This is a genomic window from Pseudomonas sp. FW300-N1A1 (assembly GCF_058789115.1).
Genome location: NZ_JBYTBK010000016.1, coordinates 1 through 104,129, shown reverse-complemented (window position 1 = coordinate 104,129; position 104,129 = coordinate 1). Strand labels below are relative to the sequence as shown.

The following is a 104,129-nucleotide window of genomic DNA, read 5'->3' as shown; positions in this document are numbered from 1 at the left end:
ATCCGGCAGTTTTTTCCAGCCATCATTCCCCCGCAGGATCAGGTTCAACGCAGTTCCGCGAGGTTGTGTGAAAGGGCGCCGATCGCTGTGTAGGCGCACGCATTGAAGTGACGGCGGGCGTGTTGTGGCGAGGGAGCTTGCTCCCGCTTGAGTGCGCAGCACTCACAAAATCTTCATGGATTGCAGGATTTTGGGGCCGCTTCGCGACCCAGCGGGAGCAAGCTCCCTCGCCACAGAGGATTGAGTCGCCGGTTACAACAACGGCTCATCCGGCAGTTTTTTCCAGCCATCATTCCCCCGCAGGATCAGGTTCAACGCAGTTCCGCGAGGTTGTGTGAAAGGGCATCGATCGCTGTGTAGGTGCACGCATTGAAGTGACGGCGGGCGTGTCGTGGCGAGGGAGCTTGCTCCCGCTTGAGTGCGCAGCACTCACAAAATCTTCATGGATTGCAAGGATTTTGGGGCCGCTTCGCGACCCAGCGGGAGCAAGCTCCCTCGCCACAGGGGATTGAGTCGCCGGTTACAACAACGGCTCATCCGGCAGTTTTTTCTTCCAGCCGTCATTCCCCGGCAGGATCAGGTTCAACGCAATCGCCACGACGGCGCACAACGCGATGCCCTTGAGGCCGAAGTCATCCGGACCGGTACCGGTACCGACCAGCACACCGCCAATCCCGAATACCAGCGTGACCGAGACAATCACCAGGTTGCGCGCTTCGCCCAGGTCGATCTTGTGGCGGATCATGGTGTTCATCCCCACCGCCGCGATCGAACCGAACAACAGGCACAGAATCCCGCCCATGACGGGTACTGGAATGCTTTGCAGCAGCGCGCCGAACTTGCCGATGAACGCCAGGCTCATGGCAAAGATCGCCGCCCAGGTCATGATCTTCGGGTTGTAGTTCTTGGTCAGCATCACCGCGCCCGTGACTTCGGCGTAGGTGGTGTTGGGCGGGCCGCCGAGCAGGCCGGCTGCGGTGGTGGCGATACCGTCACCAAACAGCGTGCGGTGCAGGCCAGGCTTTTTCAGGTAGTCGCGACCGGTCACACTGCCGACCGCGATCACGCCACCGATGTGTTCGATGGCCGGAGCCAGGGCCACCGGGACAATGAACAGAATCGCCTGCCAGTTGAACTCGGGTGCGGTGAATTGCGGCAGCGCGAACCAGGGCGCGGCGGCGATCTTCGCGGTATCGACGACACCGAAGAAAAACGCCATGCCAAACCCGACCAGCACGCCGGAGATGATCGGCACCAGGCGGAAGATACCTTTGCCGAACACCGCCACGATCAGGGTGGTCAGCAGCGCCGGCATGGAGATCATCATTGCCGTCTGGTAATGAATCAGCTCGGTACCGTCGCCGGCCTTGCCCATGGCCATGTTTGCGGCAATCGGTGCCATGGCCAGGCCGATCGAGATGATAACCGGGCCAATGACCACCGGCGGCAGCAAGCGGTCGATGAACCCGGTGCCCTTGATCTTCACGGCCAGGCCCAGGAAGGTGTAGACGAAACCGGCCGCCATGACCCCGCCCATGGTCGCTGCCAGGCCGAACTGGCCCTTGGCGAGAATGATCGGGGTGATGAAGGCAAAGCTCGACGCCAGGAACACCGGGACCTGACGTCCGGTCACGACCTGGAACAAAATGGTCCCCAGGCCCGCCGTGAACAGCGCGACATTGGGGTCGAGGCCGGTAATCAGCGGCATCAACACCAGGGCGCCAAACGCCACGAACAGCATCTGCGCACCCGACAACACCTGGCGCCAGAGCGGATCGTTGAACTCATCCTGCATGTTCACGCGTCCTTCTGCTTGGTGCCGAAGATCTTGTCGCCAGCATCGCCAAGCCCAGGAATGATGTAGCCATGTTCGTTCAGTTTCTGATCGATGGAGGCGGTGTAGATGGTCACGTCCGGGTGAGCCTTCTCTACCACGGCGATGCCTTCGGGGGCGGCCACCAGGACCATGGCGCAGATGTCCTTGCAGCCGGCCTTTTTCAGCAGGTCGATGGTCGCGACCATCGAGCCGCCAGTGGCGAGCATCGGGTCGATGATCATGGCCAACCGTTCGTCGATCTCCGGAACCAGCTTCTCCAGATAGGTGTGCGCTTCGAGGGTTTCCTCGTTGCGCGCCACGCCCACGGCGCTGACTTTGGCGCCCGGGATCAGGCTCAGGACACCTTCGAGCATGCCGATGCCGGCGCGCAGGATCGGCACGACGGTAATCTTCTTACCGGCGATTTTCTCGACCGAAACGGTGCCGCACCAGCCCTCGATGTCATAGGATTCAAGGGGCAGGTCTTTGGTAGCCTCGTAGGTCAGCAGTGCACCGACTTCCTGAGCAAGCTCACGGAAATTCTTCGTGCTAATGTCTGCGCGGCGCATAAGGCCAAGTTTGTGTCGGATCAGCGGGTGGCGGATCTCACGGATGGGCATAGGGAAAGGCTCCGGCGGCGGGCAAAAAAACCGGCCTAGATTAATCTATCCGAGGGTGTTGTCCTATAGACATACAGTACGTTAGTCCAGAAACGCTTGATCTGGCTCGTCTGGATGCGTACCTTTGCCCGCTTTTCCGAATCCGCCACCCCCTTGGAGAGCGCCATGTCCGCTGATCTCGAGCATATCCGTCAAATCATGCGAGAGGCTGACTGCCTGTACACCGAAGCTGAAGTCGAGGCGGCCATCGCCCGCGTCGGTGCACACATCAACGAACAACTGGCTGACAGCAATCCGGTGGTGTTCTGTGTCATGAACGGCGGCCTGATTTTCTCCGGAAAGCTGCTGACTCATCTGAAGTTCCCGCTGGAAGCTTCCTACCTGCACGCGACCCGCTATCGCAACGAAACCAGCGGCGGCGACCTGTTCTGGAAAGCCAAGCCGGAAGTGTCGTTCATCGACCGTGACGTGCTGATCATCGACGACATTCTCGACGAAGGTCACACCCTGGGCGCGATCATCGACTTCTGCAAACACGCCGGCGCCCGCAAGGTCCACACCGCCGTACTGATCGACAAGGACCACGACCGCAAGGCGCGCCCTGATCTCAAGGCGGACTTCGTCGGCCTGCCATGCATCGACCGTTACATCTTCGGTTACGGCATGGACTACAAGGGTTACTGGCGCAACGCCAACGGGATCTACGCCGTTAAAGGCATGTAAGACCCCCAAGGGCCTTCAGAAGACCGCAGTCTGCGCAAACCCGCAGGCTGCGGTCTTTTGCTTTGTCTGATGCCCTGGCGCCCATGCTAGAGTGCTCAGCCGCATTCTGGAGCCCGTCATGAGCCTTTTGATTCGCAGTTGCGCCGCGCTGCTATTGAGCGTCAGCCTGCCGCTGGCGGCCGCCCCCGCGCTGATGCACGGGCAGTTTCTGCCTCCCGATGACCTGACCCTGCGTGATACGCCGCCCGAGCAGCAGCAATTGCTGCAGGTCACCGAGTATTCGGTGGTGGTCGGCAGCCAGCGCCAGTCCAGCCAGCAACCGATTCCGATCACTTCCCCCCTGACGATTCGCCTCAAAGGCAAAGCCATGAACAAAGGGGCGAGCATCAGTCAGGTGCTGGTGAACTTTGATGGCGAAAGCAAAAGCCTGAAAAAGCCGATCTACGACGAGCAGGCCAAGACCCTCACCTTGTATTACCCAATGGCCCAGTACCGGGTGGTGATCGACTTGCTGCGCAGCGGGACGGTGTATTGCCAGTTCCTCAGCTATGGCAATGGCCATGTCTGGGCGGATCTGCACACCGGGGCCGTGCGTTCGCGTTGAAGGTTGGTCGTTGAGGCTTGGGTCAGGGCAGGGGTAAACTGCCGACCCCGTGAAATGTCTGCGAGCTGGAGTCGGCAATGCGTAAAGATAAGAAGCAGTTGATTGGTGACGAGATCGGCGATGCGCAGATCAAGTTGTTCCTCGATTTCGAGCCGGCTGACGCAACCTCACCGTCCCTGCACAAGCTGATCAAGGCCTACCGGGGCCTGCGTATCGACGATTTCGAGCGCTTTCTGGTGTTCTTTGTCGAGGCTGGCCATGACTTCGATGGCAAGGATGAGCACGGTAATGACTTCATTGCCCTGGTCTCGGACCAGCGCAATGCCGAGGACTACATCGAACTGATCCGCAAAGCACGCGGCTAAGGTTTTCGAAGCGGCAAAAAAAACGCCCCGCTCTCAAGGAGAACGGGGCGTTTTTCATGGGCGAGGATCAAGCGAAGCTTGGGGTCTCGCTGCTTTCTTCTACCAGTTCCAGTGCGACATTGTTCTGCGTGTTGATCTTGCGATACAGCGCAGCGTCGGTTTCCAGAACCTTTTCCCGGGCCGGGAAGATTTCTGCCAGTTTGGCAGCCCATTCACCGGAGGCTTTGTTCGGGAAGCATTTTTCGATCAGCTCAAGCATGATCGAAACGGTCACCGAGGCACCCGGCGAAGCGCCGAGCAAGGCCGCAAGAGAACCGTCCTTGGCCGCCACCAGTTCGGTGCCGAACTGCAGGACGCCGCCCTTTTTCGGGTCTTTCTTGATGATCTGCACACGCTGGCCTGCAACTTCCAGGCGCCAGTCTTCGGCCTTGGCCTCAGGGTAGAAGCGACGCAGCGATTCCAGGCGTTGTTCCATCGATTGCATCACTTCGCTGACCAGGTACTTGGTCAGGTCCATGTTGTTCTTCGCGACCGCCAGCATCGGGCCGATGTTGCCGGCGCGTACCGACATCGGCAGGTCCATGAACGAACCGTGCTTGAGGAACTTGGTGGTGAAGCCGGCATAAGGTCCGAACAGCAGGGATTTCTTGCCATCAACCACGCGGGTGTCCAGGTGCGGCACCGACATCGGCGGCGAACCGACGGCTGCCTGGCTATAGACCTTGGCCTGGTGGTGCTTGACCACTTCCGGGTTGTCGCAACGTAGCCACTGGCCGCTGATCGGGAAGCCGCCGAAGCCTTTGCTTTCTTCGATGCCCGAGGCTTGCAACAGCGGCAAGGCCGCGCCGCCGGCGCCGAGGAAGACGAATTTGGCATCGACATCACGGGTGTTGCCGCTGTTGACGTCCTTGATGCTGACGGTCCAGCCGTTGGCGTTACGCTTGAGACCGGTCACGCGCTTGCAGTACTTGACCTGGGCATCGGGTGCGCTGGTCAGGTGCTTGAGCAGCTGATTGGTCAGGGCGCCGAAGTTGACGTCGGTACCATTGATCACACGGGTCGCGGCGACGGTTTCATCAGCCGGGCGACCAGGCATCATCAATGGCATCCACTGCGCCATTGTTGCCTTGTCTTCGGTGTATTCCATGTCCGCGAAGGCGTGGTGCCTGCTCAGCACTTTGAACCGTTCCTTGAGGAACGAGACGCCAGCGTCACCCTGCACGAAGCTCAGGTGCGGGACCGGGCTGATAAAGGATTTCGACGAGCCGAAGGTGCCTTTTTTGGTCAGGTACGACCAGAACTGCTTCGACACCTCGAACTGGGTGTTGATGTGCACGGCTTTCTTGATGTCGACGCTGCCGTCAGCGGCCTGTGGCGTGTAGTTCAGCTCACACAGCCCGGCGTGACCGGTACCGGCGTTGTTCCACGGGTTGGAACTCTCCGCGGCACCGGAATCCATCAGCTCGACGACTTCCAGCTTGATCGCGGGGTCGAGCTCTTTGAGCAGCACGGCGAGGGTGGCACTCATGATGCCCGCCCCAACCAGTACCACGTCGACTGCTTCGTTATGCGCCATTTAACGCGTCTCCAAAATCTGCAGCACCAAATTGTCGGCATAGCTGCCAGGAGTTACAGGGCATGTTCTGTTGTGCCCCGGGTCACCCATGGCCAGGATCGCCATGTCCGAATCTTCGCAATTTTTCGCAACTTCGACAGACGCTACCCACCGGCTTCAGGGTTCCTATGAACTCACTTCAGCGCGCGGGAGGCAATTCGACTTATGGTCGATACGTCTGTTTGTGCAACCAAATCCGTAGCGGACAGGCTTCAGGCCCCGGTTCTTGAGGAGTGCTCGGTCCTGTGTAATTGGGCTGTTGTAGACGCTAATGGTGCATGTTCAGACGCAAAACTATTCATTTGCTCGCCACACTCTTGTGAAGTTGTGAAAACCCGTTTTTTCACGCTCTTTTGAAGACGTGAACCTCAAAAAAGGGCTATCTGCGCCTGGCACCGGGCCCGAGGATAGATTGCCAGCATGGGTTACATGGCAGGCAAAACGGGCAAACAGCTCAGTGACCGAGCGTCATGACAGCTCTGGCAGATGCGCGAAAAGTGGTGGTTTGCAGGGTAAACAGCAAGCTCGCCAGCTTCACTCGATCTGTGTGGGCGGCTCTCTGTGGGCGGTGCGGGGGAGCCAATACGCGAGTATTAGCGATGCTGCGAGGCCCGATCAGGAGACGTCCTTATAATCGGGGGGAGATTGTAGCGAAGAAACGCAGGGAAATGGTCGTGTTTAATGACTTTTATTAGCCGTTCGGTCAGGTGGCCAGCACGCGGTGCAACCGTGCGCGAGCAATGCATGGGGTCAGGCGGGCGCTGGCGGGTAGGGGCTGGTGCAACCAATGGGGGCGAATCTCGTTGATTTCCACCCAACCGTCGCCCATTGGCGGTACATGACAGTGCTTGAATGCCAGGCAGCAGTCGTTGCTGTCGAGCCGGACGAAGCTGCGGAAATTACGGTGTGGAGCAAACAGCGACCAGAGAAACTGCATGGCAATGCCCTCGAACGGTAACAGCGTTGACGTTAGCAGTGTGGCATGACGCTCGGGTTACCAGGGGCTCGCTCGGCGTAACATTGCGCAAGTCTTCAGCCCATGTTCAGGGTCGCTGGTTTGAAGCGAGTGGCCCCCGCTATACTGCCGCTCTGTTTGTGCCTGATTCTGGAGAGAAGCGCATGTTGCAACGCCTGTTGTTCGGTTTGATCACTGTGACCAGCTTGACCCTGGTTGGCTGCGCCCACAGCCCGCAGCAACTAGCCCCGGAGCCGAAACTGACGACTCAGCTGGCACCGGTCGGTCATGGTCAGCCAGTCGTGGTGAAGGTGGTTGACGGTCGTCCGTCGCCTACCTTGGGCACCCGTGGCGGCCTGTACCCGGAAACCAGTGCGATTACGGTGCAAAGCGCGCAGATCCTGCCGAAGTTGCAGGCCCAGGCTGAAGCGGCTGTGCGTCTGTTGGGTTTCACGCCGACGGCCAATGCCTACAACGCGCCGCAGTTGACCGTGACCTTGGTCGAGCTGAAGTATCAGTCGCCTAAAGAAGGCATGTATGTGACCGAGGCGACCATCGGTGCGACTTTCCGTTCTGATGTGCAGAATGCCAACCGTCGCTATAGCGGTCGTTACGGTGCGTCGCTGGATCAGCGTTTTGGTATGGCGCCGAATCAGGAGACCAACACCAAGCTGGTCGGTGATGTCTTGAGTGATGCGTTGACTCGTCTGTTCAAGGATCCGACTGTGGGTCAGGTCTTGGGCGAGTAACGGTTTGCGGTGTGTCTGAAGAAGCCCGGTTTCAGTGATGAGCCGGGTTTTTTTGATTCTGTTGAATGATTTGTGGGAGCGGGCTTGTCCGCGAAGGCGGCCTGACAGCTGGTCATTCTCTTGCGTAGGTATGCCTGTGGGAGCGGGCTTGCCCGCGAAGGCGGCCTGACAGGCGGGCATTCTCTTGCGGGTGCGGTGTACATATCCGTTGCTGCGGTCATGGCGACTTATGGTTTCGCCTGACGGCGACTCACTTTTTTTACAAGCGCCTAAAAAAAGTAAGCAAAAAAACGCTTCGCCCCGAGCGTCCGGCCCCTCGCCGAGGCTCGGGGTTCCCTCGACTCCGGCATTCCTCAGGGGGCATCGCCTCCGGTCGGCTTCGCTCGACCTCCTCTCGATGTGTTCGGCTGCGCCGAACGGCGCTGCGCGCCATTCCCCTGATGAACGCCTGCGCTCGGCCTGCCGGGCGGGTGGATCAAGATCAAGAGCCAGAGCAAGAGCGGCAGGCGAGCTAACGCTCGGCCTGTTGAGTGGTGGGGCGGGTGTACGTTGGTTTGTCTTTTTTTGGGGCGGGGCAGGGTATTTCGCTTGTACGTGTAGGCGGCCTGATAGCTGATCAGGCACACCCTGTATTCACCCAGATGCGTCAGTAACTGTCTTCACGCGGCTTGCGAGTAGAAGTCCAGTACGCTGACGCCGGTCAGCAGGTCGGTTTCCGGCAGGTCGGGATGCTGGTGTCCGCCCAGGGCGCAGTAGACGAGCCAGTGGCGGTCTTGAACGTTGAAGGCCAGGCTGCCGACGAGGGTTTGTTGTTCGTCGGTCGGGGTGATGAGGTAAAGGCGATCCTGGTTTTCGGCGTGCAGCATGACAAGCTCCGTGTCGGTTTTGAGGGGCGACAGCTTGGCGTGTTTAGATGACGAAGACGTGACGCAGGGCATGAGTCGGGCGAATGGGCGGTTTTTTGTCGGAAAGCGAGGGCAGGGAGCAGGGCTTTGGGTAGAATCCGCGCTGCGGGTGTTGTTTCGATGTCCCGTATGCCCCGTTTCGCATGAGGTTCACGATGTCGTTGCAAATGATCTGGTCGTTGTTTACCGCTCACCCCGCCAAACTGATCAATGTCTTCGCGCTGCTGGTGGCCTGCCCCGGTGGCTGGTTGTTGCACGCGACCCGTCGTCGCGAGCAGCAGGCCCGGGCCAGCCTCGCCGCGCAGGCCGGGCGTGCGGATGCCGACACGCAGGTGCACTTGTCGAGCATCGCAACCCTGCGCATGAACCGCGTTTTCTACGCGTTCGGCTTTGCCTGCCTGGGCCTGGCGTTGCTGGTGTCGTGGATCAGTACGCGGATCTGACGGTGGCCGGGAGCCTGTCCCGGGAAAACAAGAACGGCGCCCCGAGGGGCGCCGTTTTTGTTTGAAGCCCAAGCCTTACAGCGGTAAACCCGCCTTGACCCGGTACTGATTGCGCACCGGTGTCGCGTATTGCAGCACCAGGAACGGGCGGTGTTCCTCGGGGCAGGCGTCGAGGCGGCTTTGCCATTCTTGCCCGGCCTTGGCCAGTTCTTCGGCCGGGAACAGATCGGCAGCCTTCGGCACCTGCAATTGTGGGTCGGCGTCGCTCCACTGGGCGTACGCCAGGTAGTGCACCGGGAACAACCGGTAACCGCCGAGGATCTGCTTGTCCATCTCGACCGCCAATTGCTTGGTGTCGTCGAACAGCTCGGTGATGGGCGCTGCAAAGTTGACGTGGACCCGGCCCTTGTAGCCGGTAATGCCCTTGGCGATGCTCACATCGTCCTCGCCCGGTGCCTTGGTGTAACTGCCGGTGGTGGCGCGAATGTACAGCTCGCGGGCCTTGGCCTGGTCGCACGGGTCGTACTCGTAGCTGATCGAGACCGGGGTCAGGTTCAGCGACTGGATGACTTCGCCGAACGGCTCGTCCTTGCGGCTCATGTGAAACATCTTGAGGATCGCCGACTCGGTGCGATCGTCTCCGTCCTTGGCGCGGCCTTCGGCCTGGGCGATCCAGATCGAGGCGCAATCGTTGCGGATCGAGTGGTTGATGTACGCCGACAGCAACTGATACGCCGCCATCTTTTCGCGCCGGCCGGTAATGGAGCGGTGCACGATAAAGCTCTTGTTCAGGCGCATCAGGTCGCTGACGAAGGGCTTTTGCAGCAGGTTGTCGCCAATGGCGATTCGCGGCGTGGGCAGGCCGGCGTGGTAGATCGCGTAGTTGACGAACGCCGGGTCCATCACGATATCGCGATGGTTGGCCAGAAACAGATAGGCGCTGCCGGACTTGAATTGCTCGACGCCGGTGTAGGTCACGCCGTCGGTAGCGCGCTCGATGGTGTGGTCGACATAGCACTCGACCTTGTCCTGCAGCGTTGCAACCGAGGTGACACCCGCAAACTCTCGGCGCAGCCGATGAGCTATAAGTGGTTTGAGCATCCAGCCCAGGGCGCCGGCAAAGCGCGGGAAGCGAAAGTGGGTGAGGATATCTAGAAACGCCTTGTCGCTCAGCAGCCGTGCCAGCACTGCCGGGACTTCGCTGTCGTCGTAAGGTCGGATGGCATCGAATTCGCCCATCATGCTCTCTTGTTAGAAACGGCTAGGGTAAGTAATGGATCGGATCGAATCCACACAGGGTACGGTCTGAAAAAGCAGCTCAAACAAAAATAGCCCTGCAAATAGACCGGCGATTATACGCACAAGTCACTTGGGAGACCGTGATGCTGGAAACCGAGCGCTATGAATGCCCTTACTGTGGTGAAGAAGTGGAGGCTGTTCTGGATTTATCTGGCGGTGACCAGACGTATATCGAGGACTGTCCAGTGTGCTGTCGCCCCATCACCTTTGTTCTGCAGACCGACGGTCATGAGTGGTTGCTCGAAGTTCACAGCGAAAACGAGTGAGGGGTGGCTTTTATGCAGCGCATCTACGAACCGGAAAACCTGATGGAAGGTGAGTTGCTGCAAGGCATGCTGGCCAGCGAAGGCGTGGAAGCGCACCTGGTGGGGCGCGATTTGCTCGGTGGCACGGGTGAGTTGCCGGCGTTTGGGCTGCTGGGCCTGGCGGTGGACAATGACCAGGCTCAGTACGCCCGAGAGCTGATTGCGGCCTACAATGCCGCTCTGCCGCTGCCCGGTGACGAACCGGATAGCTTCCCCGGCGTGCTGGTCTGTTAGGCTGGTGTTCGTTTGATCAAGAGTCGTGTTGCCTCATGTGTGGACGTTTTGCCCTGTTTCGTTGGAACCCCGCGTTTGCGGCCTTGCCCGGTTTTCCGGCCGATCAGCAGGCGCAGTGGAATATTTCGCCCAATGATTCGGTGCTGATCCTGCGCGCCGAGGCGGGCCAGCGTACCCTCGCGCGCGCCCGCTGGGGCTTGACGCCGGCGTGGCTGACCGATCTGTCGAAGACCCCAGCCCATGCCCGGGCGGAAACCGTTGCCGAGCAGCCGATGTTTCGCGAGGCCTTGCGCCTGCGCCGTTGCCTGTTACCGGCCAACGGCTTCTACGAATGGCGCGGTACCACCCGCAAGCGCCCGTACTGGCTGACGCCGGGAGAAGGTTCGGCATTGTTTTTTGCCGCGATCTGGGAAGCGTATCCGGTGCAGGAGCAGGTCTGGTTGAGTACGGCGGTGGTGACTCAGGCCGCGGCCAGCCAACGCCGGCCGTTGATTCTCGATGCGGCAGGGCAGGAAGCCTGGCTCAACCCAGAAACCCCGCTGCACGGCCTGCAGGCGCTGCTCGCCAGCGAGCCTGCCGCCTTGCGCGAGCGGGTGCTGGCGAACCTGGTGAATGATCCGAAGCTCAATGCACCGGAGTGCCTGACCCCGGGTTGAATTTTTCGCAATCTGGCCGATCATTCCCACGCTCCGTGTGGGAATGCATCCCGTGACGCTCTGCGTCGCACCCATGGACCTTCAGTTAAACCTTGAACTGATTGATCAACCGTCGCTGCTGCTCGGCCAGCTTGGTCAGGTCCGCACTGGCCGCACTCGATTCATCCGCGCCGCCGGCCACTTCATTGGCCACCTGACCGATATTGATCACGTTGCGGTTGATGTCGTCGGCCACCGCGCTTTGTTCTTCGGCGGCGCTGGCGATCTGGGTGTTCATGTCGTTGATCACGGACACGGCCCGGGTAATGGTCTCCAGCGCCTGCGCCGCCCTGGCAGCGTGTTGCACGCTTTCGTCGGTTCTGTTCTGGCTGTCTTCCATCACCCGCACCACATCGCGTGTGCCTTGCTGCAACTGTTGAATCATCGACTGGATTTCTTCGGTGGCCTGCTGGGTCTTCTGCGCCAGGTTGCGCACTTCATCGGCCACTACCGCAAAGCCGCGGCCCTGCTCGCCGGCCCGTGCCGCTTCAATGGCGGCGTTCAAGGCCAGCAGGTTGGTCTGCTCGGCAATCCCGCGAATGGCGGTCAGGATCGCATTGATGTTTTCGCTGTCCTTGGCCAGGGTTTGCACCACGCCGACGGCATTGCCGATTTCCACCGCCAGGGCGCCAATCGAGACCGAGGTGTCGCGCACGATCTGCATGCCCTGGGTGGCCGCCTGATCGGCGTGGCTGGCGGCCTGCGCGGCCTGGGTTGCATTGCGTGCCACGTCCTGGGCGGTCGCGGTCATTTCCTGCACGGCAGTGGCCACCTGATCGATCTCGGCCATTTGCTTGTGCACGCCCAGGTTGGTGCGAATGGCGATGTCCGCGGTGTGTTCGGATGAGTCGCTGACGCTCTGCACCGAGGTCACCACCTGGGTGATCATCGCCTGCAGTTTTGCCAGGAAGGTGTTGAAGCCCTTGGCGATCGAGCCGAGTTCGTCGGCGCGGTCGCTGGTCAGGCGACGGGTCAGGTCACCTTCGCCCTGGGCGATGTCATCGAGCATCGCCACCATCTGCTTCAGCGGTCGGGCGATGCCGTGGCCTACGAGCCAGATCACCAGCAGGCCGAGACCGGCAATCACCAGACCGACCATGGCCATGCCAAACGTGTCGGCCTTGCGCTGGCTGTTCAGGTCGCCCTGCAGTTGTTGCAGATCGGCCATCACGGCGTTCAGCGGCAATTGCAGCAGCAGGGTCCAGCGCGCGTCGGTCTGGCCGATGCCGAACGGCAGGTACAGTTCGATCTTGCCGTTGGTTTTATCGACGTTGTAGGTCACTTCGCCGCGACTGAGGTTGCCCAGGTTGGCCAACTGATTGGCGTCCAATATGTTGCTGACTTTTTCGCCGAACTTGCTTGGGTCCTTGGTGTAGGCCACCAGGCGCTGGTTGCCGCCAATCAGGGCCATTTCACCGGCACCGTTGTACAGCTTCTGGTTGGCGGCCAGGAGCATGTCCTGAATGAAGTTCACCGACAGGTCGGCGCCGACAATGCCCTGAAAGGTGCCGTTGAGCATGATCGGTTCGATGAAGGAGGCGAGCATGACGATCTTGTCGCCGACCTTGTAGGGGGCGGGGTCGATCACGCAGGATTTTTTACTCTCCTGGGAGCACAGGTAGTACTCACTGGCGCGCACGCCGGTGGACAGCACGGTGCGGTCGTTCACATCCGCCAGTTTATCCAGGCCCAGGCTGCCGTCATCATTGCGGAACCACCACGGCAGGAAGCGTCCGGTGCTGGCGTCGACCCCGATGTCCTTGCTGCCAACATAGGCTGCGTCGTTGTGATCCAGTGCATTGGGTTCCCAGCCGATGTAGGTGCCGAGAATCTTCGGGTTCTTTGCGACGTTTTCCTTGATCAGGCTGACCAGTTGCTCACGGCTGAGACTCAACACGGGCTTGCCCTCGGCATCCTGGGAGCCGATCAGTGTGTTGACCCGCACCAGACCGCCGGCAATCAACAGCGGCGCTTCCAGTTCGCGCTGGATCTGGCTGACCTGGGTCTGTGCCAGGCCGCGCAGGCGTTGCTCGATGACTTGCTCGAACTGGGCCTGGGTCCGCTGCTGGACCATTTCCTGGGTGCGTGCACCGGCAAACAGCGCGTACAGCACCAGCGCAACCACCACGCTGAGCACGATGGCGCCGGCAAGTGCGGCGACGGAAAACTGAATCGACTTGAATTTCATAAAGGCTCCGGACGCAGGAGGGCATCTGCCGAGCTTTATCGGCGGGGGGATGGCGGTCCATGAGCGGAAATTTCACGAATGACTGTTTTTGGCCCGGATGTGTCGCATCGAGACCGGTGTCGGGCCTTGATGCCGTTGGCCGAGGGGTGTTTTATAAACAGATTGAGACTTGGGGGATCGGGCTGGGCGGGAAATGGCGTGTTACACGTCTGTTGCATCTGGCGTAGATACAGCACACCGCCTACGATACGCGCCATGTTTTCAGGGAGAGCTTTCATGAGTAAAAGTTGGGTTTTGTGTGCGCTGGGTGCCAGTTTGCTGATCGCTGGCTGTCAGTCGGTCAACACCACCAGCGGTGGCGCCGTGGGTGTGGAGCGCTCGCAGTGGATGTTCAGCATGCTGTCGACCGATGAGGTCAACCAGATGTATGCCCAGTCCTACCAGAAGACAGTGGGCGAGGCGGGCAAAAAAGGCGTGCTGGACCAGACCAGCAGCGATGCCAGGCGGGTCGATGCCATCGCCACGCGCCTGATCGCACAGGCACCGAACTTTCGCCCGGATTCGGCGCAATGGAAGTGGGAAGTCAACCTGATCAAGAGTGACGAACTCAACGCCAATTGCGGCCCCGGCGGCAAGATCATTTTCTACACCGGGCTGATCGACAAGCTCAAACTCACCGACGACGAAATTGCCGCGATCATGGGCCATGAAATCGCCCACGCCTTGCGCGAGCACGGTCGTGAAGCGATGTCCAAGGCCTATGGCATTGAAATGGCCAAGCAGGGCGCTGGCGTGTTGCTCGGCCTGGGCCAGGATACCCTGGCGCTGGCCGATACCGTGGCCAACTACGGCATGACCTTGCCCAACAGTCGCGCCAACGAAAACGAAGCCGACCTGATCGGCCTGGAACTGGCCGCGCGCGCCGGCTACAACCCGAACGCAGCGATCACCCTGTGGAACAAAATGAGCAAGGTCTCCGGAGGTTCGCCGCCTGAGTTCATGAGCACTCACCCGGCTTCCAGCAGCCGGATCGAGTCGCTGCAGGCCGCAATCCCGAAAGTCATGCCGCTCTATCTGAACGCCAAGAAGTCCTGATGGCTTGAGGTACGCCACAAGAGCTGAGGCAATCCAGCTCTTGTGGCGAGGGAGCTTGCTCCCGCTGGACCGCAAGGCGGTCCCCCATCCCGTCACTCATGGTGTGTCTGATAGAGCACATTCAGCCTTTTCATGACGGCTCTGTCCGCGCAAGGACTGGCTGACGGAAGCCATCTCCCTCGCCACAGGTATGGGCTCGCTCCAAGGCTGCTTTAAACCCAGCCACTGCTCTGCATGGCCTTGTACACCGCAACAATGGCCAGGATGAAGAACGCCGACGCCGCCAGGCGGCGGATCAGGGTCAGGGGCAGTTTGTCCGCGGCAAAGTTACCGGCCAGGACCACCGGCACGTTGGCGATCAGCATGCCGAGAGTGGTGCCGATAATCACCAGCCACAGCTCCGGGTATTGCGCCGCGAGCATTACGGTAGCGATCTGGGTCTTGTCACCGATTTCCGCCAGGAAGAATGCAATCAGCGTGGTGAGGAACGGTCCGAATTTGCGGGCCGTGCTGGCCTCGTCGTCGTCCATCTTGTCCGGCACCAGGGTCCACAGCGCGGTGGCGGCAAAGCTGGCGGCAAGGATCCAGTGCAGCACCGAATCCGAAAAGAAGCTGCCGAACCAGGTACCGACGGCACCGGCGGCGGCATGGTTGGCCAGGGTCGCAGCGACGATACCGGCGATGATCGGCCAGGGTTTGCGAAAGCGGGCGGCGAGAATGAGAGCGAGCAGTTGTGTCTTGTCGCCGATTTCGGCCAAGGCAACGACTGCGGTGGGAACGAGTAGAGAATCCAGCATCAGGGCATTCCTAAGGGGCGGGTCGACACGGCTATGACACGTACAACCTTCCCGCCCCGGGTAAGGTGTGCGTGTCATAGGTCTTGTCAAACCCTGCGGTCCGTCTGTGCGGACGCTTGGGTCGCATACGCCATGATCTGAGGATCAAGTATGTTGACGTATGCCGGACGAGCATGGCGCTCGTGGGAGACTACTCCCCTAGGACGGAGCGGATTCTGCCTAGGCAAAATCCATTCGGCAAGCGTTCTTTTTCACCCGGGTGTTCAACCGCGCTTGGCTCGGTAGATGCGGAAACCCTGTCCTTCAGCCTTGATCGAACAGGCGCCAAGATGCTCTTCAATCAGCGGCTGGTACTTCAGGAAGCTATTGGCTACCAGGCGAAGTTCGCCACCATTTTTCAGATGTTTGGCTGCTTTTCGCAGCAGATTTTCCGTGGCGAAGTAATCGGTATGGACCCCGACATGGAACGGTGGATTGCTCAGGATCGCGCTCAAACCCATGGGTGCGGCGTCGATGCCATCACCGGTCAGTACCTCGGCTTCCAGGCCGTTGGCGGCCAGTGTCAGGCGGCTGCTGGCAGCGGCGAACGCATCGACGTCCAGCAAGGTGACGGTGTTGTGCGGATAACGACGTTTCACCGCCGCCCCCAGAACGCCAGCACCGCAACCGAAGTCCAGCAAGTGACCGCTGGGCAGTTTGTCCAGGTGTTCAAGCAGCAGGGCGCTGCCGCGATCCAGGCGACCATGGCTGAACACGCCCGGCAGGCTGATGACTGTCAGCGGGCCTTCGGCCAGTGGCAACTCATAGGTTTGCGCCAGGCTCTCCAGTGATTTGGCCTGCGGCGCGTTGGCCACGGTCACTTGCCAGAGCTGGCAATGCCGCGCGCTGTCGAGCTTGCGCGGTTTGCCAAAAGGGTTCAGCTGCTTGGCGGCGCCCTCGATGCCGCTGCGTTTTTCACCCACCAGGTACAGTTCACGACCGGCCAGGCGCGAGGCGAGGGCGTTGAGGATGTAATCGGTCAGGTCCTTGGATTTGGGCAGGAATACCACGGCCGTTTCAAATTCGCGGCTCGGGGCATTCACGCCAAAATGGCTGCGCTCGGCAAAGCGCGCATCCAGGGCCGCCTGATCGCCGGCATGCCAGCACCAGCCGTGGGCCTTGGGCAATTTGCCGAGCAAGTCGTCGGCAGGCAAACCGGCCAGTAGCAATGGGCCTTGAAACAATTCGGCCTGGCGAAGCAGTACTTCACTGCGCGGATCCATAACCTGCTCCTTGAAAAAAAGTGCGGCAGTTTATCAACTGACGACCCGCAGCGCTGTACCGCTGAAAAAACCGTGGGCGTTCTCGCTCAATTGGCCAACGATCCGTTGCCGAGCCTCGCGGCTGCCCCAGGCATTGTGCGGGGTCACGATCAAGCGGGGAATGTCGTTGGCCAGCAGGGGGTTGCCTGCGGTCGGCGGTTCGACGCTCAGCACGTCGGTTGCCGCGCCCCCCAGATGACCACTGCGCAAGGCATCGGCCAGGGCCTGTTCGTCGATCAGGCCACCGCGCGCGGTGTTGACCACAAAGGCGCCTGGTTTGAGCAGCGCCAACTCGCGCGCTCCAATGAAGTGGCGAGTGTGTTCGTTGAGCGGGCAATGCAAGGTCAGGGCGTCGACCTGCGCGAGCAGTTCATCCAGCGGCACACGGTCGGCGCGCGCCGGGCGTCCGGGAATCTGGCCCGTGATGACCCGCATGCCAAAGGCTTCGGCCAGCCGGGCAACCGCGCCACCCAGTTCGCCATGACCGAGCAGGCCGAGGGTCTTGCCTTGCAGTTCGACGATCGGGTAGTCCAGCAGGCAGAACTGTCTGGCTTGCTGCCAGCGACCTTCACCGACGGCTTTCTGATAGTCGCCCAGGCGGGTGGCGAGGTTGAGCAGCAACATGAGGGTGTGCTGCGCCACCGATGGCGTGCCGTAGCCCTGGCAGTTGCTCACGGTAATCCCTTGGGCACGGGCGGCGAGCAGATCCACGTTGTTGGTGCCGGTGGCGGCGATCAGTATCAGCTTCAGGTCCGGGCAGGCCTTGAGGGTGGTGGCGTTGAGCAGGACTTTGTTGCTGATAGCCACGCTGGCGCCTTGCAGCCGTTCAACGACGTTATCAGGGGTGGTCAGCGATTGCAGTTGCAAGTCATCGAAACACTGCTGCAAGCCACTGAGGTCAAGGTCGCCCAGGTCAAGCGAGCTGTGGTCGAGGAAAACGGCGCGGCGATTGTTCGTCATTAACTGTACCTTTTGCGCATGAGTCTGAAGGCGTAATCTGCCGAGCCTACCAGATGAAATAACTAGTTACGCTTGGCCTAAAGGAGCCCCACCATGTACTGGACAGAGTTTTTGACCGTTGCCCTGATTCACCTGCTGGCCGTCGCGAGCCCGGGCCCGGACTTTGCCGTGGTGGTGCGTGAGGCGGTGACCCATGGTCGTCGCGCCGGCACGTGGACGGCGCTGGGTGTCGGCAGCGCGATTTTCTTGCATGTGGGTTACTCGTTGCTGGGCATCGGCCTGATCGTTTCGCAGTCGATCGTGCTGTTCAACGCGCTTAAATGGCTGGCGGCTGCCTATCTGCTGTACATCGGTTTCAAGGCCTTGCGCGCGCAACCGGCGAAACCGTCGACCGAAAACCTGCACAAGGAAGCCGGCGAACGCACGGCCCGTGGCGCGTTCACCTCGGGCTTCGTGACCAATGGCCTGAACCCCAAGGCCACGCTGTTCTTCCTGTCGCTGTTCACCGTGGTGATCAACCCGCACACGCCGCTGGCGGTGCAGGCCGGCTACGGGATCTACCTGGCTGCCGCCACCGCGATCTGGTTTTGCCTGGTGGCGATGTTGTTCAGCCAGCAGCGTGTGCGCGCCGGTTTCGCCCGCATGGGGCACTGGTTTGACCGCATGATGGGCGCAGTACTGATCGCGATCGGCGTAAAACTGGCCCTTACCGAGATGCATTGATCAGGTTGTCGGTGCGAATGCTGGCGCAAAGCCGGTATTCGCGCCGTCCTGCAAATCATTCCTTTGGCTGATTTGGCGCGCGTCCAGGCTGATTAAAGTGCCCTCTTTACGCCACGACCGTGCAGTCAGATAAAGGGATGCTTATGTTGCAGACTCGCGTTATTCCGCCAGCTGAAGGTGCTTATCAATACCCGCTGTTGATCAAGCGATTGCTGATGTCCGGCAGCCGTTACGAGAAAACCCGCGAGATTGTCTACCGCGACCAGGTGCGCTACAGCTATCCGACCCTGATCGAGCGTGTCGCGCGGCTGGCCAACGTGCTCACGGCCGCTGGGGTCAAGGCCGGTGATACCGTGGCGGTGATGGACTGGGACAGCCATCGCTACCTGGAGTGCATGTTTGCCATCCCGATGATCGGTGCGGTGATTCACACCATCAACGTACGTCTTTCACCCGAGCAGATCCTCTACACCATGAACCACGCCGAGGACCGCTTCGTGTTGGTCAACAGCGAGTTCGTCGGGCTGTACCAGGCCATCGCCGGGCACCTGACCACGGTCGAGAAAACCCTGCTGCTGACCGACCTGCCGGAAAAAACCGCCGACCTGCCGAACCTGGTGGGCGAGTACGAACAATTGCTGGCCGCCGCGAGCCCGCAGTATGCCTTCGAGGATTTCGACGAGAACTCGGTGGCAACGACTTTCTATACCACTGGCACCACCGGCAATCCCAAGGGGGTGTACTTCACCCATCGGCAACTGGTGCTGCACACCATGGGTGTGTCGACGATCATGGGCAGCATCGACAGCGTCCGCTTGCTGGGCACCAGCGACGTGTACATGCCGATTACCCCGATGTTCCACGTGCATGCCTGGGGGCTGCCGTATGTGGCTACCATGCTGGGCCTCAAGCAGGTCTACCCCGGCCGTTACGACCCGGAATACCTGGTGGAGTTGTGGCGCAAGGAAAAAGTCAGCTTTTCCCATTGCGTGCCGACCATCCTGCAAATGCTGCTCAACGCCAAGGCGGCGCAAGGCACGGACTTCGGTGGCTGGAAAATCGTCATCGGCGGCAGCGCACTCAATCGCGCGCTGTACGAGGCGGCCAAGGCCAGGGGCATTCAATTGACGGCGGCCTATGGCATGTCGGAAACCGGTCCGCTGGTATCCTGTGCGCACCTGAACGATGAGTTGATGGCCGGTACCGAAGACGAGCGCACCACCTACCGGATCAAGGCCGGGGTGCCAGGGCCTCTGGTGGAAGCGGCGATCGTCGATGCCGACGGTAACTTCCTGCCGGCGGACGGCGAGTCCCAGGGCGAGTTGGTGCTGCGTGCGCCATGGCTCACCGAAGGTTACTTCAAAGAACCGCAGAAGGGGTCGGAACTGTGGGCCGGGGGCTGGTTGCACACCGGCGACGTGGCGACCCTGGACAGCATGGGGGTGATCGACATCCGCGACCGGATCAAGGACGTCATCAAGACCGGCGGCGAGTGGGTTTCCTCCCTGGACCTGGAAGACCTGATCAGCCGCCATGCAGCGGTACGTGAAGTAGCAGTGGTCGGTATTGCGGACCCGCAATGGGGCGAGCGTCCGTTTGCCCTGCTGGTGCTCCGCGAAGGCCACGTGCTCGGGGCCAAGGAACTCAAGGAACACCTCAAGCCGTTCGTCGAGCAGGGGCACCTGAGCAAGTGGGCCATCCCGAGCCAGATTGCCCTTGTTACTGAAATTCCCAAGACCAGTGTCGGCAAGCTGGACAAGAAGCGCATTCGGGTCGACATCACCGAATGGCAGGCCAACAACAGCACCTTCCTCTCGACGCTTTAAGCCCCCTTGCCGTGCCCGAAAGGGCGCGGCAAGCCCACCAAGCAAGCGCTTGGCTTGTCAAATCCGTATTTTCAGCCATCCTTGCCGTGCCGGCATCTGCCGGACTGGCAGAAGGACTGTTCCAGAGTGGTCGGGGGCTGCAAATCACACTTTAGAGGGATCATGCAGTACAGCCTGCTGGATATAGTCCGTTCAAGGATTTTTAAGAACGGGGCACACGCACGAACAGGGGCGATGCAACTTTGAACGATTTGGCGAGCGCATGGCTCACCGTCCTTCAGAGCGTTTTTAAAAGTGCTAAACGCCATAACAATAAAAGCACATGGAGTAGCGTCGATGACATCAGTAAACCAGTTCTGGCGCCGGGCGAAACTGCCTCTGGCGGTCAGTCTCGCCTCTACGCTCGCCGGGCCTGCATTCGGCGTCAGTTTCAACGTTGGTGAAATCGAAGGCCAGTTCGACTCGTCCCTCTCGTTGGGTGCAAGTTGGTCTACCGAGAGCGCCAACAAGAACCTCATCGGCGTCAACAACGGCGGTCACGGCCTGTCCCAGACCTCCGATGATGGCCACTTGAACTTCAAAAGCGGGGAAACCTTTTCGAAGATCTTCAAGGGCATCCATGATCTTGAATTGAAGTACGGCGATACCGGCGTCTTTGTGCGGGGCAAGTACTGGTACGACTTTGAGCTCCAGGACGAAAGCCGTCCGTTCAAGGACATCAGCGACGACAATCGCAAGGAAGGCGCCAAGTCCGCAGGCGGCCAGATCCTCGACGCTTTCGTCTACCACAACTATGCCATCGCCGAGCAGCCGGGTTCCGTGCGCTTGGGCAAACAGGTCGTCAGTTGGGGTGAAAGTACCTTCATCGGCGGCGGCATCAACTCGATCAACCCTATCGATGTTTCCGCGTTCCGTCGCCCGGGCGCCGAAATCAAGGAAGGCCTGATTCCGGTCAACATGTTCTATGTGTCCCAGAGCCTGACCGAGAACCTCTCCGCCGAAGCCTTCTACCAGCTGGAGTGGGACCAGACTGTCGTCGATAACTGCGGTACCTTCTTCTCCCAGCCAGACATCATCGCCGACGGTTGCGATAACAACCTGCGGGTGCTGAACAAGCGTTCGACCATTCCGGCCATCGCGCTGGGGCCATTGGCTGCGAACGGCGTCGACGTCAACGAGGAAGGTGTGCTGGTGCGTCGCGGGCCAGACCACGATGCGCGGGACAGCGGCCAGTGGGGCGCGTCCTTCAAGTACATGTTCGACCCGCTGGACACCGAGTTCGGTGCCTACTTCATGAACTACCACAGCCGCGCGCCGATCTTCAGCGCCACCGGTGCTCCGCAGTCGGTCTATAACACCGCGGCATCACTGCCTGGGCCGTTCGCCGCGCTCGGGCCACTGTTGGTGGCCGGCAATTCGGAGTACTTCGTCGAGTACCCGGAAGACATTCGCCTCTACGGCCTGAGCTTCTCCACCACCCTGCCTACCGGCACGGCGTGGCAAGGCGAGGTCAGCTACCGTCCGAATGCGCCGGTGCAACTGAACTCCACCGACATTCTGTTCGCGGGTGTACGTCCTTTGGGCGGCGCGCTGGCCAACGCTTCGCTGCTCTCGGCCTCGCCGGGTTCGGACCTGAACGGTTATCGCCGCAAGGAAGTGACCCAGTTCCAGACCACCCTGACGCACTTCTTTGACCAGGTCATGGGCGCCAGTCGCCTGACCCTGGTGGGTGAAGTCGGCGTGACCCACGTGGGTGGGCTGGAGAGCACTTCAGATGTGCGTTATGGCCGTGACCCGGTTTATGGCCCGGGCGAACTGCCCAATGGTTCCTGTGAATTCCTCAACGGGAGGACCATTGCCGGTGCCGGTCCAGGCACGGCGACCAACAATGCTACCCGTAACTGCAACGACGAGGGTTTCACCACGCCTACCTCGTGGGGCTACCGTGGTCGCGCCATCTGGGACTACAACGATGCCATCGCCGGCGTCAACCTAAAGCCGAACGTGGCCTGGTCCCATGACGTGGAAGGTTACTCGCCAGGCCCTGGCGGTAACTTCGAGGAGGGTCGTAAAGCGGTCAGCCTGGGGCTCGATGCCGAATACCAGAACACCTACACCGCAAGCCTCAACTACACCAACTTCTTCGACGGCAAGTACACCACCGTGGATGACCGTGATTTCGTCGCGCTCAGCTTCGGCGTGAACTTCTAAGCACTGCTTTTTCAGGACGAACAAGAAATGAAAATGACCAAGAATCTGTTGCACGTCGGGGTACTGGGGCTGTCGTTGCTGGCGACCGGTGTCATGGCCGCGGTCCCGGCAGCTGAAGCTGACAAGCTGGGCAAGAGCCTGACGCCGATGGGCGCGGAAATGGCAGGCAATGCCGATGGTTCGATCCCGACCTGGAAACCCCTGGCCAAGAACGCCGGTACCGTTGACAGCAAAGGCTTCCTGTCCAACCCGTATGGCAGCGAGCAACCCCTGTTCACCATCACCGCGCAGAATGTCGACAAGTACAAAGACAAGCTGGCACCGGGCCAATACGCGATGTTCAAGCGTTACCCGGAAACCTTCAAAATGCCGGTGTATCCGTCCCATCGTGGTGCCACCGTACCGGCTGACGTGTTTGCCGCCATCAAGCGCAACGCCACCAACACCAGCCTGGTCTCCGGTGGCAACGGTCTGGAAAACTTCGAAACGGCCATCCCGTTCCCGATCCCGAAGAGCGGTGTGGAAGTCATCTGGAACCACATCACCCGCTATCGTGGCGGTAGCGTGACCCGCCTGGTGACTCAGGCCACGCCGCAAGCGAACGGTTCGTACAGCCTGGTGTACTTCCAGGACCAGTTCGTGTTCCGCGACAAGATGAAGGACTACGATCCGAAAAACCCGGGCAATATCCTGTTCTACTTCAAGCAGAAAGTGACCGCGCCAGCGCGTCTGGCCGGTGGTGTGCTGCTGGTTCATGAAACCCTCGACCAGGTCAAGGAACCACGTTCGGCGTGGGTCTACAACGCCGGTCAGCGTCGTGTGCGCCGGGCCCCGCAAGTGTCCTACGATGGCCCGGGTACCGCGGCCGACGGCCTGCGTACGTCCGACAACCTGGACATGTACAACGGTGCACCGGACCGTTACGACTGGAAGCTCGAAGGCAAGAAGGAGATGTACATCGCCTCCGACAGCTACAAGCTCGACGATCCGAAGCTCAAGTACGCCGACATCATCAAGGCCGGCCACATCAACCAGGACCTGGCGCGTTACGAGTTGCGCCGCGTCTGGCATGTGGTTGCAACCCTGAAGGAAGGTCAGCGCCACATCTATGCCAAGCGTGACTTCTACATCGACGAAGACACCTGGCAAGCCGCGGTGATCGACCACTACGACGGTCGTGGTCAACTGTGGCGCGTGGCCGAGGCCCATGCCGAGGACTACTACGACAAGCAAGTGCCGTGGTATGCCCTGGAAACCCTCTACGACCTGCAGTCCGGCCGCTACCTGGCGCTGGGCATGAAGAACGAAGAGAAGCAGGCCTATGACTTCGGCTTTACGGCCACCACCAGCGACTTCACCCCGGCGGCACTGCGCCAGGAAGGTGTTCGCTAATACGCTGTAAAGAGGCCGCATCCTCGAAAAACGCCCCGACTGGTTCGGGGCGTTTTTTTTGCGTTCCGCAAACCGGCCCGGCAACCTGCCTGACACACCGCGTCGTTACATTGGCCGGTGTTTGTAACGCCAGACGGTCGATATGGCAGGGTCTTCATGCGCTTTTTGTAGCCATTTGTAGCAATAGCCTTCAATCCACCTCTGTTTACCGCTAGTCTGCGGACATCTGCAATGCCGACAACAGCACTTCAATAAGAGTTGGCTATGACTGACCTGTTCCGAATCCAGCCCCCCACCAGCACGGCAATGCCGATGCCTGAGGGGCGTTTTTACCGCCCACCCTTGCCTGACGGCTACGTACTGCGGCCTCGCTTGTGCGAGCGGCTGAGTGCCGGCCTGCAGGGGCGATTGCTGCTGGTCAGTGCGCCGGCCGGCTTCGGTAAAAGCTCATTGGCGGTGGAGTTCTGTCAGAGCCTGCCGGAACACTGGCAAAGCCTGTGGCTGGGACTTAGCGCGCGGGACAGTGATCCAGGGCGCTTCCTGGAACGGCTGCTGGAAGGCCTGCAACACTATTTCCCCCGACTGGGCAGCCAGGCCCTTGGCCTGTTGAAGATGCGTCAACGGCATCAACCGTTCGCCTTCGAAGAATGGCTGGACGGGTTGCTGGATGAGCTGGCCAGTCATTTGTCGACCAGCAGGCCGTTGCTGCTGGTGCTGGATGACTATCACCTGGCCCAGGGGCCGGTACTCGATCGCTGTCTGCAATTTTTCCTCAATCACTTGCCCGATGGCCTGTTGGTAATGGTGACCAGTCGCCAGCGTCCGGACTGGCATCTGGCACGCTTGCGCCTGTCGCGGCAGTTGCTCGAGTTGCATGAACAGGACCTGCGCCTGACCCACGACGAATCCCTGGCCCTGCTTGACCGGCATAGCAGCTCGCTACGCGGCGAAGCGTTGGAGAGCCTGATTTCGCGCAGCGAAGGCTGGGTCGCCGGGCTGCGATTCTGGCTGTTGGCGGCCTCTGAAGCGGGGAGTGGAGGTGCGTTGCCGCAACCGCTGCACGGGGGCGAGGGCTTGATTCGCGACTACCTGCTTGAAGAAGTCATCGATTGCCTGCCTCCCGAAGTGCAGTCCTTTCTCTACGACACTGCTCCGCAAGATCGCTTTTGCGGCGAGCTGTGCGACGCGGTGCGCGAGGCCCATGACAGCGCCGAGATCCTGCGCTTTCTGCTGTCCCATCAGGTGTTTCTGGTGCCACTGGACGAACATGGCCACTGGTATCGCTATCACCACCTGTTTTCCGACCTGTTGCGCAGTCGGCCGACCGCCAATGCGGTGGTCCCGATCGCCAGCCTGCACCTGCGCGCCTGCCGTTGGTTCAACGCCCAGGGCCTGCTCGACGAGGCCGTCGAGCAGGCGTTGCGCGCCGGGCACCTGGACGTTGCGGCCAACCTGGTGCAGAACCTGTCCGAGGAGCAACTGCTGGCCGAGCAGAACGTGGGCATGCTGTTGCGCTGGAAAATGGACTTGCCCGACAGCCTCCTGATCAGCACTCCGCGCCTGATCGTGCTGTACAGCTGGGCGTTGGGGATGGCCTGCCAGCTGGATGCCGCCGAGGAGTTGGCCAGCCATTTGAGCCGGTTCCTGCCGGCCCCTTCGGCCACAGCACAAAAGTCCATGCTCGCGCAGTGGCTGGCGCTGAGCGGGATCATTGCCCGGGGGCGTGGCCAGCGTGAACTGACCTTGCGCTACTGCAGCGAAGCCCTGGAAAGCCTGCCGCAAAAACGTTACGGCCAGCGCTTGATGTGCCTGTCGACCTTGTCCAACCTGGCCATCGTCGATGCCGACCTGTGGCGTGCCCGTGGCCTGAACCGTGAGTCGCTGGAGCTGGCGCAACGGGTCGGCAACCCATTATTCGAGGCGCTGGCCCATTACGACCGGGCGCGGGTGCTGCAGGCGCGGGGGGAAATTCTCCGCTCGCTGGAGGAAGTGCATCAGGGCCAGAAACGCTTGCAGGGGCTGGCACCGCAGCGCCTGTATGCGGTTCGTGCACGCCTGACCCTGTACGAAGGTTTTTTGCTGACCCTGCGCCTGCAGCCCGAAGCCGGGTTGGCGCGATTGCACCAGGGCCTGAGTGAAGCGCGGGCCTGTCGCGACATCAGTGTGCTGATCGGCCACTGTGTGATCGCCAGGCTTGAGGGCGGCAAGGGCGAGTTCGCCAAGGCATTCGCCGAATTGGGTGAGGCCGAGCGGCTGATGCATATCTGGGACGTGCCGCCTATCTACTACCTGGCGATGATCACGCTGGTCAAATGCGAGCTCTGGCTGGCCCAGGGCCGTACCGACCTGGCCGAGGCCTGGCTGATGCGACTCGGCCAGACCTACAACGGCGAACAGGCCGCGGCGCCCCCCGAATTCCATCCACAAATGCCGTTGCACATCGAGTTGCAACAAGCCCTGCTGGAGTCCATACAAGGGCAGCCGATGCTGGCCGAAGGGCGACTCAATGCCTTGTTGGAGCATGGACAGAAAACCGGCCGCCAGTTGCTCAGCGTCATGGCGCTGAGTCAGAAGGTTGCCTTGTTACTGAACACTGGACGCGAGCCGCAAGCGCGACAGGCCTTGGCGCAAGCGTTCGAAGCGGCCGCCGTCGGCGGCGCATTGCAACCCTTTGAGTGGCTGCTGCGCGAGCGTGCGCACTGGTTGCGCGAACAACTGGCACACTGTCCGGACAGCTCGTTGCGTCAGAGCCTGATGGAGCGTTTACCGCACACCGCGATCCGCGAAAGTGCAGAGCCGCAGCACGGCGCGGAATCCCTCAGCGTCCGCGAACACGCGGTGCTGCAACTGATCGCCCGAGGCTGCTCGAACCAGGAAATCAGCGATCAGTTGTTCATCTCGCTGCACACGGTGAAAACCCACGCCAGCCACATCAACAGTAAACTGGGGGTCGAGCGCCGTACCCAGGCCGTGGCCCGGGCGAAAGAATTGGGGCTGCTGGCATAACCCTCGGTCCTCTTGCCCGCGAATATCTCAAGCTCGCGCGCTGCAATGTCCTGTCCATCCAGCAGTTCAACCGCAAGAAACGTAGTTCTTGCGGTTGAATCACTCATTATTGTGAGTGCGTCCCTCGACAACGATGAACGACCGCTCTTGAGTGTCGGATCAAGGAGTCTCCCATGTCATACGTGTTTAAGCGGATGCCTTCACCGGTCGGCACCCTCACCCTGATAGCCAAGGGCAACAAGCTCTGCGCCATTCTCTGGGAAAACGAAAAGCTCAACCGGGTACGCATCGGCCCGCTGCAGGAAGATATCCACAGCCCGGTTCTGCAGGAAGCCGAACATCAGCTCAACCAGTACTTTGCCGGCAACCGCGACCGCTTTGAGCTGGAGTTGGACTTTGCCGGTACCGAGTTCCAGCAAAAAGTCTGGCATGCGTTGCTGACCATTCCGTTCGGGGAAACCCGCAGCTATAGCCAGATTGCCCAACAGATCGGCAGCCCCAGGGCCGTACGGGCAGTGGGGGCAGCCAATGGCAAGAACCCGATCTCGATTGTCACGCCCTGTCATCGGGTGATTGGCGCATCAGGAAGCCTGACCGGGTTTGCCGGTGGGTTGGCGGCGAAACAGTTCTTGTTGGGGCTGGAGGGGAAGGAGACGTTGCCTTTGGGGTTCTGACGGGGAGCGGGACTGTTTCCGTGTTTCCGGAGGCGGCTACCCGTCTGCGGTCAAGGCAAGACGTTATAGCCCCGTTGCTGCAGGCAACTGGTATAGACCGAGTTGCTGGCGTTGACATTTTGTTCGGAGGTGCTCGCGTTCTGCCGGCGTTCCTGGCGTTGTCTCGAGGCCCCGACGACAGCACCGGCAGCCGCTGCGCTATGGGCGCGATTCTGGCGGTAGTCTTGCTTGACGTCGTCGTCGACCTGATCGTACAGCTCCTCATGCTGACGGCCCCGGACCTCCGCTGCTGCGGCCCCTGCGACAGCTGCGGTGGCCGCGCCTTTTACGCGACCGCCTGTCGGCACTGTGTTTTGTGTCGGGTACTGAGCGTTCGCCTGGGATTGGCAGGTGCTGGTGTCTTGCTGGATGGTCTGGGAGCTCTGGTTGTTGAGCGGGACAACCGTTACCGCCAGGGCGCTTGAGCTGGCGAGTAGCCCGAGCACCGACAGAATAGACGTCAATTTTTTCATGAACTCGGGCCTCTCATTGGTCCAGTGCGATGACGGATGGCTTACTGCTTGGAAAGCAGGGCTTGCATGTCAGCGGAGACGGTCTTGAACGCTGCCTTGAAATCTTTGGCGGTAATTGGCGTGTCGGAGTTTTCCAGGCCTTCACCGAAAACCTTGCGCACCATCTTGGCGACCGGCAAGCCGGATTTGGCGTCGATCAGGTCGGCTTCGATATACAGTTCGGCAATCTGGTCGCGGGTACCCATGGCTACCTGAGTGGTGCCGACAATGGCAGCGATCGGAACGGCTTCATACCAATGCATGGGTTCGTTCGAGGCAGATACCTCGGTGATCGCCGCGTGCATGATCAGGGTCCGGGAGCCCTCAGGTGCCAGCTTGGCGCTCGAAACGACCTTGTACTGTTGTGCAAGGGTATTCCTGGTGCTTTCGTTCGCCATGAATTGCAGGTCTTTCAGGGTGCTCAGGCTGACCCGGTCGGTCGGCTTCGGCTCAGGATACAGTTCCAGTTGGTCGAATACCACCGTGGAGTACGCCTCAGGCTTGAAGCCAGGCGCTACCCAACGCAGCACTTTCTGGCCACTTGGCGAGGTAGTCTCTTGCAGGCCTTCGTAGTTAGGCAGGAAGCCGGAGTATTGCTCCTGTTCCGTCACTTTCGAGACGCAACCGGTCAGCAGCACGCTGCTCAGTGCAATACCCGCCATCCATTTACTCGACATACTCATAAAATTCGTACCTTGGTCAAAGAGCCGGAAGGGTGCCGGAACCCGATCGGCAATTCGAATCATTGATTCTCAAAAAAAGATCAAATGACCGCTCTTTGTCCGGGGTTGCCTGCCAGGTATCGCCATTCCATTACGACCTGGGTCAAAATGGGCGATCCACTCTTCAGGAGTCTCCATGGACGCCGCAAAACCCGCGCTTATCCGCGAAACCTTTCCCGTCGGGCCGTTGCAGTGCAACTGCACGATCATCGGCGATCCGATCACTAAAAAGGCGATTGTCGTCGACCCGGGTGGCAATCATGAGTTGATTCTGGCGCGGCTGGAGGCCTTGGGGTTGAAGGTGGTGAGTATCATTCATACCCATGCGCACCTGGATCACTTCCTGGCCTCCGGTCAGTTGAAGGAGAAAACCGGCGCCACCTTGCACCTGCACAAGGAAGATCAGTTCCTCTGGGACAATCTGGAGATGCAGTGCGGCATGTTCGGGGTGCCCTATACGCCGGTGCCGCCGCCGGATCGCTGGCTGGCCGATGATGAGGAGCTGGCCTGCGGTTGTGGCGTGGCGTTGCACACGCCGGGGCATACGCCGGGTTCCATGAGCTTCTGGTTTTCCGAGGCCAAGCTGCTGATTGCCGGTGACACGCTGTTTCGGCGCGGGGTAGGGCGTACGGACTTGTGGGGCGGTGATCAGGCGACTATCGTGCGCTCGATCAAGCAGCGCCTGTACACCCTCGATGAAGAGGCAACGGTAGTAACCGGACATGGTCCGGATACCCGCCTGGGTGATGAAATGCGTGACAATCCATTTGTACGAGCCTAGGTCCCCTGGTGTTGGAGGCGGCCACGGAATTTTTGTCGGTCGCTGTGTTCCAACTTCCGCAAGGGTCTATTGCCAACGTCCGTTGCACCACAGAATGTAAAAAAGTAGGAGCTTTCCATGTTCACCTCGCGTCGTTTGATTATTGTCGCTACTGCCGTGGCCTTGTTGTCTGGCTGTGCGTCCCCTAACACCTATGACAACCAGGGTCAGGCCGACGGCGGCTCCACGGGCATGAGCAAGACCGCCAAATACGGCGGCCTGGGTGCGCTGGCAGGTGCCCTGGCGGGTGCGGCCATCAACCACGACAACCGTGGCAAGGGCGCGCTGATCGGCGCTGCCGTGGTCGGTGCTTCCGCCGCCGGTTATGGCTACTACGCCGACCAGCAGGAAAAGAAACTGCGCGCCAGCATGGCCAACACCGGTGTTGAAGTGCAGCGCCAGGGCGATCAGATCAAGCTGATCATGCCGGGCAACATCACGTTCGCGACCGATTCGGCGAATATCGCACCAAGCTTCTACCAGCCGCTGAACAATCTGGCGGGCTCCCTGAAAGAGTTCAGCCAGAACCAGATCGAGATCGTCGGCTACACCGACAGCACCGGCAGTCGCCAGCACAACATGGACCTGTCCCAGCGTCGTGCCCAGAGCGTGGCCACCTACCTGACGTCCCAGGGCGTGAGCGGTGCCAACCTGAGCGCCCGTGGTGCCGGTCCGGATAATGCCGTTGCCAGCAACGCTGATTCCAATGGTCGTGCGCAGAACCGTCGTGTCGAGGTCAACCTCAAGGCGATCCCAGGTCAGCAGTACGGCCAGGTCCAGTAATACCCGCAAGTGCCTGACTGAACCCCAGGCGTAAAAAAGCCCGCCCGATCCTCAACAGATCGGGCGGGCTTTTTGTATTGCGCGAAACCTGATTACTTTTTCAGGCCGTAGTGCTCATCGAGCATGCCCGGTGCATTCGGCGTTTTGGGGGCGTAGTCGCGAGGCGGTTCCTGGTCGCGCGGCGGCGTCAGGCGCTCCCGTGGCGTTTGCACGGCATCGGCCTGCAGGGCCGCCAGCAGGCGTTGGCGAGTCTGCTCGTCCAGGGCCAGGCGGTTGGCGCCCTCGGCGAGGTGGTCTTGCACTTCCTGATAGCTCTGAGTGAGTTTCTTCACCAGCATTGCGGTGCTGTTGAAGTGGGTGACCACTTCATTCTGATAGCTGTCAAAACGTTCCTGGATGTCATCCAACTGTCGTTGCGTGCTGTTAGGCACGGCATTGGGCAGCAGGCGAGCAACCAGGAATCCAATGGCGACACCGGCAACCAGGGCAAGAGTCGGCAACAACCAAACTAAGAGCGAGTGTTCCACGAGTCCTTCCTCTATAAACGGCTTTGCTTTACGTTAACGGCTCGAACCTGCGCTGTATACCGCGATTCACTCGCAATAGATTGGCACAGACAATTTGCTAGACGAGTCGACCCGATTCGAGGTCACGGAGTTCCTTCCTTGCTGATGCGTGAAACCCCTGTAGTGATTGATGGCCCGGTCGGCCAGCTCGAGGCCCTTTACCTGGACAACGAGCAGCCACGCGGCCTGGCGCTGATCTGCCATCCCAACCCGGTGCAGGGTGGCACCATGCTCAATAAAGTCGTGTCGACCTTGCAGCGCACTGCCCGTGATGCCGGTCTGATCACATTACGTTTTAATTATCGAGGTGTGGGCGCCAGCGCCGGCAGCCATGACATGGGCAGCGGTGAAGTCGACGACGCGCAAGCCGCGGCCGAGTGGTTTCGCGCCAAACACCCTGACTTGCCGATGACGCTGCTCGGTTTTTCCTTCGGCGGGTTTGTCGCGGCCAGCCTCGGCGGACGCCTGGAAGCCAAGGGTGAAACCCTGGATCGGCTGTTCATGGTGGCTCCGGCGGTGATGCGCCTGGGTGATCAGGATCAGTTGCCGCAGCGCTGTGCGCTGACGCTGATCCAGCCGGAAACCGACGAAGTCATCGATCCGCAGCTGGTTTACGACTGGTCCGAGGCCCTTGATCGCCCCCATGAGCTGCTGAAAGTGGCAGAATGCGGACACTTTTTTCACGGCAAGCTGACCGATCTCAAGGATCTGATCCTGCCGCGCCTTTCGAATTGATTGCAGTCAGATAAGCGATTACCCATGACTACTCGTACGCGCATCCTCACCGGTATCACCACCACCGGCACTCCGCACCTGGGCAACTACGCCGGCGCGATCCGCCCGGCAATCGTCGCCAGCCGTGACAGCAATGCCGATTCGTTCTACTTCCTGGCCGACTACCACGCCCTGATCAAGTGCGATGACCCGCTGCGCATCCAGCGCTCGCGTCTGGAAATCGCCGCGACCTGGCTGGCCGGTGGCCTGGATGTGGAGCGGGTCACCTTTTACCGCCAGTCCGATATCCCGGAAATTCCCGAGCTCACCTGGTTGTTGACCTGCGTCGCGGCCAAGGGCCTGCTCAACCGTGCGCACGCCTACAAGGCGTCGGTGGACAAGAACGTCGAAACCGGGGAAGACCCGGATGCCGGCATCACCATGGGCCTGTACAGCTACCCGGTGCTGATGGCGGCGGACATTCTGATGTTCAACGCGCACAAGGTGCCGGTCGGCCGCGATCAGATCCAGCACGTGGAAATGGCCCGCGACATCGGCCAGCGTTTCAACCATCTGTTTGGCCAGGGCAAAGAGTTCTTCACCATGCCCGAGGCGTTGATCGAAGAGAGCGTCGCCACCTTGCCGGGCCTCGACGGCCGCAAGATGTCGAAAAGCTACGACAACACTATTCCGTTGTTCTCAAGCGCCAAGGAAATGAAGGACGCGATTTCGCGGATCGTCACCGACTCCCGCGCCCCGGGCGAAGCCAAGGACCCGGACAACTCGCACCTGTTCACCTTGTTCCAGGCCTTTGCCACTCCGGCGCAGGCCGACGAGTTCCGCAGCGAACTGTTGCAGGGCCTGGGCTGGGGTGAGGCGAAGAGCCGTCTGTTCCAGCTGCTCGACAGCGAGTTGGGCGAGTCCCGCGATCGATACTACAAGCTGATGGAGCGTCCATCGGACCTGGAAGACATTCTGCAGATCGGTGCGAAAAAGGCCCGTGCGGTCGCCACGCCGTTCCTGAATGAACTGCGTGAGGCGGTCGGCCTGCGTTCCTTCGTCAACCAGACGCAGGTGGCGGCGACCACCAAGAAGAAAACCGTGAAAGCCGCGCGCTTTGTCAGCTTTCGTGAAGAGGACGGCAGTTTCCGTTTCCGTCTGCTGGCCGCTGATGGCGAGCAACTGCTGTTGTCGCGTCACTTCGCCGACGGTAAAACCGCAGGTCAGGTGACCAAGCAGCTGCAATCCGGCCAGGCGCTGGATGTGCGCAGTGAAGACCTGAGCTTCAGTGTCTGGCTGGAAGGCGAGTGCGTCGGCGACAGCCCGGCCTTCGCGGACAGTGCTGCGCGAGACGTCGCTATCGACGCCCTGCGGGTTGCTCTGACGCCCGTACAGGAATAACCAGCGGCTCGGCCCGACCAAGGGCCGATTGCCATTCTTCAGGGCCGTCGCTACAGTGTCGGCCCGTTTTTGTTGCCTTGCTAACGAATTATGACGCCCCTAGAACGATATCAAGCTGATCTGAAACGCCCGGAGTTCTTCCACGACGCGGCCCAGGAAACTGCTGTGCGTCATTTGCAGCGCCTGTACGACGATCTGGTCGCGGCTTCGCAGAGCAAGCCGGGCCTGCTCGGCAAGCTGTTTGGCAAAAAGGACCAGGCGCCGGTCAAGGGCCTGTACTTCTGGGGCGGCGTAGGTCGCGGCAAGACTTACCTGGTCGACACCTTCTACGAAGCGCTGCCGTTCAAGGAAAAGTCCCGTACTCACTTCCACCGCTTCATGAAGCGTGTGCACGAAGAGATGAAGACCCTGGGCGGCGAGAAAAACCCGCTGACCATCATCGCCAAGCGCTTTTCCAATGAGGCGCGGGTGATCTGTTTCGATGAGTTCTTCGTGTCCGACATTACCGACGCGATGATCCTCGGCACCCTGATGGAAGAACTGTTCAAGAACGGCGTGACCTTGGTGGCCACGTCGAACATCGTGCCGGACGGCCTGTACAAGGACGGTCTGCAGCGCGCGCGATTCCTGCCGGCCATCGCGTTGATCAAGCAGAATACCGACATCGTCAACGTCGACAGCGGTGTCGACTACCGTCTGCGTCACCTGGAGCAAGCGGAGCTGTTCCACTTCCCGCTCGACGAAGCGTCCCACGAAAGCCTGCGCAAGAGTTTCCGCGCGCTGACGCCGGAATGCACGGCCGCGGTCGAGAACGACGTGCTGATGATCGAGAACCGCGAGATTCGCGCCTTGCGCACCTGCGACGACGTTGCCTGGTTCGACTTCCGCGAACTGTGCGACGGTCCGCGCAGCCAGAACGACTACATCGAACTCGGCAAGATCTTCCACGCCGTGCTGCTCAGCGGCGTAGAGCAGATGAGCGTTACCACCGATGACATCGCCCGGCGTTTCATCAACATGGTCGACGAGTTCTACGACCGTAACGTCAAGCTGATCATTTCCGCTGAAGTCGAACTCAAGGACCTCTATACCGGCGGTCGCCTGAACTTCGAGTTCCAGCGCACCCTCAGTCGCCTGCTGGAAATGCAGTCCCACGAGTTCCTGTCGCGGGCGCACAAGCCGTAGGGCGTTTCGGAAAATAAAAAAGGGCCTGCATTGCAGGCCCTTTTTTGTCAGCGCAAATCCTCCGACCGCAGGTTTGTACATTGTTTTGAAGTCAAATGTCTTCGTTGAGATACTGCGCAAGCTCGTGCTGCCGTTGGCAACCAAGCAGCAACCAAAGCAGAATTCTGGCTTTTCGCGGACATAGAAAACCCGCCATCGATGCCCCCTTGCGGATCAAGTCCATTTCACTACCGCCAAAACCGTAAGAGGCACGTGCGGTGGAGCCGGAGCCGGTTCGGGTCGCAATGATTACGGGGATTCGTTTGGCAATATGCTCAATCGTTGTAGCCCAGCGCTGCGAGATGTGGCCGGCGCCGAAACCGCCGATCACCAGCCCGTCGTAATCGAGTGCGAGAATATTTTCCAGTAGCAGGGTGTCGGCCGAAAGTGAGGCCTCAAGTAGCGCAACCTTCTGTGTGGTCTGTTGCGGCAACGGTAACACCGTGCGCGGCCCCGGCGGGCGCAGGTAGCGAACACGGTCTTCCAGCAGTAGGCCCGCGGGCCCCACGACCGGAGAGGAAAACGCCTGCAATGCCAGCGAATCGGTTTTGCGTACGCTGCACGCTTGATGAATCTGTCCGTTCATTACGACCTGGACACCACGCTGCCGGCTGTTCTGCGCCAAGGCAACGCGACATGCATCCAGCAGATTGGCCGGTCCATCGGCACCTGGCTGCGCTGCGGAACGCATGGCACCGGTCAGCACCAAGGGGGTGTCGTAGGGCCACAGGTAATCCAAAAACACCGCGGCTTCTTCGAGGGTATCGGTGCCCTGGGTTATCACGACCCCAACGGCGCCCTGTTTGACCTGAAACTCAGCCCAGGACAATACGTTCAGCAAAAACTCGAAATCCAGGGACGCACTGGGCAGCAGGCCGAGGGTCTCGACGGTGATTCCGGCCAGTGTCGTCAGTTCCGGTATGGAAGTCAGCAAGGCTTCGCCGCTGACGGTCGGGATGACGCCTTCACCGGCATTGCTCGCTTGCATGCTTACCGTGCCGCCAAGTGCCGCGATGGACAGTTTGGGCAGGTCCATGGGATACCTCGCTTGTTTGTAATGAAAAGTGGCTGTATCCGCTATTGAGGCCGCGATACAGCCGAATGGCTGGGGCATTAATCAGCGATCAGAAAACCGATCAGCGGCACGATCAGCAGTGTGCTGATGGCCATCGACAGTACATTGGCGATGTAGGCGTGCATGTCGGCCGGTAATTTCCTGGCAATCACACTGGCCAGCGGTGGTGCGAGCAATGCCCCCAGCAGTGCACTTGAGACAATAATCTGCCAGCTGCCGCCATAGGCCAGGATCGCCGCAGGCACCACTGAAACCAGCGGGATGTAAGTGGGATACCAGCCGCGCAACATCCATTGTCGACGCCAGATCAGCACTCCGATGGCCGAGGCTAATGCCTGCGCGCCAATGATGTGCAGCAACAGGCCCGATCCGTACGCGGGGCTTGATGGGTTCAAACTGTACGCCAGCAATGCACCCAGTATCAGGCCAAGGCTGGCCAGTTCATTGCCGAAGAACGGTGCTTCGGAAAAGTCCGCCAGAATCCGGCGCAGGCTCCAGATGACGCCATAGTCGGGCGCCTTGGGGGGAGCGATCGAGGCGGGTGGTGTTTCCGACGACCTGGATTTCACCAGGTTCGGCCAATAGCGGCAGAACAGAAACGCCAGGACGCTGGCAACCGCCATGCCCAGCACATTGCCAATCACTGCAGGCAAGGCCAGCGGTTGGCACACGTAGTTGACGATCAGCAGGCACATCGGTGTGACGAATATGGCGCCCATGAGTGCGCCGTTGATCGTGACCTTCCAGCCTCCGCCAAACATCAGCACCATCGCCGCTGGCAGCGAGACGAATGCTACGAATGTGGGTTGCCAGGTTGTGGCTGTCACCGTCCAGCCCCACAGCAGATTGCTCAGCAGCAGCCCGAGCAACGAACTGGTGACCAGCCAGGGCCAAAGTCCCGTTCCATAGGAGATGGCAAACCCTTGCCAGGACTTTCCCGTTCGATTCGCCCAGTAAGCCAGATAAGCGCCCGCCAGCAGACCGATCGAGGCGAACTCGTGCTTGTAGAAAGCCACCTCGCTGATGTCACCTAACACCCAACGCAACCAGGCACTCGGTTCGGGTAGCAGCGATACCATGTCGCCGTACCCGGGCCAATGCGCTCCCCAAAAAGTCCGGTTGCTGAAAGAAAGCCAGACGATCAGCAATGTCGCGCCGATCATTAGCAGGGCGACGGCTGTATCAATCGGTGATTTGCGCGATGGTTGGTTTTTGTCGGTTGTAACTTCCATGCGATAGGCCTCCTGATCAACGTGGGAGGCAAGGGTGTTGTGTGTAGCCGAGCATCTGATCGTAAAGATCGGCTCGGCGATCGCGATGCAGATCGTTCAGGTTGTTCCAGATGGGCGCACTGCGGGAGCTGGTCAGGTCGACATCGGCAAACAGGATTTCCTGCCTGTCTGCCGAAGCCACGGCGCCAATCGGCCAGCCGTTGGTTCCGGCAATCAACGAGCAACCCAGGTAGCGCGCGCCGCGCTCCTCGCCGATCCGGCTGGCGGCAGCGATAAACACGTTGTTGACGTGAGCGGCGGTCATCGTCAGATACGACGCCATGCACTTACCGGCATCGTCGAACAGCGGCGGTGGTGTCCAGACCCAGTTGTTCAGGCTGCAAATGATGTCTGCGCCTTGCTGGGCGAGGATCCGTGGCACCTCCGGGAACCAGATGTCCCAGCAGATCAACAGCCCGATGCGGCCGATCGGTGTGTCGAAAACCGGGAAGCCCAGGTCGCCGGGGGTGAACCAGAGCTTCTCCAGATTCCACAAATGGGCTTTGCGGTACTTGCCAATAAAACCGTCTGGTCCCACCAGGACGCCGGTGTTGAATAGTCGCATGCCGTCGCGTTCGGCCAGACCGGCCACGAGGTAAACGTTGTGTTCGCGGGCGAAGTCGATCCAGCACTGCATGCTTGGCCCGTCGGGAACCGCTTCGGCGTGGGCGAAGGCATCCTGTCGATTGCTGAAGAAATAGCCGGTATTGGAAAGCTCGGGCAGAACGATGAGATTTGCACCGCCATTTACCGCTTCAAGCGCCAACTCCAGGCTGCGACGCAGATTACCTACACATTTCTCGATGCCGACTTGTGGATCGAATTGCACGACTGCTACACGAACAGGGCTTGTTGGCTCAGTCATTCCGTCGTTCCTCTTTTTATTGTTTTTCAAACTGTTAAATGGCGTGTGTATAAGAGGGGAATCAGGAGTTTGGTGTAAGTCAGCTACTTCCGTTTAGGTCGTAGTCCTTGTCCGAAAATGGATCAGAATGATGTTTGATGGCGGTGGGTAGCCGGCGCGAGAGGTGGAGCCATGTATTGCGTGCATGGCTCTGGAACGGGGATGTGATCAGATTTTGAGTTGGTAGTGCGGGTAGTCGCTCAAGGAAAATCCGCCATTGAAGGTCGCGGTGGTTTTGTTGCAGATATGAATCACTGCATCGACAGCACCGCGAAAACATGGCTCCGTCCAACCGGCATCGACGGAAAATGACTCACCGGACAAATACAAGCCTGATACATGAGCAAGGTCCCGGTTGTACTTCATCAGGCCGACGGCATCGTAGTAGGTGCCCGGTCGGTAAAGCTTGGCACAGCCCAGAGCATTTTTATCAGTGATCCAGCGCTGAACCACCGCTTGATCAATGCCGATGTAGGGAGAGATTTTTTCCTGGACGTTGGCAGAGTTCATGAGTATGCGATCCAGCTCTTCGGCGCATTTTGATACCAGCTCCTTATCGCTGAATGAAGCGAGCTTGGTTGCGTCATCTTCCCAGGTGTAACTCAGCAGGATGCAGTCATAGCTGTAATTGTCGTTGTAGCGGTAGGTATAGACATCGTGGATAAAGCTGTCGGTTACGATGGCTTGCGGGATGTTTTTGTTTTTCGAGAGAAATGATTTTTTCAGCGGTGCAAACACTTTGCAGCTAGTTTCCCAGTGTGCGGTTTTGTAGGCGTTAATCGTCTCGAAAGGCAGCATCTCCCGGGTGAAGTTTTCGAGCTTGATTCGAGTTTCAATCAGCCAGGAGGGTAGTGTCATGATGACCGAGTCAAAGTCATCAAATTGCTCCTGGATTTGCTCGGGTTGACTGTGTTTCGAGTTGTGATAGACGCGTATTTTTTGATTGGGCAGCTTTTCCAGTTTTGTGACGGATGAGTCGGTGAGAAGCCCATTGCTTCTTTCGAGGCAATGTTCGTAGAAGGACTTTCCGGTTTCGTCGGTTTTCACAAACAGCAGGCATTCGTCCAAAGCGGCGAGGCCGATGTAGCGGGGCCTGTCGAAACTCTGCCCCATTGAGTCAAAAACGGCTTCGCTATTCAGGTAGGGCGAATCCAGTGGATCGCCGTTTGAGTCCACTCGACCATGGATCAGTTGCAATTGGCTGCTGAAACCGAAAATTGCAGTACGCAGAGGGTAGAGGCAGCAGACGTCGTAAAAAGCTCCCCAGCTACCGTCACCTATACCTATCGCGTAAAAAATTGCGGACTCTTGCGCAGACATTCCCATTCCGCCGAAATCCCCGGGTGAGCGGCCATCCCAAGCTTCCAGTGCTGGCATGCTGACCAGGTCGCGGAACGAGACACTCTCGTATTTTTCAACGATAGAAGCCCATATGGCTTCCCATTCCTGGCTCGCATAGAGCTCAGCAACGTGGCGGGTCATGCGATCGGCAAAGGCTTTCCACTTGGAATAAACCTTTTGCAATTCATCGCCGGGAGGCGGTGTAACGCCGTCTTCGTTTTTCCATATCAACATTTGCGGCGCTGATCCGCCGCCCATGCTGCCCTCCCGGAGATAGATGCCTGTCGAGTTAACCCATTGGCTACCGGGGTTGGCGAAGTCTGAAAGCGCCAATTCAAATTGATTGGCGTAGTAAGCCATCAGCGACCGACCTTCTGTCGGTGGCTCATCCGCCCGGTTGAAGAAGGGCATACGCATGGCGCCCATTTCAAACGGTGTATGGCTTGCTGCCGAGTTTCGGCTGCCGGGAACGGTCAGATGCCTGCCGCCGATGCGTCTGGATTGTTCGATGAGAGTGATATGGGTAAAGCCGCAGCGATAGAGTTCTCTGGCGGCGGTCAGGCCTGTGACGCCGGCGCCGATGATGCAGATTTTATGTTGCGGGTCAGTTGCCCTGGCGATGCCGTTTTCCTGTTCTACCAGTGCACGATAGTCAAAGCACAAATCCGGCGGATTGGGAAAGCGAGCCGCCCATGTATTTTTAACCGAGCGCTTTGTTCGGGCGGCCTCCTTGGCGATGTATGAAGGGTAGTTGTAGCTTGATCCGATAGTCATGGTTGATCTTCCCTGATGGTGTTTGCAGGGAAGATGTTGAAGTTTTTAAGGGGCTGCGTCTGTGGGCAGGGTTGGGTTCTCCGACGCTCTGTATTCCGCTTTTTGCGCAGGAAAATACACAGTGAAAGAACTGAGTGGACGGCGCAAGATTCTATGTGGAAGCGAGCAGGCTCGCTCCCGCATTCGGTTGGTGTTCGGCTATGCAGCCTGCTGAAACTGCTGCCGATACTGGTTCGGCGACAGTTCGGTGTGCTGGCGGAACAGCCGGGCGAAGAAGCTCGCGTCGTCGTAGCCGACTTCGTAGCTGATGGTCTTGATGCTCTTGCGGCTGCCCGAGAGCAGGCCCTTGGCCGTTTCGATGCGCAACCGTTGCAGGTAGTGCAGCGGCTTGTCGCCGGTGGCGGTCTGGAAGCGGCGCATGAAGTTGCGGATGCTCATGCCGTGTTCACGGGCGACGTCTTCGAAGCGGAACTTGTCGGCAAAGTGCTCTTCAAGCCAGTGCTGGATCTGCAGGATGATCACATCCTGATGCAGCTTCTGTCCGCCGAAGCCAATGCGGCCGGGAGAATAGCTGCGCTGCACTTCATACAGGATGTCACGGGCCACGGCCTGGGACACGTTGGCGCCGCAGAAACGCTCGATCAGGTAGATATAGAGGTCGCAGGCCGAGGTGGTGCCGCCGGCGCAGTACAGGTTGTCGGCGTCGGTCAGGTGCTTGTCCTTGTTGAGCTGGACATTGGGGAAGCGTTCCTCGAAGGCGTTGAAAAAGCGCCAGTAGGTGGTTGCTTCCTTGCCATCGAGCAATCCGGCTTCGGCCAGCCAGAACACCCCGGTGGCCTCGCCGCAGAGCACCGCGCCACGGGCGTGTTGCTCGCGCAACCATGGCAGCACTTGTGGATAACGTTGGCACAGGGTGTCGAAATCGTCCCAGAAGGCCGGGAGGATGATGATGTCAGTGTTTTCCAGGCCGCCGTCCACCGGCATCAGCACATCGCTGAAGCTGTTGACGGGTTTGCCGTCGGGGCTGACCACGCGGGTTTCGAATCCGGGAGTCAGGCCATGACCCTGTTGTTTGCCGTAGCGCAGGCTGGCCAGGTGGAAGAAATCCTTGGCCTGCATGAGGGTGTAGGCAAAAACCCGGTCGATAGCCAGGATACTGACTCGCCGCAAGGGCGAGGAGGGTTGGATAGACATAATTCAATTTATTCTTATAGGGGAAAGTGGTCACCAAGCGGCTGGATCGTCTTATTTTTTGGCTGATGTGTCCAGTGTCCTGTTCCGGGCGTGGGGCTTAGGCTCTGGGATTCAATTTTCGGCCAACAATAATCACAGGTGCCCCGATGATTCCAAGAACCTTGTTCAGCTCCGAGCACGAACTGTTTCGCGACAGCGTACGAACCTTCCTCGAAAAAGAGGCCGTGCCCTTTCATGCTCAATGGGAAAAGCAGGGTTACATCGACCGTGAGCTCTGGAACAAGGCAGGGGAGGCGGGGATGCTGTGCTCCCATCTGCCGGAAGAGTACGGCGGCCTCGGTGCGGATTTTCTCTACAGTGCGGTGGTCATCGAGGAGGTGGGACGGCTGGGGCTGACCGGCATCGGCTTCTCCCTGCATTCGGACATCGTGGCGCCGTACATCCTGCATTACGGCAGTGAAGCCCTGAAACACAAATACCTGCCCAAGCTGGTCTCGGGGGAAATGGTTACGGCCATCGCCATGACCGAACCCGGTGCCGGTTCCGACCTGCAAGGGGTGAAAACCACTGCAGTGCTGGACGGTGACGAATACGTGATCAACGGCTCGAAAACCTTTATCACCAACGGCTTTCTCGCGGACCTGGTGATTGTCGTGGCCAAGACCGATCCCAAGGCCGGGGCCAAGGGCACCAGCCTGTTCCTGGTGGAAGCCGACACCCCGGGCTTCGACAAGGGCAAACGTCTGGAAAAGGTCGGCATGAAGGCCCAGGACACCTCCGAGCTGTTCTTCCAGGACGTGCGGATTCCCAAGGAGAACCTGTTGGGGCAAGCCGGGATGGGTTTTGCCTACCTGATGCAAGAGCTGCCACAGGAGCGCCTGACGGTGGCCGTCGGTGGCCTGGCCTCGGCCGAGGCGGCGCTGCAGTGGACGCTGGACTATACCCGCGAGCGCAAGGCGTTCGGCAAGTCGATCGCCGACTTCCAGAACACCCGCTTCAAGCTGGCGGAAATGGCCACCGAGATCCAGATTGGCCGGGTTTTCGTCGACCGCTGCCTGGAACTGCACCTGCAAGGCAAGCTCGACGTGCCGACGGCGGCGATGGCCAAGTATTGGGGCACCGACCTGCAATGCAAGGTGCTCGACGAGTGCGTGCAACTGCATGGCGGCTACGGCTTTATGTGGGAATACCCGATTGCCCGGGCGTGGGCGGATGCGCGCGTGCAGCGGATCTATGCCGGGACCAATGAAATCATGAAGGAGATCATTGCGCGGTCGCTTTGATTCGGTGTTGAGCGTTCCCGCGCTCTGCGTGGGAGCGCTGCCATGGACGCCTTGCGTCCGCCGTTGATGCTGTGACGTAGAGCGCCACGGGACGCATTCCCACGCGGGAGCGTGGGAATGATCATCATCTAAAGGTCAATCAGGGTGCAGGGTTCGGGTGATCCTTGTGAATCGCCTCGATCCCCGCCAGCACTTCGTCGGACAGTTTCAGGTCGAAGCTGGCGATGTTGCTGTCCAGTTGTTCCAGTGTCGTTGCGCCGATGATGTTGCTGGTGACGAACGGTTGCTGGTTGACGAACGCCAGGGCCATTTGTGCCGGGTCCAGGCCGTGCTCGCGGGCCAGTGCCACATAACGACTGCACGCGGCTTCCGACTGCGGGTTGAAATAGCGGCTGAAACGGCTGTAGAGGCTCAGGCGGCCTTTTGCCGGGCGAGCCCCACCTTCGTACTTGCCTGAGAGAAGGCCGAACGCCAGCGGCGAGTAGGCGAGCAATCCGCACTGTTCGCGAATGGCGATTTCCGCCAGGCCCACTTCAAAGCTGCGGTTGAGCAGGTTGTAGGGGTTCTGGATCGAGACCGTTCGTGGCCAGCCGCGGGCTTCGGCCAGGGCGAGGAAGCGCATGGTGCCCCATGGGGTTTCGTTGGACAGGCCGATGTGGCGGATCTTGCCGGCCTTGACCTGTTCGTCCAGCGCCTCAAGGGTGTCCTCGAGCGGTGTCAGGTTGACTTCGCTCTTGTGTGTGTAGCCCAACTGGCCAAAAAAGTTGGTGCTGCGCTCCGGCCAGTGCAACTGGTAGAGGTCGATCCAGTCGGTCTGCAGGCGCTTGAGGCTGGCATCCAGGGCTTGGGCGATGTGTTCGCGATTGTGTTTGAGATGGCCGTCGCGGATGTAGTCGATGGTATTGCCCGGTCCCGCGATCTTGCTGGCCAGGACCCAGTCGGCGCGATCGCCGTGGCGTTTGAAGTAGTTGCCGATGTAGAGCTCGGTGCTGGCGTAGGTTTCGGCCTTGGGCGGTACCGGGTACATCTCCGCGGTGTCGATGAAATTGATTCCGGCGCTTTTGGCTCGTTCAATCTGCGCGAAGGCTTCAGCCTCGCTGTTTTGCTCGCCCCAGGTCATGGTTCCGAGGCAGATGCCGCTCACTTTCAGGTCGGTGCGGCCTAGCTGGCGATAGTCCATCGGGTGCTCCCTTGGCAAAACAATCATAAAAGCAGGTTGAAAAATTTTTCGCAATCTGCATAATTGCGCACCTCTTTCTGCAGTGGAAGTGATGCGCCGCCGCCGAAGAATCTTGCCGTTGAACGGACGCGCCGACCCGAGCCCCCGATAGCGTCTGTACCCGGCTGCCTTTGACTTGTCAAAGTACGCACTATTCAGTAAGATCCGCCGTCTAATTTACAGGGCGGCCCCTGAGGCTATAAAGAATGAAAACTTTTACTGCTAAACCGGAAACAGTACAGCGCGACTGGTTTGTCGTCGACGCTGCAGGTCAGACCCTGGGTCGTCTGGCCACCGAAATCGCGAGCCGTCTGCGTGGCAAGCATAAAGCTGAGTACACGCCTCACGTTGACACCGGCGACTACATCGTCGTTATCAACGCCGAGCAGATTCGTGTAACCGGTGCTAAAACCACCGACAAAATCTACTACTCTCACTCCGGTTTTCCGGGCGGCATCAAGTCGATCAACTTCGAAAAGCTGATCGCTAAAGCCCCTGAGCGCGTGATCGAGACCGCGGTTAAAGGCATGCTGCCTAAGAACCCACTGGGTCGCGACATGTATCGTAAGCTGAAAGTCTATGCGGGCGCTGTTCACCCTCATACTGCTCAGCAGCCCCAAGAACTGAAGTTTTAACGGAATAGTTCATTATGTCGGCGACTCAAAATTACGGCACTGGCCGTCGCAAGACCGCAACCGCACGCGTTTTCCTGCGTCCGGGTACTGGTAACATCTCCATCAACAACCGTTCGCTGGATAATTTCTTCGGTCGCGAAACTGCCCGCATGGTAGTTCGTCAGCCGCTGGAATTGACTGAGACTGTCGAGAAGTTCGACATCTACGTCACCGTGATCGGTGGTGGTGTAAGTGGTCAGGCTGGCGCAATCCGCCACGGTATCACTCGCGCTCTGATGCAGTACGACGAAACCCTGCGTGGCGCTCTGCGCAAAGCTGGCTTCGTGACTCGCGATGCTCGTGAAGTTGAACGTAAGAAAGTTGGTCTGCGTAAAGCGCGTAAGCGTCCGCAGTACTCGAAGCGTTAATTCGCTCTCGCGTTCAAAGCGCCCAGTCTCCTCGCGGAGCTGGGCGTTTTTTATGGGCGAAGATTTGTGGTGTGACAACTTGCCACATCCGTAGAGGCCCTATACTACAAGGCTTGGCGGTTGTGCCGGGTGGTAATTACCTTGTCAGAATTGGGGCTTTTCATTACCATTCGGCAAAATTTTTATAAGTTCAGATTTTTACTTAGTAGATGCCTGATTTAACAGGCCACAAAGCTGATGGGAGAGGACTGAATGAGCAATGACGGCGTGAATGCAGGCCGGCGTCGCTTTCTGGTAGCAGCCACATCCGTGGTGGGTGCTGCAGGAGCGGTGGGGGCTGCGGTCCCGTTCGTGGGGTCGTGGTTTCCCAGTGCCAAGGCGAAGGCCGCAGGTGCACCGGTGAAAGTGAATGTCAGCAAAATCGAACCAGGTCAGCAAATGATTGCTGAATGGCGCGGTCAGCCGGTGTTTATCGTCCGCCGTACCCAGGAAATTTTGGGGAATCTTACAAAGATCGAGGGTGAACTCTCCGATCCGGACTCCAAGAGCTCGGTACAACCGACTTATGTGGATCCCAAGACGCGTTCGATCAAGCCAGAGGTTCTGCTGCTGATCGGTATTTGCACGCACCTGGGCTGTTCTCCGACTTTCCGTCCAGAAGTGGCGCCAGCGGATCTTGGTCCGAAATGGGTAGGGGGGTATTTCTGCCCTTGCCACGGTTCCCACTACGATCTGGCTGGCCGTGTCTTCAAGTCGCAGCCTGCGCCTTTGAACCTGCCAGTTCCCCCGCATTCCTATGAGTCGGATGACATCATTGTCGTCGGCGTCGATACGGAGAAAGCGTGATGAGCAAGTTCATGGATTGGGTTGATGCGCGCTTTCCCGCCACCAAAATGTGGGAAGACCATCTCAGCAAGTACTACGCCCCGAAGAACTTCAACTTCTTCTACTTCTTTGGCTCCCTGGCGCTGCTGGTTCTGGTTAACCAGATCGTAACTGGCGTCTGGTTGACCATGAGCTACACCCCGTCGGCGGAAGAGGCGTTCGCCTCCGTCGAATACATCATGCGCGACGTCGAGTACGGCTCGATCCTGCGTCTGCTGCACTCCACCGGTGCTTCGGCATTCTTCATCGTGGTTTACCTGCACATGTTCCGTGGCCTGCTCTACGGTTCGTACCAGAAGCCGCGTGAGCTGGTGTGGGTGTTCGGCATGCTGATCTACCTGGCGCTGATGGCGGAGGCCTTCATGGGCTACCTGCTGCCTTGGGGCCAGATGTCCTACTGGGGTGCGCAGGTGATCATCTCGCTGTTCGGTGCGATCCCGGTCATCGGCGACGACCTGACCCAGTGGATCCGTGGTGACTACCTGATTTCGGGCATCACCCTGAACCGCTTCTTCGCCTTGCACGTAGTCGCCTTGCCGATCGTGATTCTCGGCCTGGTGGTGTTGCACGTCCTGGCGCTGCACGAAGTCGGTTCGAACAACCCTGACGGCGTGGACATCAAGAAGTACAAGGACGAAAACGGCGTACCGCTGGACGGCATTGCCTTCCACCCGTACTACACCGTGAAAGATATCGTCGGCGTCGTGGTGTTCCTGTTCATCTTCTGCTCGATCGTGTTCTTCTTCCCGGAAATGGGCGGTTATTTCCTCGAGAAGCCGAACTTTGAAGTGGCGAACGCATTCAAGACCCCTGAGCACATCGCTCCGGTCTGGTACTTCACCCCGTTCTACGCGATCCTGCGTGCGGTTCCGGACAAGCTCCTGGGCGTCATCGCCATGGGTGCCGCGATTGCCGTGCTGTTTGTCCTGCCTTGGCTTGACCGCAGTCCGGTCAAATCCATGCGCTACAAAGGCTGGCTGAGCAAGATCTGGCTCTGGGTGTTCTGCATTTCGTTCGTGATTCTGGGTGTGCTGGGTGTGTTGGCTCCAACACCAGGTCGTACGCTGCTGTCGCAGGTATGTACCTTCCTGTACTTCGCCTACTTCATTCTGATGCCGTTCTACACCAGGCTCGAGAAGACCAAACCGGTTCCGGAAAGGGTGACTGGCTGATGAAAAAGCTATTTGCTGTACTGATTCTTGCGGCTATGCCTGTGTTCTCGTTCGCATCTTCGGCGGGCGGTCCTGAGCTGGAAAAGGTCGATATCGACGTTTCCGACAAAGCGGCAATGCAAGATGGCGCGCGTACGTTCGCCAACTACTGCATGGGTTGCCACAGTGCCAAGTTCCAGCGCTATGAGCGTGTTGCCGACGATCTGGGGATTCCTCACGATCTGATGTTGAAGAACCTGGTGTTCACCGGCGCCAAGATCGGCGACCACATGAGCATCGGCATGCAGCCGGCAGACGCCAAGGCCTGGTTCGGCGCTGCGCCGCCTGACCTGACCCTGGTGGCTCGTGTTCGGGGTACCGACTGGCTGTACGGCTACCTGAAATCGTTCTACGAAGACCCGTCGCGCCCTTGGGGTGTGAACAACAAGGTGTTCCCGAACGTGGGCATGCCTAACGTGCTGGTGGGCCTGCAAGGTCGCCAGGTCGTAGGGTGCAAACAGGTTCAGGTCGTCGAGCATGGCAAGAAGCAATATGATCCGCTGACCGGTACACCGCTGACTCATGAAGCGTGCGATCAGTTGACCATCGTGCCGAAGTCCGGTGCCCTGACCGAAGAGCAGTTCGATGAGAAGGTCAAGAATCTGGTAACCTTCCTCGCTTACTCGGCTAACCCGGTTAAGCTGGAGCACCAGCGCATTGGTACCTATGTATTGCTGTACCTGGCGTTCTTCTTCGTATTCGCTTATCTGCTCAAGCGCGAATACTGGAAAGATGTGCATTGATATAGCTTTAAGTAATTGCTGTTAACCGCGCGCGCCCAAGGGCGCCTCCGAAAGTGTAACGAGTCTGGTCATCCAGGCGTTACGGGAGGCGCCCTCTGGGCGCGCTCGTTTTTCCGCTCCGATAATTTCAACAAGCGAGGAGGATCGCCATGGGCGTGACCAATCGGTTGGCCTGTTACTCCGACCCCGCCGACCACTATTCCCACCGAGTGCGAATCGTACTGGCAGAGAAGGGTGTCAGCGCCGAGATCATCAGTGTGGAGGCGGGTCGTCAGCCGCCAAAACTGATCGAAGTGAACCCCTACGGCAGCTTGCCCACCCTGGTCGATCGTGACCTGGCGTTGTGGGAGTCGACGGTGGTGATGGAATACCTGGATGAGCGTTACCCGCATCCGCCTTTGCTGCCGGTTTATCCCGTGGCGCGTGCCAACAGCCGCCTGCTGATACATCGCATTCAGCGCGACTGGTGTGGCCTGGTGGATCTGATTCTGGATTCGCGGACCAAGGAACCCGCGCGCGTACAGGCTCGCAAGGAACTGCGTGAAAGTCTCACCGGGGTTTCGCCGTTATTTGCCGACAAACCTTTTTTCCTGAGTGATGAACAAAGCCTGGTGGATTGTTGCCTATTGCCAATACTCTGGCGTTTACCGATGCTAGGTATCGAACTGCCGCGGCCTGCCAAGCCGCTGCTTGATTATATGGAGCGCCAGTTTGCGCGTGAGGCATTCCAGGCGAGTCTGTCTGCTGTCGAACGCGATATGCGCTAAGGCTTAAGGAGCCGCTATGAACTCCAGTCGACCTTATTTGGTCCGCGCGCTCTATGAGTGGATTGTGGACAACGACTGCACACCGCACATGCTGGTCAATTCCGAGTTTCCATCGGTGCAGGTCCCCCAGGGGTTTGCCAGTGATGGACAGATTGTTCTGAACGTTTCTCCTGCGGCTGTTCGTCATCTGCACATGGATAACGAGGCGGTCAGCTTCGAGGGGCGCTTCGGTGGTGTTCCTCATACCCTGTATGTGCCTGTGGGCGCGATCCTGGGCATTTACGCCCGGGAAAATGGTCAGGGTATGGTGTTCGATCTGGAATCGCCTCTGGATGACGAGGAAGAGATCGAGCCGGAAGATGATCAGCCGCCACCCGATGACGAGCCGCCGCGCCCAAGCGGTCGACCCAGTTTGAAGGTGGTGAAGTAATAAAAAAGGCGATCCGGATGGATCGCCTTTTTTGTGCCTGGCGTTCGGTTACATCAATCGATGTACTCGAACAGCTTCACAATCTTTTGTACGCCGGAAACACCCTGTACCAGATTGGTCGCCTGGGCGGCTTCCTGCTTGGTCAGCAGGCCCAGCAAGTAGACGATGCCATTCTCGGTCACGACCTTGATGCGTGAGCCGGGAATGCTCGGGTCGGTGAGCATCTGGGCCTTGATCTTGGTGGTCAGCCAGGCGTCGTTATTGCGGGCCAGCAACGACGAAGGCTGCATCACTTGCAGTTCGTTGTGTACGGTCTTGACCCGCTGGACGGCGGCAGCGGCTTGTTCGGCCTGGGCCTTGAGATCGGAGCGGGGTGTTTGTCCGGCGAGCAGCACGACGCCGTTGAAGCTGGTCACGACGATGTGCGAGCTGCGGTCCAGGTCCGGGTTGGCCTTGGCCACGTTCACGCCGACCTTGGTTTCGATCAGGGAGTCGTCGATCTTGCTACCGAAAGTACGAGTGCCACGGTCATCTTGAATAGGGCTTTCACGGCTGGCGCTCACCATTGAGGTGCAGCCGCTGATGGCAAGGCTCAGGGTCAGGGCCACAAGGCCGAGGCGATTAAGGGTCATTCTTCACTCCCGAACAATTGGCTGTCGATCAAGTCGCAGAGGCAGTGGATCGCCAGCAGGTGAACTTCCTGAATGCGTGCGGTGACGTTGGCCGGTACGCGAATTTCGACGTCTTCAGGCAAAAGCAGCGAGGCCATGCCGCCGCCGTCGCGACCGGTCAATGCTACGACAATCATTTCGCGATCATGTGCGGCCTGGATCGCTTGAATAATGTTGGCCGAGTTGCCGCTGGTGGAAATCGCCAGCAATACGTCGCCGGGTTGGCCCAGTGCGCGGATTTGCTTGGAGAATATTTCGTTGTAGCTGTAGTCGTTGGCGATCGAGGTGATCGTCGAGCTGTCGGTGGTCAGTGCGATGGCTGGCAGGCTCGGGCGCTCGCGCTCGAAACGGTTAAGCAATTCGGAAGAGAAATGCTGTGCGTCGCCGGCCGAACCGCCGTTACCGCACGAAAGCATTTTGCCTTCGTTGAGCAGGGCGTTGACCATCACTTGGCTGGCTTGCTCGATGTGCGGTGCAAGTACGTCCATCGCCTGTTGCTTGGTATCGATACTGGCCTGAAAAAGCTGGCGAATTCGGGATTGCATGTCCATCTGTGTGACCTTAAGTGGCGCGGCTTGGTGGCACGGCAAAGTGCGGCCCGCAAAGCAAAGAGCAAAAGTATTGGGTTAAAGGCGGCCTTGCCCGAGAGCGGTCAGCTATCAAAGGCATTCCGTAGCCAGTTCAGGTGTGTTGCGGTGCTGTCTATGGCAACTACATCAAAGCGGCAGGGGGAATCGGCCCAGCGCGACTCGCTTTGCAGGAAGTACTGCGCGGCGAGAATCAGTTTTTGACGCTTGCGCGCATCGATGCTGCCGAGCGCGCCACCCCATTGGGTGTTTTGTCTGTAGCGGACTTCGACGAATACTACTGTATCGCCGTCAAGCATGACCAGATCAAGCTCACCGCGTTTACATAGCCAGTTCTGCGCCAGGAGGCGCAGACCCTGTTGCTGGAGATGCTGGAGCGCCTGGCTTTCAGCATCTCGCCCGCGTTGTTGGCGTGACCTGTCAGGCATTAACGTTGGGTGTCTGGCAGGCGCTGGACCTGCCCGTTGACGAACTGTGCCCAAGGCAGCTGACGTTGAATGCGCTGTGTCGGGCTCATGCTCAGGTTGCCCGATTGGCCTTCGATGGTGCTGTCAGGCAATGCCTTGAGTTGGCCCAGGCGCGGAGCCAGGCGGTAGGCATCGACACCCATGGCGTACAGGCGGCCCAGGCTGCCATTGGCTTGCGGCCATTGAGCGGTCACTTGCTGGCGCAGCGGGTCGTTGATGTTCAGCAGCCATGGGGTATCGCAGAAGCGAATGCCATTCATGTCGTTGTACTGGTTCTGGTCGCCGCTGGCGCTGTACACGTGGGACGTGGCGTAGACCGGTACGTCGCCCGCGTACTGGAAGTTCAGCGTGGGCTTGATCTGTTGGGCCTGTTGCGGGGTCGAGGCCAGGAAGATGAACTCGATGTCCTGGCGACGCGAAGGTTGTGCGGCGACCTGGGAGCCCAGGGTGCTTTGCAGGCTCTTGGCGCGACCTTCGCTCTGGCGCAGCTGGAACAGGTCGGCGATTTGCTGGGCCAGTTGCACGGGCTGGTCGACGCGCTCGACACCGATGATGGTGCCGCCGTTGCCTTGCCAGTCCTGGCTGAACGCCTTGAGGACGCGATCGCCCCATTCGCCTTTTGGTACCAGGACGGCGGCGCGATGCAGGCCGTCGGCCCGTGCGCGGCGGGACACTTCGCGGGCTTCGTCCTCGGCCGCCAAGCCGAACTGGAACAGCTGGGCAGGGCCTTGATCGCCTTCGGCGTAGTTCAGCGCCAGTGTGGTGATGGGCAGTTGTGGGCGGGCGCTGAGCTGTTTGACCAGTGGTTTTTCCAGTGGGCCGACAACCAGTTGCACGCCATCGGCCTGCGCCTTGCGATAGAAGTCGTCCAGCGAGGTCAGGCGCGAGCTGTCATAAAACTCGATGGCCGGTGGCTTCTGTCCGGCCTGTTGAGCCTGATAGTGAGCGGCCATGAAGCCTTCGCGCAGGGCCTTGGCCACCGAGGCCAGCGGGCCTTCCTGGGGCAGTAGCAGGGCGATTTTGCTGACGGGCTGGCTGGCCAGTTGCTTGAGCTGGGTCAGGGGCAGTGGCAGTTGAATGGCGGCCGGGTGTTCCGGGTGCTGGGCACGCCATTGCTCGATGGCAGCCTGTTGCAATTCCAGCGTGCCCGCGGTTTTCACCGCCACGGCCAGGCTCATCCAGCCACCGAGCTCGTCGTTGGTGATCGGTTGCAGTTGGTCGGTCGGCAAGGAAGCGATAAGTGCCCAGATAGCCTCATGGTTTTTACCGGCGGCGCCACCTTCGAGCATCGGTGCGATGGCGATGCGCTGGCGGACAGCGGCCAGGGTCTGGCCATCGGCTTCGAGGGCGCGGGCGCGGACAGTGCCAGTACGCACTTGCTGCTCGTCGGGTAGCTCGTCCAGGCGTTGCAGGCTTGGATGGCTCAGGGCAGTCAGCGCCGCCTTGGGCTGGTTGCGAGTCATGGCCAGTTCCGCCGCCAGGGTGCTGGCGAAGACCTGTTGGCCGGGCTTCAGCTGTTCCACTGGAACCTGTTGAAGTATTTGCGCGGACTGGTCGGCGTTACCTTGACGGTAGGCCAGGTCGGCGGCGCTCAGGCGCAGCAGGGCAGCCTTTTCGGGATTGCCTGCGGTGGCGGCCTGTTCGAGCAGTTGCTCGATACTGGCATCCGCAGTCCGTGGAAGGTCGCCAAGGCTGGACGAGGGCGAGCTGGCGCAAGCCGCCAGCAAGGCAGCAAGGCAGAGGGCAGTGAACAGCCGCAGGCAAGCGATCATGTAAGTGTTCCTGATACTCGATCAAATTAGCGTGGAATTGTACCCAAGCGCTGGCCGGGGCGCGATGTTGCTGGCGTGAAACGTTCAATTTAGGTCGTGTAAATGTTACGGGGCTCAACGGTGGCGGGTGTCCGATGACGACAGTGACGCTCATCCGAGGGGCTACTACGCGCTACAATGGCGGTTTTACCAACCATGAGGTGTGCGCTTTGACTGCTCCAGGTGCTTTGAATTCCGCTGCTGGCTCGCTTTATGTGGTGGCGACGCCCATCGGCAACCTGGATGACATCAGTGCCCGCGCGCTGAAAATCTTGCGTGAGGTGGCGTTGATCGCTGCTGAAGATACCCGTCACTCCTTGCGGTTGCTGCAACATTTCGGGATTGGTACGCCTTTGGCCGCTTGCCATGAGCACAACGAGCGCGATGAAGGCAGTCGCTTCATTACGCGTTTGCTGGCAGGCGACAACGTCGCGTTGATTTCCGACGCGGGCACGCCGCTGATCTCTGATCCCGGTTATCACCTGGTGCGCCAGGCGCGGGCGGCCGGTATCAATGTAGTACCGGTTCCCGGGGCTTGCGCGTTGATTGCGGCATTGTCTGCGGCGGGGCTGCCATCGGACCGCTTTATCTTCGAAGGTTTCCTGCCGGCCAAGGTCGTTGGGCGCCGCGCGCGCCTGGAGTCCATAAAGGAAGAACCGCGCACCTTGATCTTTTACGAGGCGCCGCACCGGATTCTGGAGTGCCTGCAGGACATGGAGCTGGTGTTTGGCGCGGACCGTCCGGCGTTGCTGGCGCGTGAGCTGACCAAGACCTTCGAGACGCTCAAGGGCCTGCCATTGGCCGAGCTGCGCGCTTTCGTCGAGGCCGACAGCAATCAGCAGCGCGGCGAGTGCGTGGTGCTGGTGGCCGGCTGGACGGCCCCGGAAAGCGAGGATGCGGTCAGCAGCGAGGCGATGCGTGTCCTCAATCTGTTGCTCGAGGAGATGCCCCTCAAGCGTGCGGCAGCCCTGGCGGCGCAAATAACGGGGGAGCGCAAGAACGTGCTTTATCAAGTGGCCCTGGAAAAGCAGAAAAGCGAGTAAGCGCGCGGGCTGTAGAGCGGTAAAAGGCTTTTATTGCTTGTTCTTCGGGCGCTGTGCCGTTAACCTTCGCGGCGGAGAGTCGATCGGACAGTCGCTGCCCTCTATGAAAATTAGGGGGGGGAGGAAAGTCCGGGCTCCATAGGGCGAAGTGCCAGGTAACGCCTGGGAGGCGCGAGCCTACGGAAAGTGCCACAGAAAATAACCGCCTAAGCACTTCGGTGCCGGTAAGGGTGAAAAGGTGCGGTAAGAGCGCACCGCACGACTGGCAACAGTTCGTGGCTAGGTAAACCCCACTTGGAGCAAGACCAAATAGGGTCCCAAGGCGTGGCCCGCGCTGGGACCGGGTAGGTTGCTAAAGGTGTCCAGTGATGGCCATCGTAGACGAATGACTGTTCAAGACAGAACCCGGCTTACAGATCGACTCTCCACCTTATTTTTCTTCTCTGCCTGAGCCACAGGCAGGGAGGCTTGGTACTATCGACTGGCTAGCGTTCAAGTGGCTGGCGGTGATAAGTTTAATGTCGATAGACCGTCCGCAGGACCCCGTTTGCAGAGGCGCCCGTAGTAGCCATTACCCACCCTGCTTGAATCAATAGCAGACGCGCTTTTGTAATACCAAAAAAATCTTACTCTTAACAAATTACTTTAACTTCTGAACGTAGCCTTCAGTGCTGCTTCAAGTTATCGAGCTCAATCATCCGCCAAATATTCGTAACCTCTTCTTTTGCGCCTCTAAATCTCCGATCTGTAAGGGTTTTCCTTGAATCCGCGCCTTGACGGTGTGGTGGGCGCATTCCTATAGTGTGCACAAGTGGCGAAAAGTGGCATGAAGTGGGTTTTTTGAGCGTAAAACGCTAAAATTTGGGGAGACGCTGACGTGTTTCGCGGAGCCAACGCTATCAGTCTCGATGCAAAAGGCCGTCTCGCCATGCCGAGCCGGTATCGTGACGAGCTCGTTTCGCGAAGTTCGGGGCAGTTAATTGTAACGATTGATGCCGTTGACCCTTGTTTGTGCGTTTACCCCCTCGATGAGTGGGAGCTGATTGAAACCAAACTGCGCGCACTGCCTTCGCTGCGCGAAGAAAACCGTCGCTTGCAACGCTTGCTGATTGGTAATGCCGTCGATCTCGAACTCGATGGCAGTGGTCGTTTTCTGGTTCCGCCGCGTCTGCGCGAATATGCCAAGTTGGATAAGCGCGCAATGTTGGTAGGCCAACTGAACAAGTTCCAATTGTGGGACGAGGATGCCTGGGATGCAGTGTCTGCTGCTGACCTGGCTGCTATTCAACAACCGGGCGCCATGCCTGATGAACTGCGTGATTTGATCCTGTGACTATTGATAGCGGCTTTAACCACATCACCGTACTGCTTGACGAAGCCGTCGAGGCTCTCGCCGTACGCCCTGATGGGTGCTATCTCGATGGCACCTTCGGGCGCGGCGGTCATAGCCGCCTGATACTCAGCCAGCTCGGCCCTGATGGCCGGTTGCTGGGATTCGACAAGGATCCTCAAGCGATTGCCACCGGGCAAACGCTAGCGGCCGAAGACGGCCGCTTTGTCGTTGTGCAGCGCAGCTTTGCCGAGCTGGGTTCGGAAGTGGCCGAGCGCGGCCTGGCCGGCAAGGTCAGCGGCGTCCTGCTCGATCTGGGCGTGTCTTCGCCACAGCTCGACGATCCCGAGCGCGGCTTCAGCTTCCTCAACGACGGTCCGCTGGACATGCGTATGGACCCGTCTCGCGGGATCAGTGCGGCCCAGTTCGTCAACACGGCGCCTGTCGAAGAAATTGCCCGCGTATTCAAGGAATACGGCGAAGAGCGTTTTTCCGGTCGCATGGCCCGTGCCGTGGCCGAGCGTCGCGACATCAAGCCGTTCGAGCGCACCGGCGATCTGGCCGAAGTCCTGAAAGTGGCCAACCCGGCCTGGGAAAAGGGCAAGAACCCGGCTACCCGTGCATTCCAGGGCCTGCGAATTCACGTCAACAACGAACTGGGCGATCTTGAAATCGGTCTTGAAGCGGCGCTCGAGGCGCTGGAAGTCGGTGGTCGTCTGGTGGTGATCAGCTTCCACTCGCTGGAAGACCGCATCGTCAAACTGTTCATGCGCAAACTGGTCAAGGGTGAAACCGATAACTTGCCGCGCAACCTGCCGGTACGTTTTGAAGCCTTTGTGCCGAAAATCAAAATCCATGGCAAAGCGCAGTTCGCCGGCGAAGCCGAACTCAAAGCCAACCCACGTTCGCGTAGCGCCGTCATGCGCGTCGCGGAGAAGCTGCGGTGAGCAAGCTCTTTGCCAAGCCTCTTCCAGGCGGCAGCTTTTTCATGCTGCTGCTGTTTGTTGGCGTGCTGATGTCCGCGATCGCGGTGTCCTACAGCGCCCACTGGAATCGTCAGCTGCTCAACTCGCTGTACAGCGAGCTGAGCGTGCGCGACAAGGCACAGGCAGAGTGGGGACGTTTGATCCTCGAGCAAAGCACCTGGACGGCCCATAGCCGTATTGAAGTGCTGGCCACCGAACAACTGAAGATGCACATCCCGGGCGCGGCTGAAGTGCGAATGGTGGCGCCATGATGAAACTCGAAGGCGCGCTCTTTCCCTGGCGTTTTCGCCTGGTGCTGGGCTTGCTCGGCATCATGGTGGCGGCGATTGCCTGGCGCATCATCGACCTGCAGGTCATCGATCGCGACTTCCTCAAGGGGCAGGGCGATGCGCGCAGTCTTCGTCACATTCCGATTCCGGCTCACCGTGGCCTGATCACCGACCGCAACGGCGAGCCATTGGCCGTGAGTACCCCGGTCACGACCTTGTGGGCCAATGCCAAGGAAATGCAGACGGCCAAGGAAAAATGGCCGGCGCTGGCGGCTGCCCTGGGCCAGGATCCGAAAGCCCTGACCGAGCGCCTGGAAGCCCAGGCCAACAAGGAATTCATCTATCTGGTGCGCGGCTTGACCCCCGAGCAGGGCCAGCTCGTGCTCGACCTCAAGGTGCCCGGTGTCTATGGCATTGAAGAGTTTCGGCGTTTCTACCCGGCCGGTGAAGTCACTGCCCACATGGTTGGCTTTACCGATATCGACGATCACGGTCGTGAAGGGGTGGAGCTGGCCTATGACGAATGGCTGGCGGGTGTGCCCGGCAAGCGTCAGGTGATCAAGGACCGGCGCGGCCGGTTGATCAAAGACGTTCAGGTGACCAAAAACGCCAAGGCCGGCAAGCCCTTGGCGTTGTCCATTGACCTGCGCCTGCAATACCTGGCTAACCGCGAGTTGCGCAACGCCATCATCGAGAACGGCGCCAAGGCCGGCAGCCTGGTGATCATGGACGTGAAGACCGGCGAGATCCTCGCCATGGTCAACCAGCCGACCTACAACCCGAACAACCGTCGCAATCTGCAACCGGCGATGATGCGTAACCGCGCGATGATCGACGTGTTCGAGCCAGGTTCGACCATGAAGGCGATCTCCATGAGCGCCGCGCTGGAATCCGGTCGCTGGAAACCGAGTGACACCGTCGAGGTGTACCCGGGCACGCTGCAGTTGGGCAAATACACCATTCGCGACGTTTCCAAGACAGAAGGCCCGGTACTGGACCTGACCGGGATCCTGATCAACTCCAGTAACGTGGGCATGAGCAAGATCGCCTTCGATATCGGCGGCGAAACCATTTTCCGTCTCGCCCAGCGGATTGGCCTGGGCCAGGACACCGGCCTGGGCTTCCCGGGCGAGCGGGTTGGCAACCTGCCGAACTACCGCGAATGGCGCAAGGCCGAGACCGCGACACTGTCCTATGGCTACGGTCTTTCGGTCACGGCCATCCAGTTGGTCCATGCGTTTTCGGCGCTGGCCAACAACGGCCGTCTCGCACCGCTGACCCTGATCAAGACCGACAAGCCCCCGCAAGCCGCCCAGGTGATGCCGGAAAGCGTGGCCAAAACCATGCAAGGCATGTTGCAGCAGGTGATCGAGGCTCCGCGCGGTGTGTTCCGTGCACAAGTGCCGGCCTATCACGTGGGCGGCAAGTCCGGTACCGCGCGCAAGACCTCGGTGGGCACCAAAGGCTATGCCGAAAACTCCTACCGCTCGCTGTTCGCTGGATTCGGCCCGATGAGCGATCCGCGTTTCGCGATCGTTGTCGTGATCGATGAACCGAGCAAGGCCGGCTACTACGGTGGCCTGGTTTCTGCGCCGGTGTTCAGCAAAGTGATGTCCGGCACCCTGCGCCTGATGAACATCACCCCGGACAACCTGCCACCGACCCAAACAGCCAATGCAACACCGGCTATTCCAGTTAAAGCCAACGGAGGGCGCGGCTAATGTCTCTTAGCCTGAACAAGATTTTTGCCCACGCAGGTCATGACCTGCTGATCCGCGAACTGACCCTGGACAGCCGTAGCGTGCGGGCAGGCGACCTGTTCCTTGCCGTGCCTGGCGGCAAGTTCGACGGCCGCGCGCACATTGCCGATGCGCTGCAGCGCGGCGCGGCGGCGGTGGCGTATGAAGTCGAAGGGGCAACCGTCCTGCCGATTACCGACGTGCCATTGATTCCGGTGAAGGGCCTGGCCGCGCAGCTGTCCGATATCGCCGGGCGCTTTTATGGCGACCCGAGCCGTCACCTGAACCTGATTGGCGTGACCGGCACCAACGGTAAAACCAGTGTGACCGAATTGGTCGCGCAAGCGCTGGACCTGCTGGGGCAGCACTGCGGCATCGTGGGCACCTTGGGCAGCGGTTTCCATGGCGCGCTGGAAAGTGGCCTGCACACCACGCCGAACCCCATCGTCGTTCAGGCCACCCTGGCTGACCTGAAAAAGGCCGGTGCCAAGGCCGTGGCCATGGAAGTGTCTTCCCATGGCCTGGATCAAGGCCGAGTCAGTGCGCTGGCATTTGATGTGGCCGTGCTCACCAACCTGTCGCGCGATCACCTGGATTACCACGGCACCATGCAAGCCTACGGCGAGACGAAAGCCAGGCTGTTCGGCTGGAACGACTTGAAGTGCCGGGTCATCAACCTCGATGACGAGTTCGGTCGGACGCTGGTTGCCGACAAGGGCGAGTCGCGGCTGATTACCTATAGCCTGGAAGATTCCAGTGCCTACCTGTATTGCCGTGAAGCTGCCTTCGACGACGAAGGCGTACGCGCCACGCTGGTGACGCCACAGGGTGAGCACCATCTGCGCAGCACCTTGCTGGGGCGATTCAATCTGAGCAACGTGCTGGCCGCGGTAGGCGCACTGCTGGGGCTGGACTACGCGCTGGATGAAATCCTGCGTGTGCTGCCAAAACTCGAAGGCCCGGCCGGTCGCATGCAGCGCCTGGGCGGTGGCAGCCAACCCTTGGTGGTGGTCGATTATGCCCACACCCCGGATGCGCTGGAAAAAGTCCTGACGGCCTTGCGTCCGCACGCCAAGGGCAAGCTGCTCTGCCTGTTCGGTTGCGGCGGCGATCGCGATCGCGGCAAGCGTCCATTGATGGCCGAAGTGGTTGAGCGCCTGGCCGATGGCGTGCTGGTGACCGATGACAATCCGCGCACCGAAGACCCCGCGCAGATTTTCGATGATATTCGCGTCGGTTTTTCCGCTGTGGATAAGGTTCGTTTCGTTCCCGGTCGCGGTCGGGCAATTGCCGAGCTGATTGCTGGTGCCAGCGCCGATGACGTGATAGTCCTGGCCGGCAAAGGTCACGAGGATTACCAGGAAATCAATGGCGAACGCCATGACTTCTCTGATCTGGTCGAGGCCGATCATGCCTTGACCGCATGGGAGGTGGCCCGTGCTTAAGGCCTTGAAACTCAGCGAAGTGGCAGGCCCATTGGCCGGCCGCGTACTGTCCGTCGACAGCCGTTTTGACGGTGTCAGCATCGACAGCCGGGCGATCCAGCCTGGCCAACTGTTCATTGCGCTGGCCGGTCCGCGCTTTGATGGTCATGACTACCTGAACGACGTGGCCGGCAAAGGCGCGGTTGCCGCCGTGGTCGAGCGTGAAGTGGCCAACGCCACCCTGCCGCAGTTGCTGGTCAAGGATGCGCGTCAGGCGTTGGGCCAGCTCGGCGCGCTGAACCGTGCCGCGTACTCGCATCCGGTGGCGGCGATCACCGGTTCCAGTGGCAAGACCACGGTCAAGGAAATGCTTGCGAGCATCCTGCGCACGCGCGGTCCGGTGCTGGCGACTCGTGGCAACCTGAACAACGACCTCGGCGTTCCGTTGACCTTGCTCGAACTGGCCCCGGAGCATACCGCGGCCGTCATCGAGCTCGGCGCCTCGCGCATCGGCGAGATTGCCTACACCGTCGGCCTGACCAAACCGCATGTCGCGATCATCAACAACGCCGGCACCGCCCACGTTGGCGAGTTCGGCGGGCCGGAAAAAATCGTCGAAGCCAAGGGCGAGATTCTCGAAGGGCTGGACGCTGATGGCATCGCCGTCCTGAATCTCGACGACAAGGCCTTCGCCATCTGGGAAAAGCGCGCGGCCGGCCGTCAGGTACTGACGTTCTCCCTGGACGACAGTCGTGCCGATTTCCACGCCAGCAGCCTGGATCGCGATGCACGTGGCTGCCCATCGTTCACCCTGCACAGCCCGCTGGGTATCGCGCACGTTCAATTGAATCTGCTGGGCACCCATAACGTGGCCAATGCCTTGGCCGCGGCCGCGGCCGCTCATGCCCTGGGTGTGTCGCTGTCCGGTATCACCAGCGGCCTGAATGCCGTGCAACCGGTCAAGGGGCGCGCGGTTGCGCAGCTGGCGACCAACGGCATGCGCGTAATTGATGACACTTACAACGCAAACCCCACCTCCATGTGCGCTGCCGTTGATATACTGGTCGGCTTTTCCGGTCGCACCGTCCTGGTGCTCGGGGATATTGGCGAGTTGGGCGAGTGGGCGGAGCAGGGGCACCGCGAAGTTGGCGCGTATGCCAGCGGCAAGGTTTCCGCACTTTACGCAGTAGGCCCGATGATGGCGCATGCCGTCGCAGCCTTCGGTGAACAGGCTCGTCATTTCGCCAACCAGGCAGACCTGATTGCGGCGCTGGGCGCCGAACACGATACAAACACCACTATTTTGATCAAGGGCTCGCGCAGCGCTGCGATGGAAAACGTCGTCGCGGCCTTGTGCGGTTCGAGCGGGGAGAAACATTAATGCTGCTGCTGCTAGCGGAGTACTTGCAACAGTTCTACAAGGGCTTCGCGGTCTTTCAGTACCTGACCCTGCGCGGGATTCTCGGTGTACTGACCGCGCTTGTACTGTCGCTGTGCTTCGGCCCGTGGATGATCCGCACCCTGCAGCACCGTCAGATCGGCCAATCGGTCCGTCACGACGGCCCGCAATCGCACCTGTCCAAATCGGGTACCCCGACCATGGGCGGCGCGCTGATCCTGTCGGCCATCGGCGTCAGCACCTTGCTCTGGGCCGACCTGAGCAACCGTTATGTCTGGGTCGTGCTGTTGGTGACCCTGCTGTTCGGCGCCATCGGCTGGGTTGACGACTACCGCAAGGTCATCGAGAAAAACTCCCGTGGCCTGCCTAGTCGCTGGAAATACTTCTGGCAGTCGGTGTTTGGCCTGGGCGCGGCGATTTTCCTGTACATGACCGCCGCCACGCCGGTGGAAACCACCCTGATCCTGCCGATGCTCAAGGACTACAGCATTCCGCTGGGCGCCGGTTTCATCGTGCTGACCTATTTCGTGATCGTCGGCTCCAGCAACGCGGTCAACCTGACCGACGGCCTCGACGGCCTGGCCATCATGCCGACCGTGATGGTGGGCGGCGCGCTGGGGATCTTCTGCTACCTGTCGGGTAACGTGAAGTTCGCCGAATACCTGTTGATCCCTTATGTGCCGGGCGCGGGTGAACTGATTGTGTTCTGCGGCGCGTTGATCGGTGCCGGCCTGGGTTTCCTCTGGTTCAACACCTACCCGGCGCAAGTCTTCATGGGCGACGTCGGCGCACTGGCGCTGGGCGCGGCCCTGGGCACCATCGCGGTGATCGTCCGCCAGGAAATCGTCCTGTTCATCATGGGCGGTGTGTTCGTGATGGAAACCCTGTCGGTGGTGATCCAGGTCGCCTCTTTCAAACTGACCGGTCGCCGCGTGTTTCGCATGGCGCCGATTCACCACCACTTTGAACTCAAGGGCTGGCCCGAGCCGCGCGTGATCGTCCGTTTCTGGATCATCACCGTGATTCTCGTGCTGATTGGCCTTGCCACCCTGAAGCTGAGGTAGAACGAGTGTCTCTGATCGCTTCTGACCACTTCCGCATCGTTGTCGGCCTCGGCAAGAGCGGCATGTCCCTGGTTCGCTTCCTGGCGAACCGGGGCGTGGCGTTTGCAGTGGCCGACACGCGGGAAAATCCACCGGAGCTGGTCACGCTGCGCCGTGACTACCCGCACGTGGAAGTGCGTTGTGGCGAGCTGGACGTCGAATTCCTCTGCCGCGCCGACGAGCTCTACGTGAGCCCTGGCCTGGCCCTGGCGACACCCGCCCTGCAGGCGGCTGCGGCCCGTGGCGTGAAATTGTCCGGTGACATCGAGCTGTTCGCGCGTAACGCGAAGGCGCCGATTGTCGCCATCAGCGGCTCCAACGCGAAAAGCACCGTGACCACCCTGGTCGGCGACATGGCGGCCGCGGCCGGCAAGCGCGTGGCCGTGGGCGGCAACCTTGGCACGCCGGCACTCGACCTGCTGAGCGACGACGTCGAGCTATACGTGATGGAACTCTCGAGCTTCCAGCTGGAAACCACCGATCAGCTCAACGCCGAAGTGGCCACCGTGCTCAACATCAGCGAAGACCACATGGACCGCTACAGCGGCCTGCCGGCCTACCACCTGGCCAAGCACCGGATCTTCCGTGGCGCCAGGCAGTTCGTGGTCAATCGTCAGGACGCCCTGAGCCGTCCGCTGATGGGCGAGGGCCAGCCTTGCTGGACCTTCGGCTTGAGCAAGCCTGACTTCAAGGCCTTCGGTATCCGTGAAGAAGACGGCGAGAAGTACTTGGCCTTCGAATTCCAGAACCTGATGCCGGTGCGCGAGTTGAAAGTTCGCGGCGCCCACAACCAGTCCAACGCCCTGGCGGCGCTGGCGCTCGGTCATGCGGTCGGCTTGCCGTTCGATGCGATGCTTTCGGCACTGCGTAGCTTCACCGGCCTCGAACACCGTTGCCAGTGGGTGCGTGACCTGGATGGCGTCGGTTACTACAACGATTCCAAAGCCACCAACGTCGGTGCCGCCCTGGCTGCCATCGAAGGCCTGGGCGCGGATATCGACGGCAAGATCGTGCTGATCGCCGGTGGTGACGGCAAGGGTGCCGAGTTCAAGGACCTGCGCGATCCGGTGGCAGCCAACTGCCGCACCGTGATCTTGATGGGCCGTGATTCCGACAAGATCGGCGAGGCTATCGGCGATGCCGTGCCGCTGATTCGCGCAGGCTCCCTGGTTGACGCCGTGGAGCAATGCCGCGCCGCTGCCCAACCGGGCGACGTCGTACTGCTGTCGCCGGCGTGCGCCAGTTTCGACATGTTCAAGAACTACGAAGACCGTGGTCACCAGTTCGTCCAGGCCGTGAACGCATTGGCCGGGGAGGACGTGGCATGAACCTGAAAGACATCATCAAGCCGTACCCGTCGCCGCTCATCACCGGGCGTGGCATCGACCTCGACTTCCCGATGCTCGCCGGCTGCCTGACGCTGCTCGGTCTCGGGCTGGTCATGATTGCATCGGCATCGACCGAAGTGGCGGCGGCGCAGTCGGGCAGTGCCCTGTATTACATGATTCGCCACCTTATCTACGTGGTGCTGGGCCTTGCTGCCTGCATCGTCACCATGATGATTCCGATCGCTACCTGGCAACGCCTGGGCTGGGTGATGCTGATTGGTGCGTTCGGTCTGCTGGTGATGGTGATCATCCCGGGGATCGGCCGTGAAGTGAACGGTTCGATGCGCTGGATCGGCTTCAGCTTCTTCAACGTCCAGCCTTCCGAGATCGCCAAGGTGTTCGTGGTGATCTACCTCGCCGGTTATCTGGTGCGTCGCCAGAAAGAAGTGCGTGAAAGCTGGATGGGCTTCTTCAAGCCGTTCATCGTGCTGCTGCCGATGGCGGGCCTGTTGCTGATGGAACCGGACTTTGGCGCCACCGTCGTGATGATGGGGGCCGCTGCGGCGATGTTGTTCCTCGGTGGGGTCGGGCTGTTCCGTTTTTCCCTGATGGTTGTCCTGGCGGTCGGGGCGGTGGTGTTGTTGATTCAAATGCAGCCGTATCGAATGGCGCGCCTGACCAACTTTGCCGACCCGTGGGCTGACCAGTTCGGTGCCGGCTATCAGTTGTCCCAAGCCTTGATCGCTTTCGGTCGTGGCGAATGGCTGGGCGTTGGCCTGGGCAACAGCGTGCAGAAACAGTTCTACCTGCCGGAAGCCCACACCGACTTCGTGTTCTCGGTATTGGCCGAAGAACTGGGCGCTATAGGTTCGTTGTGCACGGTAGCGCTGTTCGCCTTTGTCTGTATTCGTGGCATGTACATCGGCTTGTGGGCCGAGAAGGCCAAGCAGTATTTCGCCGCCTACGTGGCCTACGGTTTGTCGTTCCTGTGGATCGGTCAGTTCCTGATCAACATCGGGGTGAACGTCGGCCTGCTGCCGACCAAGGGCCTGACCTTGCCGTTTCTCAGCTACGGCGGCAGCTCGCTGGTGATCTGCAGCGCCTGCCTGGGCCTGCTACTGCGCATCGAGTGGGAGAGTCGGACCCACCTGGGCAGCGAAGAGATTGAATTCAAGGAGAGCGATTTTGCCGAGGAGCCGACCCATGGGCGCTAACGTGCTGATCATGGCGGGCGGCACCGGTGGCCACGTGTTCCCGGCGCTGGCCTGTGCCCGCGAGTTTCAGGCCCGTGGCTACACCGTGCACTGGCTTGGCACCCCGCGCGGGATCGAAAACGAGCTGGTCCCGAACGCGGGCCTGCCGTTGCACCTGATCAACGTCAGTGGCTTGCGTGGCAAGAGCAAGCTGTCGCTGCTCAAGGCGCCCTTTGTCCTGCTCAAGGCGATCTGGCAGGCGCGCCAGGTCATCCGTCAGCTCAAGCCGGTCTGCGTACTGGGCTTTGGCGGCTATGTCACCGGTCCCGGTGGTGTAGCGGCCAGGTTGGCCGGGGTCCCGGTGATCGTTCACGAACAGAATGCCGTCGCCGGTACCGCCAATCGGCTGCTGGTGCCGTTGGCTGCACGAGTCTGCGAAGCTTTCCCGGACACCTTTGCTGCCAGTGGCAGCCGGCGCACCACCGGTAATCCGGTACGCGCCGAGTTGTTCCTCGACATACAACGCCCGGCCCTGGCCGGCCGTAAAGCGCGCTTGTTGATCCTGGGCGGTAGCCTGGGCGCGGAACCGTTGAACAAATTGCTGCCTGAAGCCCTGTCGCAGGTGCCTGCCGAACTGCGTCCGGAAGTGTTTCATCAGGCCGGAAAAAATCACGATGAAGTGACTGCCGAGCGCTATCGCGCCGTCAGCGTCGAGGCGCAGGTGCAGCCTTTCATCAAAGACATGGCCCAGGCCTATGGCTGGGCCGACCTGGTGGTCTGTCGCGCAGGTGCGCTGACTGTCAGTGAGCTGGCCGCTGCCGGTCTGCCCTCGATGCTGGTGCCTTTGCCCCACGCGATCGACGATCACCAGACCCGCAACGCCGATTATTTGGCTCGTGAAGGCGCCGCCTTCCTGATGCCGCAAAGAACGACTGGCGCAGCGGATCTCGCTGCACGCCTGACAGAGGTCTTGATGCAACCACAACGACTCAACGACATGGCCGGCGCCGCTCGTCGCCTGGCCAAACCCGATGCAACCCGTAACGTGGTCGATATCTGCCTGGAGGTGGTTCATGGTTGAGAGTCAGAAAGCCATGCCGCAACCTGAAATGCGCCGCATCCGTCGTATTCACTTCGTCGGTATCGGCGGTGTGGGCATGTGCGGGATCGCCGAAGTGTTGTTGAACCTGGGCTATGAAGTGTCCGGTTCTGACCTGAAGGCCTCGTCGGTGACAGAGCGCCTGGAATCCTTCGGCGCACAGATCTTCATCGGCCACCGCGCCGAGAACGCCGCTACCGCCGATGTGCTGGTGGTGTCGAGCGCTGTGAATACCTCCAACCCGGAAGTCGCGACCGCGCTGGAGCGCCGCATTCCGGTGGTGCCACGTGCCGAGATGCTGGCCGAGCTGATGCGCTACCGCCACGGTATCGCGGTGGCCGGCACCCACGGCAAGACCACCACCACCAGCCTGATCGCTTCGGTGTTCGCCGCCGGTGGCCTGGACCCGACGTTCGTGATCGGTGGCCGCCTGAATGCAGCCGGCGCCAATGCCCAGCTGGGTACCAGCCGCTACCTGATCGCCGAAGCCGATGAAAGCGACGCCAGCTTCCTGCACTTGCAGCCGCTGGTGGCCGTGGTCACCAACATCGACGCCGACCACATGGCGACCTACGGCGGTGACTTCAACAAACTGAAGAAAACCTTCGTCGAGTTCCTGCACAACCTGCCGTTCTACGGTCTGGCGGTATTGTGCCTGGACGATCCGGTGGTTCGCGAAATCCTGCCGCAGGTCAAGCGCCCGACGGTCACTTACGGTTTCAGCGAAGAAGCCGACGTGCGCGCCATCAATGTTCGCCAGCAGGGCATGCAGACCTTCTTCACGGTGCTGCGCCCTGATCGCGAGCCGCTGGATGTGTCGGTGAACATGCCGGGCAACCACAACGTCCTCAATGCCCTGTCGACCATTTGCATCGCCACCGACGAAGGGGTCAGCGATGAAGCCATCGTCCAGGGCCTGTCGGGCTTTCAGGGTGTTGGCCGGCGCTTCCAGGTGTACGGCGAACTGCCAGTCGAAGACGGCAGCGTGATGCTGGTGGACGACTACGGTCACCACCCGACCGAAGTCGCCGCGGTGATCAAGGCCGTGCGCGGTGGCTGGCCGGAGCGCCGTTTGGTGATGGTCTACCAGCCACACCGTTACAGCCGCACCCGCGACCTGTATGACGATTTCGTCAATGTACTGGCTGACGCCAACGTCCTGCTGCTGATGGAAGTCTATCCGGCCGGCGAAGAGCCGATCCCGGGCGCGGACAGCCGCAAGCTGTGTAACAGCATTCGCCAGCGCGGTCAGCTCGACCCGATCTACATCGAGCGCGGTGTCGACCTCGCGCCACTGGTCAAACCGTTGCTGCGTGCCGGCGACATCCTGCTGTGCCAGGGCGCCGGTGATATTGGCGGCCTTGCGCCGAAACTGTTGAAGAGTCCGTTGTTCGCGGGTGCCGTTGTCGCGCCTAGCGAGGGGAAGTTGAAATGACTGCAGCCTACGCCAATCTGTTCTCGACCATCGCCCCGAAAGACTTCGGCCGTGTTGCCGTGCTGTTCGGTGGCAAAAGCGCTGAACGCGAAGTGTCGCTCAAGTCCGGCAACGCCGTGCTTGACGCCCTGCAAAGCGCCGGCGTGGACGCCTTCGGCATCGACGTTGGGGACGACTTCCTGCAGCGCCTGCTGAGCGAAAAGATCGACCGCGCGTTCATCATTCTCCACGGCCGTGGCGGTGAAGACGGCAGCATGCAGGGCCTGTTGGAGTGCATCGGCATTCCCTACACCGGCAGCGGTATCCTGGCTTCGGCCCTGGCCATGGACAAACTGCGCACCAAGCAGGTCTGGCACACCCTGGGCATTCCGACGCCACGTCATGCGGTATTGAGCAGCGAAGCCGACTGTATTTTGGCGGCGACGGAACTGGGCTTCCCTTTGATCGTCAAACCGGCGCATGAAGGTTCAAGTATCGGTATGGCCAAAGTGACATCAGCGTCTGAGTTGACCGACGCCTGGAAAGCGGCCAGTGCCTACGATTCGCAAGTTCTGGTTGAGCAATGGATTCAAGGTCCGGAGTTCACCATCGCCATGCTGCGTGACCAGGTGTTGCCACCGATCGCCCTGGGGACACCGCACACTTTCTATGACTACGACGCCAAGTACCTGGCTTCCGATACCCAGTACCGGATCCCGTGTGGCCTCGACAGTGCCAAGGAACAAGAGCTCATGGACCTTACGGCGAAAGCCTGTGAGGCGCTGGGCATCGCCGGTTGGGGACGGGCAGACGTGATGCAGGACGCCGATGGGCAGTTCTGGTTCCTGGAAGTCAACACCGCACCGGGCATGACCGATCACAGCCTGGTGCCAATGGCGGCACGGGCAGCCGGCCTGGATTTCCAACAGTTGGTGTTGGCGATCCTGGCGGCAAGCGTTACCGGCAACGAAGAGCTGCGAGGTTAAGGCCATGCAAGGCGCCCATCTACGTCATCAGCCACCCGCACCCGGCCGCAAGCCGGTGCCGCGGGGTGCCAGCCGAATGGTGGCCAAAGAGCCGATGTCGGTGCGCCTGCCCAAAGCCAATTTCGCTTTTCTCAAAGCCGTGTTCTGGCCCGTGCTGCTGGTGGCATTGGGGTTCGGTACCTACGAAGGCGCACAGCGCTTGATGCCGTATGCCGACCGGCCGATCACCAGGATCAATGTGCAGGGCGACTTGAGCTACATCAGCCAGCAAGCGGTGCAGCAGCGGATCGCACCGTACGTGGCGGCGAGCTTCTTCACCATCGACCTGGCGAGCATGCGCACCGAGCTCGAGCAGATGCCATGGATCGCCCACGCCGAAGTGCGTCGCGTCTGGCCGGACCAGGTGGTGATTCGCCTGGAAGAACAACTGCCCGTGGCCCGCTGGGGCGACGAGTCATTGCTGAACAACCAGGGCCAGGCGTTTACGCCGCGCGAGTTGGCCAACTACGAGCATTTGCCACAGTTGTTCGGCCCGCAGCGGGCCCAGCAGCAGGTGATGCAGCAGTACCAGGTGTTGAGCCAGATGCTCAGGCCTTTGGGTTTTTCGATTGCCCGGCTGGAGTTGCGTGAACGCGGTAGCTGGTTCCTGACCACAGGTGCCGGCAGTTCGGGACCGGGGATCGAGTTGTTGTTGGGCCGCGGCAAGCTGGTGGAAAAGATGCGCCGCTTCTTTGCCATCTATGACAAGACGCTTAAAGAACAGATTACGAACATTGCGCGCATCGACCTGCGTTATGCCAACGGCCTTGCCGTCGGCTGGCGGGAACCTGTAGCGCCCACGACGGCCCAACCCGCCGTCGCGAAGAATTGAGAAGAGGCAGGACCATGGCAAACGTGCAAAGCGGCAAAATGATCGTCGGTCTGGATATCGGCACCTCCAAGGTGGTGGCGCTGGTAGGCGAGGTCGCGGCCGATGGCCAGCTGGAAATCGTCGGGATCGGTACACACCCGTCCCGCGGCCTGAAGAAGGGCGTGGTGGTGAATATCGAATCCACCGTGCAGTCCATCCAGCGTGCGATCGAAGAAGCGCAACTGATGGCCGGTTGCCGGATCCACTCGGCGTTCGTCGGCGTGGCTGGCAATCACATTCGCAGCCTGAACTCCCACGGCATCGTGGCGATTCGTGACCGCGAAGTCAGCTCGGCCGACCTTGAGCGCGTCCTCGACGCTGCCCAGGCCGTGGCGATCCCGGCTGACCAGCGGGTGCTGCACACCCTGCCGCAGGATTACGTGATCGATAACCAGGAAGGCGTGCGTGAGCCGCTGGGCATGTCCGGCGTACGTCTGGAAGCCAAGGTCCACGTGGTGACCTGCGCGGTGAACGCGGCACAGAACATTGAAAAGTGCGTGCGTCGCTGTGGCCTGGAAATCGACGACATCATCCTCGAGCAACTGGCGTCCGCGTACTCGGTACTGACCGATGACGAGAAAGAGCTGGGCGTGTGCCTGGTGGACATCGGCGGCGGCACCACCGACATCGCGATCTTCACCGAAGGCGCGATTCGTCATACCGCGGTGATCCCGATTGCCGGTGACCAGGTGACCAACGACATCGCCATGGCGTTGCGCACCCCGACCCAGTACGCCGAAGAAATCAAGATTCGCTACGCCTGCGCCCTGGCCAAGCTGGCCGGCGCCGGTGAAACCATCAAGGTCCCGAGTGTCGGTGACCGTCCGCCGCGCGAGCTGTCCCGCCAGGCCCTGGCCGAAGTGGTCGAGCCGCGTTACGACGAACTGTTCACCCTGATCCAGGCCGAACTGCGTCGCAGTGGCTACGAAGACCTGATCCCGGCCGGCATCGTGCTGACCGGCGGTACGTCGAAAATGGAAGGTGCCACCGAGCTGGCCGAAGAGATTTTCCACATGCCGGTTCGCCTGGGCGTGCCCCATGGCGTCAAGGGTCTGGACGACGTGGTGCGTAACCCGATTTATTCAACCGGCGTTGGTTTGCTGATGTATGGCCTGCAAAAGCAGTCCGACGGCATTTCCTTCTCGGGGATCAGCAGCAACCGCGACAGCTACAGCAACGAAGAGGCCAAGGGCCCGTTGCTTGATCGCATCAAAAGCTGGGTCCAGGGCAATTTTTAAGCAGTAGATTCAAGCAGTACGCAACACGCAGTAGGCGCAGTAGGCGAAAAAACTAGAGAAATGAAGGAGAGGGAAAATGTTCGAACTCGTAGACAACATCCCCGCAAGCCCGGTTATTAAAGTTATCGGTGTTGGCGGTGGCGGCGGCAACGCTGTCAATCACATGGTCAAGAGCAACATTGAAGGCGTTGAGTTCATCTGCGCCAACACTGATGCCCAGGCGCTGAAAAGCATCGGTGCACGGACCATCCTGCAACTGGGCACCGGCGTGACCAAAGGCCTGGGTGCCGGCGCGAATCCTGAGGTCGGTCGTCAGGCCGCCCTGGAAGACCGTGAGCGCATTGCCGAAGTGCTGCAAGGCACCAATATGGTGTTCATCACCACCGGCATGGGCGGCGGTACCGGTACTGGTGCTGCGCCGATCATCGCCGAAGTGGCCAAGGAAATGGGGATCCTCACCGTTGCGGTGGTGACCCGTCCGTTCCCGTTCGAAGGCCGCAAGCGTATGCAGATCGCCGACGAAGGCATCCGTCTGCTGTCTGAAAGCGTCGACTCGTTGATCACCATTCCCAACGAGAAGCTGCTGACCATCCTGGGCAAGGACGCAAGCCTGCTGTCGGCTTTCGCCAAGGCTGACGACGTTCTGGCCGGTGCCGTTCGCGGTATCTCCGACATCATCAAGCGTCCAGGCATGATCAACGTCGACTTTGCCGACGTACGTACGGTCATGAGCGAAATGGGCATGGCCATGATGGGCACTGGCTGCGCCAGCGGTCCTAACCGTGCGCGTGAAGCGACCGAAGCGGCGATCCGCAACCCGTTGCTCGAAGACGTGAACCTGCAAGGTGCACGCGGCATCCTGGTGAACATCACCGCCGGTCCTGACCTGTCCCTGGGTGAGTACTCCGACGTGGGTAGCATCATCGAAGCCTTCGCTTCCGAGCACGCCATGGTCAAGGTCGGTACCGTTATCGATCCGGACATGCGCGATGAACTGCACGTGACTGTGGTTGCCACCGGCCTGGGTGCTAAAATCGAGAAACCTGTGAAGGTCATCGACAACACCGTTCACACGTCCATGACCACCGCAGCGGCTCCAGCCCATGCCACACGTCAGGAAATGCCGTCGGTGAACTACCGCGACCTGGATCGTCCAACCGTGATGCGCAACCAGGCTCAGGCCGGTGCGGCAGCGGCGGCGAAGCTCAATCCGCAAGACGATCTGGACTACCTGGACATCCCGGCTTTCCTGCGTCGTCAGGCCGATTGATGGAATGTATCAGGGCTATGAAGGTGATTGGTGTTCAGCAAAGGTCTGGTCTGCTATTATCGCCAGCCTTTGTTGATACCAGTTCGCAATTTGCGCTGAAGCGGTCCAAGCCATGATTAAACAACGCACCCTGAAGAATATTATTCGTGCCACAGGTGTAGGTCTGCACTCCGGGGAGAAGGTATACCTGACCCTCAAACCTGCACCTGTCGACACCGGCATCGTGTTTGTTCGTGCCGACCTGGACCCTGTGGTGCAGATTCCTGCTCGCGCGGAAAACGTTGGCGAAACCACTATGTCGACCACATTGGTCAACGGTGACGTCAAAGTGGACACGGTGGAGCACTTGCTCTCGGCCATGGCTGGCCTGGGCATCGATAACGCCTACGTCGAGCTCTCCGCGTCCGAAGTCCCGATCATGGATGGTAGCGCTGGCCCCTTCGTATTCTTGATTCAATCTGCCGGCCTGGAAGAACAGGACGCAGCCAAGAAGTTCATTCGCATTCTGCGGGAAGTGACAGTAGAAGACGGCGACAAGCGCGCCACCTTCGTCCCGTTCGAAGGCTTTAAAGTGAGCTTTGAGATCGATTTCGATCACCCGGTGTTTCGTGACCGCACTCAAAGTGCCAGCGTGGATTTTTCCAGCACTTCGTTCGTAAAAGAAGTCAGCCGCGCCCGGACCTTTGGTTTCATGAGTGATATCGAGTACCTGCGCAAGCACAACCTCGCACTCGGCGGTAGCGTTGAAAACGCCATCGTGGTCGACGCTGATGGTGTACTGAACGAAGACGGCCTTCGCTATGAAGACGAATTCGTGAAGCACAAGATCCTCGACGCCATTGGTGACCTCTACCTACTGGGCAATAGCCTGATTGGTGAGTTCAAAGGCTTCAAGTCGGGCCATGCACTGAACAACCAGCTTCTGCGCAAATTGATTGAGCAGACAGATGCTTGGGAAGTCGTGACCTTCGAAGACGCCAGCACTGCACCGATCTCTTACATGCGCCCTGTTGCGGCTGTGTAAGTAAAAACCTCTCTAGTTTTTAAAGGCTGCCTTCGGGTGGCCTTTTTTTATGCCTGCGCTTTTGTCGTGATCAGCACGCGGGCTATGCCTGGGCGCTGATCACTCGGTTGCGTCCGGCGCGCTTGGCCTGGTACAGCGCCTTGTCGGCCGTGTACAGCAGGTTTTCCAGGCTTTGCGCCGGATGTCCGGTGGAGGTGCTGAGGCCGATGCTGACGGTCATCGGCGATTCGTCGTTTTCAAATGGTGGCAGGCGTTCAACCGCTGTCCGGATGTTCTCGGCAATGCGCAGTGCACCGGCGGTGTCGGTTTCGGGCAGCACCGTCGAAAACTCTTCGCCGCCGTAGCGTGCGGCGAGGTCACCCGGGCGGCGGATGTTTTCATTGATGACCTTGGCGAGGATCCGTAGCGCATCATCACCGCGCTGGTGGCCATGTCGATCGTTGAAGGCCTTGAAGTGGTCGGCATCGATCATCAGCACCGACATCGGCTTGCCCGAGCGCTGTGCGCGGGCCCACTCGCGTTGCAGCACCTGGTCAAGGGTGCGGCGGTTGGCGACGCCAGTGAGTGAGTCCGTGGCCGCCAGCTGTGCCAGCTCGCTCTCGGCGTGCTGGCGCAGTCTCAGCTCGCGACACAGCAACAACGTCAGCCACATCAAGCCGATACAGAGCACGCCGGTGGCCCCGCTGATCACGTAGGCGGTGCGTTTCCAGGCCGCGAAGACCTCATCCATGGACAAGGCCACACTCACCGTCAACGGCAGGTTGCCCACCCGGGAGAAGGTGTACAGGCGCTCGCGCTGATCCATGCTCGAGACGCTGCTGAAACTGCCACTGCCCTCACGCATGATGCGTATGACGTTCGGCCGGCTACCGTAGTTCTTGCCGATGCTGTCATTCTCCAGCATCGGCTTTTGCGCGAGCATTATGCCGTCCTTGTCGAGCACATTCAGGGTGCTGTCAGTCCCGATGTTCAGGCTGTTGAACAGTTCGTCAAAGTAGGCAAGGCGCATGGAGGCGACCGCCACGCCGAGAAAATCCCCGGCGGGCGAAGAGATGCGGCGGCTGAAGCTGATGCGCCACTGATTGCTGTCAGAGCATTCGCAGCGGGGTTTGAACGGACGGCTGATAAACATTCCGGTGTCACTGTTGAAGGCGTGGGCGAGGAAGTAGTCGCGGTCGGCAAAGTTGCCAGGCTTGGGTTCAACCAGTGAGGAGTCGGCAATGACGTTGCCATATCGGTCCAGTAGCAGCAGATCGCCCTTGAAGCGTGCGGTGCTGGAACGGTCGAACAGCACCAGGTGGCGAATCTCTGGCGACACCTGCTTTAGATCGTCGCGCTGGGCAGCGGCTATCAGTCCTTGCAGTGACAGGTCATAGAGTTCGACGTTACGCAGCACATCGGCGTCGATCAACTGGACGATATTGGTCGCACTGCGGGTGGCCGACTGCATGGCATTGGCGTGTTCGCGAATCAGCAGGAAGGTGACGATGGCGAGGATGGCGATCACCGTCAGCGAGCTGCCAAGAATCAGCATGAACTCTGGCCGACGTGTAGTACCTGTCATATGAAAGTCGGTGCGGCTTGGGGTCATGGTTCTGATTTCTGCAGAGGGACGTCATCAGCGTAGTTCCCGAACGAGCCGGGAGGCGGTGCAGGTATCAGTTTGTTGATGGTTTTTGCCTGGCCGCCTGTATAAATCCCGGGCATGAAAAAGGCCAGCGCAAAGGCTAATGCCAGTCAGTTAAGAGAAATAAAGCCGAACACGAAACCCGTGGCGAGGAGCTTGCTCCCGCTGGGCTGCGTAGCAGCCCCAAAACAGGGCCGCTTTGCGCCCCAGCGGGAGCAAGCTCCCTCGCCACGGGTTCTATGTTCGGCTGGTCTTTGGCTTAACTGATCGGCATTAAGCGCAAAGGCTGGCCATTTTAACGGTTTTGCTAGAAAACGTTCAGTGGGTAATCGACGATCACCCGGTACTCATCGGTGTCGGTGTCCAGCGCGCCATAACCGTTGCCGCCTCGGTTGCTGGCCCATTGCAAGCGGACGGACAGGTCCTTGGCCTTGCCGCCCTGGACCACGTAGCGCAGGTCGAGGTCGCGCTCCCAGTGCTTGGCGTCTTTACCCTCTGCATTGTAGTAGCTGGCATAACCCCGGCTGTCCGGGTCGACCTTGGTCAGGTCCAGGGTGCCACGGGAATACGACACCGCCGAGGTCAGGCCCGGAATGCCCAGCCCCGCGAAATCATAGGCGTACTTGAGTTTCCACGAGCGCTCGTTCGGGCCGTTGAAGTCGGAGTACTGCTGCGAGTTGTCGAGGTAGACGCTGTCGCCTTGGGCAATGTAGTCGAAGGGCGTGTTGCCGTTCACTCGCTGATAAGCAGCGGTAACGCTGTGGTGACCTGCCTCGACGGTGAAGTGCAGGCTGTAGGTGTTGTTGTCGATCGTCCCCAGCAGCGCATCGCCGGTGTCCTGGGTGTGGTAGTAGTGCAGGCCCGGGTTGAGGCTGACCCGTTCATTCAGCGCGTAGCGGTAGTCCAGGTCGTAGTAGTACTGGTTCCACACGTCCTTGAGCTCGGAGGCGTAGAGGCTGCTGGTCAGGTCCGGCACGCTGCTCCAGGCCACGCCGGCCCAGTTCAGGTGCTGGCTTTCGTCGCCCTCGGCCAGCTTGCCGTAGGAGGTGCCGATGCGTTGGTGCCCGCTCTGGTTGTAAGGTTTGGTGAAGCTGGCCTGGCCACCTTCGATCAGCCAGCCGTCGAAGCTGTGGTTGCTCAGGCTGACACCACGGAAGGTCTGCGGCAGCATGCGGCTCATGCCACCGGCAATCACCGGGTTGTTGAGGAACAGGTCACCGGCTTTGAGTTCGGTCTCCAGGGCGCGCATTTTCAGGGTGGCGCCGCCGGTCGAGAATGAGCCGGGGGCTTTACCGTTGCCATCACTGACCGGCAGGATGCTGGAGCTGTCGGTGCCGCCACCGCCGTCGAGCTTGAGCCCGAGCATGGCATGGGTGTCGACGCCAACACCGACGGTGCCCTGAGTGTATCCCGACTCGAAAATGCCGAGGAACCCCTGGCCCCACTCGATGTTGTCGTCGGTCTGCTGCAGGCGGTTGCGGTTCATGTAGTAGTTGCGGGCGCTGAGGTTCAAGCTTGAACCTTCAACGAAGCCTTGGCGATCGGGATCTTCCGAGGCCTGGGAATGGGCGGTCATCGTTGCGGCGATTGCAATGAACAGTGGACTGAGTTTTGCAGTGATACTCACGTGGGGTACAGCTCCTTGGGTCAATAACCTATGGGGTTATTGTTTGAAATCCGGTGTTTCTTATTCAGTAGTGACGAAGCACGGAACGGTGCAAACACAACAAAAAAAAGCCGCTGATAGCAGCGGCTTTTAAGACAACTTTACCCGGGATAGAGCCGGGTAAAGTGTCGAGGGAAACGTCGAAGTGGTGCCGCTCAGCTCTCTTTTTCAACCGGTGGTTGCGCCTGGAGAGCCGATGTATTCGGGGCTTGCTCAGGGTTTTGTGCCTTGGCGGTCAGCTCGGTCTGGGCCTTGTCGAAGGCGTCGGCGCGCGCGGCGTTGTGCGCGACAAATGCCTGTGACTCTTCAGCCATGGCGAACGGTGACAGGAACAAGGAAGACAAAACGAACGCGCTGGCAATACCCATACTGTTGGACATCTGGAAAACCTTCTTGCTTGGCAAGTGCTGTTTGGTGCGGGCAAAGATAAGGGCCAGGGGCGTGGGGAAACAGAGCGGATTGCAGAAAGGACTGTTGCACCAAAGGCAATAGTGCACAGGGAGTGGAGCTCCCCGTGGCGAGCGAGCTTGCTCGCGCTGGGCTGCGAAGCGGCCCCAAAACGTGCAACACGATTGCATCAGGCACACCGCACATGCCGGTTTGACGACTGCTCCGCAGCCGAGCGCGAGCAAGCTCGCTCGCCACGGGTAATCGGGAGGGAGGTTACACCGGCAAATAGATCCCGAAGGTATTGACCCCGTCATCACTGCGCACAAACACATCGCCACCGTGCATCAGCGCAATCGCCTTGACGATGGCCAGCCCCAGGCCGTGGTTGGCGCCACTGTTGCTGCGCGAGGCATCGACCCGATAGAAACGCTCGAACAGGCGTGTCAGGTGTTCGCTGGCAATCGGCTCGCCGGGGTTGGTCACCCCCAGGCTGACCTGATGTCCACGGGTCTGGATCCGCACCTGAATGACCTGGCCAGGGGCGGTGTGTTGCACGGCGTTGTTCAGCAGGTTGATCAGCGCCCGGCGCAGGTGCGCGATCTCGATCCGTACCTGGGCGTCGCCGCTGACCTGCACCTGCACCTGGGCGTCCTCAAGAATGAAGTCCAGGTAATCCAGGGTGGTTGCGACCTCGCTCGCCAGCGAAGTGGTGGTCAGTTTGGTGGCCTTGCTGCCCTGGTCGGCGCTGGCCAGAAACAGCATATCGTTGATGATCGAGCGTAGTCGTTCCAGTTCTTCAAGGTTCGATTGCAGCACTTCAAAGTAGTGTTCCGCCGAACGTCCGCGCGTCAGCGCCACCTGGGTCTGACCGATCAGGTTGGTCAGGGGGGAACGCAGTTCATGGGCCACATCGGCGTTGAACGACTCCAGGCGTGTATAGGCCTGCTCCACCCGTTCCAGCGTCGAGTTGAAGGCGCTGACGAACTGATCGAGCTCCGGCGGCAACGGCGACAGTTGCAACCGCGCCGACAGCAATGGCGGCGCGAGGCGTTGCGCTTCCTGAGATAACTTGATCAGCGGCTTGAGGCCTATCCGTGCCACCCAGTAACCCAGTGCCGAGGCCAGCAGCACGCCGATGATCGCCAGGCTGATCAGGGCGATCAGTAGGTGATGCTGGGTTTCATAAAAAGTCTGGGTGTCGATGCCGATCATGAACCGCAGCGGTGGACGTTGATCCTTGGCCGGGAACTGGCTGACCAGCACCTTCAGCGGGTAGGGCTGCTCCGGTAGTTTCAGGTCGCGCATGCCCAGCGGGCCTGCGGCGAAGGCACGGATCTGCGGGGTGATAGCGCCGTATTCGTAACGGCTATCGCCGCTGACGATCCAGAAGCTGATGCGCTTGTCTTCTTCGCCTAGCAGCTTGAGCTTGTTGTTGATCTTGACCCAATGCTCCGGCGTGCCGTAACGGCCCACCGTGGATTCGAGCACGCTGTAGCGCGCATCCAGTTCGGCCTCCGGCAACAGGCCCAGGCCCTTGTCGACCTGTTGGTACAGCGCCCAGCCGATCAACAGGAACACCAGCGCCGCCACCAGCGTGAACATTGCGCTCAAGCGTAACGCGATCGAATTTCTAGGCACGACGGCTCTCCAGCACATAACCCATGCCGCGAATGGTGTGCAGCAGTTTCTCTTCGAACGGCCCGTCGATTTTCGCCCGCAGGCGTTTGATCGCCACTTCGACCACATTGGCATCGCTGTCGAAATTGATGTCCCAGACCATCTCGGCAATCGAGGTTTTCGAAAGGATTTCACCCTGGCGCCGGGCCAGTACGCTGAGCAACGAAAACTCCTTGGCGGTCAGGTCCAGGCGCGTGCCGCCACGGGTGGCCTTGCGGCTGATCAAATCGATCCACAGGTCGGCAATGGTCACTTGCACCGGCTCGTGGCCGCCACTGCGCCGGGTCAGGGCTTGCAGGCGGGCGACCAGTTCGAGAAAGGAGAAGGGCTTGCCCAGGTAATCGTCGGCGCCTTCGCGCAGGCCGCGGATCCGGTCTTCCACGCGCTCGCGAGCGGTGAGCATGATCACCGGGGTCTGCTTGCGCGCGCGCAGGGCTCGCAGTACCCCATAACCGTCGAGGCCCGGCAGCATGACGTCGAGGATGATCACCGCGTAATCGCTTTCCAGCGCCAGGTGCAGGCCTTCGACGCCATCGGGGGCGAGGTCGACGGTGTAGCCCTGTTCGGTCAGGCCGCGGTACAGGTAATCCGCGGTTTTTTCTTCGTCTTCGATAATCAGAACGCGCATGGCCCGCCTCAGTGTGTGGTCGCCAGCGCGGGGGCTGGTGTAGGCCGATGAAACAGCCGCTCAAGCCACAAGTATATGACTGGCGTGGTAAACAGCGTCAGCGCCTGGCTGACCAGCAGCCCGCCAACCACGGCAATCCCCAGCGGCTGGCGCAATTCGGCGCCGGTGCCGTGACCGAGCATCAGCGGCAGGGCGCCGAGCAGGGCGGCGAGGGTGGTCATGATGATCGGCCGGAACCGCGTCAGGCAGGCCTTGTAGATTGCCTCCTCGGGGCCGAGCCCGCCGTTGCGCTGGGCGTCGAGGGCGAAGTCGATCATCAGGATGCCGTTCTTCTTGACGATGCCGATCAGCAGCACCAGGCCGATCAGGGCCATGATCGAGAAGTCCTGGCCGAGGATCCACAGCATGATCAGCGCCCCAAGGCCGGCTGATGGCAGGGTCGAGATGATCGTCAGCGGGTGCACGAAGCTCTCGTAGAGCACCCCCAGAATGATGTACACCGCCAGCAGTGCCGCGAGGATCAACCAAGGCTGGCTGGCCAGCGAACTCTGGAACGCCTGGGCCGCGCCCTGGAAGTTGCCGTTGACCGATGCCGGCATGCCGATCTCGTTTTTTGCCTGATTGAGCAGCATCACCGCATCGCCCAGGGCGACGCCGGGGGCCAGGTTGAACGACAGGTTGGCCGCCGGGAACATGCCGTCGTGGGCAATCGACAGCGGGCCGCTGCTGGGCGCGTCGAAACGGGCCAGCGCCGACAGCGGTACCATCTCGCCACTCAGGGGCGAGCGCAGGTAGAAGTAGGCCAGGCTTTCGGCCTTGCCCCGTTGCCGGGTGTCGAGTTCGAGAATCACGTTGTACTGGTTGATCTGGGTCTGGAACTCGTTGACCTGGCGTTGACCGAAGGCATCGTAGAGCGCTTCGTCGACGTCGCTGGCAGTCAGCCCGAAGCGTGCGGCCGCCGCCCGGTCGATGGTGATGTGGGTGATGCTGCCGCCCAGTTGCAGGTCGTTGGACAGGTCGCGGAATGCCGAGATGCCCCGCAGTTTTTCCGTCAGGCGCTGGGTCCACAGATTCAGCGTCTGGCCATCGTTGCTCTTGAGCACGTATTGGTACTGGGCCCGGCTGGGGCCGGAGCTCAAGTTGATGTCTTGCCCGGCGCGCAGGTACAGCACGATACCCGGGACGGTCATCAGTTGTGGCCGAATCCGGTCGATGAACTGGCTGGCCGATACGTCGCGGTCACCGCGCTTTTTCAGGGCGATCCAGAATCGGCCGTTGGCGATGGTCTGGTTGCTGCCGGAGACGCCTACCGAGTGGGAAAACGCCTGGACGGCGGGGTCAGCGGCGACAATTTTCGCCATAGCCAAGTGTTTTTTCACCATGTCGTCGTAGGAAATATCAGCGGCGGCTTCGGTGGTGCCGAGGACGAACCCGGTGTCCTGCACAGGGAAAAAACCCTTGGGGATAAAGACATAACCGGCGACGGCCATGCCCAGGGTCAGGCCGAAAACGCCCAGCATCACCTTCTGGTGGGCCAGGGCGCGGCGCAACCCCCGTTCGTACAGCCCCAGCAGGTGCTCGCCAACGCCGGGCCTGGCGTGGGCATCATGGGTTGGCGCGCGCATGAACAGGGCGGCCAGCGTCGGGGCCAGGGTCAGGGACACCACCACCGAAATCAGGATGGTGGACGTGGCGGTGAGCGCGAACTCCTTGAACAGGCGCCCGACCACACCGCCCATGAACAGCAACGGAATGAAGGCGGCCACCAATGAGAAGCTGATCGAGATCACGGTAAAGCCGATCTCGCCGGCCCCCTTGATCGCCGCCTCGCGCATGTCGTCGCCGGCCTCCAGGTGCCGGTGAATGTTCTCCACCACCACAATCGCATCGTCGACCACGAAGCCCACCGAAATCACGATCGCCACCAGCGTCAGGTTGTTGAGGCTGAAGCCCATCACGTACATCAAGGCGAAGCTGGCGATCAGCGAGACCGCGAGCACCGCGCAGACAATCAGCGTCGCCGACAGCTGGCGCAGGAACAGCGCCATCACCGCGACCACCAGCAAAATGGCGATCAGCAGGGTGAGCTCCACCTCATGCAACGAAGCGCGAATGGTCTGGGTCCGGTCGATCAGTACCTTGACCTGCACCGATGCCGGGAGCATGCCCTCAAGGTCGGGCAGCGCGGCCTGGATCCGGTCCACGGTGTCGACGATGTTGGCCCCCGGTTGCCGGAAGATCACCAGGTTGACCCCCGGCTGCTCACCGGACCAGGCCTGCACGTAGGCGTCCTCCGAACCATTGACCACCTTGGCCACGTCACGCAGGTGGACCGGCGCACCGTCTTTGTAGGAGACGATCAGTTGGGCGTACTCGTCCGGCTGGAACAACTGGTCGTTGGTCGACAGCGTGGAGATGCTCGACTCGCCGTACAGCGCGCCCTTGGCCAGGTTGAGGCTGGTTTGCTGAAGGGCCAGGCGAATGTCGGCCAGGGTCAGGCCGATGGCGGCGAGCTTGTCGGCGGAGGCCTGTACCCGAATCGCCGGGCGCTGCTGGCCGGTGATGTTGACCTGGCCGACGCCGTCGACTTGGCTCAGTTGGCGTGCCAGCAGGGTCTCGGCGTAGTCGCTCAGTTCAGTGCCGGGCATTTGCGTCGAGCTGACGCTGAGAATCAGCACCGGGCTGTCGGCCGGGTTGACCTTGCGCCAGGTCGGCAGCGTCGGCATGTCCTTGGGTAGTTTGCCGGCGGCGGTGTTGATCGCCGCCTGGACTTCCTGGGCCGCGGTATCGATGCTCTTGTCGAGGGTGAACTGCAGGGTCAGGTTGGTCGAGCCCAGGGCGCTGCTGGAAGTCATCTGGGTCATGCCGGGGATGGCGCTGAATTGCACCTCCAGCGGCGTCGCCACCGACGAGGCCATGGTGTCCGGGCTGGCACCGGGTAACTGGGCGTTGACCTGAATGGTCGGGAACTCGGCCTCCGGCAGTGGGGCGATCGGCAGGCGCGGGAAGGCGATCAGGCCCAGCAGCACCAGGGCGAAGGTCAACAGCACGGTGGCCACCGGGTGATCGATGCACCAGGCGCTGATTCCGCCACGGGCCTTCATGGCTGTTGCTCCGTGTCGATGGTCCCGGACAGCTCTGGTGGGTCGCGGAGAATCTGCACGGTGGCCCCCGGCTTGAGTCGCGACTGGCCGTCGCTGACCAGCACGTCACCGGCCTGCACGCCCTTGATGATGTTCAGGCGGCTGTCCTGGTACACCATCTGCACCGGCACCGATTCGACCTTGTCCCCCTTGATCCGGTACACGAAAGGCTGCTCCAGGCCCCGCTGGACCACCGTCGGCGGCACTACCAGGGCATTCTTGTCCAGCGCGGTCTGGATCTTGATGGTCACCAACTGTCCCGGCCAGAGTTTTTGCCCGGGGTTGCTGAACACGGCCTTGGCGCGGAGGGTGCCGGTGTTGGCATTGATCTGGTTGTCGATCAGGCTCAGGTGGCCTGCACCGAGCAAGTCGCCGGTCTGGCCATCGGTGTCGGCGCCCAGGTAGGCATAGACGTCGGCCGCTGGCGTGGCGCCGAGCAGTCCCTGCAGGGTGGGCAGCATGTGCTGCGGCAGGGAAAACTCGACGGCAATCGGATCGATCTGGGTCACCGAGAACAGGCCTTGGGTATCGTTTGTGCGCAGGAAGTTGCCTTCGTCCACGGTGCGAATCCCGACCCGACCCGTTACAGGTGAGTGAATCTGTGTGTAGGAGAGCTGCACTTGTGCGGCATCAATGGCCGCCTGATTGCCCTGCAAGGTGGCTTTCAACTGATTGACCAAGGCCAGTTGCTGGTCGTAGGTCTGCTTGGAGACTCCATCATCGACGCTCAGCAGCTTGTAGCGCTTGAGGTTGACCTCCGCCACTTGCAACTGGGCCTGGCTTTCCCCCCGTTGCGCGCGGGCTTGATCGAGGCTGGCGCGGATCCCGCGATCATCAATGGTGGCCAGCAGGTCGCCGGCCTTGACCCATTGACCTTCCTTGACCGGCAGTCTGGTGAGGATGCCGTCAATCTGCGGGCGAATGACCACGCTGTGCAACGACAGCACCGAGCCGATCCCGCTGACATAGCGCGGTACATCCCGTTCGACGACGCTGGCCACCCGCACCGGGATCACCGTCGGAGCGGCGAGTCGGGTGGTGGCTGGCCGGGTCAGGGCCCAGGCACCGAGGGCGACCAGAACGACGAGGGTGCCGAGGAGCAGGAGCGGTGTTTTTTTGATGGGCATCACATCGAGCGCCAAAGCAGATGAATCGGAAGAGGGGCCAGTATGCTCCCGTTATAGCCCTTCGATCCGGTCAGCACCGTGACTGCAAACTGACAGGGAGGACAGATTCAAGCCGCAAACGACAAGTCAGCGTCGATGCGCTTGATGCTTAAAGCTTGCAGCTGCTCTTCCCGCTATACTGCCGGCTTTCGCGGCCGGTCATCCGGACCCGCCTCAATGCAACACCCGGAGCCTTCATGAATTCCCCGATACAAACGCCTGCGGCTGACGACCAGGCTGACCTGCCAGACAGCGTCGACTCCAGCGCCGACAGCGAAAGCGACGCCGCGATCCCGGCCTTCAAGTTCCCGTTCAAACCGGGTGAACTGGCCGCTGCCAAGCAAGGCAATCAGCCGTGGTACAAGAACGGCGCCAAGAACGGGCACACCAAGGTGCCAGGCGCAGCGCCTCCGGGCACTCGTCGCTCGATGGGCAAGCGCTGAGTCGCTCGTCTGCCCGATCTGCCAGCCTTGGCAGCGTTGCGTGCCGCCTCGATCAGGCAGCGCGTAACGAGACAAGCGCGTCGCTCAGCAGCGCTGCCGTGGTGACCCGCCCCCCGATCGCCAGCATTTGTTCTGCAATGTTGTCGCCCGACAGTTGAAACATCCCTTCAGCAACCGAAGCCGATAGCGGCTGTACCTGAGCCTGATCCTGATCCTGATCCAGGGCCTGGGCACACCTGCATGACCTCGGCGCGTCAGCCGCCCGTATCCTGGCCTCTGCGAGGGGCAGTGGGCAAAGGCGAGTTGTGCGCCAGTCACTGGCTCTCGGTGGTCGGCCGGACCGAGTCCCATTCGCTGACATAGGCGGTTTTGCTTTTTTTGTTGTAGAGACACAACTCGGTGCCTGCTTGGCCTTTCATGTGTTTTTGCGGGTACTGACCCTGGAGCAACAGGGCGGTGTAGCCGACGCGATCATCGAACTGCGCGGCGTTGCCTACCGGTTTCGCGTGACTCAACTGGCTGGCCTTGGTGCAGCTGGCGAGCACGGCCTTGTCGTAGGCGGCCCAGGCATCGGGGGTGGAGGCGAGGGCCTGGGTGGCAAGGCTGGTCAGGGTGATGAAGAACAGGGCTGAGGTTTTCATGGCAGGGCTCCTTGGGGGCGTTGGAGTATGCCTGATGATTCGACGTCGTTTGTAAGGGGGCCTTCGCTGGCAATCTGGCCCCTGCAGCGGAGCCACGATCAATCTGCAGCGATTTCCCGATGGACTACGCGCATCCCGACATTTAACAGGTAATACGCCCCGCTCAAGGCTCAGTGACCTTGCTGTGCTACCGCTTTGGCAGCGTCGATCAGGCACTTGGTCAGCTCTGGCGAGGAGAACTTGGTCAGCACGGCGTTGGCGCCGGACAGACGGGCCTTTTCACTGTTCATCGCGCTGTCCAGGGAGGTGTGCAGCAGGACGTACAGGTGGGAAAAATCCGGGGTTTCGCGCAGGGTTCGCGTGAAGGCATAGCCGTCCATCTCCGACATTTCGATGTCCGAGACAATCAGGTTGATCTGCTGCGCGGTGCCTTGCAGGTCCAGCAGGCAGTCGATGGCTTCCTTGGCACTGCGCGCGGTGTGGCATTGCAGGCCTAGGTTGCGCAGCGTGTGCACGGACTGTTGCAGCGCCACCTGACTGTCATCGACCACCAGGATACGCGCGTTGCCCAGCACTTCGGCGTCTTCCATGCTCAGTTCGGTGGGCGCCATCTCGATCTGTGCCGGGGCGATGCCGTGGATGACTTTCTCGATGTCGAGCACCTGCACCAGCGTGCCGTCGACCGAGGTCACCCCGGTGATGTACGAGCGCACGCCGCCGGAACCGTAGGGTGGCGGGCGGATGTCGGTGGTCAGGCAATGGACGATCTTGCTCACCGCCTGAACGTGCAGGCCCTGTTTGGAGCGGCTGACGTCGGTGACGATCAGGCAGCCACCGTCCGGGTCCGCCAGTGGCCGCTCACCGATGGCCCGGCTCAGGTCGATGACCGACAACGAGGTGCCGCGCAAGGTGGCGATGCCTTTGACGTGAGGATGGGACTCCGGCAGCTTGGTCAGTGGCGGGCAGGGGATGATTTCACTGACTTTCAGCAGGTTGATCGCCATCAGCTTGCCGCTGCGCAAGGTAAAGAGCAGAAGCGAGAGTGAGTCTGCGCGGGCTTTGGTGGTGGACATATGAACCTTCTGTGGAAAAAGGTGGCGGGCGATCACAGGACCGCCAGCCACTATCGATACCGGGTTATCGACGTGTCGGGGGCAGGCTTTAGCCTTGACTGCCACAACAGGTCAATCGATGAGCCTCCGTGGCAAGGGAGCTTGCTCCCGCTCGGCTGCGCAGCAGTCGTCATCCGTACTGCCCGATGCAACCGGGTGCCTGCCTGGGAGTGCTACGTACTCCAGCGGGAGCAAGCGCCCTCGCCACATGAAGGCTGTCCGGCTGTTGTCACTTCATCCCCAGCCGCTTGGCCATCCGCCCCAGGTTCGCCCGGTCCAGGCCGAGCTCACGGGCAGCACTGGCCCAATTGTTCTGGTGGCGTTCAAGGCTGGCGCCGATCAGTTGGCGTTGATAGTGCTCGGTGGCCTGGCGCAGGTCGCCGATGCCTTCCGTCAGGGGCTGTGGCGCGTGGGGCTCAGGCATCGGCGGGGCGTCGGGTGTGTCGTGGGGCAAATCCAGGTCCGCCGCGCTGAGGCTCAGAATCTTCGGTCGCTCCCGGGTGTTGCCCAGGGCCTTCAGCGCGCTGCGGCCGATCAGGTGTTCAAGCTCGCGGACGTTGCCCGGCCAACTGTAGGCCAGCAGCGATGCCTGGGCGTCGCTGTTCAGGCGCAAGCTGTTGAGGCCCATGCGCGAGCGGTTCTGCTCAAGGAAAAAACCACTGAGCAACAGCACGTCCCGACCCCGGTCACGCAGCGCCGGGACCTGCAACGGATAAACGCTCAGGCGATGGTAGAAGTCGGCGCGGTAGCGGCCGTCGCGCACTTCCGCCGCCAGGTCACGGTTGGTCGCGGCGATCAGGCGCACGTCGACCTGGTGTTCCTTGTCCGACCCCAGGCGCTGCAACTGGCCGCTTTGCAGTACGCGCAGCAGCTTGGCCTGAACGGTCAGTGACAGTTCGCCCACCTCGTCGAGAAACAGGGTGCCGCCGTTGGCCAGTTCGAACTTGCCGCGCCGGTCGCTGGTGGCCCCGGTGAAGGCCCCGCGCACATGACCGAACAACTCGCTTTCCACCAGCGTGTCGGGCAGGGCGGCACAGTTGAGGCTGATAATCGGTTTGTCGGCGCGAGGTGATGCCGCATGGATGGCCTGGGCCACCAGTTCCTTGCCGACCCCGGTTTCCCCGGTGATCAGCACCGTCAGGTCGCTGCCCGCGACCAGATTGATTTCTTCGACCAAGCGTTTGTGGGCCTTGCTCTGGCCGATCATTTCCCGATTCTGCTGTCCGCTGGCCTGACGATAGACCTCGGCCCGTTGGTGTTCGTCTTCAACCCGATTGGCCAGCCGTTCGATGCGTTCGGCCGCATTGACGGTCGCCGCGGCGAGGCTGGCGAAAGCTTGCAGGGCATCCAGTTCGATGGGTTCGAAACGCTCCGGGTCCAGGGCATCCAGCGTCAACAAGCCCCATGGGTGTTCATCGATAAACAGTGGGCAGCCCATGCAATCGTGGACTTCCAGGTGCTCATGGAGGCCATCGACCAGCCCGTCGTACGGGTCCGGCAGGTGGCTGTCCGCGTCGAAACGCGTTGGGCCGGGGCTGCTGAGCAGCGCGGCAAAGCGCGGGTGTTCGCTGACCTTGAACCGCCGCCCCAAGGTATCCGTGCTCAGGCCATCCACCGCCAACGGCACCAGCCATTCGCCATCCAGGCGCAACAAGGCCGCAGCATCGCACGGGAGCAGGGCGCGCATGGCTTCGAGCAGGCGTCGGTAGCGCTCGCCTTCGGGCAATTCACGAGAAAGGTCAGAGACCAGTGGCAGTAGCGTGGTGAGCAAGGATTTTGCAGTCATATTGACTCCATGTAGTCGGGATGACTATAAGCCTGCTTGTGTCGATATGACTACATATTATTCAAGCTATTGATTTATAAGGATTTAATTGTTGGCATGAAAACTGATACCCAAAGGGTAATTCATTAGAAAAGCAGTCGTTCAGGAGTACCCCCTTATGCTTAGTGCGCAAGACCGTGCCATCGTCAAATCCACTGTTCCGTTGCTCGAAAGCGGCGGCGAAGCCCTGATCACCCACTTCTATCGCATGATGCTCTCTGAGTATCCAGAAGTGCGGCCACTGTTCAACCAGGCTCACCAGGCCAGCGGCGACCAGCCTCGGGCGCTGGCCAACGGCGTGTTGATGTATGCACGGCACATCGATCAGCTGGATCAACTGGGCGATCTGGTGGCCAAGATCATCAACAAGCACGTGGCCCTGCAAATTCTTCCGGAACACTACCCGATCGTCGGCAGCTGCCTGCTGCGAGCGATTTCCGAAGTGCTGGGTGACGAAATCGCCACGCCGCAAGTGATGAGTGCCTGGGGCGCTGCCTACGGTCAACTGGCCGACATCCTGATTGGTGCCGAAGCCGCGATCTACGACCAGAAAGCCGAAGCCGTCGGTGGCTGGCGCGGTGCGCGGGAATTCACACTGGCCAAGCGTGTGGAGGAAAGTGCGGAAATCACCTCGTTCTACTTCGAACCTGCTGACAAAGGGCCGATCCTCGCTGCAGAGCCAGGCCAGTACATCGGCATGAAGCTGGTGCTGGAAGGGGAAGAGATCCGTCGCAATTATTCGCTGTCGTCCCTGGGTAATGACGGTCAGTACCGCATCAGCGTCAAGCGCGAAGACGGTGGTCGTGCGTCGAACTACCTGCACGACCAGTTCCAGGTCGGTGCCAGCATCCAGCTGTTCCCGCCAGCGGGCGACTTCACCCTGACCGCCAGCGACAAGCCGCTGGTGCTGATCAGCGGCGGTGTCGGCATCACCCCGACCCTGGCCATGCTGGAAGCGGCACTGGCCACCGAGCGCCCGGTGCACTTTATCCACTGTGCGCGTAACGGCGCTGTGCATGCCTTCCGCGACTGGATCGACGGCCTGGCCGCACGTCATCCCCAACTCAAGCGCTTTTACTGCTATGCCGAGGATGACGGTGTCAGCCCGGCGGCGCACCAGGTCGGGTTGTTGAACCAGGAAACCCTTGGCCAATGGTTGCCTGAGCAACGAGACCTGGATGCTTATTTCCTGGGTCCCAAAGGCTTCATGACGGCGATCAAGCGCCACCTGAAGGCGTTGGGTGTGCCAGAGAGTCAGAGCCGTTACGAGTTCTTCGGGCCGGCTGCGGCGCTGGAATAACCCATCAGGCGCTCTCTCTGGTAAGTCGGTTCCTGCGGATGGTCGCCATCCTGTAGGAGCCGACTTGCCGGCGAAGGCGTCACTCGCCTCGCCACAGATCCCAACGTTTAATCCCCTGTTAATACGCCTGCCGTTAATTCCCTCCTGCTAAATCCCTCGGGTTATCCGCCAACACCAGACGTGCTCAACGGGCGCGGCCTGCGTGTAGACTGGCGGTCATTGATACCTGACAGAGGCCTGGCGCCTGGCGACCAAGGATCTGTCGAACACAACCTGCATGTTTGACGAAGGAAACCGGAATGAATGAGGAAATGATGCGGTTGGCGCGTGAGCGGCGTTATCTGGTGCTGCTGGGGCTGATCTGCCTGGCGCTGATCGGTGGTGCCCTGTACATGCAGATCGTGCTGGGCGAGGCGCCATGCCCGCTGTGCATCCTGCAACGCTATGCACTGCTGCTGATTGCAATCAGTGCCTTCGCCGGGGCGGCCATGCGCACCCGTCGTAGCATTAGCTTGTTTGAAGGGTTTGTGGTGATCTTTGCCCTGGCCGGCGCGGGCACGGCTGCGCATCACGTCTATACCCAGTTCTACCCGGCCGTCAGTTGCGGCATCGATGTGCTGCAGCCGATCGTTGACGGTTTGCCGCTGGCCAAGATCTTCCCGCTGGTGTTCCAGGTCGACGGTTTCTGCGCTACGCCATACCCGCCGGTCCTCGGTCTGTCGCTGGCGCAGTGGGCCCTGGTGGCCTTCGTGTTGACGGCGGTACTGGTGCCGTTGCTGGTCTCGCGCAACCGCAAGCACCTGAACTGAAGGCGCTCGCCACCCTCGGCAGAGCAGCCCCTGAAAACGCCCCGGTCCTCGCAAGAGGCCGGGGCGTTTTGCATTTCAGTCACCCGGTAGAGGCATCGTGATGTGGGGCAAAGAAGGGTGCGGCGCATGTGCGACATGTTGTCACAGCTTTGGTGTGGCAAGGCATTTCAAAAATTGCGTTTAGTCATTGAAAGATACAAAGAAATAGCCTGAAAGAACGCAGTAACTGAAACCCGGCAAGACAGTGCAGCGGGCAGTTTTAACAGGCTTGGGCGAATGGCCGCAGGCCTTGTGAAAAGGGGGCTTTGGCGAGTCGGGGGATACCCGGGATAGTCCCTAAGCTGTCTGAATTGCTGGCAGTAGGCCTACTTTTTTTGGGGTTCTTGTTGAGAATTAATCGCGATAAGATCGGCAATCTTTACAGGATTCGTTAATGATTGTTGCCGTATCCGATAAAAATTATTTCGAGATGAGACATGGTTTATAAAACGTTACATATCTACAATCGCCCGCACTGAAATTCCGGCACTGCTCACCCCTGAGCAGAGAAGGGTGGTCGAGGAGCCGTTTCAAGGCTTCATGCGACCCCGGGTGTCGGCGCCTTCCACGTATCCGCACCAAATGGAATTGGTCTGTAACTAGGCCTTTGACCACGAATTCGAATAAGAACTCAACGCTAGCCCAGGATGTGTCGATCGCCATGTAAGCGCGACGGGCAGGCCCTTATTCAATCCAAGAAAAATGCCAACCCTTGGCAGGGTGAAGTGTTGGCGATCAAAACCCAACTGCATTGCGCAAGCTGCTTTAGAGGTCGTGAGATGAGTAAAAACAGGTACCCCAGATTACTAGGCCTAGTGCCGCTGCTCGGCACGTTGTTGCTGGGAGGCTGCAACATGACCTTGCTCGATCCCAAGGGCCAGGTTGGCCTGGATGAGCGAAACCTGATCATCACCGCCACGCTGTTGATGCTGCTGGTCGTTGTGCCGGTCATCATCATGACCTTCGCCTTCGCCTGGAAATACCGCGCCTCGAACACCAAGGCCGACTACGCGCCGAAGTGGAACCACTCCACCAAGATCGAAATCGCCGTGTGGACCGTGCCGGTGCTGATCATCATCGCCCTGGGTTACGTCACCTACAAATCGACCCACGCCCTGGACCCGTACCGCCCGCTGGAATCGGACGTCAAGCCGATCACCATTGAAGTGGTCGCCATGGACTGGAAGTGGCTGTTCATCTACCCGGAACAAGGCATCGCCACAGTCAACAAGATCGTGTTCCCGGCCCACACCCCGATCAATTTCAAGGTGACTTCGGACACCGTGATGAACTCGTTCTTCATCCCGGGCCTGGGTGGCCAGATCTACGCGATGGCCGGCATGCAGACCAAGCTGCACCTGATTGCCAACCAGAACGCCGAGCTCGACGGTATCTCCGCCAACTACAGCGGCGCGGGCTTCACCGGCATGAAATTCAAAGCGATCGCAACGACTCAGGAAGATTTCGACGCCTGGGTCGGTGAAGTCAAAAAGGCACCTAAACAGCTTGAACAAGCTGAATACGCAGCCCTTTCCAAGCCAAGCCAGAACAACCCAGTCGAGCTCTACTCCTCGGTCACGCCAGACCTGTTCCAGATCATCGTCGACAAGTACGAAGGCATGAAACCGGGCAAGCCGCTGAAGCACGAGAAGAAAGAGAAAGAAGTGGCCGCGACGCAAGGATCGGACATGAACGCGCATTCAGCTGCCGGGGCAGAGGAGTAAACGATGTTTGGTAAATTAAGTTGGGAAGCGGTTCCGTTCCACGAGCCGATCGTGATGGTGACCATCGCCATGATCGCGCTCGGTGGTCTGGCGCTGTTCGCTGCAATCACCTACTTCAAGAAGTGGACTTACCTGTGGACCGAGTGGCTGACTTCGGTCGACCACAAGAAAATCGGCGTGATGTACATCATCGTCGCCATGGTCATGCTGCTGCGCGGTTTTGCCGACGCCATCATGATGCGTACCCAGTTGGCCATGGCCACCGAGGGTTCGCCTGGCTACCTGCCACCTGAACACTATGACCAGATCTTCACCGCTCACGGTGTGATCATGATCATCTTCATGGCGATGCCATTCTTCACCGGCCTGATGAACCTGGCGGTGCCGCTGCAGATCGGCGCGCGTGACGTTGCCTTCCCGTTCCTGAACTCCCTGAGCTTCTGGTTGCTGGTGTCCGGCGTGGTGCTGATCAACCTGTCCCTGGGCGTTGGCGAATTCGCCAAGACCGGCTGGGTTGCCTATCCGCCGCTGTCGGGCCTGCAATACAGTCCGGGCGTGGGGATGGACTACTACATCTGGGCGCTACAGCTATCCGGACTCGGGACCACGCTGACGGGGGTCAACTTCCTAGCCACCGTGCTGAAAATGCGTACCCCTGGCATGAAGCTGATGGACATGCCGATCTTCACCTGGACCTGCACCTGGGCCAACGTCCTGATCGTGGCTTCGTTCCCGATCCTGACCGCTACCCTGGCACTGCTGACGCTTGACCGTTACATGGATTTCCACATTTTCACCAATGAACTTGGTGGTAATCCGATGATGTACGTCAACCTGTTCTGGGCCTGGGGTCACCCCGAGGTGTACATCCTGATCCTGCCGGCGTTCGGCATCTTCTCCGAAGTCATTTCGACCTTCACCGGCAAGAAACTGTTCGGCCATCACTCGATGATCTACGCCAGCGGCGCGATCTCGGTGCTGGGCTTCATGGTGTGGCTGCACCACTTCTTCACCATGGGTTCGGGTGCCAGCGTCAACGCCTTCTTCGGCCTGGCGACGATGCTGATTTCGATCCCGACGGGGGTGAAGCTATTCAACTGGCTGTTCACCATCTACCGTGGCCGCCTGCAGTTCACCAGCCAGGTGCTGTGGACCCTGGGCTTCATGGTGACCTTCGCCATCGGCGGCATGACCGGCGTACTGCTGGCTATCCCGGGTGCTGACTTCGTTCTGCACAACAGCCTGTTCGTGATCGCGCACTTCCATAACGTGATCATCGGCGGCGCCGTGTTCGGTTACATCGCCGGCTTCGGCTTCTACTTCCCGAAAGCGTTCGGCTTCAAGCTGCACGAAGGTTGGGGCAAGGCCGCGTTCTGGTTCTGGATCTCGGGCTTCTTCGTCGCGTTCATGCCGCTCTATGCACTGGGCTTCATGGGCATGACCCGTCGTCTGAACGCCACCACCAACCCAGAGTGGGTGCCTTACCTGTACGTGGCCATGTTCGGTGCGGTGATGATTGCCGTCGGTATCGCCTGCCAGCTGATCCAGCTCTACGTCAGCGTGCGTGACCGCAACAAGCCAGAGAACATGTGCGAACACGGCGACCCGTGGAACGCTCACACGCTGGAATGGTCGACCTCGTCGCCACCGCCGTTCTACAACTTTGCCGTACTGCCGAAAGCCGAAAGCATCGACCCGTTCACCGAAGCCAAGGAAAACGGTACCGCGTACAAGGCTCCGGCCCGGTACGAACCGATCCACATGCCAAACAACACCGCGACCGGTGTGGTCATGGGCGCACTGTTGACCGTATTCGGTTTCGCGATGATCTGGCACATCTGGTGGCTGGCCGCCTTCGGTCTGGTCGGCACCGTGGTGTACTTCGTGATCCACGCTGCCCGTGATGACCAGGGCTACATGGTGCCGGTAGAGACAATCGAACGCATCGAAGCCGAGCAGCACAAGCGTCTGGTAGCGGCCGGGAAAGTTCCAGCCACCGCCACCCGTGTTGAAACCTCGTTGGAACAGGCTTAAACCATGTCGAACTTAGTGACCAATGTTGGACACGCCCATGACCATGGGCACGATGACCATCACCACGATTCGGGCGAGATGACCGTATACGGTTTCTGGCTCTACCTGATGACCGACTGCATTCTGTTTGCATCGATCTTCGCGGTGTACGCCGTACTGGTAAACAACGTTGCCGGTGGCCCGTCGGGCCACGACATCTTCGAACTGCCTTACGTGCTGGGCGAAACCGCTCTGCTGTTGTTCAGTTCGATCACCTACGGCTTCGCCATGCTGGCGTTGTTCAAGGGCAAGAAGAATCAGGTGCTGGGCTGGCTGGCCATGACCTTCATGTTCGGTGCCGGCTTTATCGCCATGGAGATCAACGAGTTCCACCTGCTGATCTCCGAAGGCTTCGGCCCTAGCCGCTCAGGCTTCCTGTCCGGGTTCTTCACCCTGGTCGGTACCCACGGTCTGCACGTGACCAGCGGTCTGATCTGGATGGCGATCATGATGTACCAGGTGCAGAAGAACGGCCTGACGGCGACCAACAAGACTCGCCTGAGCTGCCTGAGCCTGTTCTGGCACTTCCTGGACGTGGTGTGGATCTGCGTATTCACGGTTGTTTATCTGATGGGGACTATGTAAATGGCTAACGCATCACATTCCCACAATGGCCACGACGAAGCCGGCCACGGCAGCGTCAAGTCCTACGCCATCGGCTTTATCCTGTCGGTGATCCTGACGGTCATTCCGTTCGGCCTGGTGATGTACCCATCGCTGCCGAAGTCGATCACCCTGTGGATCGTCCTGGCGTTCGCGATCATCCAGGTGCTGGTGCATCTGGTGTACTTCCTCCACCTGGACCGTTCGGCCGCGCAGCGCAACAACGTGATTGCGTTTGTGTTCGCCGCGCTGGTGATCGTCCTGCTGGTGGGTCTGTCGCTGTGGATCATGTTCAGTATCCACACCTTCATGATGGCGAAGTGAGGTAGACCCGATGTCGCTCAAGCACTTTATCCAAATCACCAAACCGGGGATCATTTTCGGTAACGTGCTTTCTGTGGCAGGCGGGTTTTTCCTGGCCTCGAAAGGGCATGTCGATCTGGCTGTTTTCCTGGCGGCCATGATCGGCACCTCCCTGGTCGTGGCGTCCGGTTGCGTGTTCAACAACTGCATCGACCGCGACATCGACCTGAAGATGGAGCGCACCAAGAACCGGGCGCTGGTCCAGGGCTTGATCTCCCTGAAACTGGCCCTGGCCTATGCGACCGTCCTGGGTGTCGTCGGCGTTGCGTTGTTGTACACGGTGGCCAATCCGTTGGCTGCGCTGTTCGCGGTCATCGGTTTTGTCATCTACGTCGGTTTTTACAGCCTGTACCTCAAGCGCAAGTCGGTTCACGGCACGCTGGTGGGCAGTCTGTCGGGGGCGATGCCGCCGGTGATCGGTTACGTGGCCGTGAGCAATAGCTTCGACATGGCCGCGCTGACCCTGCTGGTGATGTTCAGTCTGTGGCAGATGCCGCATTCCTATGCCATCGCGATTTTCCGTTTCAACGATTACCTGGCCGCATCGATTCCGGTGTTGCCAGTGAAACGTGGGATCCAGGTGGCCAAGAAGCACATCCTGCTCTACATCCTGGCGTTCCTGGTGGCGACCTTGATGCTGACGTTCAGTGGTTATGCCGGGATGAGTTATCTCGCGGTTGCGGCGGCCATGGGCATGTACTGGTTGTACATGGCCTGGACGGGCTACAAGGCGGTGGATGACACGGTCTGGGCGCGCAAGCTGTTTGTGTTCTCGATCTTCACCATCACTGCCCTGAGCGTGATGATGTCGCTGGACTTCAAGGTGCCGAGTGAGTTGTTGCTGACTTACGCGCCTTGAGCGTCGGACGCTGTTGAAAAGCCCCGCCTTCGAGAGAAGAGCGGGGTTTTTTATGGGGTTGTGTTTGTGGGCGTTGGCTGGTCTGCGTTGACGGCATGCAAGCCGGGATCGTATGCAGGCTTACATGGGGCCGCTGATTGGGTGGGAGCGGGCTTGCCCGCGAAGGGGGCCTGACAGCCAACCATGTTCTTGCAGGTGCGGTGTACATATCCGTTGCTGCGGTCATGGCTTCTAATGGTTTCGCCTGACGGCGACTCACTTTTTTTACAAGCGCCTAAAAAAAGTAAGCAAAAAAACGCTTCGGTATGACTCACCCACATAGGTAACAAAACAGTTCAAGCACATAGGTAACAGTCTTTAACTGGCACTGGTCGATTCCGAGGATCTGACCATGCCGTGGCGAGAGCTGAAACCTATGGACCTGAAAGTGATGTTCATTGCCGACTATCTGTCTGGTCGACTCAATTTCAGCACAACTCTGTGCGGCTCACAGCATCAGTCGCAAGACTGGTTACAAGTGGGTAGCCCGCTACAACGCGGACAGCATCAATGGCTTGGCGGAGTGCAGTCGCAAGCGACACTCCCAGGCTCAGGCCGCCATGTTGATCAAGCTGGTGGAGAAATTTCCCGATATGGTTGATCGATTGAGCGCGGTTTGACGGCGTTCAGGCGCTGAATGAAAAGCCCCGCCTTCGGGAGAAATGCGGGGCTTTTTTGCGCGATGTTTCAGCAGTGGTTTCGTTGCCGCTTACTGCTGAACGATGCCGTAGCCCTCAAACGCGGTCTGCTGTTGCAGGGCGGTGATGATGGCTTTGCGGGTGGCCGGTTGTTCGGTGCCGCTGGTGTCGATGAAGGTTTCGTTTTCCAGCTCTGCCTCATCGCCTTCGCCGACGAAGGTGAAGCCGAGGAATTCGAAGGCTTCGCGATCGACGTTGGGTTTGGAGCGTGGGGTGCGCAGGGGCAGGGTGACGGTGATGCCGTCCTTGCTGATGCTGAACACTTCGGCTTCTTTCTTGGCGCGCGCGGCCTTGCCTTTACCGCCGCTTGGGTTGCTGATGGCCTGGTGGGTCTGGTTCAGGACTTTGAGGGCCAGACCGTAGACCAGTTCCTGGAAGCTCGGGTCGTCCTTGAAGCTGGACAGGATGCGGCTGATCGGGAACTTGCTGCTCAGGTCCTCCAGGGCAGCGATGTCGGCGGCTTCGGCGTCCTTGAGTTGCTTGAGCTGGCCCATCAGTTCGTAGGCCTTGTCGTCGTCGAAGCTGTCGTGCGCCTGGCGGATGGCGGCGCGCAGTTCGCGAATCTGGTCGCTTTCCTTCGAGGTGTGGAAGGCGTCCAGGACCATCTCGCTGATGGTTTTGGCCTGCGGCACGTGTTGTGAAAGATTGATGGAGTTTTCGTATTCCGCTTTGGACGACAAGGTGACTACGGATTCAGCGGTGTTGGAATCTGACATTGAAATTTCACTACTTCTTTAAACAGGATGTGAGCCGAGAACAGCATCGGTGTTTTCGGGGGCGCTTAATCTATTGGACCGCTGCGCCGTTGTCACGGACCAACAGACGATCAGGGCCGTCCATTGCTCGATGGGACCCCATGAACGGTCAAACATTACGCCACAAGGCCTAATGCCGATCAGTTAAGTCAAAGACCAGTCGAACATAGGACCGTGGCGAGGGAGCTTGCTCCCGCTGGGGCGCAAAGCGGCCCTCTTTTGGGGCTGCTACGCAGCCCAGCGGGAGCAAGCTCCCTCGCCACGGGTTTCGTGTTCGGCTTTGTTTTTCTTAACTGACCGGCATTAGCCACAAGGCCCGTTTTTGTTAAGTCAGGATCAGGTTTTGCCCGGGCTGTTCAGGTTCATTGAGCGCACCGCCAGGGCGGTCGCGGTGTCTTCGTCCACCGGCAGCGAAAAGCAGAAGGTTGCCCCTTGTCCCGGGACATCCAGCAAACGGATCTCGCGACCATGCAACTCCAGGATCCGCTGCACGATGCGCAACCCCAACCCGCCATCACGCCGTGCGCCACCGATGTTGAACGGGCGCAGGAACAACCCTTCGCGCAGTTCGGCCGCGATCCCCGGGCCGCTGTCACTGACCGTGATCTCGACGAATCTGTCCTGTGGCACGAGCCTGATCTCGACCACCCCAGCGGTGGGTGTATGACGCAATGCGTTGTCGAACAGGTTGGTCAGCACCCGCTCGATCAACCCCAGGTCAGCCCATACTCCGGACACCTTCGGTGCGAAGCTGGCCTTGAGATGCACTTGTCGGGCTTCGGCGGCCAATTCGAATTTCTGGAAGATGTCCTGTACCAGATCGGTCAGCGAGAAGCGCTCCAGCACCGGTTGCACGAACCCGTGTTCCAGGCGCACCAGCTCCAGCAGCGATTGCGCCAGACCGCCCACTTTACGGCTCTGATCCAGGGCGATGCCCAGGTAGCGACGGCGCTCGTCCGGGGTCAGGCTGGCGTCTTTGAGTGACAGGGTTTCCAGGTAGCCATGCAGCGAGGCCAAGGGGGTGCGCAGGTCGTGGGAGATGTTGGCCACCAGTTCGCGACGCTCCTGGTCCTGGCGGGTCAAGGAGCGCCATTGTTCGCCCAAGCGCTTCTGCATCTGCCGGAAGGCCGCATCCAGGGTGGCGATTTCGTCCTGGCCGGCGAGGCTGTCCGGCTTGTCCGAAAGGGCGGGCAGTGGCGGTGCGGCGGGGGCGCCGTCGATGTCGAAATGCGCCACCGTATCGGTCAGCTGTCGCAGCGGCCGGGTGATCAGGGCAAACGCCGTGAGGCCGGCAATCAGGCACAGCAAGGCCACCATGCCGATCGACCACAAGGCGGTGTTCAACGCCGCGCTGGTGGCGCCGCGCTCGGCGAGGCGGTCGTGTTCTTCGCTGAGCAGTACCACGTAGAGATAGCCGGCCTGCTGGCCGTTGACCTTGAGCGGCGCGGCGCTGAACACCTTGCGTCCCTCAAGGCTGCGCGGATCGTCGCCGAGAATCGGCAGCGGCTCGTCGCTCAACAAGCGCTGCACGGGGGCCAGGTCGACCCGCTCGCGGCGCAGATGACCTTCGGGCGCGGCATTGCCGACCACCCGGCCCTGATTGTCGAGCAGGTACACCTCGACACTCGGGTTGACCAGCATCAACTGGCTGAACAGCATGCGCAGGGCCTCGGGTTTCAGGCCGTTGGCGTCCATCAACTGGGTGTCGCGGGCGATGTGCCCGGCCAGGTCGCGGGACAAGCCCTGCACCACCTCCAGCTCATGCATGGTGTTGGAACGCACCTGCATCCACACCGAGGTGCCACTGCACACCAGCAGCAACAGGGCGAACACCGCCGACAGGCGCTGGCTGAGGGTCAGTCTCATGCTGACTCCTGCACCGTGGCGAACTTGTAGCCTCGGCCCCACACGGTGAGGATGCGCACCGGTTGCGCCGGATCGGCTTCGATCTTGGCCCGCAACCGATTGATGTGGGTGTTGACCGTGTGCTCGTAGCCTTCGTGGCTGTACCCCCATACGGCGTTGAGCAGGTCCATGCGCGAGAACACTTTGCCCGGCTGGCGGGCGAAGAAGTACAGCAGGTCGAACTCGCGGGGCGTCAGGTCCAGGCGCTTGCCCTCCAGGGACACTTCACGGGTGATCGGGTCGATGAACAAGCCATCGCAGGTCAAGCTGCCGGCGTCCATCTTCAGGTTGCGGGCCATGGCGTCGACCCGCCGCAGCAGGGCCTTGACCCGTGCCACCAGCTCCAGCATCGAAAACGGCTTGGCCAGGTAATCGTCGGCCCCCAGCTCCAGGCCGAGGATGCGATGCACTTCGCTGGAGCGGGCGCTGGTGATGATGATCGGGGTGTAGCGGGCCATGGCGCGGGCGCGGCGGCAGATTTCCAGGCCGTCCGTGCCGGGCAGCATCAGGTCGAGGATCAGCGCGTCCCAGTTGCCTTGCTCCAGCAGGCGCAAGCCTTGGTTGCCATCGGCGCTGTGCACCACCTCGAACTGTTCGTCGCGCAGGTGCAGGCAGATCAGGTCGGCGATGTGGGTGTCGTCCTCGACCACCAGAACGCGTTTGGGCTGGTCCATAGGGGTTGGATCCTGTTGCGTGGTGCAACCATTGTGCGGGTTTTCCCACGGGGGAGTTATCACGAATTGTTTAACTCCGCGTGAGGATTTGGCGATCACCTCAAGCCTAGGCTGTGTTCCATGAAACCTACGGCGAAATAAGGGAGAGGGCCATGTATTCACGGCGACAGATTCTTCTGGCAGGCGCTGGCCTGGGTGTTGCGGGGTTGGCGCTCGGTGCCCTGCCAAGACTACTGGCACCCATGGCACTGATCAGCGAGGTGAGCGCGGGCGAAACCTTCGAGGTCAACCACACCGAGGCCCAATGGCGCGCCATGCTCAGCGCCGAACAGTACGAGATCCTGCGCGAGGAGGGCACCGAGCGTGCCTACAGCAGTGCGCTGAACAACGAACATCGCGACGGCACCTTTGCCTGCGCCGGTTGTGCGCTGCCACTGTTTTCATCGAGCACCCGGTTTGACAGCCACACCGGCTGGCCGAGTTTCTGGGCGCCCCTGCCCAACGCCGTGGCGATGCGCCAGGACCGTTCCTACGGGATGGTGCGCGATGAGGTTCACTGTCGACGCTGCGGCGGGCACCTGGGCCATGTATTCAACGATGGGCCACCGCCGACCGGTCTGCGCTATTGCATGAACGGCCTGGCGCTGACCTTCGAACCACGGAAGGCCTGATCCCATGCTCAGGTTCTTCTCATACTTGCAGGCAGGTCATCACTATGTGGCTGTTGGTTCTCGCTTATCTCGGTGGTGTGCTGACGATCGTCAGCCCGTGCATTCTGCCGGTACTGCCCTTTGTCTTCGCTCGCACCGGGCAGCCGTTTATCAAGAGTGGCTTGCCATTGTTGCTGGGGATGGCACTGACCTTCGCTCTCGTCGCCTCATTGGCCGCTGTGGGCGGCGCCTGGGTGGTGCAACTCAATCAGTACGGTCGCTGGCTCGCGTTGCTGTTCGTAGCACTGTTCGGGCTGGCGTTGCTGCTGCCAAGCCTGGCCGAACGCTGGACGCGCCCGTTGGTGGCCGCCGGCAGTCGCCTGTCGCAAGTGGCCGGCGCCGATGCCCGGCCGCGTCCCGGCGCTTCGTTGCTGATCGGCGTCGCCACGGGCCTGCTCTGGGCACCGTGCGCCGGCCCCATCCTCGGGCTGGTGTTGACCGGCGCGGCGCTGCAAGGGGCCAACATCGGCAGCACCTTGCTGCTGTTGGCGTACGCCTTGGGCGCCGCCACCTCCCTGGCGGTCGCCCTGCTGCTGGGCGGTAAAGTGTATGCGGCGATGAAGCGCTCGATCGGTGCCGGTGAATGGCTGCGCCGGGGGCTGGGCGCGGCGATGCTCGCCGGTGTAGCTGCCATTGCGCTGGGCCTGGATACCGGGGTCCTGGCGCGGCTGTCGACCGCATCGACGGGAGGCCTTGAACAGGCGTTGGTCACCCGACTGGCCAGCCAGTCGTCCGGTGGCAACGGGGCGATGATGGCGCAGCTGCCGACCGCCAGCGATCAACCGGGCGCCAGCATGATGGCCGCCGGTGGCGCGATGAAGAGGACCGCCAATGGCGCGACCACCTTGCCGATTGAAGGCCCGCTGCCGTCCCTCGACGGTGCCGTGCAGTGGCTCAACTCACCGCCACTGTCCACGCAGGCGTTGAAGGGCAAAGTGGTGCTGGTGGATTTCTGGACCTACTCCTGCATCAACTGCCTGCGCACCTTGCCGTACGTCAAAGCCTGGGCCGAGAAGTACCGCGATCAGGGGCTGGTGGTGATCGGTGTGCACGCACCGGAGTTCGCCTTCGAGCGTGACGTCGATAACGTGACCCGGGCCATGAAGAAACTGGGCATCAACTATCCGGTAGCCCTCGATAACGATTACACGATCTGGCGGGCCTTCAACAACCAGTACTGGCCGGCTCATTACTTCGCCGACGCCCAGGGACGTATTCGTTACCACCATTTTGGTGAGGGCAACTACGCCGAATCAGAGCGGGTGATTCAACAATTGTTGCGCGAAGCCGGCGCTTCGACGGTGCCCGATGGCTTGATCAGCGTCAGTGCCCAAGGGATGCAACGGGCAGCGCGGATGAGTGAAGTGAAGTCACCGGAAACCTATGTGGGCTATCAGCGCCTGGCGCATTTCGTACCTGCAGCGAGCCTGACGCCCGACGCGGTGGCCGACTACAAGGTGCCGGCGGTGTTGACGCTCAACGACTGGGCACTGGACGGGCAATGGAACGTTGGCGCCGAGCATGCCACTTCGGCGGCTGCGGGCAGCCGCATTGTCTACCGCTTCCATGCCCGCGACCTGCACCTGGTGCTGGGACCTGGCGTGGAGGGCAAGCCGGTGCGTTTCAAAGTCACGGTCGACGGCCAGGCGCCGGGTGATGCTCACGGCATGGATGTCGCCCCGGATGGCAGTGGCAGCGTGACCGAACAACGGTTGTACCAGTTGGTGCGTCAACCCGGCGATGTCGCAGAGCGCACATTCAGCATCGAGTTCCTCGACCCCGGCGTCTCGGCCTATGCCTTTACCTTCGGTTGAACACGGCTTTTGTATTTTCAGCATTGAGGAGTGGACACCATGAGAACCCGATTCAGCTGGCGTCAAACCCTGCTGGGGCTGGCGTTTGCCGGCGTCGTCGGTCAATGCCTGGGGTTTTCCTTCGGCGTGGCTGAAGACGCGGTCATCATCGCGCCCCCCGCCCTTGATGAGTCCCCCAAGACCGGCAGCGAAACCGCGGTGCTCGCCGGTGGTTGCTTCTGGGGGGTACAAGGGGTGTTCCAGCATGTCAAAGGCGTGCAGAGTGCCGTCTCCGGTTATGCCGGCGGTACGGCCGACAGTGCGAGCTACGAGCGCGTCAGCGAGGGCGACACCGGTCACGCTGAAGCCGTGAAAGTCACCTTCGATCCCGCTCAGGTGAGTTACGGCAGTTTGCTGCAAATCTACTTTTCGGTGGCCCACAACCCCACCGAACTGAACCGCCAGGGGCCGGACACCGGCACCCAGTACCGTTCGGCCATTTTTGCGCAAAGCACGGAACAACGAACCGTCGCCCAGGCCTACATTGCCCAACTGGACGCGGCCCGTGCGTTCAGCAAGCCGATCGTGACCACACTGGAAACCTACAACGGTTTCTACCCGGCGGAGGATTACCATCAGGACTTCCTGACGGAACACCCGACGTATCCCTACATCGTGATCAACGACCTGCCGAAAGTGGCGCAACTCAAACAGCTGTACCCCGAGCGTTATTCGCACAAGCCGGTGTTGGTGAAGGCGGGCCTGTAGGCCCAATGCCAGTCAGTTAAGGAGATGGAGTCGCATGTGTAGGAGCGAGCGTGCTCGCGATGAACTCAAGGGCAGCGCGTTTAATCAGGCAACACGCGTTATCGTTAAGGTCCATCGCGAGCACTCGAGCGTCGACCGGTTGCTCCTACAAGGGTCGGCGTTCGCTTAACTGACAGGCATTAGCCTCTAAAGGCGACTGATCAACCACTCTGCTTGCCCCACATCTGCAAGGTGAATTCGACAAAACTGCGCAGCTTCGGCAAGCGGTAGCGGTCTGGCGCGTAGACCAGATTCATCGGTCGCCTCGGCAGTTGGTAATCCTGCAGCAGCGCGACCAGCTTGCCTTCACGCAGGTCCTGATGCACCAGCGCGTCGGGCAGCATGACGATACCCATGCCGGCCCGGGCGGCCTGGAGCAGCCCCGGTGCGCTGTTGATCACCATCGGGCCGCTGATCGGCACCTGCACCTCGCCTTCAGGGCCGGTCAATAGCCATTGTTTTCCCATCGAACTCCATTCATCGCCCGCGGGATAAGCGTAGGCCAGGCAAGCGTGCTGGCTCAAGTCGGCGGGAAGGGCGGGCGCGCCCCGTCGTTCCAGGTACGAGGGTGCCGCGCAGATAGTCAGGGTGAAATCCTGCAGCGGCCGGGCGATAAGCCCCGACGGCTCTGGCGTGCCCAGGCGAATGGCGGCGTGGACGCTGTTGTCGATCAGGTCCACCACTTGGTTGCTCAGCACCACATCCACGCGGATTTCCGGGTATTGCTGGGTGAACAGGTGCATGGCGGGTGCCAGGCACTCCGAACCGAAGCTGGGCGGGGCGGTAATGCGCAAGAGGCCCTTGGGTTCGCCTTGGACCTGTTCGGCGAGCCGTTCGCTCTCTTGGACCAGGCCCAGTACCTCCAGGCAGCGCTCGTAATAGGCCGCGCCGAACTCGGTCAGGCGTTGGCGGCGGGTGGTGCGATTGATCAGGCTGACCCCGAGGCGTTGCTCCAGGGCGCGCAAGTGATTGCCCACCATGGTGGTCGACAGGCTGCACTGCCGGGCGGCGGCGGTCATGCTGCCGGACTCGACCACGCTCACGTAAACCGACATCGCCAGGAATAAATCCATTATCAAGCTCAGCTTTAAAATGATTGAAGGGTTATAGCGTTTATCCAGCTCGGGTGGCTAACGATACTGCAAAAAAACCAACACCTGATGGAGCTTGAAGCCATGACCGCCACCCACCTGATGAGCACTTATCAACCGCTGGCCTTGAGTTTTGCCAAGGGGCTGGGCACCCGCCTGTGGGACCAGGCCGGCCGTGAATACCTGGATGCGGTAGCGGGCGTGGCCGTGACCAATGTCGGCCACTCGCACCCACGGGTGGTCAGCGCGATCACTGAACAGGCGGGTTTGTTGCTGCACACGTCGAACCTGTACAGCATCGACTGGCAGCAACGGCTGGCGGAAAAGCTCACCGAGCTGTCCGGCCTGGAACGGGTGTTCTTCAACAATTCAGGTGCTGAAGCCAATGAAACCGCACTGAAGCTGGCGCGCTTGTACGGTTGGCACAAAGGGGTCGAGCAGCCGCTGGTGGTGGTGATGGAAAACGCCTTCCACGGCCGCACCCTCGGCACGCTGTCCGCCAGTGACGGCCCGGCGGTGCGCCTGGGATTTCACCCGTTGCCGGGGGATTTTCTCAAAGTGCCGTTTGGCGATCTCGCGGCGCTGGATAAAGCTCACCAGGTCTATGGGCAACGCATCGTGGCGGTGCTGATGGAGCCGATTCAGGGCGAAAGCGGTGTGCAACTGGCGCCGACTGGGTATCTCAAAGCCCTGCGTGCTCTGTGTGACCGGCGCAACTGGCTGCTGATGCTCGACGAGATCCAGACGGGTATCGGCCGTACCGGGCAATGGTTCGCCTTTCAGCACGAAGGCATCGTGCCGGACGTCATGACCCTGGCCAAGGGCTTGGGCAACGGTGTGCCGATCGGCGCCTGCCTGGCCCGTGGCAAAGCCGCCGAACTGTTCACCCCCGGCAGCCACGGCAGCACCTTTGGCGGCAACCCGCTGGCGTGTCGGGTCGGCTGCACAGTGCTTGAGATCATTGAAGAACAAGGGCTTCTGGCAAACGCCAGGCGCCAGGGCGAACTGCTGCTGGCTCGGCTGCACGCCGAACTCGATGATCACCCGAACGTGCTGGCGATCCGTGGTCAGGGCTTGATGATCGGCATCGAACTGGCCCAACCCATTCGCGACCTGACCCTCATCGCCGCCCGCGACCACGGGCTGCTGATCAATGTGACACGGGGTAAAACCATTCGCCTGCTACCGCCGCTGACGATTGATGAACGCGAGGTGGAGATGATTGTGCGCGGGATAGGGCGGCTGGTAAGCGTTCAGTAATGGTATCTGCACATCACGATCTGTAACCCGTCGCCCTCAACGCAATAGACGAGGCGATGCTCTGCAGTAATTCGCCGTGACCAGAAGCCACTCAGGTTATGTTTGAGTGGCTCAGGCTTGCCGGGACCGGTAAAGGGATCTCGCTGGGTTGCCTTGATCAACAGGTTGATCCGCTTTAGTCCGGCTTTATCGTTCTGCTGAAACCAGAGGTACTCTTCCCAGCCTTCGGGAGTGAGCAGGATGTTCACTCTTCGATGAGCTGTCTTGGCTTGCTTTTCCCGGCTCGCAGGTTACTGATCGACTTGATCAGGCGTTCGGCGTTGGCTGGGGCTGGCGTTCGGAGCAGATAGGCCGTTTCTTCCAGCGCGTTGTACTCGGCGAGGGAAATCATCACCACGGGTTCTCCCTTTTGCCGGGTCACCAGCAGCGGGGTGCGGTCTTCATTGACGCGATCCATGGTTTCCGAGAGGTGCGCTTGTGCGTGGGTGTAATGGATGGTCTGCATCGTCTTGTCCTCGCTTTGTAGTGGTCTAATGAAACCGGACACCCATTTAGGCGAGAATGCTCGCCAGATCGAGGTGTCAGATGACCAAACAA

General features: G+C 60.4%; 96 protein-coding genes, 1 other RNA gene, 2 pseudogenes and 1 riboswitch. Of the genes and pseudogenes, 60 read left to right on the top strand and 39 right to left on the bottom strand.

Translation table 11 applies throughout. From position 1 onward, the window contains the following. Window positions 1-520 precede the first annotated feature (520 nt). Window positions 521-1,795 carry a uracil-xanthine permease family protein gene (locus AC3WQN_RS13665; protein ID WP_103402362.1) on the bottom strand — a complete coding sequence of 425 codons (1,275 nt, stop codon included), beginning with the start codon at window positions 1,793-1,795 and terminating at the stop codon, window positions 521-523. Between the two features lie 2 nt (window positions 1,796-1,797). Beyond that, complete coding sequence (upp, locus tag AC3WQN_RS13660; RefSeq protein ID WP_095079728.1) at window positions 1,798-2,436, bottom strand: uracil phosphoribosyltransferase; 639 nt, start codon at window positions 2,434-2,436, stop codon at window positions 1,798-1,800. Between the two features lie 165 nt (window positions 2,437-2,601). Between upp and AC3WQN_RS13655 the strand changes: the two genes are divergently transcribed. From AC3WQN_RS13655 to AC3WQN_RS13645, 3 genes are all read left to right on the top strand, one after another. Next, complete coding sequence (locus AC3WQN_RS13655) at window positions 2,602-3,159, top strand: hypoxanthine-guanine phosphoribosyltransferase (protein WP_095080052.1); 558 nt, start codon at window positions 2,602-2,604, stop codon at window positions 3,157-3,159. A 118-nt stretch (window positions 3,160-3,277) separates the two neighbouring features. Next, window positions 3,278-3,763 carry a hypothetical protein gene (locus AC3WQN_RS13650; protein WP_103402363.1) on the top strand — a complete coding sequence of 162 codons (486 nt, stop codon included), beginning with the start codon at window positions 3,278-3,280 and terminating at the stop codon, window positions 3,761-3,763. Window positions 3,764-3,840: 77 nt separating this feature from the next. Further along, window positions 3,841-4,128: a PA4642 family protein gene (locus AC3WQN_RS13645; protein ID WP_103402364.1), complete on the top strand. Its 288-nt coding sequence runs from the start codon at window positions 3,841-3,843 to the stop codon at window positions 4,126-4,128. A 67-nt stretch (window positions 4,129-4,195) separates the two neighbouring features. On the opposite strand, the gene mqo is transcribed toward AC3WQN_RS13645, so the two are convergent. Further along, on the bottom strand, window positions 4,196-5,704 hold the full coding sequence (gene mqo, locus AC3WQN_RS13640) for a malate dehydrogenase (quinone) (RefSeq protein ID WP_095146700.1): 1,509 nt from the start codon (window positions 5,702-5,704) through the stop codon (window positions 4,196-4,198). A gap of 742 nt (window positions 5,705-6,446) precedes the next feature. Next, the gene (locus tag AC3WQN_RS13635) at window positions 6,447-6,680 is read right to left on the bottom strand and encodes a hypothetical protein (protein WP_103402365.1); all 234 of its coding nucleotides are present in this window, start codon (window positions 6,678-6,680) and stop codon (window positions 6,447-6,449) included. A 182-nt stretch (window positions 6,681-6,862) separates the two neighbouring features. On the opposite strand from AC3WQN_RS13635, the gene AC3WQN_RS13630 reads away from it, so the two are divergent. Beyond that, complete coding sequence (locus tag AC3WQN_RS13630; RefSeq protein WP_103402366.1) at window positions 6,863-7,447, top strand: YajG family lipoprotein; 585 nt, start codon at window positions 6,863-6,865, stop codon at window positions 7,445-7,447. Window positions 7,448-8,106: 659 nt separating this feature from the next. Here the strand turns inward: AC3WQN_RS13630 and AC3WQN_RS13625 are convergent. Then, a complete protein-coding gene (locus AC3WQN_RS13625) occupies window positions 8,107-8,313 on the bottom strand; it encodes a hypothetical protein (RefSeq protein WP_095146698.1) in 207 nt (68 codons plus the stop codon). 194 nt (window positions 8,314-8,507) lie between these two features. On the opposite strand from AC3WQN_RS13625, the gene AC3WQN_RS13620 reads away from it, so the two are divergent. Beyond that, window positions 8,508-8,795 carry a hypothetical protein gene (locus AC3WQN_RS13620; protein ID WP_095079741.1) on the top strand — a complete coding sequence of 96 codons (288 nt, stop codon included), beginning with the start codon at window positions 8,508-8,510 and terminating at the stop codon, window positions 8,793-8,795. Window positions 8,796-8,870: 75 nt separating this feature from the next. Here the strand turns inward: AC3WQN_RS13620 and AC3WQN_RS13615 are convergent, their stop codons facing one another. Beyond that, window positions 8,871-10,037 (bottom strand): 1-acyl-sn-glycerol-3-phosphate acyltransferase, encoded by a 1,167-nt coding sequence (locus AC3WQN_RS13615; protein WP_103402387.1) that lies wholly within the window; start codon window positions 10,035-10,037, stop codon window positions 8,871-8,873. Between the two features lie 140 nt (window positions 10,038-10,177). Between AC3WQN_RS13615 and AC3WQN_RS13610 the strand changes: the two genes are divergently transcribed. Genes AC3WQN_RS13610 through AC3WQN_RS13600 form a run of 3 tightly spaced genes read left to right on the top strand, consistent with a single transcriptional unit; the run spans window position 10,178 to window position 11,289 of the window. After that, window positions 10,178-10,360 (top strand): CPXCG motif-containing cysteine-rich protein, encoded by a 183-nt coding sequence (locus AC3WQN_RS13610; RefSeq protein WP_052967976.1) that lies wholly within the window; start codon window positions 10,178-10,180, stop codon window positions 10,358-10,360. 12 nt (window positions 10,361-10,372) lie between these two features. Continuing rightward, a complete protein-coding gene (locus AC3WQN_RS13605) occupies window positions 10,373-10,633 on the top strand; it encodes a putative signal transducing protein (RefSeq protein WP_095079744.1) in 261 nt (86 codons plus the stop codon). Between the two features lie 35 nt (window positions 10,634-10,668). Further along, a complete protein-coding gene (locus AC3WQN_RS13600) occupies window positions 10,669-11,289 on the top strand; it encodes an SOS response-associated peptidase (protein ID WP_103402386.1) in 621 nt (206 codons plus the stop codon). Window positions 11,290-11,374: 85 nt separating this feature from the next. Here the strand turns inward: AC3WQN_RS13600 and AC3WQN_RS13595 are convergent, their stop codons facing one another. Beyond that, entirely contained in the window at window positions 11,375-13,516 is a 2,142-nt protein-coding gene (locus AC3WQN_RS13595) for a methyl-accepting chemotaxis protein (RefSeq protein WP_103402385.1), read from the bottom strand. A 276-nt stretch (window positions 13,517-13,792) separates the two neighbouring features. On the opposite strand from AC3WQN_RS13595, the gene AC3WQN_RS13590 reads away from it, so the two are divergent. Continuing rightward, entirely contained in the window at window positions 13,793-14,611 is an 819-nt protein-coding gene (locus tag AC3WQN_RS13590; RefSeq protein WP_103400821.1) for a M48 family metallopeptidase, read from the top strand. A gap of 212 nt (window positions 14,612-14,823) precedes the next feature. On the opposite strand, the gene AC3WQN_RS13585 is transcribed toward AC3WQN_RS13590, so the two are convergent. The 3 genes from AC3WQN_RS13585 to AC3WQN_RS13575 form a co-directional block, all read right to left on the bottom strand. Beyond that, window positions 14,824-15,408 (bottom strand): TMEM165/GDT1 family protein, encoded by a 585-nt coding sequence (locus AC3WQN_RS13585; RefSeq protein WP_103400820.1) that lies wholly within the window; start codon window positions 15,406-15,408, stop codon window positions 14,824-14,826. 88 nt (window positions 15,409-15,496) lie between these two features. Next, window positions 15,497-15,620, bottom strand: a riboswitch (yybP-ykoY riboswitch). Between the two features lie 51 nt (window positions 15,621-15,671). Next, a complete protein-coding gene (locus AC3WQN_RS13580) occupies window positions 15,672-16,670 on the bottom strand; it encodes a methyltransferase (protein WP_103400819.1) in 999 nt (332 codons plus the stop codon). A gap of 33 nt (window positions 16,671-16,703) precedes the next feature. Continuing rightward, window positions 16,704-17,669 carry a 2-hydroxyacid dehydrogenase gene (locus tag AC3WQN_RS13575; RefSeq protein ID WP_103400818.1) on the bottom strand — a complete coding sequence of 322 codons (966 nt, stop codon included), beginning with the start codon at window positions 17,667-17,669 and terminating at the stop codon, window positions 16,704-16,706. Between the two features lie 93 nt (window positions 17,670-17,762). On the opposite strand from AC3WQN_RS13575, the gene AC3WQN_RS13570 reads away from it, so the two are divergent. The 6 genes from AC3WQN_RS13570 (at window position 17,763) to AC3WQN_RS13545 (ending at window position 27,501) form a co-directional block, all read left to right on the top strand. Beyond that, the gene (locus tag AC3WQN_RS13570; RefSeq protein ID WP_103400817.1) at window positions 17,763-18,392 is read left to right on the top strand and encodes a LysE family translocator; all 630 of its coding nucleotides are present in this window, start codon (window positions 17,763-17,765) and stop codon (window positions 18,390-18,392) included. A 143-nt stretch (window positions 18,393-18,535) separates the two neighbouring features. Next, entirely contained in the window at window positions 18,536-20,218 is a 1,683-nt protein-coding gene (locus AC3WQN_RS13565; protein WP_103400816.1) for a fatty acid--CoA ligase, read from the top strand. Window positions 20,219-20,554: 336 nt separating this feature from the next. Beyond that, complete coding sequence (locus tag AC3WQN_RS13560; protein WP_103400815.1) at window positions 20,555-22,429, top strand: DUF1302 domain-containing protein; 1,875 nt, start codon at window positions 20,555-20,557, stop codon at window positions 22,427-22,429. 27 nt (window positions 22,430-22,456) lie between these two features. Beyond that, window positions 22,457-23,821 (top strand): DUF1329 domain-containing protein, encoded by a 1,365-nt coding sequence (locus AC3WQN_RS13555; protein WP_103400814.1) that lies wholly within the window; start codon window positions 22,457-22,459, stop codon window positions 23,819-23,821. Between the two features lie 264 nt (window positions 23,822-24,085). Continuing rightward, window positions 24,086-26,827: a winged helix-turn-helix domain-containing protein gene (locus AC3WQN_RS13550; RefSeq protein ID WP_103400813.1), complete on the top strand. Its 2,742-nt coding sequence runs from the start codon at window positions 24,086-24,088 to the stop codon at window positions 26,825-26,827. Window positions 26,828-27,000: 173 nt separating this feature from the next. Next, entirely contained in the window at window positions 27,001-27,501 is a 501-nt protein-coding gene (locus tag AC3WQN_RS13545; protein ID WP_103400812.1) for a methylated-DNA--[protein]-cysteine S-methyltransferase, read from the top strand. A gap of 50 nt (window positions 27,502-27,551) precedes the next feature. On the opposite strand, the gene AC3WQN_RS13540 is transcribed toward AC3WQN_RS13545, so the two are convergent. Beyond that, window positions 27,552-28,013, bottom strand: coding sequence for a YMGG-like glycine zipper-containing protein (locus tag AC3WQN_RS13540; protein ID WP_103400811.1), 462 nt, complete (start codon window positions 28,011-28,013; stop codon window positions 27,552-27,554). A gap of 41 nt (window positions 28,014-28,054) precedes the next feature. Next, on the bottom strand, window positions 28,055-28,735 hold the full coding sequence (locus AC3WQN_RS13535; protein WP_103400810.1) for a DUF3313 domain-containing protein: 681 nt from the start codon (window positions 28,733-28,735) through the stop codon (window positions 28,055-28,057). Between the two features lie 175 nt (window positions 28,736-28,910). Between AC3WQN_RS13535 and AC3WQN_RS13530 the strand changes: the two genes are divergently transcribed. Both AC3WQN_RS13530 and AC3WQN_RS13525 read left to right on the top strand, forming a co-directional pair. Continuing rightward, window positions 28,911-29,555: an MBL fold metallo-hydrolase gene (locus AC3WQN_RS13530; RefSeq protein ID WP_095149124.1), complete on the top strand. Its 645-nt coding sequence runs from the start codon at window positions 28,911-28,913 to the stop codon at window positions 29,553-29,555. A 117-nt stretch (window positions 29,556-29,672) separates the two neighbouring features. Then, window positions 29,673-30,377 carry a YiaD family glycine zipper/OmpA-like lipoprotein gene (locus AC3WQN_RS13525; RefSeq protein WP_103400809.1) on the top strand — a complete coding sequence of 235 codons (705 nt, stop codon included), beginning with the start codon at window positions 29,673-29,675 and terminating at the stop codon, window positions 30,375-30,377. A gap of 92 nt (window positions 30,378-30,469) precedes the next feature. Here AC3WQN_RS13525 and AC3WQN_RS13520 read toward each other — a convergent pair whose 3' ends face one another. Then, a complete protein-coding gene (locus AC3WQN_RS13520) occupies window positions 30,470-30,904 on the bottom strand; it encodes a Z-ring associated ZapG family protein (protein WP_103400808.1) in 435 nt (144 codons plus the stop codon). A 144-nt stretch (window positions 30,905-31,048) separates the two neighbouring features. On the opposite strand from AC3WQN_RS13520, the gene AC3WQN_RS13515 reads away from it, so the two are divergent. From AC3WQN_RS13515 to zapE, 3 genes are all read left to right on the top strand, one after another. After that, on the top strand, window positions 31,049-31,678 hold the full coding sequence (locus AC3WQN_RS13515; RefSeq protein WP_103400823.1) for an alpha/beta hydrolase: 630 nt from the start codon (window positions 31,049-31,051) through the stop codon (window positions 31,676-31,678). Window positions 31,679-31,702: 24 nt separating this feature from the next. Then, window positions 31,703-33,058, top strand: coding sequence for a tryptophan--tRNA ligase (locus tag AC3WQN_RS13510; protein WP_103400807.1), 1,356 nt, complete (start codon window positions 31,703-31,705; stop codon window positions 33,056-33,058). Between the two features lie 90 nt (window positions 33,059-33,148). Continuing rightward, the gene (zapE, locus tag AC3WQN_RS13505; RefSeq protein ID WP_103400806.1) at window positions 33,149-34,243 is read left to right on the top strand and encodes a cell division protein ZapE; all 1,095 of its coding nucleotides are present in this window, start codon (window positions 33,149-33,151) and stop codon (window positions 34,241-34,243) included. A gap of 91 nt (window positions 34,244-34,334) precedes the next feature. Here the strand turns inward: zapE and AC3WQN_RS13500 are convergent, their stop codons facing one another. From AC3WQN_RS13500 to AC3WQN_RS13480, 5 genes are all read right to left on the bottom strand, one after another. Further along, on the bottom strand, window positions 34,335-35,318 hold the full coding sequence (locus AC3WQN_RS13500) for an asparaginase (RefSeq protein ID WP_103400805.1): 984 nt from the start codon (window positions 35,316-35,318) through the stop codon (window positions 34,335-34,337). A 77-nt stretch (window positions 35,319-35,395) separates the two neighbouring features. Then, window positions 35,396-36,589 (bottom strand): threonine/serine exporter family protein, encoded by a 1,194-nt coding sequence (locus tag AC3WQN_RS13495; RefSeq protein WP_103400804.1) that lies wholly within the window; start codon window positions 36,587-36,589, stop codon window positions 35,396-35,398. Window positions 36,590-36,605: 16 nt separating this feature from the next. Further along, a complete protein-coding gene (locus AC3WQN_RS13490; RefSeq protein WP_103400803.1) occupies window positions 36,606-37,493 on the bottom strand; it encodes a nitrilase family protein in 888 nt (295 codons plus the stop codon). Between the two features lie 207 nt (window positions 37,494-37,700). Beyond that, window positions 37,701-39,647 carry a flavin monoamine oxidase family protein gene (locus tag AC3WQN_RS13485; RefSeq protein ID WP_103400802.1) on the bottom strand — a complete coding sequence of 649 codons (1,947 nt, stop codon included), beginning with the start codon at window positions 39,645-39,647 and terminating at the stop codon, window positions 37,701-37,703. A gap of 198 nt (window positions 39,648-39,845) precedes the next feature. Beyond that, window positions 39,846-40,742 carry a GlxA family transcriptional regulator gene (locus tag AC3WQN_RS13480; protein ID WP_172736512.1) on the bottom strand — a complete coding sequence of 299 codons (897 nt, stop codon included), beginning with the start codon at window positions 40,740-40,742 and terminating at the stop codon, window positions 39,846-39,848. A gap of 245 nt (window positions 40,743-40,987) precedes the next feature. On the opposite strand from AC3WQN_RS13480, the gene AC3WQN_RS13475 reads away from it, so the two are divergent. Next, window positions 40,988-42,124 (top strand): acyl-CoA dehydrogenase family protein, encoded by a 1,137-nt coding sequence (locus AC3WQN_RS13475; RefSeq protein WP_103400801.1) that lies wholly within the window; start codon window positions 40,988-40,990, stop codon window positions 42,122-42,124. Window positions 42,125-42,263: 139 nt separating this feature from the next. Here the strand turns inward: AC3WQN_RS13475 and AC3WQN_RS13470 are convergent, their stop codons facing one another. Then, a complete protein-coding gene (locus tag AC3WQN_RS13470; RefSeq protein WP_103400800.1) occupies window positions 42,264-43,304 on the bottom strand; it encodes an NADP(H)-dependent aldo-keto reductase in 1,041 nt (346 codons plus the stop codon). A 245-nt stretch (window positions 43,305-43,549) separates the two neighbouring features. On the opposite strand from AC3WQN_RS13470, the gene rplM reads away from it, so the two are divergent. From rplM to AC3WQN_RS13435, 7 genes are all read left to right on the top strand, one after another. Then, complete coding sequence (rplM, locus tag AC3WQN_RS13465; protein WP_007905295.1) at window positions 43,550-43,978, top strand: 50S ribosomal protein L13; 429 nt, start codon at window positions 43,550-43,552, stop codon at window positions 43,976-43,978. A gap of 14 nt (window positions 43,979-43,992) precedes the next feature. Further along, entirely contained in the window at window positions 43,993-44,385 is a 393-nt protein-coding gene (gene rpsI / locus AC3WQN_RS13460) for a 30S ribosomal protein S9 (protein WP_002555064.1), read from the top strand. 252 nt (window positions 44,386-44,637) lie between these two features. Next, entirely contained in the window at window positions 44,638-45,231 is a 594-nt protein-coding gene (gene petA, locus AC3WQN_RS13455) for a ubiquinol-cytochrome c reductase iron-sulfur subunit (RefSeq protein ID WP_095079803.1), read from the top strand. Then, complete coding sequence (locus tag AC3WQN_RS13450) at window positions 45,231-46,442, top strand: cytochrome b (RefSeq protein WP_095146673.1); 1,212 nt, start codon at window positions 45,231-45,233, stop codon at window positions 46,440-46,442. Before petA ends, AC3WQN_RS13450 begins: the two co-directional genes overlap by 1 nt. Next, a complete protein-coding gene (locus AC3WQN_RS13445; protein ID WP_095079806.1) occupies window positions 46,442-47,224 on the top strand; it encodes a cytochrome c1 in 783 nt (260 codons plus the stop codon). The genes AC3WQN_RS13450 and AC3WQN_RS13445 overlap by 1 nt, the downstream gene beginning before the upstream one ends. 149 nt (window positions 47,225-47,373) lie before the next feature. Beyond that, a complete protein-coding gene (locus tag AC3WQN_RS13440; protein ID WP_103400799.1) occupies window positions 47,374-47,991 on the top strand; it encodes a glutathione S-transferase N-terminal domain-containing protein in 618 nt (205 codons plus the stop codon). 16 nt (window positions 47,992-48,007) lie between these two features. Then, on the top strand, window positions 48,008-48,421 hold the full coding sequence (locus AC3WQN_RS13435) for a ClpXP protease specificity-enhancing factor (protein WP_103400798.1): 414 nt from the start codon (window positions 48,008-48,010) through the stop codon (window positions 48,419-48,421). A gap of 53 nt (window positions 48,422-48,474) precedes the next feature. On the opposite strand, the gene AC3WQN_RS13430 is transcribed toward AC3WQN_RS13435, so the two are convergent. The 4 genes from AC3WQN_RS13430 to AC3WQN_RS13415 form a co-directional block, all read right to left on the bottom strand. Then, entirely contained in the window at window positions 48,475-49,053 is a 579-nt protein-coding gene (locus tag AC3WQN_RS13430; RefSeq protein ID WP_103400797.1) for a BON domain-containing protein, read from the bottom strand. Further along, window positions 49,050-49,643: a phosphoheptose isomerase gene (locus tag AC3WQN_RS13425; RefSeq protein ID WP_007904374.1), complete on the bottom strand. Its 594-nt coding sequence runs from the start codon at window positions 49,641-49,643 to the stop codon at window positions 49,050-49,052. The genes AC3WQN_RS13430 and AC3WQN_RS13425 overlap by 4 nt, the downstream gene beginning before the upstream one ends. Before the next feature lie 101 nt (window positions 49,644-49,744). After that, window positions 49,745-50,107, bottom strand: coding sequence for a YraN family protein (locus AC3WQN_RS13420; RefSeq protein WP_103400796.1), 363 nt, complete (start codon window positions 50,105-50,107; stop codon window positions 49,745-49,747). Continuing rightward, window positions 50,107-51,918 (bottom strand): penicillin-binding protein activator, encoded by a 1,812-nt coding sequence (locus tag AC3WQN_RS13415; RefSeq protein ID WP_103400795.1) that lies wholly within the window; start codon window positions 51,916-51,918, stop codon window positions 50,107-50,109. The genes AC3WQN_RS13420 and AC3WQN_RS13415 overlap by 1 nt, the downstream gene beginning before the upstream one ends. A 209-nt stretch (window positions 51,919-52,127) precedes the next feature. Here AC3WQN_RS13415 and rsmI point away from each other — a divergent pair, with 209 nt between their 5' ends. The 18 genes from rsmI to lpxC all read left to right on the top strand — a co-directional run bounded on the left by rsmI (window position 52,128) and on the right by lpxC (window position 71,712). Beyond that, entirely contained in the window at window positions 52,128-53,000 is an 873-nt protein-coding gene (gene rsmI, locus AC3WQN_RS13410; protein ID WP_103400794.1) for a 16S rRNA (cytidine(1402)-2'-O)-methyltransferase, read from the top strand. Window positions 53,001-53,075: 75 nt separating this feature from the next. Then, window positions 53,076-53,429: RNase P RNA component class A (gene rnpB, locus AC3WQN_RS13405), an RNA gene on the top strand. Between the two features lie 448 nt (window positions 53,430-53,877). Beyond that, window positions 53,878-54,333, top strand: a complete 456-nt coding sequence (mraZ, locus tag AC3WQN_RS13400; protein WP_019693566.1) for a division/cell wall cluster transcriptional repressor MraZ — start codon at window positions 53,878-53,880, stop codon at window positions 54,331-54,333. Beyond that, window positions 54,330-55,277, top strand: coding sequence for a 16S rRNA (cytosine(1402)-N(4))-methyltransferase RsmH (rsmH, locus tag AC3WQN_RS13395; protein ID WP_371918514.1), 948 nt, complete (start codon window positions 54,330-54,332; stop codon window positions 55,275-55,277). Before mraZ ends, rsmH begins: the two co-directional genes overlap by 4 nt. After that, window positions 55,274-55,567 carry a cell division protein FtsL gene (gene ftsL / locus AC3WQN_RS13390; protein ID WP_103400793.1) on the top strand — a complete coding sequence of 98 codons (294 nt, stop codon included), beginning with the start codon at window positions 55,274-55,276 and terminating at the stop codon, window positions 55,565-55,567. Before rsmH ends, ftsL begins: the two co-directional genes overlap by 4 nt. Next, window positions 55,567-57,306, top strand: coding sequence for a peptidoglycan D,D-transpeptidase FtsI family protein (locus AC3WQN_RS13385; RefSeq protein WP_178081917.1), 1,740 nt, complete (start codon window positions 55,567-55,569; stop codon window positions 57,304-57,306). Before ftsL ends, AC3WQN_RS13385 begins: the two co-directional genes overlap by 1 nt. Continuing rightward, complete coding sequence (locus AC3WQN_RS13380) at window positions 57,306-58,769, top strand: UDP-N-acetylmuramoyl-L-alanyl-D-glutamate--2,6-diaminopimelate ligase (RefSeq protein WP_103400791.1); 1,464 nt, start codon at window positions 57,306-57,308, stop codon at window positions 58,767-58,769. Before AC3WQN_RS13385 ends, AC3WQN_RS13380 begins: the two co-directional genes overlap by 1 nt. Further along, entirely contained in the window at window positions 58,762-60,129 is a 1,368-nt protein-coding gene (locus tag AC3WQN_RS13375) for a UDP-N-acetylmuramoyl-tripeptide--D-alanyl-D-alanine ligase (RefSeq protein ID WP_103400790.1), read from the top strand. Before AC3WQN_RS13380 ends, AC3WQN_RS13375 begins: the two co-directional genes overlap by 8 nt. Next, the gene (gene mraY / locus AC3WQN_RS13370) at window positions 60,129-61,211 is read left to right on the top strand and encodes a phospho-N-acetylmuramoyl-pentapeptide-transferase (protein ID WP_095079827.1); all 1,083 of its coding nucleotides are present in this window, start codon (window positions 60,129-60,131) and stop codon (window positions 61,209-61,211) included. The genes AC3WQN_RS13375 and mraY overlap by 1 nt, the downstream gene beginning before the upstream one ends. A gap of 5 nt (window positions 61,212-61,216) precedes the next feature. Beyond that, the gene (gene murD / locus AC3WQN_RS13365; protein ID WP_103400789.1) at window positions 61,217-62,578 is read left to right on the top strand and encodes a UDP-N-acetylmuramoyl-L-alanine--D-glutamate ligase; all 1,362 of its coding nucleotides are present in this window, start codon (window positions 61,217-61,219) and stop codon (window positions 62,576-62,578) included. Then, window positions 62,575-63,792 carry a putative lipid II flippase FtsW gene (ftsW, locus tag AC3WQN_RS13360; RefSeq protein ID WP_095079831.1) on the top strand — a complete coding sequence of 406 codons (1,218 nt, stop codon included), beginning with the start codon at window positions 62,575-62,577 and terminating at the stop codon, window positions 63,790-63,792. The genes murD and ftsW overlap by 4 nt, the downstream gene beginning before the upstream one ends. Next, a complete protein-coding gene (gene murG / locus AC3WQN_RS13355) occupies window positions 63,782-64,852 on the top strand; it encodes an undecaprenyldiphospho-muramoylpentapeptide beta-N-acetylglucosaminyltransferase (RefSeq protein ID WP_103400788.1) in 1,071 nt (356 codons plus the stop codon). Before ftsW ends, murG begins: the two co-directional genes overlap by 11 nt. After that, window positions 64,845-66,305, top strand: coding sequence for a UDP-N-acetylmuramate--L-alanine ligase (gene murC / locus AC3WQN_RS13350; RefSeq protein WP_103400787.1), 1,461 nt, complete (start codon window positions 64,845-64,847; stop codon window positions 66,303-66,305). The genes murG and murC overlap by 8 nt, the downstream gene beginning before the upstream one ends. After that, window positions 66,302-67,270, top strand: coding sequence for a D-alanine--D-alanine ligase (locus AC3WQN_RS13345; RefSeq protein WP_103400786.1), 969 nt, complete (start codon window positions 66,302-66,304; stop codon window positions 67,268-67,270). Before murC ends, AC3WQN_RS13345 begins: the two co-directional genes overlap by 4 nt. A 4-nt stretch (window positions 67,271-67,274) precedes the next feature. After that, on the top strand, window positions 67,275-68,141 hold the full coding sequence (locus tag AC3WQN_RS13340) for a cell division protein FtsQ/DivIB (protein WP_103400785.1): 867 nt from the start codon (window positions 67,275-67,277) through the stop codon (window positions 68,139-68,141). Between the two features lie 14 nt (window positions 68,142-68,155). Further along, window positions 68,156-69,418 (top strand): cell division protein FtsA, encoded by a 1,263-nt coding sequence (gene ftsA / locus AC3WQN_RS13335; RefSeq protein WP_095146656.1) that lies wholly within the window; start codon window positions 68,156-68,158, stop codon window positions 69,416-69,418. A gap of 76 nt (window positions 69,419-69,494) precedes the next feature. Further along, window positions 69,495-70,688, top strand: a complete 1,194-nt coding sequence (gene ftsZ / locus AC3WQN_RS13330; RefSeq protein WP_103400784.1) for a cell division protein FtsZ — start codon at window positions 69,495-69,497, stop codon at window positions 70,686-70,688. 112 nt (window positions 70,689-70,800) lie between these two features. After that, window positions 70,801-71,712, top strand: coding sequence for a UDP-3-O-acyl-N-acetylglucosamine deacetylase (gene lpxC / locus AC3WQN_RS13325; protein ID WP_003171886.1), 912 nt, complete (start codon window positions 70,801-70,803; stop codon window positions 71,710-71,712). Window positions 71,713-71,794: 82 nt separating this feature from the next. On the opposite strand, the gene AC3WQN_RS13320 is transcribed toward lpxC, so the two are convergent. The 7 genes from AC3WQN_RS13320 to AC3WQN_RS13290 form a co-directional block, all read right to left on the bottom strand. Next, on the bottom strand, window positions 71,795-73,303 hold the full coding sequence (locus AC3WQN_RS13320; RefSeq protein WP_103400783.1) for a sensor domain-containing diguanylate cyclase: 1,509 nt from the start codon (window positions 73,301-73,303) through the stop codon (window positions 71,795-71,797). Window positions 73,304-73,646: 343 nt separating this feature from the next. Next, window positions 73,647-74,915, bottom strand: coding sequence for an OprD family porin (locus tag AC3WQN_RS13315; RefSeq protein WP_103402073.1), 1,269 nt, complete (start codon window positions 74,913-74,915; stop codon window positions 73,647-73,649). 245 nt (window positions 74,916-75,160) lie between these two features. After that, window positions 75,161-75,385: a hypothetical protein gene (locus AC3WQN_RS13310; RefSeq protein WP_103402063.1), complete on the bottom strand. Its 225-nt coding sequence runs from the start codon at window positions 75,383-75,385 to the stop codon at window positions 75,161-75,163. Between the two features lie 283 nt (window positions 75,386-75,668). Beyond that, window positions 75,669-77,033, bottom strand: coding sequence for a heavy metal sensor histidine kinase (locus tag AC3WQN_RS13305; protein WP_103402064.1), 1,365 nt, complete (start codon window positions 77,031-77,033; stop codon window positions 75,669-75,671). Continuing rightward, entirely contained in the window at window positions 77,026-77,700 is a 675-nt protein-coding gene (locus AC3WQN_RS13300; protein WP_103402065.1) for a heavy metal response regulator transcription factor, read from the bottom strand. Before AC3WQN_RS13300 ends, AC3WQN_RS13305 begins: the two co-directional genes overlap by 8 nt. Before the next feature lie 8 nt (window positions 77,701-77,708). Then, window positions 77,709-80,804: a multidrug efflux RND transporter permease subunit gene (locus AC3WQN_RS13295; RefSeq protein ID WP_103402066.1), complete on the bottom strand. Its 3,096-nt coding sequence runs from the start codon at window positions 80,802-80,804 to the stop codon at window positions 77,709-77,711. Continuing rightward, window positions 80,801-81,970: an efflux RND transporter periplasmic adaptor subunit gene (locus AC3WQN_RS13290; RefSeq protein ID WP_103402074.1), complete on the bottom strand. Its 1,170-nt coding sequence runs from the start codon at window positions 81,968-81,970 to the stop codon at window positions 80,801-80,803. The genes AC3WQN_RS13295 and AC3WQN_RS13290 overlap by 4 nt, the downstream gene beginning before the upstream one ends. Before the next feature lie 236 nt (window positions 81,971-82,206). Between AC3WQN_RS13290 and AC3WQN_RS13285 the strand changes: the two genes are divergently transcribed. Then, complete coding sequence (locus AC3WQN_RS13285; RefSeq protein WP_095079851.1) at window positions 82,207-82,452, top strand: hypothetical protein; 246 nt, start codon at window positions 82,207-82,209, stop codon at window positions 82,450-82,452. Between the two features lie 314 nt (window positions 82,453-82,766). Here the strand turns inward: AC3WQN_RS13285 and AC3WQN_RS13280 are convergent, their stop codons facing one another. The 3 genes from AC3WQN_RS13280 to norR form a co-directional block, all read right to left on the bottom strand. Beyond that, complete coding sequence (locus AC3WQN_RS13280) at window positions 82,767-83,093, bottom strand: hypothetical protein (RefSeq protein WP_103402067.1); 327 nt, start codon at window positions 83,091-83,093, stop codon at window positions 82,767-82,769. Between the two features lie 170 nt (window positions 83,094-83,263). After that, entirely contained in the window at window positions 83,264-84,166 is a 903-nt protein-coding gene (locus tag AC3WQN_RS13275; protein ID WP_095079856.1) for a chemotaxis protein CheV, read from the bottom strand. A 268-nt stretch (window positions 84,167-84,434) separates the two neighbouring features. Continuing rightward, a complete protein-coding gene (gene norR, locus AC3WQN_RS13270) occupies window positions 84,435-85,991 on the bottom strand; it encodes a nitric oxide reductase transcriptional regulator NorR (protein ID WP_103402068.1) in 1,557 nt (518 codons plus the stop codon). 157 nt (window positions 85,992-86,148) lie between these two features. Here norR and hmpA point away from each other — a divergent pair, with 157 nt between their 5' ends. The 9 genes and pseudogenes from hmpA to AC3WQN_RS13225 all read left to right on the top strand — a co-directional run. Then, window positions 86,149-87,330, top strand: coding sequence for an NO-inducible flavohemoprotein (gene hmpA, locus AC3WQN_RS13265; RefSeq protein ID WP_103402069.1), 1,182 nt, complete (start codon window positions 86,149-86,151; stop codon window positions 87,328-87,330). Window positions 87,331-87,629: 299 nt separating this feature from the next. Then, complete coding sequence (locus AC3WQN_RS13260) at window positions 87,630-88,139, top strand: disulfide bond formation protein B (RefSeq protein ID WP_103402070.1); 510 nt, start codon at window positions 87,630-87,632, stop codon at window positions 88,137-88,139. A gap of 818 nt (window positions 88,140-88,957) precedes the next feature. Continuing rightward, window positions 88,958-89,902: a ubiquinol oxidase subunit II gene (gene cyoA, locus AC3WQN_RS13255; protein ID WP_103402071.1), complete on the top strand. Its 945-nt coding sequence runs from the start codon at window positions 88,958-88,960 to the stop codon at window positions 89,900-89,902. A gap of 3 nt (window positions 89,903-89,905) precedes the next feature. Beyond that, window positions 89,906-91,936, top strand: coding sequence for a cytochrome o ubiquinol oxidase subunit I (gene cyoB, locus AC3WQN_RS13250; RefSeq protein ID WP_095147141.1), 2,031 nt, complete (start codon window positions 89,906-89,908; stop codon window positions 91,934-91,936). 3 nt (window positions 91,937-91,939) lie between these two features. After that, window positions 91,940-92,560 (top strand): cytochrome o ubiquinol oxidase subunit III, encoded by a 621-nt coding sequence (locus tag AC3WQN_RS13245; protein ID WP_095147140.1) that lies wholly within the window; start codon window positions 91,940-91,942, stop codon window positions 92,558-92,560. Further along, entirely contained in the window at window positions 92,561-92,902 is a 342-nt protein-coding gene (gene cyoD / locus AC3WQN_RS13240; RefSeq protein WP_095079870.1) for a cytochrome o ubiquinol oxidase subunit IV, read from the top strand. A 10-nt stretch (window positions 92,903-92,912) separates the two neighbouring features. Continuing rightward, window positions 92,913-93,800, top strand: coding sequence for a heme o synthase (gene cyoE, locus AC3WQN_RS13235; protein ID WP_095079872.1), 888 nt, complete (start codon window positions 92,913-92,915; stop codon window positions 93,798-93,800). Window positions 93,801-94,191: 391 nt separating this feature from the next. Then, window positions 94,192-94,396: pseudogene (locus tag AC3WQN_RS13230) on the top strand (helix-turn-helix domain-containing protein); the annotation flags it as partial. Next, window positions 94,373-94,459: pseudogene (locus AC3WQN_RS13225) on the top strand (transcriptional regulator); the annotation flags it as partial. The pseudogenes AC3WQN_RS13230 and AC3WQN_RS13225, both read left to right, overlap by 24 nt. An 89-nt stretch (window positions 94,460-94,548) precedes the next feature. On the opposite strand, the gene AC3WQN_RS13220 reads toward AC3WQN_RS13225, so the two are convergent. From AC3WQN_RS13220 to AC3WQN_RS13210, 3 genes are all read right to left on the bottom strand, one after another. Continuing rightward, window positions 94,549-95,253: a hypothetical protein gene (locus AC3WQN_RS13220; RefSeq protein ID WP_103402072.1), complete on the bottom strand. Its 705-nt coding sequence runs from the start codon at window positions 95,251-95,253 to the stop codon at window positions 94,549-94,551. 375 nt (window positions 95,254-95,628) lie between these two features. Further along, window positions 95,629-97,158 carry a sensor histidine kinase gene (locus AC3WQN_RS13215; protein WP_103402334.1) on the bottom strand — a complete coding sequence of 510 codons (1,530 nt, stop codon included), beginning with the start codon at window positions 97,156-97,158 and terminating at the stop codon, window positions 95,629-95,631. Continuing rightward, entirely contained in the window at window positions 97,155-97,871 is a 717-nt protein-coding gene (locus AC3WQN_RS13210) for a response regulator transcription factor (protein ID WP_103402333.1), read from the bottom strand. Before AC3WQN_RS13210 ends, AC3WQN_RS13215 begins: the two co-directional genes overlap by 4 nt. Before the next feature lie 152 nt (window positions 97,872-98,023). Here AC3WQN_RS13210 and msrB point away from each other — a divergent pair, with 152 nt between their 5' ends. Genes msrB through msrA form a run of 3 tightly spaced genes read left to right on the top strand, consistent with a single transcriptional unit; the run spans window position 98,024 to window position 101,142 of the window. Beyond that, window positions 98,024-98,542, top strand: coding sequence for a peptide-methionine (R)-S-oxide reductase MsrB (msrB, locus tag AC3WQN_RS13205; protein ID WP_103402332.1), 519 nt, complete (start codon window positions 98,024-98,026; stop codon window positions 98,540-98,542). Between the two features lie 44 nt (window positions 98,543-98,586). Beyond that, complete coding sequence (locus AC3WQN_RS13200) at window positions 98,587-100,395, top strand: cytochrome c biogenesis protein DipZ (RefSeq protein WP_103402331.1); 1,809 nt, start codon at window positions 98,587-98,589, stop codon at window positions 100,393-100,395. Window positions 100,396-100,434: 39 nt separating this feature from the next. Next, window positions 100,435-101,142 (top strand): peptide-methionine (S)-S-oxide reductase MsrA, encoded by a 708-nt coding sequence (msrA, locus tag AC3WQN_RS13195; RefSeq protein ID WP_103402330.1) that lies wholly within the window; start codon window positions 100,435-100,437, stop codon window positions 101,140-101,142. Between the two features lie 200 nt (window positions 101,143-101,342). On the opposite strand, the gene AC3WQN_RS13190 is transcribed toward msrA, so the two are convergent. Next, the gene (locus AC3WQN_RS13190) at window positions 101,343-102,254 is read right to left on the bottom strand and encodes a LysR family transcriptional regulator (protein ID WP_103402329.1); all 912 of its coding nucleotides are present in this window, start codon (window positions 102,252-102,254) and stop codon (window positions 101,343-101,345) included. An 87-nt stretch (window positions 102,255-102,341) separates the two neighbouring features. Here AC3WQN_RS13190 and AC3WQN_RS13185 point away from each other — a divergent pair, with 87 nt between their 5' ends. Beyond that, on the top strand, window positions 102,342-103,532 hold the full coding sequence (locus AC3WQN_RS13185) for an acetylornithine transaminase (protein WP_103402328.1): 1,191 nt from the start codon (window positions 102,342-102,344) through the stop codon (window positions 103,530-103,532). On the opposite strand, the gene AC3WQN_RS13180 is transcribed toward AC3WQN_RS13185, so the two are convergent. Both AC3WQN_RS13180 and AC3WQN_RS13175 read right to left on the bottom strand, forming a co-directional pair. Then, a complete protein-coding gene (locus AC3WQN_RS13180; RefSeq protein WP_103402327.1) occupies window positions 103,526-103,780 on the bottom strand; it encodes a Txe/YoeB family addiction module toxin in 255 nt (84 codons plus the stop codon). The two genes, AC3WQN_RS13185 and AC3WQN_RS13180, sit on opposite strands and share 7 nt — an antisense overlap. Then, the gene (locus tag AC3WQN_RS13175; RefSeq protein ID WP_103402326.1) at window positions 103,777-104,037 is read right to left on the bottom strand and encodes a type II toxin-antitoxin system prevent-host-death family antitoxin; all 261 of its coding nucleotides are present in this window, start codon (window positions 104,035-104,037) and stop codon (window positions 103,777-103,779) included. Before AC3WQN_RS13175 ends, AC3WQN_RS13180 begins: the two co-directional genes overlap by 4 nt. Between the last annotated feature and the right edge of the window lie 92 nt (window positions 104,038-104,129).

Excerpts from the sequence above, each read along its gene's own strand:
- AC3WQN_RS13665 (WP_103402362.1), bottom strand. The coding sequence starts at position 1,795 with ATGCAGGATGAGTTCAACGATCCGCTCTGGCGCCAGGTGTTGTCGGGT.
- upp (WP_095079728.1), bottom strand. The coding sequence starts at position 2,436 with ATGCCCATCCGTGAGATCCGCCACCCGCTGATCCGACACAAACTTGGC.
- AC3WQN_RS13655 (WP_095080052.1), top strand. The coding sequence starts at position 2,602 with ATGTCCGCTGATCTCGAGCATATCCGTCAAATCATGCGAGAGGCTGAC.
- AC3WQN_RS13650 (WP_103402363.1), top strand. The coding sequence starts at position 3,278 with ATGAGCCTTTTGATTCGCAGTTGCGCCGCGCTGCTATTGAGCGTCAGC.
- AC3WQN_RS13645 (WP_103402364.1), top strand. The coding sequence starts at position 3,841 with ATGCGTAAAGATAAGAAGCAGTTGATTGGTGACGAGATCGGCGATGCG.
- mqo (WP_095146700.1), bottom strand. The coding sequence starts at position 5,704 with ATGGCGCATAACGAAGCAGTCGACGTGGTACTGGTTGGGGCGGGCATC.
- AC3WQN_RS13635 (WP_103402365.1), bottom strand. The coding sequence starts at position 6,680 with ATGCAGTTTCTCTGGTCGCTGTTTGCTCCACACCGTAATTTCCGCAGC.
- AC3WQN_RS13630 (WP_103402366.1), top strand. The coding sequence starts at position 6,863 with ATGTTGCAACGCCTGTTGTTCGGTTTGATCACTGTGACCAGCTTGACC.
- AC3WQN_RS13625 (WP_095146698.1), bottom strand. The coding sequence starts at position 8,313 with ATGCTGCACGCCGAAAACCAGGATCGCCTTTACCTCATCACCCCGACC.
- AC3WQN_RS13620 (WP_095079741.1), top strand. The coding sequence starts at position 8,508 with ATGTCGTTGCAAATGATCTGGTCGTTGTTTACCGCTCACCCCGCCAAA.
- AC3WQN_RS13615 (WP_103402387.1), bottom strand. The coding sequence starts at position 10,037 with ATGATGGGCGAATTCGATGCCATCCGACCTTACGACGACAGCGAAGTC.
- AC3WQN_RS13610 (WP_052967976.1), top strand. The coding sequence starts at position 10,178 with ATGCTGGAAACCGAGCGCTATGAATGCCCTTACTGTGGTGAAGAAGTG.
- AC3WQN_RS13605 (WP_095079744.1), top strand. The coding sequence starts at position 10,373 with ATGCAGCGCATCTACGAACCGGAAAACCTGATGGAAGGTGAGTTGCTG.
- AC3WQN_RS13600 (WP_103402386.1), top strand. The coding sequence starts at position 10,669 with ATGTGTGGACGTTTTGCCCTGTTTCGTTGGAACCCCGCGTTTGCGGCC.
- AC3WQN_RS13595 (WP_103402385.1), bottom strand. The coding sequence starts at position 13,516 with ATGAAATTCAAGTCGATTCAGTTTTCCGTCGCCGCACTTGCCGGCGCC.
- AC3WQN_RS13590 (WP_103400821.1), top strand. The coding sequence starts at position 13,793 with ATGAGTAAAAGTTGGGTTTTGTGTGCGCTGGGTGCCAGTTTGCTGATC.
- AC3WQN_RS13585 (WP_103400820.1), bottom strand. The coding sequence starts at position 15,408 with ATGCTGGATTCTCTACTCGTTCCCACCGCAGTCGTTGCCTTGGCCGAA.
- AC3WQN_RS13580 (WP_103400819.1), bottom strand. The coding sequence starts at position 16,670 with ATGGATCCGCGCAGTGAAGTACTGCTTCGCCAGGCCGAATTGTTTCAA.
- AC3WQN_RS13575 (WP_103400818.1), bottom strand. The coding sequence starts at position 17,669 with ATGACGAACAATCGCCGCGCCGTTTTCCTCGACCACAGCTCGCTTGAC.
- AC3WQN_RS13570 (WP_103400817.1), top strand. The coding sequence starts at position 17,763 with ATGTACTGGACAGAGTTTTTGACCGTTGCCCTGATTCACCTGCTGGCC.
- AC3WQN_RS13565 (WP_103400816.1), top strand. The coding sequence starts at position 18,536 with ATGTTGCAGACTCGCGTTATTCCGCCAGCTGAAGGTGCTTATCAATAC.
- AC3WQN_RS13560 (WP_103400815.1), top strand. The coding sequence starts at position 20,555 with ATGACATCAGTAAACCAGTTCTGGCGCCGGGCGAAACTGCCTCTGGCG.
- AC3WQN_RS13555 (WP_103400814.1), top strand. The coding sequence starts at position 22,457 with ATGAAAATGACCAAGAATCTGTTGCACGTCGGGGTACTGGGGCTGTCG.
- AC3WQN_RS13550 (WP_103400813.1), top strand. The coding sequence starts at position 24,086 with ATGACTGACCTGTTCCGAATCCAGCCCCCCACCAGCACGGCAATGCCG.
- AC3WQN_RS13545 (WP_103400812.1), top strand. The coding sequence starts at position 27,001 with ATGTCATACGTGTTTAAGCGGATGCCTTCACCGGTCGGCACCCTCACC.
- AC3WQN_RS13540 (WP_103400811.1), bottom strand. The coding sequence starts at position 28,013 with ATGAAAAAATTGACGTCTATTCTGTCGGTGCTCGGGCTACTCGCCAGC.
- AC3WQN_RS13535 (WP_103400810.1), bottom strand. The coding sequence starts at position 28,735 with ATGAGTATGTCGAGTAAATGGATGGCGGGTATTGCACTGAGCAGCGTG.
- AC3WQN_RS13530 (WP_095149124.1), top strand. The coding sequence starts at position 28,911 with ATGGACGCCGCAAAACCCGCGCTTATCCGCGAAACCTTTCCCGTCGGG.
- AC3WQN_RS13525 (WP_103400809.1), top strand. The coding sequence starts at position 29,673 with ATGTTCACCTCGCGTCGTTTGATTATTGTCGCTACTGCCGTGGCCTTG.
- AC3WQN_RS13515 (WP_103400823.1), top strand. The coding sequence starts at position 31,049 with ATGCGTGAAACCCCTGTAGTGATTGATGGCCCGGTCGGCCAGCTCGAG.
- AC3WQN_RS13510 (WP_103400807.1), top strand. The coding sequence starts at position 31,703 with ATGACTACTCGTACGCGCATCCTCACCGGTATCACCACCACCGGCACT.
- zapE (WP_103400806.1), top strand. The coding sequence starts at position 33,149 with ATGACGCCCCTAGAACGATATCAAGCTGATCTGAAACGCCCGGAGTTC.
- AC3WQN_RS13500 (WP_103400805.1), bottom strand. The coding sequence starts at position 35,318 with ATGGACCTGCCCAAACTGTCCATCGCGGCACTTGGCGGCACGGTAAGC.
- AC3WQN_RS13495 (WP_103400804.1), bottom strand. The coding sequence starts at position 36,589 with ATGGAAGTTACAACCGACAAAAACCAACCATCGCGCAAATCACCGATT.
- AC3WQN_RS13490 (WP_103400803.1), bottom strand. The coding sequence starts at position 37,493 with ATGACTGAGCCAACAAGCCCTGTTCGTGTAGCAGTCGTGCAATTCGAT.
- AC3WQN_RS13485 (WP_103400802.1), bottom strand. The coding sequence starts at position 39,647 with ATGACTATCGGATCAAGCTACAACTACCCTTCATACATCGCCAAGGAG.
- AC3WQN_RS13475 (WP_103400801.1), top strand. The coding sequence starts at position 40,988 with ATGATTCCAAGAACCTTGTTCAGCTCCGAGCACGAACTGTTTCGCGAC.
- AC3WQN_RS13470 (WP_103400800.1), bottom strand. The coding sequence starts at position 43,304 with ATGGACTATCGCCAGCTAGGCCGCACCGACCTGAAAGTGAGCGGCATC.
- rplM (WP_007905295.1), top strand. The coding sequence starts at position 43,550 with ATGAAAACTTTTACTGCTAAACCGGAAACAGTACAGCGCGACTGGTTT.
- rpsI (WP_002555064.1), top strand. The coding sequence starts at position 43,993 with ATGTCGGCGACTCAAAATTACGGCACTGGCCGTCGCAAGACCGCAACC.
- petA (WP_095079803.1), top strand. The coding sequence starts at position 44,638 with ATGAGCAATGACGGCGTGAATGCAGGCCGGCGTCGCTTTCTGGTAGCA.
- AC3WQN_RS13450 (WP_095146673.1), top strand. The coding sequence starts at position 45,231 with ATGAGCAAGTTCATGGATTGGGTTGATGCGCGCTTTCCCGCCACCAAA.
- AC3WQN_RS13445 (WP_095079806.1), top strand. The coding sequence starts at position 46,442 with ATGAAAAAGCTATTTGCTGTACTGATTCTTGCGGCTATGCCTGTGTTC.
- AC3WQN_RS13440 (WP_103400799.1), top strand. The coding sequence starts at position 47,374 with ATGGGCGTGACCAATCGGTTGGCCTGTTACTCCGACCCCGCCGACCAC.
- AC3WQN_RS13435 (WP_103400798.1), top strand. The coding sequence starts at position 48,008 with ATGAACTCCAGTCGACCTTATTTGGTCCGCGCGCTCTATGAGTGGATT.
- AC3WQN_RS13430 (WP_103400797.1), bottom strand. The coding sequence starts at position 49,053 with ATGACCCTTAATCGCCTCGGCCTTGTGGCCCTGACCCTGAGCCTTGCC.
- AC3WQN_RS13425 (WP_007904374.1), bottom strand. The coding sequence starts at position 49,643 with ATGGACATGCAATCCCGAATTCGCCAGCTTTTTCAGGCCAGTATCGAT.
- AC3WQN_RS13420 (WP_103400796.1), bottom strand. The coding sequence starts at position 50,107 with ATGCCTGACAGGTCACGCCAACAACGCGGGCGAGATGCTGAAAGCCAG.
- AC3WQN_RS13415 (WP_103400795.1), bottom strand. The coding sequence starts at position 51,918 with ATGATCGCTTGCCTGCGGCTGTTCACTGCCCTCTGCCTTGCTGCCTTG.
- AC3WQN_RS13385 (WP_178081917.1), top strand. The coding sequence starts at position 55,567 with ATGAAACTCGAAGGCGCGCTCTTTCCCTGGCGTTTTCGCCTGGTGCTG.
- AC3WQN_RS13380 (WP_103400791.1), top strand. The coding sequence starts at position 57,306 with ATGTCTCTTAGCCTGAACAAGATTTTTGCCCACGCAGGTCATGACCTG.
- mraY (WP_095079827.1), top strand. The coding sequence starts at position 60,129 with ATGCTGCTGCTGCTAGCGGAGTACTTGCAACAGTTCTACAAGGGCTTC.
- ftsW (WP_095079831.1), top strand. The coding sequence starts at position 62,575 with ATGAACCTGAAAGACATCATCAAGCCGTACCCGTCGCCGCTCATCACC.
- murG (WP_103400788.1), top strand. The coding sequence starts at position 63,782 with ATGGGCGCTAACGTGCTGATCATGGCGGGCGGCACCGGTGGCCACGTG.
- murC (WP_103400787.1), top strand. The coding sequence starts at position 64,845 with ATGGTTGAGAGTCAGAAAGCCATGCCGCAACCTGAAATGCGCCGCATC.
- AC3WQN_RS13345 (WP_103400786.1), top strand. The coding sequence starts at position 66,302 with ATGACTGCAGCCTACGCCAATCTGTTCTCGACCATCGCCCCGAAAGAC.
- AC3WQN_RS13340 (WP_103400785.1), top strand. The coding sequence starts at position 67,275 with ATGCAAGGCGCCCATCTACGTCATCAGCCACCCGCACCCGGCCGCAAG.
- ftsA (WP_095146656.1), top strand. The coding sequence starts at position 68,156 with ATGGCAAACGTGCAAAGCGGCAAAATGATCGTCGGTCTGGATATCGGC.
- ftsZ (WP_103400784.1), top strand. The coding sequence starts at position 69,495 with ATGTTCGAACTCGTAGACAACATCCCCGCAAGCCCGGTTATTAAAGTT.
- lpxC (WP_003171886.1), top strand. The coding sequence starts at position 70,801 with ATGATTAAACAACGCACCCTGAAGAATATTATTCGTGCCACAGGTGTA.
- AC3WQN_RS13320 (WP_103400783.1), bottom strand. The coding sequence starts at position 73,303 with ATGACCCCAAGCCGCACCGACTTTCATATGACAGGTACTACACGTCGG.
- AC3WQN_RS13315 (WP_103402073.1), bottom strand. The coding sequence starts at position 74,915 with ATGACCGCCCATTCCCAGGCCTCGGAAGATCCCGATCGCCAAGGCTTC.
- AC3WQN_RS13310 (WP_103402063.1), bottom strand. The coding sequence starts at position 75,385 with ATGTCCAACAGTATGGGTATTGCCAGCGCGTTCGTTTTGTCTTCCTTG.
- AC3WQN_RS13300 (WP_103402065.1), bottom strand. The coding sequence starts at position 77,700 with ATGCGCGTTCTGATTATCGAAGACGAAGAAAAAACCGCGGATTACCTG.
- AC3WQN_RS13295 (WP_103402066.1), bottom strand. The coding sequence starts at position 80,804 with ATGAAGGCCCGTGGCGGAATCAGCGCCTGGTGCATCGATCACCCGGTG.
- AC3WQN_RS13290 (WP_103402074.1), bottom strand. The coding sequence starts at position 81,970 with ATGCCCATCAAAAAAACACCGCTCCTGCTCCTCGGCACCCTCGTCGTT.
- AC3WQN_RS13285 (WP_095079851.1), top strand. The coding sequence starts at position 82,207 with ATGAATTCCCCGATACAAACGCCTGCGGCTGACGACCAGGCTGACCTG.
- AC3WQN_RS13280 (WP_103402067.1), bottom strand. The coding sequence starts at position 83,093 with ATGAAAACCTCAGCCCTGTTCTTCATCACCCTGACCAGCCTTGCCACC.
- AC3WQN_RS13275 (WP_095079856.1), bottom strand. The coding sequence starts at position 84,166 with ATGTCCACCACCAAAGCCCGCGCAGACTCACTCTCGCTTCTGCTCTTT.
- norR (WP_103402068.1), bottom strand. The coding sequence starts at position 85,991 with ATGACTGCAAAATCCTTGCTCACCACGCTACTGCCACTGGTCTCTGAC.
- hmpA (WP_103402069.1), top strand. The coding sequence starts at position 86,149 with ATGCTTAGTGCGCAAGACCGTGCCATCGTCAAATCCACTGTTCCGTTG.
- AC3WQN_RS13260 (WP_103402070.1), top strand. The coding sequence starts at position 87,630 with ATGAATGAGGAAATGATGCGGTTGGCGCGTGAGCGGCGTTATCTGGTG.
- cyoA (WP_103402071.1), top strand. The coding sequence starts at position 88,958 with ATGAGTAAAAACAGGTACCCCAGATTACTAGGCCTAGTGCCGCTGCTC.
- cyoB (WP_095147141.1), top strand. The coding sequence starts at position 89,906 with ATGTTTGGTAAATTAAGTTGGGAAGCGGTTCCGTTCCACGAGCCGATC.
- AC3WQN_RS13245 (WP_095147140.1), top strand. The coding sequence starts at position 91,940 with ATGTCGAACTTAGTGACCAATGTTGGACACGCCCATGACCATGGGCAC.
- cyoD (WP_095079870.1), top strand. The coding sequence starts at position 92,561 with ATGGCTAACGCATCACATTCCCACAATGGCCACGACGAAGCCGGCCAC.
- cyoE (WP_095079872.1), top strand. The coding sequence starts at position 92,913 with ATGTCGCTCAAGCACTTTATCCAAATCACCAAACCGGGGATCATTTTC.
- AC3WQN_RS13220 (WP_103402072.1), bottom strand. The coding sequence starts at position 95,253 with ATGTCAGATTCCAACACCGCTGAATCCGTAGTCACCTTGTCGTCCAAA.
- AC3WQN_RS13215 (WP_103402334.1), bottom strand. The coding sequence starts at position 97,158 with ATGAGACTGACCCTCAGCCAGCGCCTGTCGGCGGTGTTCGCCCTGTTG.
- AC3WQN_RS13210 (WP_103402333.1), bottom strand. The coding sequence starts at position 97,871 with ATGGACCAGCCCAAACGCGTTCTGGTGGTCGAGGACGACACCCACATC.
- msrB (WP_103402332.1), top strand. The coding sequence starts at position 98,024 with ATGTATTCACGGCGACAGATTCTTCTGGCAGGCGCTGGCCTGGGTGTT.
- AC3WQN_RS13200 (WP_103402331.1), top strand. The coding sequence starts at position 98,587 with ATGTGGCTGTTGGTTCTCGCTTATCTCGGTGGTGTGCTGACGATCGTC.
- msrA (WP_103402330.1), top strand. The coding sequence starts at position 100,435 with ATGAGAACCCGATTCAGCTGGCGTCAAACCCTGCTGGGGCTGGCGTTT.
- AC3WQN_RS13190 (WP_103402329.1), bottom strand. The coding sequence starts at position 102,254 with ATGGATTTATTCCTGGCGATGTCGGTTTACGTGAGCGTGGTCGAGTCC.
- AC3WQN_RS13185 (WP_103402328.1), top strand. The coding sequence starts at position 102,342 with ATGGAGCTTGAAGCCATGACCGCCACCCACCTGATGAGCACTTATCAA.
- AC3WQN_RS13175 (WP_103402326.1), bottom strand. The coding sequence starts at position 104,037 with ATGCAGACCATCCATTACACCCACGCACAAGCGCACCTCTCGGAAACC.